This window comes from Marinobacter sp. L-46, assembly GCF_056859535.1.
In genome coordinates, this window is sequence record NZ_JBSXOP010000059.1 from 1 (window position 1) to 114209 (window position 114209).

The following is a 114209-nucleotide window of genomic DNA, read 5'->3' on the forward strand; positions in this document are numbered from 1 at the left end:
TTAACTTCCTATGGCTTCCTTCAGACCCCACCGTTGGCCAGTGACGCCCTTGCCAGTCGGATTGTCTTCCCCTCAGTCGGGGTGACGCCATCTTCTTTCAGATGGCCGGGTTTGCCGGCTTCGCCGGGCAAACAAAAAAAAAGAGCCCGAAGGCTCTTTTTTTCAACCGAATCGCCCTGAGGCACTCCGGTTTGTTGGTGGGTCGTGAAGGATTCGAACCTTCGACCAATTGGTTAAAAGCCAACTGCTCTACCAACTGAGCTAACGACCCGTAACTGTTTTGCCGGCCTTTCATCCGGCGAACACCCGCGTTGGTTTCGGGCATTCTGTGTTTGGTGGGTCGTGAAGGATTCGAACCTTCGACCAATTGGTTAAAAGCCAACTGCTCTACCAACTGAGCTAACGACCCAAACGAGGCGCACATATTACTGAATTTTTTTTGGTGATCAACCCCTTTTTTCGGGAATCTTTATATTTTTTTCCTGACTGATCACCGGACAACCGGATCGTTCAATGTGCGATCAACTTCCTGCACTGTCCAGGTATTTTTTAGCCAGGTCTGCGGCAGACGATTGCGGATAACGATCGACCACGCTCTGCATCCGGCGCACGGCTTCGTCTTTCTCGCCCAGCCGATCCAGCGCGACACCCAGCTTGTAGACCGCATCTGGCGCTTTGCGGTGATCACTGTAGCGGGTTGCCACAATCGTGAACGCCTGCTTGGCCTGCTCGGGCTGCGGCTTTGCCAGATAAACCTCACCGAGCCAGTAATAGGCATTCACGGTAAGGTCGCCTTCGGGATACTTGTCGACAAAGTCATACAGCCGGGAAATGGCGGCGTCGTAATCTTTGTCGTTACGGATCAGGCTGATGATCTCGTCGTAGGCCTGTTTCTCGTCCGCTTCCGGAGACCGGTAAACCTTCACCGGCTGTACCGGCTGCGAGCCACTGCCCCCTGAAGCGTCCGAGGCCCCGCCGGAACTTGCGGCAGCAGGCTCCGGACGCGCTTCGATCGCCTTGGAGAGATCCAGGATACGCTGGTCCAGGTCGACGTACCGATCCCGGCCCTGCTGTTGCAACCGGTTAATTTCATGCTGCTGCTCTTCAACCCGGCCCTGCAGGCGGCGAACATCGCCCTGCAACTGCTGGATCATATAGAACAGTTCGGCACTGCTCTGGGAGGAGACATTCGACGACTGTGCGTGAACGACTCCCGCCAGGCCAAGGCCCAGCGGGATCAGCACGGTCGCCATGAGCTGTTTTCTCATGGGCCCGTCCGGTTAATCAGAAGGTTTACTGGAAAATCAACTCTACGCGACGGTTCTGCGCCCGGGCGCTGTCGGAAGTGCCACGTACAGCCGGCTTCTCTTCTCCGTAGCTTACGGTTTCCATCTGGCCACGGGAAGCCCCGTTCACAATCAGGAAACGCTGGATAGCATTGGCACGGCGCTCACCAAGGGCCAGGTTGTACTCCTTGGTACCGCGGTCATCGGCGTGGCCTTCCAGGCGAACCTGCTGGCGCGGATTGTCGGCCAGGTAGCGGGCGTGGGCAACCAGCACGTCACGGGCTTCCTGCTTGATTTCGGAAGTATCGAAATCGAAGTAGAAGGTTGTGATATCACGCAGGGCCTGCTGCTCGGCCTGCTCACGGGCAGCCTGGCGCTCTTCGTCGCTCAGAACACCGGAGGAAACGCCATCGCCATCGTCGCCACCATATACCGTAGAGCCGTCATCACCGCCGACAGCCTGGACGTCAGAACCGTAGACTTCGTCTTCCATGTTTTCGCCGGTGGAGCTACAGCCTGCTACCAGTCCGGCAGAAAGTACCATAGCGAACACTTTTGTTGAGAATGACAGTTTCATACTTCCTTTCCCTCTTTTTGAGTTTGCTTAAATCAGTTTTTCTGCCCGCGCTAACAGCCTCAGCGGGTGATCGGCCCCCAGGCCGGTTCTCTTACATCGCCATCGGCCGCAGGCAGGCTGTAGGCCGCACCGCCGTCGGCAGAAACAACGGTCAACACGCTGGCTCCGTTCTGGCCGGTGGCATAGATCAGCAGTCGGCCATTGGGCGACACACTGGGTGATTCATCCGATTCGGTGCGGGTGATAATGCTTTCATCACCGGTTTTCAGGTTGGTGCGGGCAATGTGGAATGCCCGGTCCCGCTGGTGCACGTAATACACGTACTCACCCTTGTTATCCGGCCGAGGCCGTGCGTTGTAACGACTGCCGAAGGTGATCCGGCGCGGCTCGGCACCCGGGCGCTCCATGAAGTAGATCTGCGGGCCACCGGAACGGTCCGAGGTAAAGTAAATGCCCTTGTTGGCATAGTCCCAGGCCGGCTCGGTGTCGATGGCCCAGTGGTTGGTCAGCTTGGTGGTTTTCCGGCTGGCCAGGTCCATCTGGTAGATTTCCGCATTGCCGTCACGGGACAGGGTCATCAACAGGGACTTGCCGTCTTCCGACCAGGCCGGGGCCGAGTTCAGGCCGGAGAAATCCGCTACCTTGTCCCGCTGTCCGGAAGACAGCTCGTGCACGTAGATGGCTGGCTTGCCAGTTTCGAACGACACATAGGCCAGCTTCTTGCCGTCCGGCGACCAGGCCGGGGACAGAATCGGCTCACGGCTTTCCAGCCGGATTTTTGCCCGCTTGCCGTCCACGTCACTGACCTGGAGCCGGTAACGCATCTGGTCGTCCTCACCGCTCACCGTCACATAGGCGAGCTTGGTGGAGAACACGCCCGGCTCTCCGGTAATGGCTTCGTAAATGCGGTCGCTGATGTGATGCGCCAGGGTGCGGACGCTGCCAACACCGGCAGCTGCGGTCTCACCCAGGATCCGCTTCTCCTGGTTTACATCAAACAGTTCATAGCGGGCCTGAACCCTGTCGCCACTGCGGGTCAGTTCGCCTACCAGCACATAGCGCTGGCCGAGCATGCGCCAGTCCCGGAAGTACACATCCGAACCCTTCGATGGCAGGCTCAGCATTTTCGAGGGTTCAAGCGTGCGGAACTCACCGCTCATGGTGAGGTCGCCCTGTACGATACTGCTCACCTTGTCGCCCGGCGGCATGGCGCCGCTTTCGGCAAACGGCACAACCGACACCGGAATGGCCGAGTTCGCCCCTTCGGTTATCCGGATCAGCAGCTCGGCGCTGGCGTTACCTGCCGACAGCATCATCGCTGCCAGCCAGCCGGTCAGGAGCATTTTCACGGTTGTTTTATGGCAACTCGTTTTTTGTGTCATATCAGTCCCTGGCCTCACCGCAGGCGTTGCGGATTGAATTCAATCGTAAACTGGCGGAAGTACCGCTCGAAAGTATCCCTGTCGTCCGGTACCGGGTAGCGGTTAAGCGAGCGGGCCGCACCCAGCGCCGAGTTATCGAATGCTGTATTACCACTACTGCTGACCAGCCGCACATTGGCGAGTTCCCCGGTCGGCAACAGGGTGATCTGCAGCCTGGCCACCATGTTCTCTGTGGCGGAAGACGGCGGATACCAGGCCTGGCTCAGACGGTCCCGAATCAGGGCCTGGTACTTTTCGCTGTCACTGAGCATCCGGGCTTCCCGGGCTCGTGCCGCTGCTGCCTCCTGCTGGCGCCGTGCTTCTGCCTCACGTTCCTGCCGCGCCTGCTCAGCCAGTGCTTCCAGCTGCTGTTCTTTCAGGCGGCGCTCGGCTTCTTTGCGTTTGCGCTCTGCCTCTTCCCGGGCTTGCTGTTCCTGGCGCTGGCGTTCGGCCTCCTCACGGCGGCGCTGCTCTTCTTCCGCCTTACGCTTAGCCTCTTCGCGGGCACGCTGTTCCTGCTCGGCTTTCTGGCGAGCACGCTGCTTTGCCTCGGCTTCCGCTTTCTGGCGGGCGGCTTCTTTCTCGCGAGCCTGTTGCTCGGCCAGCTCCCGGGCTTTCGCCTCCTGCTGTTTGCGCTCCTGCTCTCGCTTGCGAGCCTGCTCTTCGGCCTCTTTGCGCCTGGCTTCTTCCTGTTGCCGCTTGCGCTCGGCTTCCGCTTGCTGCCGCTCTTTCTCTTCCTGCAGGCGACGCTCTTCTTCCTTGTCTCGCTGATCCTGCTCGTCGACCACCGGGCTGGGTTTGGGCTCGGGGCTTACCAGCCTTGCCGAGATACTGCGGGGCTCCGGTTCCTGTACAGGATTGGTCCACGACCAGCCTGCCAGGGCAATCACCAGAAGCAACACATGCAGCACCACCGATAACACAACCGGCGACTTCCACGGTGGCGTATCGGTACTGATCGTTTCCCGTTCGTGACCTGTCACAACTCGTTCGCCACCTTGTTACGGGTTAGTGTCGGGCATGTCTGTGATAAGTCCAACGCCACTGGCGCCGGCCGCCTGCAGTGCCGCCATCAGGCGCACCACAACACCGTAATCCACAAACTCGTCCCCGCGTACCATGATTTCACTGTTGGCCCGCTGGGAAAGAATCTTCGCCACCTGGTCGGTCACTTCGTCCAGCGACATCGGATCGCCGCCACGATCACCCACTTCCAGGTAATAGGCGCCATTGGCATCCACCGACACGGTAATGGATTCCACGTCTTTGTCCTGCTGGATCGGGTCAGACGTGGTCTCCGGCAAATCCACCATCACCCCCTGGGTGAGCATCGGCGCCGTCACCATAAAGATCACCAGCAGCACCAGCATTACGTCAATGTAGGGCACCACGTTGATTTCCGACATCGGCCTGCGCCGCTGCTGGGGCATCATTCCCATGCCTTTCATACCGCTTCTCCCCTTTGCCCGGTGTCAGCCATCAGCCTGCGGCCTGGTCGTTGTTGTGAACCCGGCGATGCAGGATGCTGGAGAATTCCTCCGCGAAGGTCTCGTAGTTCTTCAGCAAGGCATCAGACATAGCTGCGAACCGGTTGTAGGCAATAACCGCCGGAATCGCGGCAAAAAGACCCATGGCGGTGGCGATCAGAGCTTCGGAAATGCCCGGCGCAACCGTAGCCAGGGTTGCCTGCTGAACCTGCGCCAGGCCCCGGAAGGAGTTCATGATGCCCCAAACGGTACCGAACAGGCCCACGTAGGGACTGGTGGAACCCACCGTAGCCAGGAACGGCAAATGGGTTTCGAGCCGCTCCTGCTCCCGGGAGAAGGCCACCCGCATGGCGCGCTGGGCACCTTCCATGACCGCATCTGCGTCCCGGCTTTGCTGGCGCAGGCGGGAAAATTCCTTGAAACCGGACCGGAACACCGCCTCCATGCCGGAGTACGGCGTGGGGTCTGAGCTTACTTCCTTGTACAGCTGGCCCAGGTCCATGCCAGACCAGAACCTTTCTTCAAAGGCCAGCTGCGCACGCTTGGCCTTGCGAAACACCTGCAGGCGCTGAAAGATTAAAGCCCAGGACATAACCGAGGCTGCCACCAGCAGCAACATAACCAGTTGCACCAGTACCCCGGCGTTCGCAATCAGATGCCAGACTGAAAGTTCCGCTTCCACTATCTACTCCCGACCAAGTTTATATTTTTCAATTCGTTACGCGGAGTTCTTAAGAATCTCCAACATGTTTTCCGGCAAGCGGCGGGGCTTCCCGGTATCCAGTGCAATGCACGCCACCCGCACTTCTGCCTCACACAATAACTCCCGGCTCTCCGCCTTCAGTACCTGCTGGCGAAAGCTCATCCATACCCGGGACGATGCCACCGGCTCGGCAGTAACCAGCAGCTGGTCATCCAGCTTTGCCGGCGTCCGGTAATGGATGTTCATGCGCTGCACTACGTAGCTGATGTTGTCCTCAAGGCCAGCCCGAAGGCCCACACCCCGGCTGCGAACCCATTCGGTTCGTGCCCGCTCCATGTAGTGCAGGTACTTGGCGTGGAAAACAATACCACCGGCATCCGTATCTTCTATATACACCCTGATAGGTAGTTCGAAGATATTCGGGCTGTTCTCAGTCAAAACGATCTTCCTCCCTACCGGATTTCGGCGGCACCACACCGAAATGCTGGTAGGCGTTGGAGGTCACCATACGCCCCCGGGGGGTGCGCACCATGTAGCCTTGCTGGATCAGGAACGGTTCCAGCACATCCTCGATGGTGCCCCGCTCCTCGCTGATTGCTGCCGCCAGGCTCTCTACGCCCACCGGCCCACCATCAAACTTTTCGATCATCGCCAGTAACAGGCGGCGGTCCATGTGATCAAAGCCCTGGCTGTCTACTTTCAGCATATTCAGGGCCTGGTCGGCGATATCGGCGGTGATATGACCGTCTGAACGCACTTCCGCGAAGTCCCGCACCCGGCGCAGCAGCCGGTTGGCAATCCGTGGTGTGCCCCGGGAGCGGCGGGCAATCTCGAAGGCACCGGACTCATCAATTTTCACTGACGACAGGCGGGCCGAACGGATGATGATGTGGGTAAGGTCCTGGGTGTTATAGAACTCAAGCCGCTGCACAATGCCAAAGCGATCCCGCAACGGCGAAGTCAGCAGGCCGGCACGGGTGGTGGCACCCACCAGCGTGAACGGTGGCAAGTCCAGCTTGATGGAGCGGGCGGCCGGCCCTTCTCCGATCATAATATCCAGCTGGTAGTCTTCCATGGCCGGATACAGCACTTCTTCAACCGCAGCGCTCAGGCGATGAATCTCGTCGATAAACAGGACATCGCCTTCTTCCAGGTTGGTGAGCATGGCGGCCAGGTCGCCGGCTTTCTCGAGCACCGGTCCGGAGGTGGTCTTGATAGACACCCCCATCTCGTTGGCAATGATGTTGGCCAGCGTGGTTTTACCCAGCCCCGGCGGGCCGAAGATCAACACGTGGTCCAGGGCTTCCTGCCGGGCACGGGCGGCAGAAATGAAGATCTCCATCTGTTCACGGACACTGGGCTGGCCAACATACTCGGATAGCAGCGTAGGCCGGATGGCCCGGTCCTGCACTTCTTCGTAGTCTCCGGCTGTCGCCGATATCAGTCGGTCCGATTCAATCATGGCATTATCCGCTTGCTGGGAATAAACAACGTGCCCATTGGTTGCCCCTGAATTCCAGGTTGCACCAATTGTACAAAGGGCTTGGTTCGAGTCACGTTACGCTCTCTACACAATAGTGTCATGGAGCGACACAAAAAAGCCGGGACATCACCCGGCCGGTATCATGTTCTTCAGGGCAAGCCGGATCAGCATTTCGCTGGTCATCTCCGGCTCGGCTACCTTGCTGATGGCCTTTGCCGCTTCCTGGGGTTTGTAGCCCAGGGCAATCAGGGCCGCTTCTGCTTCGTCCCGCGGGTCCGGGCCTGTTGGCGAGTGGTTGCCTGGGCCACCGGATGCAGCCGGGGTGTCCGGCATCGTCGGCACAAACTGCCCTTCCAGCTGGCCGATACGGTCCGCCATCTCGATCAGCAGTCGCTCTGCAGTCTTTTTGCCGACACCGGGCAGTTTCACCAGGGCGTTGACGTCTTTCACTTCCACGCAGCGGATAAACTGCTGCGCATCCAGGCCAGAGAGTATGCCTACCGCCAGCTTGGGGCCTACACCGTTAACCTTGATCAGCAGGCGGAACAAATCACGGTCGAGCCGTGAGGCAAAGCCGAACAGGCTCTGGGCATCTTCCCGCACCGCAAAATGGGTGTGCAGGGTGACTTCCTGGCCCGCATCCGGAAGATGAAAAAACGTGGTGTAGGGAATGTCGATTTCGTAACCCAGGCCGGAGCATTCCACCAGAACGTGCCCCGGCGCCTTCTCCAGCAATTTTCCTCGAATACGACCAATCAAAGCAGGACTCCTGTAGCTGTTGCCAGCCGGTTATTGTTGTCGCACACGCCCGCTACGCACCTTGCCACCAGACCGTGCCAGCTTCATGACACTCTGGTTCATATGGGCATGGCAAAGGGCAATAGCCAGGGCATCGGCAGCATCGGCCTGGGGCTTGCGGGACAACCCCAGCAGCGCCTGTACCATATGCTGCACCTGGGACTTGTCCGCACCACCGGTACCCACCACCGCCTGCTTGACCTGCCGGGCCGAGTACTCGTGTACCGCCAGACCACTGTTGGCAGCACTGACAATGGCGGCTCCCCTGGCCTGCCCCAGTTTCAGGGCGGAATCCGGGTTGCGGGCCATAAACACCTGCTCGATGGCAAATTCTTCAGGGCGATACTCGCCAATGAGAAGCGCAAGGCTTTGGAAGATGGTTTGCAGACGCTCGGCCATGGGCTTTTCCCCCACCCGGATGCAGCCGCTGTCGATGTACTCGATGGTGCGACCTTCCACGCGGATGATGCCATAACCGGTAATTCGGGAACCGGGGTCTACCCCCAGGATGATTGCCATCCGTCTGCCCTCGGAAGTGGGAGAGTTTGGCCAGGCCGGAGGTGGCGCACCACCTCCGGCATTGTGCCCTTACTCTTTGTCTTCTGCCTTGTTGCCTTCAACGGCCTTGGCAGAGCGGCGCAGGCGGATGTGCAGTTCTTTCAGCTGCTTTTCATCAACCTCGCCCGGCGCCTGGGTCATCAGACAGGTGGCGCTCTGGGTTTTCGGGAAGGCGATGACATCGCGGATAGACGAAGAACCGGTCATCAGCATCACCAGGCGATCCAGGCCAAAGGCCAGACCACCGTGCGGCGGGCAACCGAACTTCAGGGCATCCAGCAGGAAGCCGAACTTGGCGCGGGCTTCTTCCTCGCCAATGCCGAGGATGCGGAATACGGCTTCCTGCATTTTCTCGTCGTGGATACGGATGGAACCACCACCCAGCTCGGTACCGTTCAGAACCATGTCATAGGCACGGGACAATGCATTCGCCGGGTCTGCGGCCAGGTCTTCCGGGCTGCAGGACGGTGCGGTGAACGGGTGGTGGATAGCCGTCAGGCCGCCGTCCGGCAGTTCTTCGAACATCGGAAAGTCCACAACCCACATCGGAGCCCACTCGCAGGTGAGCATGTTCAGGTCGTGGCCAACCTTGATGCGCAGGGCACCCAGGGCTTCGTTCACCACGGTAGCCTTGTCGGCACCGAAGAACACGATGTCGCCGTCTTCTGCGCCCACGCGCTCCATGATAGCCAGGGCAACGTCATCACCCAGGAACTTAACAATCGGAGACTGCAGGCCTTCTGCGCCCTTGGCCAGCTCGTTGACCTTGATGTAGGCCAGGCCTTTAGCGCCATAGATACCAACAAACTTGGTGTAGTCGTCAATCTGCTTACGGGTCAGCTCGGCACCTTTGGGCACACGCAGGGCGGCCACGCGGCCTTTCGGGTCCTTGGCGGGGCCGGCAAACACCTTGAAGTCGACACTTTCAACCAGGTCGCCCACGTCTTGCAGCTCGAGCGGGATACGCAGGTCCGGCTTGTCGCTGCCGTAGCGCTGCATGGCCTCGGAGTACGGCATGCGCGGGAATTCCGGCAGGTCGACATCCAGCACGTCTTTGAACAGTGCACGGATCATGTCTTCGTTCAGCTTCATCAGGGCCTCTTCATCAATGAAAGAGGCCTCGATGTCTACCTGGGTGAATTCCGGCTGACGATCGGCCCGCAGGTCTTCGTCACGGAAGCACTTGGCAATCTGGTAGTAACGATCAACGCCGGACACCATCAGCATCTGCTTGAACAGCTGCGGAGACTGGGGCAGCGCGAAGAAGGAGCCTTCGTGGGTACGGCTCGGCACCAGGTAGTCGCGGGCACCTTCCGGTGTGGCACGGGTCAGGATGGGGGTTTCCACATCCATGAAGCCGCGGCTGTCCAGGAAGTTACGGATGTAGCTGGTTACCCGCGAACGGAAACGCAGGCGGTTGATCATTTCAGGACGGCGCAGGTCGATAAAGCGGTAGCGCAGGCGAACGTCTTCACCAACGTCTACATGCTCATCCAGCGGGAACGGAGGCGTGGCGGCGGCGTTCAGGATGGTGACTTCCTTGCCCAGCAGCTCCACCTGGCCGGTCGGCATGTTGTTGTTTTCGGTACCTGCCGGGCGACGACGCACGCGGCCGGTTACTTTAACCACAAACTCGCTGCGAACTTTCTCTGCCAGGGCAAAGCTTTCCGGGGTGTCCGGGTCGACAACCACCTGGGACATGCCATCCCGATCCCGCAGATCCAGGAAAATTACCCCACCGTGGTCACGGCGGCGGTGTACCCATCCGCAGAGTGTAACTTCCTGATCAATGTGAGATTCGTTGATCCCACCGCAATAATGACTGCGCATATCGGTTCCCGTTACGTTTAATGTGTACGTTTGACTTTGAATTCTGGGCGATCGGCGCCCGCATCAGGTGGGGGAAAGGCCTTCCGAAAAACGCTCGAGACATCCCTGTGCGCTTCTGCTCCGCCATCCATGGCTCCGCAAATTTTCGGAAGGCCTTTCCCCCACCTGACGCTATTGTGTTCCCGACCTCAAAGATGTTGGGCCGGCACAAATGAAAGCCGCTCATTATAAACATATTGGGATTGAAAATCAGGCGTCAGGCACCGCAAATCGGGGGTAAAGGTGACTATCAAAAAACCGGGGGCTAGAATGCATGGTTTGACCGGCGGATGGAGTTGTAAGTTGGCCACCAGAGCGGAACAGAAACAGAAAACCCGGCGGGCGCTAATGGATGCGGCCCTGGCACAGCTGAGCGCGGATCGGGGCTTTGGCAGTCTCAGTTTGCGGGAGGTTGCCCGGGAGGCCGGGATTGCGCCAACGTCGTTTTACCGGCACTTTGCCGAGCTGGATGAGCTGGGGCTGGCATTGGTGGACGAAGGCGGTGTGGCGCTGCGACAGCTGATGCGGCAGGCCCGCAAGCGGATTGTGCGCGACGGCAGTGCTATTTCTACGTCGGTGGATACGTTTATGGAGTATCTGGGCAATAACGCCAATCTGTTCCGGCTGATGCTGCGGGAGCGTACCGGGGTGTCGAAGCCGTTCCGGACGGCGGTGAAGGCGGAGATTGATCACTTCGTGACGGAGCTGGCCGATGATTTGCACCGGTTTGCCGAGGAGCAGAACAAGCCGCTGGCGGATGCCCGGCTGGTGGCCGAGTCCATGGTTACCCTGGTGTTCAATCAGGGCGCGGAAGCGCTGGATGCCACACCCAAAGAGCGGGAGGAGCTGAAAGCCAAGCTGAAGACGGAGCTTCGGATGATTCTGGTAGGTTCCCAGACCCTGGCGCAGTGGCAGCAGGGCCGGGAGTAATACCAAAGAGTACTCAGGCCAGTTGCTGGAGCAGCGGCTTGAGCTTTGCCTTGATCTGTTCCAGTTCGCCGTCCTCGTAGCGAACCGGCGGCTGCTTACCCCATACCGGGCCCGGCCAGGCCGGGTCGCCTTCAAAGCGTACGATGTGGTGCAGGTGAAGCTGCGGCACCATGTTACCCAGCGCCGCCACGTTCATCTTGTTGCCACCGAAGATCTCCATCATGCCCTGGCTCAGGGTCGACGATTCTTCCAGCAAACGCTGCTGCTGCTCTTTGCCGAGCCGGTAGATCTCCCGAATATCCGGCACCGCCGGCACCAGGATAATCCAGGGCCAGGTGCGGTCGTTCATCAGCAGGATTTCGCACAGTTGGCTGCACCCCAGGTTATGGGTGTCTGCCGCCAGACGTTCGTGTAGCTGGAACATCACCTGCCCTCCCCGGCTCAGAGCGCCGAATGGAACTGGTTACGGCCGCGGCCGATGGCGTAGTAGATCAAACCATAGCGCTCGAGCATTTCCGGCTCGTACAGGTTACGACCATCAAAGACCACCGGATGCTTGAGGGTGTTGGACACCACGTCGAAATCCGGGGAACGGAATTCTTTCCACTCGGTGCAGATGGCCAGGGCATCGGCGCCTTTGAGGGCCTGCTCCTTGGTACCGCACAGGGTCAGGCCATCCTGGTCACCGTAGATACGCTGGGTTTCTTCCATGGCTTCCGGATCGAAGGCCTGCACGGTGGCCCCGGCTTTCCATAGGTCTTCCATCAGGGTGCGGGCCGAGGCTTCACGCATGTCGTCGGTGTTCGGCTTGAAAGCCAGCCCCCACAAGGCAATGACTTTACCCTTCAGGTCGCCCTGGAAGTAATGGCTGATCTTGTCGAACAGCACGTGCTTCTGGGCGTAGTTCACCGCTTCTACGGCATTCAGCAGCTTGGATTCGTAATCACAGTCTCGGGCGGTGCGGGCCAGGGCCTGGACGTCTTTCGGGAAGCAGGAGCCGCCGTAGCCGCAGCCGGGATAGATAAAGTGGTAGCCGATACGGGGGTCGGAACCGATACCGCGGCGCACTTCCTCGATATCCGCGCCCAGGCGCTCGGCCAGGTTGGCCACTTCGTTCATGAAGCTGATCTTGGTGGCCAGCATGGCGTTGGCGGCGTACTTGGTCAGCTCGGCGGAACGGATGTCCATGAAGATCATCCGGTCGTGGCTGCGGTTGAACGGGTAGTAAACTTCGCGCAGCAGGTCCGCGGCTTGTTCGCTATCGGTGCCCACCACAATCCGGTCCGGCTTCATGAAGTCGTTGATGGCCGCCCCTTCTTTCAGGAACTCCGGGTTGGAGACCACATCGAAATCCAGCTCCAGGCTGCGATGATCCAGCTGCGCACGAACCGCCGCTTTCACCTTGTCGCCGGTGCCAACCGGTACGGTGGATTTGTCCACCACCACCTTGTAATCATCCATGTACTGGCCGATGGACTTGGCCACGGCCAGCACATATTGCAGGTCGGCAGAGCCGTCTTCATCCGGCGGCGTGCCCACGGCGATGAACTGCAAGGTGCCGTGCTTGACGGCTTCTTCAGTATCGGTGGTAAAGGAAAGGCGGCCCGCTTCGACCGTGTGCTTGACGATGTTATCCAGGCCCGGCTCATAGATGGGGATCTGGCCGTTCTTCAGCTTTTCGATCTTGCCCTGGTCGACATCCATGCACAGCACGTGGTGCCCCACGTCCGCCAGGCAGGCACCCGTCACCAAGCCAACATAACCGGTTCCGAAAATCGTGATTTTCATGTAACTGTTCCTGAATTTCGTTGAAAAGTGCGTCAATCAGCGGCTTTTTTCTGCAGCCAGATCTTTTCCCAGGCCAGCGCGGTGCGCACGATGGTATTGAGGTCATCGTAATCCGGCTGCCAGCCCAGAACTTTCTTGATTCGCGTGTTGTCGGCCATCAAGGCAGCCGGGTCTCCGGCGCGGCGGCCGGTTTCGGTGACCGGGAAATCCACACCGGATTCCTGCTTTACCACATCAATCACTTCCCGCACGGTAAAGCCGCGGCCGTAGCCACAGTTCAGCACCTGCGATTCCCCGCCTCCGGCCATATAATCCAGCGCCATCACATGGGCCTTGGCCAGGTCTTCCACGTGGATGTAATCGCGGATGCAGGTGCCATCGCGGGTTTCGTAATCCGTGCCGAAGACGCTCATGCCCTCGCGCTGCCCGGTCACGCACTCGCTGGCCACCTTGATCAGGTGAGTCGCTTCCGGCGTTGCCTGGCCCAGAAGTCCTTCGGGGTTAGCACCGGCCACGTTGAAGTAGCGCAGAATCACATAGTTCAGGCTGCTGGCCGCGGCCAGGTCCATCATCATGCGCTCGCTCATCATCTTCGAAGCACCGTAGGGATTGATGGGCGCCAGCGGGAGGTCTTCGGTCAGTACCGTTTCTTCCGGCATGCCATACACAGCGGCCGTGGAGGAAAACACCATGTAGGGAACCTGGTGGCTTTCCACCGCTTTCAGCAGGTTCAGGGTGTTGCGGGTGTTGTTGCTGTAGTACTTCAGCGGATTACTGACCGATTCCGGCACCACAATGTTCGCGGCAAAATGCAGGACCGCCTCAAACTTATGCCGGGCGAAAACCGCCTCAATCGCCTGCTCGTCCGCCAGGTCGCCCACCACCAGCTCGCCGGCAGTGACCGCCCAGCGATAGCCGGTGGACAGGTTATCAAATACCACAATGTCGTGGCCTGCTGCGGCCAGCTGCCGGACCACATGGCTGCCGATATAACCGGCACCGCCGGTGACAAGTACTTTCACGTAGAATTACTCCTTCCCTGAATTCTGTTTACGCCGCCGTCGAATCTCGGCCCGCCGCCGGCTGAAAAAATCGCTGATAATCTGGCCGCACTCGCCTTCCAGAACCCCGCCTTCTGCATCCACTTGCCAGTTAAGGTGGGCTTCGTCCAGCGTGCACCGGGCAGATTCAACCGCGCCCGCTTTGGGCTCGCGGGCACCATACACAAGACGACTGATGCGGCTGTGCACAATGGCTCCCACGCACATGGTGCAAGGCTCAAGCGTGACGTATAAGGTTGCCCCGGTCAGCCGGTAATTTCCTACCCTGGCGGAGGCGTCGCGCAAGGCCCGAATCTCCGCATGGGCCGTGGGGTCACAACCGGTAATGGGTGCATTGTAACCCACGCCCAGCTCCTGGCCATGACGGACAACAATCGCACCAACGGGCACTTCGCCTATCGAGGCCGCCCGTTCCGCCAGCACCAGTGCACGAGCCATCCAGTATTCGTCATTCTTTGGTAATTCCGACATAAACGCGGCTCTGCTGATAGCGCCTTATACAACTACGATAGTGGCCAACCCCGAAAGCGCCACGAAAATACCATTATTCGCCTTCTTAACCAAGCGACGGCGCCGGGCACGCCCTCACCAGAAGAAGGATCTTCAGTCTTTAAACTGCCATACATTTTCCCCACTCACTGCCTATAATGACATGAGTCAGTTTCAATCAGCGCAGTCTATGCAAGGCTATCGTTGCCCAGGCTGGCAGTGGCAGCCTTGCACCCTTCAAGGAGAGAACGTTATGAAAGCACTGGTATTTCACGGACCAGGAAAGCGCAGCTGGGAAGACAAGCCACAGCCTGCAATCGAGAAACCCACAGATGCCGTGGTGCGCATCACCCATACCACCATTTGCGGCACCGACCTCCACATTCTGAAAGGCGATGTGCCAGCGGTCACGAAAGGCCGTACTCTCGGCCACGAAGGCGTGGGAGTGGTTGAAGAAGTTGGTGACGGTGTAACCAACATCAAAGTTGGCGATAAGGTGTTGATTTCCTGCGTCACCTCCTGCGGCCGTTGCGACTACTGCAAGCGCGGCATCTATGCCCATTGCCGGGACGGCGGCTGGATTCTGGGGCATTTGATCGATGGCACCCAGGCCGAGTATGTACGCATCCCCCATGCCGACAACAGCCTGTATCCCCTGCCTGCAGGCATGGACCCGGCTGCTGCGGTGATGCTCAGCGACATCCTGCCCACAGGACACGAGATTGGCGCTCTCAACGGCGAAGTCAAACTGGGCGACACAGTCGCCATCATCGGCGCCGGCCCCATCGGACTGGCCGCCGTAATGACCTCCCGCTTCTACTCACCTTCGCGCATCATCATGATTGATCCGGACGAGAACCGCCTGGCGATGGCCAAGATGCTGGGGGCCACAGACACCATCGCCAGAAATCCGATCGAAACCATCAAAGAACTGACCAACGGTGAGGGTGTAGACGTCGCCATGGAGGCGGTCGGTATACCCGAGACCTTCGATATCTGCCAGAGCATTATTCGCGCCGGCGGCAACATCGCGAACATCGGTGTACACGGCAAGAGCGTGGAGTTCCGGCTGCAGGACCTATGGATCAAAAACATCACGGTGCGCACCGGCCTGGTAAGCACTAACACCATTCCGGTGTTGATGAAGGTGGTCGAGAGTGGCGATGTGAAGCCTGCTGACCTGGTCACTCACCGCCTCAAACTCAATGACATCGAAAAAGCCTACGACATCTTCAGCCAGGCGGCGAAGGAGAAAGCGGTCAAGATGTTGCTGACCGCCGAATGACGACCTGAAAACGAAAAAAGGCGGCAAGCATTTCTGCTTGCCGCCTTCTGATGCTAGTCAGCCCTGCCCCCTACTCCCACTCAATGGTCGCAGGCGGCTTGGAAGAGATATCGTAGGTAACCCGCGAGACGCCGGAGATTTCGTTAATGATCCGGTTGGATACGGTTTCCAGCAGTTCGTACGGGAGCCGCGCCCAGCGTGCTGTCATAAAGTCCACGGTTTCCACGGCACGGATCGCGATCACGTATTCGTAGCGGCGGGCATCACCCACTACACCCACGGATTTCACCGGCAGGAACACGGCAAAAGCCTGGCTGGTTTTGTGGTACAGGTCCGCGCGGTGCAGCTCTTCCAGGAAAATGGCATCGGCGCGGCGCAGGATCTCGGCGTACTCTTTCTTTACTTCGCCAAGGATACGAACGCCCAGACCCGGCCCCGGGAACGGGTGGCGGTAGACCATGTCGTACGGCAGGCCAAGTTCGAGGCCGATCTTGCGGACTTCGTCCTTGAACAGCTCGCGCAGCGGCTCCACCAGTTTCATCTTCATGGTTTCCGGCAAGCCACCCACATTATGGTGGGACTTGATAACATGGGCTTTACCGGTTTTGGACGCAGCGGATTCAATCACGTCCGGATAGATGGTGCCCTGGGCCAGCCAGTTCACATCCTTGATCTTCGCGGCTTCAGCATCGAACACATCAATAAAGGTATTACCGATGATCTTGCGCTTCTGCTCCGGATCGTTCTCGCCCTTGAGCTTGGACAGGAACAGGTCTTCGGCATCGGCACGGATAACCTTTACGCCCATATTGCTGGCGAACATGTCCATCACCTGGTCGCCTTCGTGCAGGCGCAGCAGGCCATTATCCACGAACACGCAGGTCAGCTGCTCACCAATGGCCTTGTGCAGCAGCGCGGCGGTGACCGAGGAATCAACACCGCCGGACAAGCCCAGCAGCACCTTGTCGGAACCCACCTGCTCGCGAATCTGGCGAACGGCATCGTCAACGATCTTGGCCGGGGTCCACAGAGCCTCACAACCGGAGATGGTCAGGACAAAGTGCTCGAGGATGCGCTTACCCTGCAGGGTGTGAGTGACTTCCGGATGAAACTGAACGCCGTACAGGTTGCGGCTCAGGTCCTGCATGGCGGCAACCGGTGCGCTTTCGGTGGAGGCCAGCAGCTCGAAGCCTTCCGGCATGGCGACCACTTTGTCGCCGTGGCTCATCCATACGTCCAGCAGGGAATCACCAGCCGGCGTCAGATGGTCGGTAATGTCTGCCAGCAGTGGGCCCTTGGCACGAACCTTAACCTGGGCATAACCGAACTCGCGCTTCTCGGAGCTGGCCACCCGGCCGCCGAGCTGCTCGGCCATGGTCTGCATGCCGTAGCAAATGCCCAGAACCGGGATACCCTTGTCGAACAGGCCTTCCGGAGCACGGGGACCACCCAGCTGGGTTACCGACTCCGGACCACCGGCCAGGATGATGCCTTTGGGATTGAACTCGGCGAGTTCTTCGTCTGTGATATCAAAGGCCTTGATCTCGCAGTAAACCCCGATTTCCCGAACGCGACGGGCAATCAGCTGGGTGTACTGGGAACCGAAATCAAGAATCAGGATACGGTGGTCGTGAATGTTCTGAGCCATGGAGTCCTCGGGCTTTAAAAAAACAACGCGGCCCGGAAACCGAGCCGCATCAGATCAGGCTGAATTAACCGATGCGGTAGTTCGGCGCTTCCTTGGTGATGGTCACGTCATGAACGTGGCTCTCACGCATACCGGCATTGGTAATCCGCACAAATTCAGGCTTGGTACGCATGTCGTCCATGGTGGCGCTGCCGGTGTAACCCATGGAGGCACGCAGGCCGCCAACCAGCTGGTGCACGATGTTACGCATCGGGCCCTTGCAGGCAACACGACCTTCGATACCTTCCGGAACCAGCTTTTCAATACCTTTGCTGGCGTCTTGGAAGTAACGGTCGCTGGAGCCCTGCCCCATGGCACCCAGGGAACCCATACCACGGTAGGCCTTATAGCTACGACCCTGGAACAGTTCAACTTCACCCGGGGCTTCGTCAGTACCGGCCAGCAGGCTGCCAACCATCACCGCGTGGGCGCCAGCGGCAATGGCCTTGGCGATATCACCGGAGAACCGGATGCCACCGTCGGCAATCAACGGCACACCGCGCTCTTTCAGGGCAGCAGCTACATTGGAAACCGCAGAAATCTGAGGTACGCCAATACCTGCCACAATACGGGTGGTGCAGATGGAGCCGGGGCCAATACCAACCTTCACGGCATCTGCGCCTGCGTCGGCCAGGGCGATGGCTGCGGCGGAAGTCGCAATATTGCCACCAATCACCTGCACATCCGGGTAGTTCTGCTTGACCCAGCGAACCCGGTCAATCACACCCTTTGAGTGGCCGTGGGCAGTGTCTACCACGATCACATCTACACCGGCTTCGGCCAGTGCGGCAATACGGGCTTCAGTGTCGCCACCGGTACCCACCGCAGCACCAACACGCAGACGGCCCTGCTCGTCTTTACAGGCCAGCGGGTAATCCTTGGCCTTCTGGATATCTTTAACAGTAATCAGGCCGCGCAGCTGGAAGTCGTCGTTTACCACCAGCACTTTCTCGATGCGATGGCGGTGCAGCAGCTCTTTCACATCTTCAAGGCTGGCGCCTTCTTTGACAGTCACCAGCTTGTCTTTCGGCGTCATGATATCCCGCACCGGGGTATCCATGCGGCTTTCAAAGCGGATATCACGGCCGGTAACGATACCTACCAGGTCGTTGCCATCCACCACCGGCAGGCCGGAGATGCTGTTGGCCATGGTGATATCAACCAGTTCCCGCACGGTGGTGTCCGGGTTAACGGTAATCGGGTCTTTCACCACACCGCTTTCGTATTTCTTGACCTTGCGTACCGCAGCAGCTTGCTGTTCAACCGTCATGTTCTTGTGCATGATGCCAATGCCGCCTTCCTGCGCCATGGCGATCGCCAGCTCAGCTTCGGTTACCGTGTCCATGGCCGCTGATACCAGCGGAATGTTCAGGGTGATACCTTTGGTCAACTGGGTTTTCAGCTCAACCTGGTGAGGTAGAACTTCCGAGAATCCGGGAACCAGGAGAACGTCATCAAACGTGAGGGCTTCTTCGGCAATACGCAGCATTTGGGTCCGCCTTTTGAACATGCTAAGTTTGGAATTTCCCCGCTGCACCCGCGGCGGTGCAACAAAGCAAAATCCTTAATCGATCTATTATAAAGTGGTGACAGAACACAGTAAACCGCAGGGTTTTTGCGGTTTGGTTGCATCTTTCTGAATTTACGTTATTTTTGCCTGTCACCTTCGGCTATTGCGTATGAAAAAACCGGGAGCCCGCCCTTTGATACCCCCCTATCCGGACACCCGCCCAAGAGCACTGAGCGTTTCCGAACTCAATCATCAGGCCAGGCACCTGCTCGAATCCAGCTTCATGCAGGTGTGGGTGGAAGGCGAATTGTCCAGCTTTTCCCGGCCATCGTCCGGCCACTGGTACTTTTCGCTGAAAGACCAGAAATGCCAGATCCGCTGCGCCATGTTTCGCGGGGCGAACCAGCGTATTCGCACCCTGCCGAAAGAAGGCGACCAGATCCGCATTCGCGGCAAGGTGACCCTCTACGAGAACCGGGGTGACTTCCAGATCATCGTAGAACACCTGGAACCTGCCGGCCTGGGGCCGCTGCAGCAGGCATTTGAAGCCCTGAAAATGAAACTGCAGGCCGAGGGCCTGTTCGACCCGGCCCGTAAAAAGCCCCTGCCCGTTACCCCGCGCCATATTGGCGTAGTCACATCACCCACCGGCGCAGCCATTCACGACATTCTCACCGTGCTGGCACGGCGTTGCCCGGCCATTCCGGTCACGCTCTACCCCACGGCCGTTCAGGGCCAGGCTGCGACGGCCGACATTGTGAACGCCATCGATCGCGCCCAGCGCCACGGCGTGGCGGATGTGCTGATCATTGGCCGGGGCGGCGGCTCGCTGGAGGACCTCTGGTGCTTTAACGAAGAAGCCGTCGCCCGGGCGATTGCCGGATGCTCTATTCCCACCGTCAGTGCAGTGGGCCACGAAGTGGACGTTACCATCGCCGATTTCGTGGCAGACCTTCGGGCACCCACCCCCTCTGCCGCAGCGGAAAAAATCTCGCCGGATCAAAGCCAGTGGCTGCGCCGCCTGGCTGAACAGCAACTCCGGCTGGGGCAATCCGCCCGCCGCTTGCTGCTCCGGCTAGACCAGCAACTCGGCCACCTGGCCGCAAGGCTTCGGGACCCGCGCCGGGAACTCCAGGACAAAGCCCAGCGCATGGACGAGCTGGACATGCGCCTGAACAAGGCCATGAACCTGAAGCTGCAGCAACAGCAGCTTAAAACCGGACACCTGGCCCAGCGCCTGGGCACCCAATCGCCAGCAAAAACCCTGCAAACTGCCGGGGAGCAGGTGCAGCGGCTGAATGAAAGGCTGAACAAAGCCATTCGCCAGAACCTGCGGCAGCAGCAGGAAAAGCTCAAGTTGAACGCCCAGACCCTGAATGTGGTCAGCCCGCTGGCCACCCTTGGCCGCGGCTACGCCATCGTGCGGGATGACAAGAACCGCATCGTACGGAGTGCCGATCAGCTGTCAGCCGGCCAGGCCATCAGCGCCCGCTTTGGACAGGGCAACGTGTCGGCAGAGGTGACGAAAGTCAATTCCGTCACAGAATAGGCCCGGAACCGATCAAAACTACGCCTATGGTCTAGTAGCCCCCTTTTTCAAAGCCCCTACAGTTGTAGCCATCAACCCTAAAACAAAAAACGATACAACTGAGGTGGAGCACATGAGCTACAACGCCGAATTCCGTCGGTCGATTGATCAGCGGGACGACTTCTGGCGCGACCAGGCGCAAAACATCGACTGGATCGAGCCACCCAGGACCATCTGGCAGGCCAAGGATAACGGCCACGGCGAATGGTTTCCCGATGGTGTACTCAATACCAGTGACGTAGCGCTGGACGCCAACATCCGCGCCGGCCGCGGCGACCAGACCGCACTGATTTACGATTCTCCCGTTACCGATACCCGCCAGACATTCACCTACAACGAACTGCGTGACGAAGTGGCCAGCTTTGCCGGCGCCCTGCGTGATCGCGGTATCGAAAAAGGCGACCGGGTAATCATCTATATGCCGATGATCCCCCAGGCCGCCATTGCCATGCTGGCCTGCGCCCGCCTTGGTGCCATCCACTCTGTGGTGTTCGGCGGTTTTGCCGCCCACGAACTGGCAGTACGGATTGAAGACGCCAAGCCCAAGGCCTTGCTGACGGCCTCCTGCGGCATCGAAATCACCAAGGTGATCGAATACAAGCCGCTGGTGGATAAAGCCATCGAGCAATCCAGCCACAAGCCGGAATTCTGCGTGGTCTACCAACGCCCGCAGGCAAAGGCAGACATGCAGGACGGTCGGGACTTTGACTGGAACACCATTTCTGCCGCAGCCAGCCCCGCAGACCCGGTACCGGTTAAAGCCAATGATCCGCTGTACGTGCTGTACACCTCCGGCACCACCGGCAAGCCCAAGGGCGTGGTAAGGGATAACGGCGGCCACGCCGTCGCCCTGAAATACAGCATGGAACTGGTCTATGACGCCAAGCCCGGAGATGTGTTCTGGGCGGCCTCGGACGTCGGTTGGGTGGTTGGCCACAGCTATATTATCTACGCGCCGCTATTTACCGGCTGCACCACCATCCTCTATGAAGGCAAGCCGGTACGCACCCCGGATGCCGGCGCTTTCTGGCGCGTGGTTGAAGAACACAAGGTGAACATGCTGTTCACCGCTCCGACTGCCTTCCGCGCCGTGCGCAAGGAAGACCCGGAGGCGGACCAGCTGGCCAAGTACGATGTGTCTTCCCTCAAGCGTATCTTCCTGGCCGGAGAGCGACTGGACCCGCCCACCTACGAATGGCTGAAGGAACACACCGGCCTGCCGGTGCTGGACCACTGGTGGCAGACCGAAACCGGCTGGGCCATTTGCTGCAACCCGGTGGGCATTGAAATGATGGCCACCAAACCCGGCTCCGCCACGGTACCCTCCCCCGGCTTCAACGTTCAGGTGGTGGATATGGGCGGCCGCCAGGTACCCGCCGGCGAGCAAGGCCAGATTGCCGTTAAATTACCGCTGCCACCGGGCTGCCTGATGACCGTATGGGGCGACGACGAGCGCTTCCTGAACAGCTACCTGCGGCCCATCGAAGGCTTCTACAGCTCCGGCGATGGCGGTTTTATTGACGATGACGGCTACGTGTTCGTGATGGGCCGTACCGACGACGTGATCAACGTGGCGGGCCACCGCCTGTCCACCGGCGAAATGGAAGAAGTGGTTGCCTCTCACCCGGCCATCGCCGAATGCTGCGTGGTAGGTGCCCACGACGATATGAAAGGCCAGATCCCGGTCGGCCTGGTACTGATCAAGGACGGCGCCACCATCGACCAGGACGAGCTCGAAGAGGAACTGGTGGAAATGGTGCGGGAGAAGATCGGTGCTATCGCCTGCTTCCGCCGCGCTATTGTGGTGGAAAGGCTGCCGAAAACCCGGTCAGGCAAAATCCTGCGGCGGGTAATCCGGCAGATCGCCGACGGTGAACAGTACAACGTACCCAGCACCATCGACGACCCGGCAATCCTGGAAGAAATCAGCGAAAAATTCGGACGCTGATCCGGCCCCACCCTACCGTAAGAAAACCCATCAAGGCCTGCTCCCGACGGAACAGGCCTTGATGTCATTTTAATTACAACTCATTGTTTTTTATCAACAAAAACAAGAAAATCAATCTTCAGAAAATAATTGACGCCCCACAAACTCGGTCTATACTGAAAATTGCTGTGAACCTCTGCAGCGGTATTTGGCGAATGCGTTCCAACGTCCTGCCCCGGCTTTTCGTTGCCCCTTCCTCAGTACGCTCCGGATGTTTCAGCTCATAACTGCCTAAGTGCAAAAATGAAGGTCCCGTGAGGGCAAATTTCAGTAAGACAGGAAAGATCGATGTCCGATACCAAAACCGGCCACGTGAAGTGGTTCAACGAATCCAAGGGCTTTGGCTTCATCGCCCAGGAAGGCGGCAGTGACGTTTTCGTTCACTACAGTGCAATCAACTCAAACGGTTTCCGTACCCTGGCTGAAGGCCAGCAGGTACAGTTTACCGTTACCCAGGGCCCGAAAGGCCCGCAGGCGGAAAACGTAACCCCTCTGTAAGGGCGCGTGTTTCCCGCCGGATGCCCCTCACGGGCAGACGGAAAACAAAACGGCCGGCAAATTTGCCGGCCGTTTTGCGTTCTGGCTTGATCGCCGGAGTCTTCAGGCGGTTTCAGTCGGTTCCGGCGCCTTGGCTGCCGGCATTTCCGTACCTACGGCCTGGGCCACAGCAGAGAACAGGGCCTGCAGGGTCGCCGAGGTGGTGTCTTCCGCCAGGGCCGCAGCGCTGCAGTGCTGGCCATTGGCCGTCAGGCGGATACACGCCAGTGCGTTGGCGTTGGTGCCCTCACCCAGCGCAAACTCGTCATAGGCCTCTACGGCGACGGTTACACCAAAGCGCTTGGCCAGACCGTCCGACACCGCTTCTACTGCACCCAGACCACGCCCTTCAAGGGTAACCGGTGCCTTCTCGCCACCTACAACCACTTCTGCGCGCACGCCATCTTCGTCCCGGTGCAGGTCATACGAACGCAATGACCAGTCACCGTACACCTTCAGATAGCGGTCTTCGAACAACCGGTGAATGGTGTGGGAATCGATCTCGCCACCATTGGTTTCGGCCTCACGCTGCACCACCTTGCTGAACTCGATCTGCAACCAGCGCGGCAGGGTAATGTCATAGTCCCGCTCCAGCACGTAGGCAACGCCACCCTTACCGGACTGGCTGTTGATGCGCACCACTTCTTCGTACCGGCGACCCACGTCGAACGGGTCGATCGGCAGGTAGGCCACGTTCCAGACGTCGCCTTCCTTGCGCCGTGCCAGACACTTGCGAATCGCATCCTGGTGACTGCCGGAGAAGGCGGTAAATACCAGCTCACCTGCATACGGATGGCGCGGATGAGTGGAAATCTCGGTACAGGCTTCCACCACCTCGGTGATTTCCGCCATGCCGGACAAATCCAGGGTCGGGTCGATGCCCTGGGAGTACAGGTTCATGGCCATGGTCACCAGGTCCATGTTACCGGTGCGCTCACCATTGCCCATCAGGGTACCTTCCACCCGGTCAGCGCCGGCCATGACACCCAGCTCCGCGGCGGCAACCGCACAACCCCGGTCATTATGGGTGTGCAGGCTGATGCTGATGTGCTCGCGGTAGCGAATGTTCTCGCAAATCCACTCTACCTGGTCGGCAAACACGTTGGGCGTGGACATCTCCACCGTGGCCGGCAGGTTGATAATGACCGGCTGGCCCTGGTCCGGACGCCAGACGTCGGTGACGGCATTGATCACTTCCGCGGCAAAGTCCAGCTCCGTGCCGGTAAAGCTCTCGGGCGAATACTGGAAGGTCCAGTCGGTATCCGGGTGGCGAGCCGCGATTTCTTTCACCAGGGTGGCGCCATTTACGGCAATCTCGCGGATACCGTCACGATCCAGGCCGAACACCTGCTCCCGCTGCACCGTAGAGGTGGAGTTGTACACGTGCACAATCGCCTGCTTCGCACCTGCCAGCGCTTCATAGGTGCGCTCGATCAGTTCCGGGCGGGCCTGGGTCAGCACCTGGATTTTCACATCCTCAGGAATGCGGTTTTCCTCGATCAGCTTGCGGCAGAAATCGAAGTCCGGCTGGCTGGCCGCCGGGAAACCGATTTCGATTTCCTTGAAGCCAAGCTTGACCAGCAAATCGAACAAACGCTGCTTCTGGGCAACGGACATGGGCTTGATCAGGGACTGGTTACCATCCCGCAGGTCAACGGCACACCAGGTGGGGGCTTTTTCGATAACCTGGTCGGGCCAGCGGCGGTCTTTCTTGGCAACCGGCTTGAAGGCAACGTATTTACGATGATCAAAGGCCATATCTGACAATTCCTTTCACGGGTCTGTGTAATGACACCATTCTAACGCCGCTGCGGCGCTATTTGGTTGCTATTTCGGGGCGCTTTCACTAACTTTACGACATATAATTGCCATCTTTAAAGGTTATAAAGAATAAAATGCCCACAAAAGAAAAGACCCTGATACAAATCGACAAAACAGACAGGAAAATCCTCGAACAATTGCAGAAAGACGGTTCGCTGACCAATCAGCAGCTGGCCGAAAAGGTGGGGTTATCGCCGTCGCCCTGCCTGCGCCGGGTCAGGGCCCTGGAGGAAGCGGGAATCATCATCCGCACCGTGACCATCCTGGATCACAAGAAACTGGGGCTGGCGTTGACGGCGATTACCCTGATCGGCATGGACCGGCACACACCGGAGCGGTTTGCCGCCTTCGAGGAACAGGTTGCCGAATACCCGGAAGTCCAGGAGTGCTACCTGATTACCGGCCAGAGCGCCGACTACATGCTGAAGATTGTGGTGCCCGACATGGACCACTATCACCAGTTCCTGCTGAACCGGATTACCCGTATCCCGGGGGTCAGTGGCGTGCATTCCAGCTTTGTTCTGCGGCGGGTAATCGACAGCACCGCCCTGCCCCTGGGCTACCTTTCCTGACGGATCAGCTCGGCCACATAGGCCTGGGTCATCACTTTCAGTTCACCGACCAGTTGCCGGCCCTGCTGGTCCGGCAGTGTCGCTGCCAGGCGCAGAATGGACCCGGCCGCCCGCGGCAGTAACAGGCTGGCATTCCAGCGGCGGTCATCCGGCAGGTCAGGGTATTCCTGTTGCAGGCGTGCATCCAGGCCAAGTTGCGGCAGCTTCTCCCGGAGTGCACGTTCCATTTTCTCCACATGGCCTTCGGCAATGGCGTGGACGATGGCCGGCCTGTACGGGCTTTCGGCGTGGTGTTACGTCGATAGATTCGTCAGTCATTATCTGTACCTTGTGCAGCAGGCTCCGTACAATAACGCCCACTTTACGACAAAGAAAGGCAGAGTCAGGCCAACAGACCTGCCAATTAGTCTTAACCCCGGATTTCAAAAAACGGAAGACACCATGCGAGCAAGCCGCTACCTGATTGCCACCCAGAAAGAGACCCCCGCCGATGCCGAGATCATCAGCCACCAGCTGATGCTGCGCGCCGGCATGATCCGCAAACTGGCCGCCGGCCTTTACACCTGGCTGCCCATGGGGCTACGTACCCTGCGCAAGGTAGAGCGGATTGTTCGTGAAGAAATGGACAAGAGCGGTGCCCAGGAAGTGCTGATGCCCGCCGTTCAGCCCGCAGAACTGTGGCAGGAATCCGGCCGCTGGGAGCAGTACGGCGGCGAACTGCTGCGCCTGAACGACCGCCATGGCCGGGATTTCTGCTTCGGCCCGACCCATGAAGAAGTCATCACCGACCTGATCCGTAACGAGCTCAAGAGCTACAAGGAACTGCCGGCCAACTTCTACCAGATCCAGACCAAGTTCCGCGACGAGCGCCGCCCGCGTTTCGGTGTGATGCGCGCCCGGGAATTCATCATGAAAGACGCCTACTCGTTCCACGTGAACGCGGCGTCCCTGGATGATACCTATCAGCTGATGCACCAGACCTACTGCAACATCTTTGATCGGCTGGGCCTGGATTATCGCCCGGTGCAGGCGGATTCCGGTTCTATCGGCGGCAGCGCTTCCCACGAGTTCCACGTGCTGGCCTCCTCCGGTGAAGATGCCATCGTGTTCAGCACCGAAAGTGACTACGCCGCGAACATCGAGAAAGCCGAGGCCGTGGCTCCGGCGGGCGAACGCGCAGCACCGGGCGAAGCCATGCAGGAAGTACACACCCCGGGCCAGAAAACCATTGAAGCGGTGTCTACGTTCCTGGGCCTGCCGGCAGAGCGCAGCGTGAAAACCCTGCTGGTAAAAGGCGAAGCCGACGAGAACGGCGAATCCGGCCTAGTGGCGCTGATCCTGCGCGGCGACCACACCCTGAACGAGATCAAGGCTGAAAACCTGGCCGGCATTGCCGAGCCGCTGACCATGGCCACCGATGAAGAAATCGTGGAAGCCATTGGTTGTAATCCCGGCTCCATCGGCCCGGTTAACCTGCCGGTGCCGGTCATTGTCGATCGCAGTGCCGCCCACCTGGCGGACTTCGTATGTGGTGCCAACAAGGATGACTATCACCTGACCGGCGTGAACTGGGAGCGTGATGTAGCCCTGGGCCGGGTGGAAGACCTGCGCAACGTAGTGGAAGGTGACCAGAGCCCGGACGGCAAGGGCACACTGGAGATCCGCCGCGGTATCGAAGTGGGCCACATCTTCAAGCTGGGCAACAAGTACAGCCAGGCCATGAATGCCACTGTACTGGACGAGAACGGCAAGGCCGTGATCATGGAGATGGGCTGCTACGGTATTGGTGTGTCCCGCATCGTGGCGGCGTCCATTGAGCAGAACCACGATGACAAGGGCATTATCTGGCCCGACGCCATTGCTCCGTTCGAAGTGGCTATCGTTACCCTGAACGCCCACAAGAACGCCGTAGTGGCCGAAGCCGGTGACAAGCTTTACGAACAACTTCGCCAGGCTGGCTACGATGTGTTGCTGGATGACCGGAACGAGCGCCCGGGCGTGAAGTTTGCGGACATGGAACTGATGGGCATTCCGCACCGGTTTGTGGTTTCCGAGCGGGGCCTGGCGGCCGGTACCCTGGAATACAAGGGCCGTCGCGATGAAGATAAACAGGATATTGCCCTGGAAGAAGCCCTGCCCTTCCTGGTGAAGGCCTCACCCAAAGGCGGGCTCTGACCCGCCCGTCTGGTCTTTGGCGGGTGGCCGGCTTGGCCGCTCGCTGAAGACAGGTAACACTGCAACAAAGTCTCAGTTACCGACGATACCCGGTTCCTGCTCCAGCCCCACCCCGAACTTGTTCCGCACCGATTCCCGCACCTCCTGCGCCAGTGCCAGGATGTCCTGCCCGCTGCCCCCGGAATGATTGATCAGCACCAGTGCCTGGCGGTTATGCACGCCGACCGTTGCGTTCCGGTAACCCTTCCAGCCGGCCTGGTCGATCAGCCAGGCTGCCGCCAGTTTGACGCCTTCGGCGACCGGGTAGGACACCACGTCCGGGAAACGGCTAACGATATCTTCAAATTGCGCCTGGCTGACCACCGGATTCTTGAAGAAGCTTCCGGCATTGGGCAGCACAGCCGGGTCCGGCAGTTTTCGGCGGCGAACTGCCATCACCGCTTCCGCCACAGCCAGGGGCGTCAGTTGATCAGTTTCCTCGCATCCCAGGTACTCCTGCAAGTCACGGTAACCGAGTTTCATCGGCTCGGTTCGGGACAGGGCTAGGCGGATTTCAAGAATGATGTAACGACCGGGCTGATGCTTGAACAGGCTGTCCCGGTAGGCGAACTCGCAGTCGGCCGCCGGTAACTCGACCACTTCCATGGTCGTGCGATCCAGGGCCGTGACCGTTTTCAGGGTGTCGCACAGCTCCACCCCGTAGGCACCGATGTTCTGGACAGGCGCGGCTCCAGCGGTGCCGGGGATCAGTGCCAGGTTTTCGATACCCCGGTAACCAGAGCGGGCCGCATACAGCACCGCATCGTGCCAGTTTTCCCCGGCCGCCAGCACCAGTACCGCGTCGTCTTCCCGCACCTGCTCCCAGGTACGACCCCGGAGCGCCATGTGCAGCACCAGACCGTTGAAGTCCCCGGCGAAGACCAGGTTACTGCCACCACCGAGTACCAGCGTTTGCTGGCCATTCTCGCGGGCCCAGTCAAGGGCCGCTTCAAGCTCGTCGGCGGTGGTAATATCCGCAAAATAACGGGCCTTAGCCGGCACTGCCAGGGTGTTCAGGCCTTGCAGGCTGACCTGCTCACGGATCTCGGGCAGTCGGCTCAAGCCAGCCGCTCCCGGATGGATTCCAGCAGGCCTTCGCTGGCCTCATGGATCAGGTCCAGCACCTGCTCGAAGCCGTCCTCACCGCCGTAGTAGGGGTCTGGCACCTCGGCATGGCCGGATCGACCGAACTCCAGGAACAGCCGGGGCTCTGTGCCACCGTTCTGGTTCCAGATATCCCGTACATCGGCCAGGTTGGAACGGTCCATCACCAGCACATAGTCAAACCGGTCAAGATCTTCGGCCTGGATCTGCCGCGCCCGAAGCTCCGCAATATCGACGCCGCGACGCTCCGCTGCGGCGGTGGCGCGGGCATCCGGGGCCTTGCCGATGTGCCAGTTACCGGTGCCGCAGGAATCAATATGCAGGCTTTCCAGCAAGCCCTGTTCTGCGGCCAGCTGCCGGAATACGCCCTCCGCGCTCGGCGAGCGGCAAATGTTACCCAGGCAGACAAACAGAACGCTGACTTTTCCAGATGCTGCATCAGACATAGCGCCCTCCCGCTTCAAGCAATGCCCGAATCCGGGCCAGGTCTTCTTCGGTGTCCACGCCAGCCGCCGGTGGCCGCTCGGCAATGTCCACATGGATACGGGCGCCGTTGTACAGCGCCCTCAATTGTTCCAGCGCCTCTACCTGCTCGGTAGGCGCAGGCGGCCAGGTGACGAACTGCCGCAACACGCTGGCGCGGTAACCATAGATGCCGATATGGCGGAAATAACCCACACCGTCGGGCAGGTCTACATCCACCGCTGGCGCATTGGCCGGCCAGAAATCCCGGGCCCAGGGAATGGGCGCACGGCTGAAATAGTGGGCCATACCACGGGCGTCGAACACCACTTTCACCACATTCGGATTAAACACCTGGCGGGCATCGTGGAGCCGCTCGCACAACGTAGCGATCTCGGCTTCCGGGTACAGCTCCAGGTTCTCGGCCACCTGGTTGATCAGGGCCGGTGGAATCAGCGGCTCGTCGCCCTGTACATTCACCACCCGGTGGTCGGCATCGAGCTCAAGCTTGCGGGCCACTTCTTCCAGCCGGTCGGTGCCACTGGCGTGGTTCGGTGAGGTCATCACCACCTCGGCTCCGAACCCCCTGCAGGCTTCTTCAATGCGGGCATCATCGGTGGCAACCACCACGCGGCTGGCACGGCTTTCTGCCGCGCGTTCGCACACATGCTGGATCATCGGCTTGCCGGCTATCATTGCCAGGGGCTTGCCGGGCAGTCGACTGGAAGCGTAACGGGCCGGGATAACAACGGTGAAAGACATGGACTACCCCGTACAGATCAGTGCTTGTCGAGACGTTCGTCGGTGCTCAGTGTCCGTGCCTCAACCGCCAGCATCACCGGAATACCCTCACGGATCGGGAATGCCATGGCATCCTGGTAACAGATCAGTTCGGTGCGGGCTTCGTTAAGCTTGAGTTCACCCTTGCAGACCGGGCAGGCCAGCAGGCCCAGCAGTTTCTTATCCATGGTCAGATCTCTCGGTATCATGTGGTTTCAGCTGCCCGGAACACTCCCTGAGCCGCTCGATAAAACGTTGTTCAAAAGGTTCCGATACCCGGGCCTCTACCGTCAACACCCAGGCGTTGTCTGGCGCAAAGCCACGGCATTTCACCGCATCCTTGGCGGTCATCACCAGCCACTCCAGGGCGCCGGAGGCCAGGTCTTCCGGGCGGAAATGGTGATGGTCAGGAAATGGCACTTCATTAACGTGGGCACCCAGGCCACGAAGCGTGTCGAAGAATCGCCCGGGGTTGCCGATACCTGCCACCGCCCGTACCGGTTTGCCTTTCAGCTTTTCCGGGGGCACGGTCTCACCGGAATTCAGGTTCACCAGGGCGGAGGGCACCAGCTCCATGGCATGGATATCCGGATGGTCAACGCCGGCAAAGCTGTCCAGGGTCTCACCTGCTTCGGGGAATCCGGCGCCGTTAAGGATGACAAAATCGACACTGCCCAGGCGCTCGACCGGCTCCCGCAATGGGCCTACCGGAATAATCGCACCGTTGCCGATGCCCCGCCGGGCATCAAACACCGCCAGCTCGATATCTCTTGGCAGCCGGTAGTGCTGCAGTCCGTCATCGCAGATCAGCACGTCGCCCAGACCGTTCTCCAGTGCCCAGGCAGCGCCCCGGCACCGTTCCGGATCCACCACCACCGGGCAACCGGTTGCCTGGGCCAGCATCAGGGGCTCATCACCGCTCACACCCGGCGAAGTGCCTTCACTGACTAACAGGGGGTAGTGATTGCTTTTGCCGCCGTAGCCCCGGCTCAGAATGACCGGTTTCCAGCCTTCCTGCTTCATGCGCTGCACCAGCCGGGCGGTCAGGGGCGACTTGCCGGTGCCACCGGCGGTGATGTTACCCACCACCACCACGGGTACCGGGAGGGATTCGTTACGGGCCTGCCAGGCCTTCCGGCGCCGGGATTCCGACACCGCCCGGTAAAGCCAGGCCAGTGGCGTCAGCAGGGCCAGTGGCCTGCCCCGCCCGTACCAAAGCCGATCGACCAGGCTGGTACTCATGCCTGCTCGCTGAACTGAATCTGGTGCAGCTGGGCATAGGCGCCATCGGCCGCCAGCAGTTCGTCGTGGTTACCGGATTCAACAATGTGGCCCTTGTCCATCACCAGGATCCGGTCGGCTTTCTCGATAGTGGAAAGACGGTGCGCAATCACCAGCGTTGTCCGCCCTTCCATGACCGTTTCCAGCGCTTCCTGGATATGCCGCTCAGACTCGGTATCCAGCGCCGAAGTGGCCTCATCCAGAATCAGGATCGGCGCGTTCTTCAGCAGCGCCCGGGCAATGGCCAGCCGCTGTCGCTGACCACCCGACAACATCACACCGTTATCGCCGATCATGGTATCCAGCCCTTCCGGCATGCGGTCGATAAACTCCAGGGCATGGGCCTTGGCCGCTGCTTCCCGAATCTCCTCACGGCTGCAATCCCGCAACGCGCCATAGGCAATGTTGGCGGCGATGGTGTCGTTGAACAGCACCACGTTCTGGTTTACCAGGGCAATCTGCGAACGCAGCGCCTGCAGGGAGAATTCTTTCAGGGAATGGTCGTCGATGCGGATATCACCGCCAGTGAACTCGTAGAACCGGGGCAACAAACTCACCAGTGTGGACTTGCCACTGCCGGAGCGCCCGACCAGGGCAACGCTCTGGCCCGCCGGAATGCTCAGGGAAATGCCTTCCAGTACGTTATCCAGCTGGTCGCGGTAGCGGAAAGATACCTGGTCAAACTCGATACGGCCTTCCACCCGCTCCGGCGCGAATCCGCCACGGTCTTCTTCCGGCTGTTCGTCCATGGTTTCGAACACGTCGTAGGCGGCGGCCACACCCTTCTGGATCTTGGCGTGCACCGAAGTTACCTGGCGGATCGGCTTCGCCATGGTGGTTGCTGCAGTGATAAAAGCAACCAGTTGTCCGGTGGTCATTTCACCGCGAATTTCCGGGGCCAGCATGGTCCAGACCAGGGCCGCAATGGCAATTGCCACCAGCACCTGGATCACCGGCACACTGATGGCCTGGGTGGAAGCCATTTTCAGGCTCTGCTTCAGGTTGCGCTCGCTGACATCGCGGAAACGCTCCCGCTCGTAGTCTTCGCCTCCAAAGGTACGCACCACCCGGTAACCGGTGATGGACTCCGAGGCCACGTGGGTAATATCACCCATGGAGCCCTGAATGCGCTTGCTGATCCGGCGGAAGCGTTTACTGGCATAGCTGACCACGAAACCAATCACCGGCCCCACGGTGAGGAACACCAGGGTCAGTTTCCAGTTGGTGTACAGCATGAAGCCCAGCAAGCCGACAATGGTCAGGCCTTCGCGCAGGGTAATGGTGATGGCATTGGTGGCCGCTTCCGCCACCTGCTCCACGTTGAACGTCAGCTTGGACACCAGCCGGCCGGCGGCGTTGTCGTCGAAGTAACGGGATGGCAGGGTCATCAGCCGGTCAAAAACATCGTTACGCAGGGCGTTGATGACATTACGGCCCACATAGCTGATGAAATACTGACTGAAGAAGGTACCCAGGCCGCGCAGGGCAAACACACCAACGATCAGGCCGGTCAGGAGCATCCGGTTCTGGTCGGTGGGGTTTTCGATGGCGGTGATCACATACTCCATGGCTGCCGCCATACCGGTAGACGCCGCCGCGTAGATAATGTTGCCCAGCACCGCCAGCGAAAACGCCAGCCAGAAAGGTTTTACGTAGGTGAGCAGGCGCTTGTAGGTTGTCCAGCTTCCAACCGGCGGAGCTTTGAGCGGTTCCGGCCTTAAATCGATCACTGGCTGTCAGCCTCCCGCTCTGTGGTTATGCTCAGTTTCGCAAACCCCAGGCGACCGGCCACATCCATGGCGCGCACAACAAATTCGTGGGGAGTACGGGCATCTGCCGTGATGATAAACGGCAGGTTGCTATCTCCCTCAGCCAGTTCCCTGACACCCCGCTCCAGGGTCTCGCGCCGGTTGTTCACCAATGTCCTGTCATTCAGGATGTACTGGCCTTCGACATTGATCACCACGTCAATCTGGCGCACTTCAGACGGCGTTGCCGGATCACCACTGGCTTGCGGCAATTCCACTTCCAGGTGGCTTTCCCGGGTAAAGGTGGTGGATACCATAAAGAAAATCAGCAGCAGAAACACCACGTCGATCAGTGGCGTCAGGTCTACCCCGACTTCCTGGCTTCGTTGGCGCTTGAACTTCACTGTGTTCAGGCTCCTTCCACGTCGATTTCACGGTCACCATGAACCACTTCCACCAGCTTTATGGCTTCCTGTTCCATGTTAACCACCAGCTCGTCAACGCGGCGGATAAAATAGCGATGGCAGATCAGTGCCGGAATAGCAACGCTCAGGCCTGCAGCCGTGGTGATCAGGGCTTCGGAAATACCGCCTGCGAGGTTGCCTGCGTTACCGACACCGGCCAGCTGGATCTCGGCGAATACCTTGATCATACCGATAACCGTCCCCAACAGACCCAGCAGCGGGGTAATGGTAGCAATGGTTCCCAGCGGGTTCAGGAACCGTTCCAGCTCGTGGATAACCTGGCTAGCTTCGTGTTCGATGCTTTCTTTCATGACCTCACGGCCATGCTTGGCATTGATCAGACCACCGGCCAGAACCCGGCCCAGCGGAGAGGAGCCCTGCAAGGCTTTGAGCTTGCGACCGTTAAGCTCTTTTTTCTTGATCCAGCGCCAGAGCTCATTGATCGATTGCGGCGGCGCTACGCGGGAAGCACGCAAAGACCAGAATCGCTCCAGAACGATGGCAAGGGCCAGAATGGAACAGGCAACAATAGGCACCATCAGGATGCCACCGGCTTTCAACAGCTCGAACACGCTTGATCTCCCTGATTAATTACAAGCCGCGCTACTTTAGCATAGCTGCCGGTGCAGGCCACACCCGGAATGTCACGGTATATTACATTGGTCACGGGCCAGGCCCGGAGCGGCTACCCAGAAGGGTGCGGAATGGCGGATTTCTTCGATTTCCGGGCCTGTCGCCGGCAAGGTAATGGCAATCTGACCGGAACAGGCTGTATTCAACGCCCGGGCTCCAGCCTGGCGATAGCGGGCCGTCACCTCCGGATGGGGGTGTCCGAAACGATGGCGATATCCGGCGGTGTAGATGACCTGGTCGGGCCGCAGAGTTTCCACCCAGCTTTCTGACGACGAGGTTTTGCTGCCATGGTGGGGTGCCAGCACCAGGCGGTGGGCCGGCTGCCGGTGGAACCAGTCCAGCTCCGGGTCCGCCAGCATCCGGGCTTCTACCCCGTCGCTGATATCACCGGTCAGCCAGATCTCGGTATCGGACAACCCATGGCTTACCCGGAGCACGCAGGATGCATCATTACCCGCCCTTGCATCCGGCGCTTGCCAGAATGCCAGCTCCAGGTCTCCCCAGTGCTCAGCGACTGCCGGGCAGTCATGCACAAGGCGCAGGCCGTCCAAACTCCCGGATAACTCCCCGGCTTCACCGCTGGATATCCTCACCACATCGAAGGTATCGAGCAACACAGGCAAGCCGCCGGCATGGTCGTTATCGGCATGGCTCAGCACAAGGTGGTCTATCCGCCGGATACCCCGGGCGCTCAGCTCCGGTATCAACACCGAATCGGCCGCAGAAAACACGCCTTTCACCTCCGGGCCGGTGTCATAGAGCAGAACCTTGTCATCCACCCGGATCAGAACTGACAGCCCCTGCCCCACATCCAGGATGCGAATTTCCGGAACCGCCACTGACGAGTTCTCCGGCTCGCGATGGTACAGCGCCGCAAGACTCCATAAGGCGATGGCAGCGAATGCCGCGGGCCGGAACCCGGGCACCGGCAGCCGGATCATGACAACCACCACCAGTACCAGCAAGCCGGATTGCGCAACCTTGCCTCCTCCGGGCACAGGCCAGTCCAGAACCTGGACCCACTCAAGCCAGCCCCAAAGCAATGCCAGTGCCCCGTCCATCAGCACCATCGCGAAGCCCGACAACCCGCCGCCGGACAGCGCCGACAGCAACGCACCCACAAACAACACCGGCATCACCACCAGGGACACCCAGGGAATGGCCAACAGGTTGGCCAGCAATCCAGCCAACGGCTGGCCCAGGCCGAAGTGCAACAGAACCGGCCACAAACCGGCGAACACCGCAAATTGTGCGAGCACCAGGCCTTTCAGCCAGCCCGGAGCCGATACCCTGCCGGCAAACACCAGCAACAACACCGCCACCGCACCAAAGGAAAGCCAGAAGCCCTGATCCAGCGGCGCAAATGGATCCAGCAGCAACACCAGGAACAGCGCCGCCATAAAGGGTTGCCAGGCACTGGCTTCCCGGGCCATCAACAGATACCAGCCACCCACAACCACCATGATCAAGGCCCGGCGGGTAGGTACCGTAAACCCCGCCAGCAGGGCATAGGCCAGGCTGCACAGCATCACCAACGCAAACACCGCCACCCGGCCTTGATGAACGGACACCCACCCCGATGGCACCAGCAACAACAGCCGGTGCCCGAGCAACCCCACGGCTACCGCCACCAAACCCAGATGCAGGCCGGAAATAGCCACCAGGTGAATGGTGCCGGTGGCTTTCAGGGCATCCCAATGGGCGTTTTCCAAATGCCCGCGGTTACCGATCAGCAGCGATGCAATCAGGGGAAACTGTTGTGCCTCACCAAACCAGTCTTCCACCACAGCCGCCACCGACTGGTGCCAGGCCCGGTATTGGCAGTGCCAGCCACAGGCAAGCCCGGGCTCCGGGGCAACGCTCCTGACGCTGCCAGTGGCCCGGAAGCCGTTTCGAAACAGCCAGTCCTCGTAGCGAAAGCCGGCCTGGTTCAGGTTGCCGTGTGGGCGTTTGAGGACCACTTCCAGGCGCAGCCGGTGCTCAGGCAGGTCTTTACCGTCACGCCCGTACCAGGCCAGCCGCAGGGTTTCCGGCAAGCGGGTGCCTTCGGGCACCGTCGCAGGTTCGTGCCAGCGCTGGACACAGAAATTGAAACGGAGACTGCCAAAGCTGCCCGGTTGAGGAAGGCTGCACAGATGACCGGAGACTGTCACCTGCTCGCCCTCAAGCCCCTGGGGCAACCGCTCTGCCAGGCGCCCATCGGCATGCCAGGTGGCCCAGAGCAGGCCCAGCAACCCGAAACAAACCAATAAACAGAGACTGGAGAACCGGCTGCCCCGCCCCCAAAACGCGGCGGCACCAACCATGAAGGTAAGCACAAACAACCATGTATAAGGTGGTAAGACTGTCAGCCAATACAGTAAGATAACGCCGCTAGAGAAGGCGACCATGCAGGATGCGGCCAGCGCCGGTTTTATGCGCTCACAGCCATTATGAACTTGCCCGGACACTCCCTGTCCTCCTCTGGTAAAAGCTGACAATTTCCGTTTGTCAGTGGTGTTTCACTGCAACGCAACAGGCCGAACTTCCAATGCCGAAGAAGTTCATGAAACGGTATTTGCCCAGCCCCGAGAGAGTGCGCGCCATGCGTTCGCTGCACTTTCTGGGCGATATCCTCCATGAACCCAACCTGTGGCACATCAACCGGCATTGCGTAGCACGGGCGTTCCTGGTCGGCGTCTGGTTCTGTTTTATTCCTATGCCCTTTCAGATGCTGGCCGCGGCCTTCTGTGCCATCTGGATCAACGCCAACCTGCCCTTGTCGGTGGCACTGGTGTGGATCAGCAACCCGCTGACCATGCCGCCCATGTTCTATTTCAACTACAAACTCGGGGCCTGGCTGCTGGATCGCCCGGTGCTCGACTTTGAATTCGAACTTACCTGGCACTGGATCAGCCACCGCCTGGTGGACATCGGCATTCCGCTGTACCTGGGGTCACTGATCATCGCCACCCTCTGTGCCTGCCTCGCCTATCTGGGCATCCAGTATCTGTGGCGGCGAAAAATCCGCACCGACTGGCGCCACAGACGCATAGCCAGGCGCGCTGGCCGCGCCCCTGGTAATCAGACTTCCTGAACCAGCCGGCCCTGTTCCAGGCGCAACACCCGCCCCAGACTCCGGGCCATGGTCATATCGTGTGTCACCATGATGAACGCGATGCCGGACTGATCACGCAGCTCCTCGATCAAAGCCCGAATCCCCTCACCGGTGTGCTGGTCCAGGTTACCGGTAGGCTCGTCCATCAACACGCAATCCGGCTCGTTCACCAGGGCACGGGCAATGGCCACGCGCTGGCGCTCTCCGCCTGACAGTTCACCCGGCTTATGACGAAGCCGCTCCGTCAGGCCCACACGCCCCAGAAGCGCTTCAGCTTTCGGAAGGGCCTGGGCCGGCGACAAGCCACCCAACACACAGGGCAGCATCACATTCTCCAGTGCGGAGAATTCTGGTAACAGGTGATGAAACTGATACACAAACCCCAGATGGCGATTACGGAAGCGGGCCCGACCGGCTTCCGAGAGTTTGTGAATGTTCTGGCCACAAATCTCGATCTGGCCGGACGAGGGCTTGTCCAGCCCGCCCAGCAGGTTCAGCAGGGTAGTCTTGCCTGCACCGCTGCTACCGACAATGGCAACGGTTTCTCCGGGCGTCACCTCCAGCGAGATGTCAGAGAAAATCGTGAGCTTCTCCGGGCCCTCACTGTAGGTTCGGGTCACCTGCCGGCAGTCGATCACTAGAGGCTTGCCTGCCTCGTTCGCTGTGACATTACTCATAGCGCAAAGCCTCCGCCGGTTCGACCCGCGATGCACGCCAGGCCGGGTAAATCGTTGCCAGCAGGCTCATGGCAAGGCCGGCACCGCTGATAATAAACACATCCTGCCACTGCAGCTGCGATGGCAGATAGCTGATGAAGTACACATCCGCGCTCAGGAACTGGTGCCCCATGGCGCTTTCCAGCCAGGCAATAATGCCGCTGATGTTGAGTGCGCCCAGCACGCCCAGGGTGGTACCGACCAGCGTACCGAACACGCCGATTACCGCCCCCTGGATAATGAAAATGCGCATGATCCGGCCCGGAGTCGCCCCCATGGTTCGGAGAATGGCGATATCCGCAGTTTTGTCGGTGACCACCATCACCAAGGTGGACACAATATTGAAGGCAGCCACCGCCACAATGAACATCAGCAACAAGCCGATCATGGTTTTTTCCATGCGGATAGCCTGGAACAGGTTGCCGTGGGTGCGGGTCCAGTCGGATACGTAATAGCGGCCACCCAGCTCCTGGGCCACCTGGTTAACCACACGGGGCGCGGCAAACAGATCATCCACCAGCAAGCGCACACCTTCCGCCTTGCCACCGGTACGCATCAGCCGCGCGGCATCGTCCATGTGAATCAGGGCGTAGTTGCCATCAAGTTCTGCGCCGACACTGAAAATACCCTTCACGGTGAAGCGTTTGAGCCTGGGCAGCACACCGGCCGGAGTCACCGACGCTTCCGGCAACACCACCGTCAGCTTGTCGCCAATCGCCAACCGCAGGCTGTTGGCCATCAACCGGCCGATAATGATGCCGAATTCACCGGATTTGAGATCGTCCAGCCCACCTTCAATAAAGTGGTTCTCGATGATCGAAACCGAGGCTTCTTCTTCCGGCAGAACACCGCTGAGCATCACCCCGCGCACATTGCCGCCACCGGTCACCATGCCCTGCCCCTGGATAAACGGCGCAGCCGCCAGCACCCTGGGGTGTTCCTGCACCAACTGGTCAACCTGCTGCCAGTCTTCCAGCGGGCCATTGGCGCCCTGAATGGTCGCGTGGGGCACCATGCCGAGAATTCTCTGCTTGAGCTCCCGGTCGAAGCCGTTCATCACCGACAACACAATAATCAGCACCGCCACACCCAGCATAAGGCCGATCATGGAGGTCAGGGAAATAAAGGAAATAAAGTGATTGCGCCGTTTGGCGGCCGTGTATCGCAGGCCTATATAAAACGATAAGGGTCTGAACATTAGGAGGTGCCTGTCGCCACTTTCAGAGGGGTAGATGCCGGCGCGCATTATCGCCTTGGATCAAAATGCGTTGCAACCGCACCACCCGCCGCACCATGGCCGGCAGCCTGCCCGCAAATTTGCCCCCGATGTGATCCAATGACTGAAAACACGGGGGCAAACCGGATAAACTCTCGAAAATATACTGACTTTTGCTAATATTTTCGGGATATTACGTTTTATACACATTCCGTGGACACACCACAGCATTCCGGCATCAGTGGAGAGCCATCTATGAACAACAAACGGAACCTGGTCGCTGCCTTTACCATGGCCGCAGCAGTGGCGGTTGCAGCCCTGCCCCAGGCCCACGCAGAACAACTGACCGTCCCGGTTGGCAGCCAGGCCGACCGCAGCCTTGTCAAAATGCCGGCCAACGGCATGACCGGGGGTTCCGTGCAAAGCCGCTGGGGTGCCCCTATGGAGATTCGGGGCCCGGTTGGCCAGCCACCGATTACCCAGTGGCACTACCAGGACTTCGTGGTGTACCTGGAACACGACCGGGTTATCCATGCGGTCATGAAGCGCCGCAAATAACCGGCCGGGGGCAATACACCGGTTTTTCATTGCCCATGTCCTGACGTTGCCTTAGCGGTCAGATAGAATGACTGCTTTTTGCGAACCAAGGTGGCAGATAACAGTGACTTCCAGACGAGTGTTGCCTGCGGAATGGGCTCCCCAGAGCGCAGTAATGTTGACCTGGCCTCACCCCGGAACCGACTGGGCCCGGATGATGGCAGATGCAGAACAGGTCTTCCTCGACATCGCCAAAGCGGTACTGCGCTTTGAACATTTGGTAATCAGTTGCGAGTTTGTGGCCGGGCTGCAAAAGCTGGGGCAGGAACTGAACCAGTACGCTGAAGACAACCATCTCCCCGGCCGCGTTGTGGCCGTACCGGCCCCGGCCAATGACACCTGGGCACGGGACCACGGCCCCATTACCGTTACCGATGCTGACAGCGCCACGCTTCTGGATTTCAGCTTCAACGCTTGGGGCGGCAAATTCCCCTGGGAGAAAGACAACGCCCTCAACCGACACCTGGCCAATGCAGGCGTATTCGGCAAGACACCGATGCAAGCGGTGGATTTTGTCCTGGAAGGCGGCTCCATTGAGTCTGACGGCCAGGGCACCATCCTGGCCACCAGCGAATGCCTGCTGACCCCCACCCGCAACCCGGACCTTGATCGCTCAGACATCGAACATCGGCTCTCCGAGTTACTGGGCGCAGACCGCATATTGTGGCTGAACCACGGCTACCTGGCCGGCGACGACACCGACAGCCACATCGACACCCTCGCCCGCTTCTGCGCCCCGGACCACATCTGTTATGTCACCTGTCCGGATGTGGCAGACGAACACTACAGCGCCCTGGCCGCCATGGAAGAGGAACTGCAGGAGTTCCGCCAGCAGGATGGCAGCCCCTACAAACTGACCGCTCTGCCCTGGCCCGATGCCATCTATGACGAAGAGGGCGAGCGCCTGCCGGCCACCTATGCCAACTTCCTGATTATCAACGATGCAGTTCTTTTGCCGGTCTACGATGTGCCGCAAGATCCGGAAGCCATTCGCATCATGGGTGAGATCTTCCCGGAGCGGGAAATCATTCCCGTTAACTGCCGTCCACTGATCCACCAGCATGGCAGCCTGCACTGTGTCACCATGCAGATTCCTGCCGGAGTCGTTTCCCTATGAGCCAGCTGAAAATCGCTGCTATCCAGCAAAAGTGCAGTAACGACAAAGCCGCCAGCCTGGCAACCTCCGAAAAACTGGTGCGGGAAGCCGCCACCGGGGGTGCGCAACTGGTGGTACTTCAGGAACTGCACGCCACCCTGTATTTTTGCCAGACCGAAGACACCGCCGTTTTCGAACTCGCCGAACCCATTCCGGGCCCCACCAGCAACCGCCTGTCGGAGCTGGCCAGGGAGCTGGGCATTGTGCTGGTAGGCTCTATCTTCGAACGCCGGATGAACGGGGTGTATCACAACACCTCGGTAGTGTTTGATACCGACGGCAGCCTGGCCGGGATCTACCGGAAAATGCACATCCCGGACGACCCGGGCTTCTACGAAAAGTTCTATTTCACCCCGGGCGACGCCCGCTTCAACAATGGCGACAGCGGCTTTACCCCGATCAATACCTCCGTCGGAAAGCTCGGGGTATTGGTGTGCTGGGACCAGTGGTACCCGGAAGCCGCCCGCCTGATGGCGCTGGCCGGCGCGGAAATCCTGATCTATCCCACGGCCATCGGCTGGGACATTACCGACGAAGCCGACGAACAGGCCCGCCAGCTGGAAGCCTGGGTGACTGTTCAGCGGGGCCACGCGGTGGCTAACAACCTGCCGGTGATTGCCCCCAACCGTGTGGGCACTGAACCCGACCCGTCCGGCCAGGGCGACGGCATCCGCTTCTGGGGCAACAGCTTTATCTGCGGGCCCCAGGGCGAATTCCTGGCCCGGGCCGACGATGAAAGCGAATGTATTCTGACCGCCACGCTGGACCGCGACCGGACTGAATCCGTCAGGCGTATCTGGCCGTATCTTCGGGATCGGCGCATTGATGCCTACGACGACATTCTCAAACGGGTACGGGACTGAGGCCTGCATGAAACAGAAAATGGACAGCGTGGTTGCCGAGCTCAACAAGATTCTGCTGGGCAAAGACAACCAGATCCGCCTGGCCCTGTGTGGCCTGCTGGCCCGCGGCCACCTGCTGATCGAAGACATTCCGGGCATGGGCAAGACCACACTGTCCCATGCCCTGGCGAAGATCATGGGGCTGAGCTATCAGCGCATCCAGTTCACCAACGACCTGCTACCCGCGGATGTTCTGGGTTACTCCATGTACGACCGGGAGGCCGGCAGCCTGGTGTTTCACCCGGGCCCGATCTTTGCCCAGGTGGTACTGGCAGACGAAATCAACCGGGCCTCGCCCCGCACCCAGAGTGCGCTGCTGGAAGCCATGGAAGAACGCCAGGTATCCATTGAGGGCGAAACCCGGCCACTGCCCTCTCCGTTCTTTGTGATTGCCACCCAGAACCCCATTGAACAGGGCGGCACCTTTCCGCTGCCGGAATCCCAGCTCGACCGTTTTCTGATGCGCCTGCAGCTGGGCTATCCGGACCCGAAAGCCGAGCGGGAGCTACTGGAAGGCGAAGGCCGCCGGGCCATCACTGGGCGGCTGCAGGCCATACTGCCCCAACCTGAACTGGAAGCGGCTCAGGCCGCTGTTGAAAAAGTGAGCGCCAGCCCTGCCCTGCTGGACTATCTGCAGCGACTGCTTGAACAAAGCCGGCGCATGCCGGGCCTGGTCTACGGCCTGTCGCCGCGAGCCGGCCTCGGGCTGTTGAGGGCCGCCAAGGCCTGGGCCCTGATGGCAGGGCGCGACCACGTGCTGCCAGACGACGTCCAGGCGGTGTTCCCCTCCGTGGCCGAGCACCGGCTTGAGCAAGGCGAATCCGGCAAGAGCAAAGAGCGGGTGCGACAGCTGCTGACCACGGTCTCGGTACTTGAATAATCCGGCTCCGGCCTCATACATCCAGATTACATATCACATACCAGCGAGATTCCCATGAGCGAAACACAGCACTCCCGACTGATCATTCTTGGTTCCGGCCCCGCAGGTTACACCGCAGCAGTCTATGCCGCCCGCGCCAACCTGAACCCGACCCTGATTACCGGCATTGAAGTGGGTGGACAGCTCACCACCACCACAGACGTGGACAACTGGCCGGGCGACAACGACGGCGTTCAGGGCCCGGAACTGATGCAGCGCATGCAGAAGCATGCCGAGCGTTTCGAAACCAGCATCGTGTACGACACCATCAACGAAGCGGACCTGCAGAATCGCCCGTTCCGCCTCAAGGGCGACAGCGGTGAGTACACCTGCGATGCCCTGATCATCGCTACTGGCGCCTCGGCCATGTACCTGGGCCTGGAATCCGAAGAGAAGTTCAAGGGCCAGGGCGTATCAGCCTGCGCTACCTGCGACGGTTTTTTCTACCGCAAGCAGAAAGTCGCTGTGATCGGTGGTGGCAACACCGCCGTTGAAGAAGCCCTGTACCTGTCCAACATTGCCGATGAAGTGACCCTGGTGCACCGCCGTGACAAGCTGCGCTCCGAGAAAATCCTGCAGGACAAGCTGTTCGAAAAGGCCGAGAACGGCAACGTGAAGATCGTATGGAACCACACCCTGGATGAAGTACTGGGCGACGGCACCGGTGTAACCGGCATGCGCATCAAGAGCACCGAAGACGGCAGCACCCGGGACATCGACCTGGCCGGCGTATTCATCGCCATCGGCCACAAGCCGAACACCAGCCTGTTCGAAGGCCAGCTCGACATGGACAACGGCTATCTGCGTATCCAGTCCGGCCTGAACGGCATGGCCACCCAGACCAGCATTCCGGGCGTATTCGCCGCCGGCGACGTAGCCGACCACGTATACCGCCAGGCTGTTACCTCCGCCGGTTTCGGCTGCATGGCCGCCCTGGATGCCGAGAAATTCCTGGACCAGCAGGACTAAAACGGCCCACACGGAATGACCTCTCTACCCTGGCTGGAGCCGGAGGAACTCTGGTTCCCTCCGGCCGACGAAGCACTGGACGATCCGGACGGTCTTCTCGCCGTGGGTGGCGACCTGTCCCGGGGCCGGCTCCTGCTGGCTTACCGGAACGGCATCTTCCCCTGGTTCAGCGACGACCAGCCCATTCTCTGGTGGTCCCCAAATCCCCGTTGCGTCCTGTTTCCGGACGAAGTCCACGTATCCCGCAGCCTGCGCCGCACCCTGAACCAGCACCGGTTCGAGGTTACCGCAGACCGATGCTTCAGCCGCATCATCCGGTTGTGTGCCACCACCCGCGCCGAAGGCACCTGGATTACCGACGACATGATCCAGGCCTATACCGACCTGCACCGGCACGGCACCGCACACTCCATCGAAGTCTGGAACCGCAAGGGTGAGCTGGCCGGGGGCATGTACGGCCTTGCCCTGGGGCGTTGCTTCTTCGGTGAATCCATGTTTTCCCTGGAAACCAATGCTTCCAAGGTTTTGATGGTGCACCTGGCCCGTCAGCTGGCACAATGGGGTTACAGACTGATGGATTGCCAGGTCGAGAGCGACCATCTGCTCAGCATGGGTGCGCGAACTATTCCCAGGGACGAGTTTTTATCTATACTCGGGAAGTACGTGGATCAAAAACCGGAAAAGGAAGACTGGGCCTTCAACTGGCGCTGGCCCGGGCCGGAGGAATGAATGAGCAATCTCAGAACGCTGGTCTTCTTCGCAACGCCGCCCCATGACTGCAGCTACCTGCCGGATCGCGAAGCCACCACCATGTTTGTGGACCCGAGGGCCAACGTCGACAAGAAACTCTACAGCCAACTGACTGCACTGGGGTTCCGGCGCAGTGGCTCCCACTATTACCGCCCCCATTGTGAACATTGCAATGCCTGCGTGCCGGTACGCCTGAAGGTAGATCAGTTCCAGCCGGACCGTAACCAGCGCCGTGTCTTGCGCAAGAATGAAGACTTGTCGTGCCGCCTGGTGCCCGCCGCTTTCAGCGAGCGTTATTACCGGCTGTACGCCCACTACATTGAAGAGCGCCACCGGGATGGCGATATGTACCCGCCCTCCAGGGAGCAGTTCACATCGTTCCTGGTAGACGGCGCCACCGACTCCTGGTTCCTGGAAATTTCCCTGGGAGACGAACTGGCCGGCCTGGCAGCGGTCGACCTGCTGGATGACGGCTTGTCCGCCATCTACACCATTTTTGCTCCGGAACTGGAAGACCGGAGCCTGGGCACCTTTGCCGTACTCTGGCAGATTGAAGAAGCCCGGCGCCGCGGCCTGCCCCATCTGTACCTGGGTTACTGGATCCGGGAATGCCGTAAAATGAACTACAAAACCCGTTTCAAACCCATCGAAGCGCTGCGCGACGGGCACTGGCGAGAACTGCAATCAGACTGACTTTTGCCAAACGGCAAGAATTCAGGCAGAATTGCGCAATTTAAAATCACCGAAAAGCATTCCGAACGAGGTTTCTACTGAATGGCGAAATCAGATGTCATTGAAATGGAAGGCGTTATTATCGACACCCTTCCCAACACCATGTTCCGCGTTGAGCTGTCCAACGGCCACGTTGTGACTGCCCACATCTCAGGAAAAATGCGCAAGAACTACATCCGCATCCTGACCGGAGACAAGGTCAAGGTTGAGCTGACTCCCTATGACCTGAGCAAGGGCCGCATCGTATACCGCGCCCGTTAATCTGCTCGAGTGACATCTGAAAAGCCCCGCAAGTGCGGGGCTTTTTTGTTGCTTCAGAGGGCTTCTGCCGGCTCGTTCTCGTACTCGAACACCAGCTCGTCGCCTTTCAGGTGGATGAACACATCCCCACCCTTCTCTGCCAGGCTTCCGAACAGGATCTGCTCGGCCAGTGGCCGCTTGATCTTGTCCTGGATCAGACGCGCCATCGGGCGTGCGCCCATGGTCACATCGTAACCCTTCTCGGCCAGCCACACCTTGGCAGCTTCATCCACATGCAACACCACGTGTTTCTCGTCCAGTTGCGCCTGCAACTCGGTGAGGAACTTGTCCACCACATGGGTAATGGTGGCCTTCTGCAGGTCAGCAAACTGGATAATGCCATCCAGGCGGTTACGGAACTCCGGCGTGAAGGTCTTGCTGATCACTTCCATGCCGTCAGTACTATGGTCCTGCTCGCTGAAGCCGATGGAACGGCGAGCCATGCTCTCGGCGCCGGCGTTGGTGGTCATCACCAGGATCACGTGGCGGAAATCCGCCTTGCGGCCGTTGTTATCGGTCAGGGTACCGTGGTCCATCACCTGCAGCAGCAGGTTGAACACCTCGGGGTGCGCCTTCTCGATTTCATCCAGCAGCAACACACAGTGCGGATGCTTGTTGACCGCCTCGGTCAGCAGGCCGCCCTGGTCGTAACCGACATAGCCCGGAGGCGCACCGATCAACCGCGATACGGTATGGCGCTCCATGTATTCGGACATATCGAAGCGAACCAGTTCGATGCCCAGAACCTTGGCCAGCTGCTTGGTCACTTCCGTCTTACCAACACCGGTCGGCCCGGCAAACAGGAAGGCACCTTCCGGCTTTTCCGGTGCTTTCAGGCCGGCGCGGGCCAGCTTGATGGCCGTAGCCAGGGATTCGATGGCCGGATCCTGCCCGAACACCACCATTTTCAGGTCCCGCTCCAGGTTACGCAGCAGGTCTTTGTCGCTGGTGGAAACGTTCTTCGGCGGAATGCGCGCAATATTCGCCACCACGTCTTCGATATCCGAAACTTCGATGGTTTTCTTGCGCTTGTCTTCCGGTTGCAGCCGCTGCCGGGCACCGGCTTCGTCGATCACGTCAATGGCCTTGTCCGGCAGGTGGCGGTCGGTGATGTACCGGTCCGCCAGCTCTGCAGCCACGCGCAGGGCCTGGTCGGTGTAGGTCAGGTCGTGGTGTTTCTCGAAATTCGGCTTCAGGCCTTTGAGAATCTGGTAGGTATCTTCAACACTCGGCTCGTTCACATCGATTTTCTGGAAGCGACGGGCCAGGGCGCTGTCTTTCTCGAAGATTCCCCGGAATTCCTGGAACGTTGTCGAACCGATGCAGCGAAGTTCGCCGGAACTGAGCATCGGCTTGAGCAGGTTCGAGGCATCCATCACACCGCCGGATGCCGAACCGGCACCGATGATGGTGTGGATCTCGTCGATAAACAGGATGGCATGATCCTGTTTTTTCAGGTCGCTTAGCAGGCCCTTCAGGCGCTTTTCGAAATCACCGCGGTACTTGGTACCGGCCAGCAACGCGCCCATATCGAGGGAATACACCACCGCATCGGAGATGATATCCGGCACCTGGCCGTCAACAATGCGCTTGGCCAGGCCCTCGGCGATGGCGGTTTTACCGACACCGGCCTCGCCCACCAGCAAGGGGTTGTTCTTGCGGCGGCGCACCAGGATTTGCACCACCCGCTCCACTTCGTGCTCGCGGCCGATCAACGGGTCGATCCGGCCCTGCCGTGCCTGTTCATTCAGGTTGGTTGCGTAGCTGTCCAGCGGGCTGGACTGGCTGCCTTCTTCTCCGGCTTCTTCGTGGGCGGAATGATCCAAACCGTCCTGGTCTTCTGCACCCTGTACCCGGGAAATTCCGTGGGAGACAAAGTTGACCACATCGATCCGGGCAATGTTCTGCTTCTTCAGCACGTACACCGCCTGGCTTTCCTGCTCACTGAAAATCGCCACCAGTACGTTGGCGCCGGTGACTTCTTTCTTGCCGGAAGACTGCACATGGAATACCGCCCGCTGCAGCACACGCTGGAAGCCCAGTGTCGGCTGGGTTTCGCGTTCGCTGTCGGTGCTCGGTATCAGAGGTGTGGTTGAATCCACGAATTCGACCAGCTCTTCCTCGAGCCGCTGGAGGTCTGCACCACAGGCTTTGAGAACGCCCACCGCCGATTCGTTGTCGAGAAGGGCCAACAACAAATGCTCCACGGTCATAAACTCATGACGCTTGTCCCGGGCATTTTTGAAGGCCGTATTCAGCGTAATTTCAAGATCTTTGCTCAGCATGGGCCACCCCGCCGTCTATCAGTCAGCACGTTCAATCTCACAAAGGAGCGGATGCTCACATTCCGAAGAATACTGATTCACCTGTGCCGCCTTTGTTTCTGCGATGTCACGGGTATATACCCCACATACGGCTTTTCCCTGCGTATGGACGAGCAGCATCACCTGCGTCGCCTTTTCCTCATTCATTCCGAAGAACTTCATCAATACTTCCACCACGAAGTCCATGGGTGTGTAATCGTCGTTCAGGAGCACCACCCTGAATCGGGCCGGGCGCTTCAGGGCAGGCTTTTCAGGCGCAACACTGACCCCCTCATGGCGCCCTGGCTGTTCGTCCTCCCCCTGATTGAATACTAGTAGAGAATTCTTAATTGTCCGCATGGTTCTGTTTACCGGTTATTCGGTTTCCTGACTAAATGTGGTTGCCCGACTGCGGCTTTTCAAGCCGGAAGCGGAGCAAGCGTGCGTTATTTATCAATACGGACATGATACAGCTTCCAGACCTGCTTCAACCACTCATTCACCCCGTCAGAACTCTTGACTCAGACGCCGGATTGGCAGAGAGTTAACCTGCATTGTAAAACAATGTAAATAAACACAAGACTTATGTAACCAGAAGCAACACACGCACAACGCTCAATCCAATAATAAGACAGACAGGGAACAAGGGAGTTCATCATGCCAAAAGGCAAAGTCAAATGGTTCAACAACGCCAAGGGATACGGCTTTATTATCGAAGACGGCTGCAGTGACGATCTGTTCGCCCATTTTTCTTCGGTACAGATGGAGGGTTATAAAACCCTGAAGGCGGGCCAGTCGGTCACCTTCGACAAAAAGCCGGTCGAAAAAGGCGTTCACGCCATCAACATCGTACCCGATGAAGCGCCAGCAAAGCGGGAACCGGGCCAGGAGTCCAGGCAAGGCGGCGAGTCCCCGGATAGCGGGCTGTCAGGCCACTCGGGGTATCCTCCGAGAGCTGTTAACGGCTGAGACAGTCGCGGCGATTATTTCCCCGATTCCTGCCGGGTAGCCGGCAGGCCGTGTTTTTTTGTGCTTTTTCCGGAATTCCGAATCCTTTAGGCTTGCCACTCCTCCGTATTACCAACAGGAACCGTGCATGGCCGAGCTGATTCTGTTCAACAAACCTTTCCAGGTGCTGAGCCAGTTCACCGATGACCGCGCCGGACAACCCCGCGCAACCCTTGCCCAATGGATTAAAAAGCCCGGTTTCTACCCCGCCGGCCGGCTGGACTATGACTCCGAAGGCCTGTTGCTGCTGACCAACCACGGCGCGCTGCAGCACCGGATTGCCTCCCCCACCAACAAAATGCCGAAAACCTACTGGGTCCAGATTGAAGGGGAGATCTCCGACGATGCAATCGCACAACTGTGCAGCGGTGTCGAACTGAAAGACGGCCTGACCCGCCCCGCCAGCGCCAGGCGGATGGCAGAACCGGATGTCTGGGCCCGGGTACCTCCGGTGCGTTACCGTGAATCCATCCCCACCAGCTGGCTGGAACTCACCATTACCGAAGGCCGTAACCGGCAGGTGCGGCGCATGACAGCCGCCGTGGGCTACCCTACCCTGAGACTGATCCGCTACCGGATAGGGGACTGGACACTGGACGGCCTGAAACCCGGCCATTTCCGCCTTGAAACCATTCACTTGCCAGACACTCCGCCGGCCGGCAAACAAAACCCGCGCAGGGCCAGGCCCGGGCGCCGCACTACCAACAGGAGGCCAAGCCGAAAATGACCTGGAAACCCCATGCCACCGTGGCCGTTGTGGCCGAAGACGAACAGGGCCGCTTTCTGCTGGTTGAAGAGGAAAGCCACGGCAAGGTCGTTTTCAACCAGCCTGCCGGGCATATCGAGGAAGGCGAAGCCATTCTGGATGCAGTCCGGCGCGAAGCACTGGAAGAAACCGGCTGGCAGGTTGAGCCGGAGTCCTTCCTTGGCGTTTACACCTACAAGGCCCCGGCCAACGGCGTTACCTACTACCGCTTCTGTTACGCCGCCAAAGCCGTCAGGCAAATCACCACCGAGCTGGATACCGGCATTATCGCCCCGCACTGGCTTAACCTGGACGAAATCCGCAACCTGGGCACCCGGCTACGCAGCCCGCTGGTACTGCAGTGCATCGAGGATTACCGAAACGGCCGGCGATTCCCCCTTGAAGTGGTGGTCGACGGACAGACGTAACCGCCACAAGATGGTAAAATCGCCCCTTTTCAGCGGTAACCCGGAAAACCAATGACCCAGACTGCAGAACCCAAGACTCCCCAGAACACCCGCGTGATCGTCGGCATGTCCGGCGGCGTGGACTCCTCCGTAGCTGCCTGGTTGCTGAAAGACCAGGGCTACCAGGTGGAAGGCCTGTTCATGAAGAACTGGGATGAAGACGACGGCACCGAGTACTGCACTGCCATGACAGACCTGGCCGATGCCCAGGCGGTGGCCGACGCCATCGGTATCAAGCTGCACACCGCCAGCTTTGCCGCCGAATACTGGGACCGGGTGTTCGAGCACTTCCTGTCCGAATACAGCGCAGGGCGCACCCCGAACCCGGACATCCTGTGCAACAAGGAAGTAAAATTCCGCGCTTTCCTGGATTATGCCGTCACCCTGGGCGCCGACTACATTGCCACCGGCCACTACACCCGCCAGCGCCCCCTCAACGATGGCAGTGGCAAAGCGCAACTGCTGAAGGGACTGGATCCGAACAAAGACCAGAGCTACTTCCTGCACGCCGTCTCCGGCGACCGCATCGCCCGCACCCTGTTCCCGGTGGGCGAACTGGAAAAGCCGGAAGTTCGCCGCATTGCCGAAGCCCAGGGTTTTGTAACCCACGACAAGAAAGATTCCACCGGTATCTGCTTCATCGGCGAGCGCAAGTTCACCGACTTCCTGAAGCAATACCTGCCGGCCCAGCCCGGCAACATTGAAACGCCGGACGGCAAGGTGATCGGCAAGCACCAGGGACTGATGTACCACACCATTGGCCAGCGCCAGGGTCTGGGCATTGGCGGCCTGGCGGAGTTTGGCGATGAACCCTGGTACGTGGCAGAAAAAGACCTGTCCCGCAACGTGCTGATCGCCGTTCAGGGCAAGAACCACCCGCTGCTGTTTTCCCGGGGCCTGGTCTCCGGCGCCATCGACTGGGTCGCAGGCGAACCGCCGGCGCAGCAGTTCCGGTGCAAGGCCAAAACCCGTTACCGCCAGCCGGACCAGGACTGCGAAGTCACAGTTATCGACGGTGGCGTGCAGGTGGTCTTTGACGAGGCCCAGCGGGCGGTGACTCCCGGACAATCCGTGGTGTTCTATCAGGAGGAAGTCTGTCTCGGCGGCGGCGTGATTGAAGAAACCTGGCGCGATGGCGAACCCCTGCCCGCCCGCCTGGCTGCGGAAGCCGACGCATGAGCCGTTCCCTGCACGACCAGACCCTAGCCCTGGCGGGTATCTTTCAGGCAGCCGCGCTGGTGCGGGAAATTGCCCATACCGGCTACTGCAACGAAGCGGCCATGGAAACCTGCATCCGCTCGCTGTTTGCCACAGATCCTGAGACCACGCTGGATGTTTACGGTGGCGAGTTGTCCGACATACGCGATGGCCTGCAGGTGCTGTCGACCGTATTCGCCCAGCAAGCCCGTCCGCAGGATGCAGAGGTCCTGCGCTATGTGCTGAACCTGATTCACCTGGAATCCAAGCTCAAGCGCAAGGGCGATGTGATGGATGTACTCGGCAACCGCATTGAGCAGGCCCGCCACACCGCCAGCCATTTCGGTTACACCCACAGCAACCTGCTGAGCAACCTGGCATCCGTATACAGCGACACCATCAGTACCCTGGGCCCGCGCATCCAGGTCAGCGGTAACCCCAACATGCTGCAGCGGGAAGACAACCAGCACAAAGTCCGTGCCCTGCTGCTGGCCGGCATCCGTTCGGCTGTACTCTGGCGCCAGAGTGGCGGCCACCGCTGGCAACTGATCTTCAAGCGCAAGAAAGTGATCCTGCACGCCAGGGAGCTGCTGCGCTGATTCGCAGCGTCCTCTGGTGTATCATTAACGCCTTCATATTTTCCCGATCCGATTTTTCTTTGATGAACTGAGAGGTTTTCGATGGAACTCACCGCCCTGACCGCTATTTCCCCGGTCGATGGCCGCTACGGCAGTAAAGTCAGCGTATTTCGCAGCATCTTCAGTGAATACGGCCTGATCCGTAACCGGGTAACCGTCGAAATCCGCTGGCTGCAACAATTGGCCGCACACCCGGCCATTACCGAAGTGCCGGCGTTCTCTGCCGAAGCCAATGCCTTCCTGGACAAGCTGGTCAGCGAATTCAGCCTGGCCGATGCCGAGCGCATCAAGGAAATCGAACGCACCACCAACCACGATGTGAAAGCGGTCGAATACCTGATCAAAGAAAAGATCGCCGATGTGCCCGAGCTGCACGCAGTGACCGAATTCGTGCACTTCGCCTGCACCTCCGAAGACATCAACAACCTGTCCCACGCCCTGATGCTGCGCGAAGGACTGGACCATGGCCTGCTGCCAGGCATGGAAAAGGTGGTCGACAAGCTGGCTGCACTGGCCAAGGAACACGCCGAACAGCCGATGCTGTCCCGCACCCATGGCCAGACCGCCTCTCCCACGACCGTGGGCAAGGAACTGGCCAACGTGGTTTACCGCCTGCGCCGTCAGTTGCTGCAGATTCGTGAAGTGGAAATCATGGGCAAGATCAACGGTGCCGTGGGCAACTACAACGCCCACCTGTCTGCCTATCCGGATGTAGACTGGGCCGCCAACGCCGAAGAGTTCGTCGAGAGCCTCGGCCTGGACTGGAACCCGTACACCACCCAGATCGAGCCCCACGACTACATTGCCGAGCTGTATGATGCCATTGCCCGCTTCAACACCATCCTGATCGACCTCGACCGGGACATCTGGGGCTACATCTCACTGGGTTACTTCAAGCAGAAGACGGTGGCCGGCGAAATCGGCTCCTCTACCATGCCCCACAAGGTGAACCCCATCGACTTCGAAAACTCCGAAGGCAACCTGGGCATCGCCAACGCCATCTTCGGCCACCTGTCTGCCAAGCTGCCGATTTCCCGCTGGCAGCGTGACCTGACCGACTCTACCGTACTGCGCAACCTGGGCGTTGGTTTCGCACACAGCCTGATTGCCTACGAAGCCTCCCTGAAAGGCCTGGGCAAGCTGGAAATCAACCCGGCGCGCCTGAACGAAGACCTGAACAACGCCTGGGAAGTACTGGCCGAGCCGATCCAGACCGTGATGCGCCGCTACAACATCGAAAAGCCCTACGAAAAACTCAAGGACTTGACCCGCGGCAAAACCATGAGCGCGGAAGTCATCAAGAATTTCGTGGAGACCCTGGAAATTCCGGAAGAAGCCAAGGCCGAACTGCGCAACCTGACTCCGGACACTTACATCGGTAATGCCGTCGAACAGGCCGGCAACATTTAAACGGGAGCAACACCATGGACATGCTTGGCGGATTGACAGCTTCTGAATTTCTGCGGGATTACTGGCAGAAAAAGCCCCTGGTGATCCGTCAGGCATTTCCCGGTTTCCAGTGCCCGGTCAGCCCGGACGAACTGGCCGGCCTGGCTTGTGAAGAAGCGGTGGAATCCCGCATCGTCATCGAGAACGATGCCGGCAAACCCTGGCAACTGCACAACGGCCCGTTCAACCCGGATCGCTTCAGCGACCTGCCGGAACAGGACTGGACCCTGCTGGTTCAGGGCCTGGACCACTGGGTACCGGAAATTGCCGACTTGCTCGACAACTTCCGTTTCGTCCCCAACTGGCGCCTGGATGACATCATGGCCAGCTACGCCCCGAAAGGTGGCAGCGTTGGCCCTCACTACGACATGTACGACGTCTTCCTGCTGCAGGCCCAGGGCCATCGCCGCTGGACCTTTGGCGGCCACTGCGACCATGCATCGCCACGGGTAGAAGGCACGCCCCTGCGTATCCTGAGCAGCTGGGATGGCGAAGAAACCGTCACACTGGCACCGGGCGATATGTTGTACCTGCCCCCGGGTATCGGCCACCACGGTGTGGCGGAAGACGACTGCATCACCCTGTCGGTTGGTTTTCGTGCGCCCACCATCGACGACATCCTGACCAGCTTTACCGATTTCCTGAGCCAGAAAGAAAAGGCCGCCGAACACCTGGACGACCCGGACCTGCAGGTTCAGGACAACCCGGGCACCATCGGTGCGGAGGTTATCGACCGGCTGGATACGGTAATCCGCGAACAGCTGGGCGACCGCCGCAACCTGGCCCTGTGGTTCGGCCAGTTCACCACCGCTCCCAAGAGCATGGACATCGTGGTGCCGGCAGAGGAACCCGCTGAAGCAGAAGACCTGGCGGAAGCCATCCGCGCCGGCGAGCAGCTGCGCTGGAACGAAGGCTCCCGCTTTGCCTACCATGAACTGGCTGGTGAAACCGCCCTGTTTGTGGATGGTGAGCAATACCTGCTGAAAGGCGATGCCCAGCCACTGGCGCCCTTGCTGTGTGCCGGAGCCCGCATTGATATGTCGGCCCTGGCCGAATTTGCCGGTGACGAGGCCCTGCTGGGCCTGTTGACCAACCTGTATAACCAGGGTTCATTGTACTTCGAGTAAGCCATGACTCCGAGATTTCGCAAATACAGCTGGCAACTGGCCCCTGCCTCCATCCGCGACATCCGCCAGCGGGTGTTTATCGATGAGCAGAAGGTGCCGCCGGAGCTTGAGTGGGACGACACTGACGAGATTGCCGATCATTACCTGGCAGTCGATCAGGCCAATACCCCCATGGCCACGGCCCGGCTGTTTTCCACCATGGAAGAAACCGGTTTTATCGGGCGAATGGCTGTGCTTCCGGAATACCGTGGCCAAGGTGTGGGCGAGGCGCTGCTGCGGCACCTGATTGCGGAATCAGCCGGGCGCTTCCAGGAACTTCGGCTATCAGCCCAGAACCACGCCACCGGCTTCTACGGGCGCTTCGGCTTCCACATCTGCTCCGAGCCCTACGATGACGCCGGCATCCCGCACCTGGATATGCGTTGCCTGGCACCCTCGCTGGCCCACCAGGCACTTGCTGACCGCACCCAACCGCTGATTCTCGGGGCCGACACCGAGAGCTGGCTGTTCCACGACGAAGCCACCATGCTCGGCCTGATGGATTCGCTGGTGGGCCAGGCCGGCCAGCGCCTGTGGCTGTATGACAACCTGCTGGAGCACGACCTGTATGACCGTTACCGGCTGCGGGAACTGATTTCTGCGGTAGCCCGCCGACACCGCCTGAGCGAAGTCCGCCTGCTGATCCACGACGACAAACCCCTGGTGAAACGCCGGCACCAGCTGGTTGAGCTGATGCGTCGCCTGAGCAGCCGCATGGAGCTAAGGCTGGTAAACGCCGACTACCCGATGGAAGACCAGCCGTTCATGCTGGTTGACCGTGAAGGGGTTCTGTACCGCCACCACTTCAACAAACCCGACGGCTTTGCAGGCTTCGCTGCATCAGGCCGGGTCAAACTGATGGAAGAATCCTTCCAGCGCATGTGGGACGCCGCCCGCCCATCCATGGAACTGCGGGAACTACCGCTCTGAGTGTTGCCCGTAGATTGCCTGGGGCGATTCGAAACGGGCACCGAACGGCGCAAATTCCTCATCCACCTCTTCAGCCACTTCAATAATCAGCCGGCGCAACCACTGATGGTCACTGTTGTGCTGCAGCAAGGGGCTCCAGGCCATTTTCAGTTCGAACGGCGGGATTTCGAACGGCGGCACCTTCACCACCAGATTCGGATTATCTTTCTGCAGCCAGGCCGCCCGTGACGGCAGCGTTGCAATCAGGTCGTGCTGCTCGGCCAGCAACATGGCCACCTGGTAATGGCGGGTAAACACGGAAATCTGGCGTTTGCGCCCCATCCGCCCCAGGGCTTCGTCTACCCACCCCAAACGCTGGACATCTTTCGGGTTTACCCCGACACCCACACCAAAACCGGTTTTGCTGACCCAGATATGGCTGGCTTCCAGATAGGTGTCCAGGGTGAACGGCTGCTTGAGGATCGGATTGTGGGAATTCATCAGGCAGGCGAAGTATTCGGTCCAGAGGGTTTTCTGGTGAAACGACTGGGGAATCTTGTCGAAGCGGTTGATGGCCATGTCGAGCCGGCCCTGCTCCACGTCCAGGAAGCTGACATCACTGGGGGTCAGGACATCCAGGGTCACATGGGGCGCTTCCTGGCGAATCCGCCGCAATACCCGCGGCATCAGGCAGGATTCTGCGTAGTCACTGGCCATGATCCGGAACACCCGCTGGCTGTCGTGGGCCGCAAACGGCGTCTTTTCCTGCACCGCCTGTTCGATGTTCGACAAGATCCCCCGCACCAGGGGCTGCAGCTCCCGGGCCCGTTCAGTCGCGGTCATGCCTTCGCTGGTACGAACCAGCAAGGGATCGCCGAACAAGTCCCGCAAGCGGCGCAGGCCGTTACTCATGGCCGGCTGGGTAATGCCCAGATGGTTGGCGGCCTTGGTTACATTGCGCTCCCGCAGCAACACATCCAGGTATACGAGCAGGTTGAGGTCTACGCGGGAAATATCCATGGGCAACTCCATCAGGGGTTCTCGGCCCGACAACCGGCCGACTATTCACCGCTTCAATATACAGGAATCACATGATTCATTAAATGAATGGCCAATGCGGTTACGCAGGTTAACGGACTGACCCGGAGAATTCTGCTACGCTCTGGCGCAAAACACCGCGCTTATCCAGGGATCCACCACCACCGTGTTCAAAAGTTTCAGGCAACGGCTCTCCTACCGCCTTACCCGGGACACCGTTCTGGTTGCCATGGCCGTAGGCCTGGTGCTGAACCTGATCCAGATTACCCTGGATTATTTTGACGCCCGCGATTCCATGGAGCGGGAAGTCCAAGCCCTGATTGAAACCAGCCACAGCCCCGCGTCCCAGATTGCCTACAACATAGACATGCGGCTGGCCGATGAACTCCTCGACGGCCTGCTGCAGCACCCGGCCGCCATCGATGCCCGGCTGATCGATAACGAAGGCCAGACCATGTCGGCCTCCAGCGAAAGCAGCCCGGAATCCCGCTACCGCTGGGCCAGCGACCTGTTGTTCGGCGCAGACCGGGTGTTCCGGGAAAACCTTCGGGTACCCCAGCTGGCAGACCTGCCCCTGGGCCAGCTGGTGGTGACCATCGATACCTACCACTACGGCATACGGTTCCTTGAGCGTGCCACCTACACCCTGGTTATCGGGCTACTGAAAAGCCTGGCGTTATCCGGGGTGTTGCTGGCCATTTTCTACTTTGTGCTCACCCGCCCCATGCTCAACGTAATCAACGCCCTGAGCCAGGTAAACGCCAGCTCCCCGGAAAAAGTTCGCCTGCCGGTTCCGGAAAACCACCGGGAAGACGAGATCGGCACCATGGTGGGCATTATCAATGAACACCTGGAAAACATGGACAACAGCGTTTCGCAACTGCGAACGGCTGAAGCTACCATGAAGAACTATTCCAGCCAGCTGGAACAGGAAGTTGCGGACCGGACCCGGGAAATTTCCGAGAAAAACGACGCCCTTCAGCGGGGTAACCGGGCCCTGGTCAAGGCGAAGGAAGATGCGGTACGGCGTGCCCGCACCAGGGCCGACTTCCTGGCCAGCATGAGCCATGAAATCCGCACCCCCCTGAACGGCGTGCTTGGGATGCTGGGGCTGGCGCTGGAAAGTGAAAAAGACCAGGGCCAGCGCAATCGCCTGGAAATTGCCCTGAATGCCGGGGAAAACCTGCTTGGTTTGCTCAACGACATCCTGGACATTTCCAAGGTAGAGGCCGGAAAGCTAAGCCTGGAGACCATACCGTTCAGCATGCGCGAGCTGATCGACGAATGCACCACGCTGCATCGCCAACAGGCCGAAGGCAAACAGATCCAGCTGATCAGCGAAACCGATCCGGACTTACCCGCCTGCTTTCTGGGTGATCCCACCCGCACCCGGCAGATCATCAATAACCTGCTGGGCAACGCCATCAAATTCACCGACACCGGCAGTGTGAAAGTACGCACCAGCTGGACCGGTGGCAGCCTGCGTATCGAAGTGATCGACACAGGCATTGGCATGTCCGAGCAGGGGCTGAAAAGCATTTTCTCGCCCTTCTCCCAGGCCGATACCGGCACAACACGGCTTTATGGCGGCACCGGTCTGGGGCTGACCCTTTGCCGGCAGCTGGTTGAGCATATGCACGGGCGTATCCTGGTGGATTCCAGCAAAGGGGCCGGCACTCACTTCACGGTCATCTTGCCGCTGGCCGTGGCAGAAGCGGACACCAGACCTCAGGCCCCGGAAGCCATCACGGAACGGGCAAGCGACCGGCCTTTATCGATCCTTCTGGTGGAAGACAACCGGGTAAACCAGCTGGTTGCCAGTGGCCTGCTGAAGAAACTCGGGCACCGGGTAGACCTGGCAGAGAACGGTGAACGGGCACTGGCGGCACTGGAAAGCCGCCGTTACGACATCATTCTGATGGATTGCCAGATGCCGGTGATGGACGGTTTCGAGGCTACCCGTGCCATCCGGCAGAACCCGAAATGGGCGGATCTTCCGGTTATAGCGGTAACCGCCAATGCCTTACAGGGAGACCGGGAACACTGCCTGGCGTCCGGCATGAACGACTATGTGACCAAGCCTTACCAGCGGGATGAGTTGCGGGCCATTATCAGCCGCTGGGCACCGCCGGCCGGGTAGTTGCCGGCAGAGCCCGGAGTGGCGCCGGAATCAGAGCAGCTTTTCGATATCCGCCCGGATTTCTTCCGGCTTGGCGGTAGGCGCATAGCGGCGAACAACCTGGCCGTTGCTGTCCACCAGGAACTTGGTGAAGTTCCACTTAACCTTTTCCGAGCCCATCAGCCCCTTGGCCTCTTTTTTCAGGAACCGGAAAAGCGGATGGGTGCCTTCACCGTTCACCTCGATCTTGGCGAACATGGGAAAGCTGACACCGTAATTCAGGGAGCAGAACTGGCTAATGGCATCTTCATCACCCGGGTCCTGGCTCAGGAACTGGTTACAGGGGAAGCCCAGCACTTCAAAGCCCTTGTCGCCAAGCTCCCTGTGCAGGTTCTGCAGGCCCTCGAACTGCGGCGTAAAACCACACTTGGAGGCGGTATTGACGATCAATAATACCTTGCCCTGATAGTCCGCCAGCGATACTTCATTACCCTTGATATCCTTGGCGCTGAAATCGTAAATGGTTGCGTCCGGCATGGTTTGACTGCCTTGTATTGAATGGGCGGGTTCGCATTGTGCGCAATTTGGTTGTGTCCAACCATCCCTTTTTACGGCATTTCGGGACAGAGTTGGCACTTCCGGCGGGCAACCTTCCAGTGATCAATCGGTAATTCGCCACAATTGGTCACAATTGCCCCTGTTACCCCGGTACATCCCTCCGCTAGAATAGTAAGCTTCCGTTATCCGGAAACTTTTCCCGTTTTTCGTTAAGGACGCATCACGCCATGCAGAACTATTTCAAATCCGCCAAACTTGACAACGTATGTTATGAAATTCGTGGCGTGGTTCTGCGTGAGGCGCGTCGGCTCGAGGAAGAAGGCCACCGGGTACTCAAGCTCAATATCGGCAACCCGGCCGCCTTCGAACTGGATGTGCCCGAAGAGATCCAGCAAGATGTGATCTACAACATGCACCAGGCCCAGGGCTATGTGGAGTCCAAGGGCCTGTTCTCTGCCCGCAAGGCGGTCATGCATTACAGCCAGCAGCGCGGCATTCCCCGGGTAGACATCGATGACATCTACCTGGGTAACGGCGTCAGTGAACTGATCGTGATGTCCATGCAGGCCATGCTCAATACCGGCGACGAAGTGCTGATACCGGCCCCCGACTATCCGCTGTGGACCGCAGCCGTCACCCTGTCCAGCGGCAAGCCGGTGCACTACCGTTGCGACGAGCAGCAGAACTGGTTCCCGGATATCGACGACATCAAGAAGAAGATCACCCGCCGCACCAAGGCCATTGTTCTGATCAACCCGAACAACCCCACAGGCGCGGTGTATTCGGATGAGCTGCTGCACCAGGTGATCGAACTGGCCCGCAAGCACAACCTGATCATCCTGGCTGACGAAATCTACGACAAGATTCTGTACGACGGCACCGTGCACACGTCCATCGCTTCCCTGGCCGAAGACGTGCTGTTCTTTACCTACAACGGCCTGTCGAAAAACTACCGGGCTGCCGGCTACCGTTCCGGCTGGATGATCATCAGCGGCGCCAAGCACCGGGCACGGGACCTGATCGAAGGCATCGAGATGCTGTCGAACATGCGCTTGTGCGCCAACGTGCCGGCCCAGCTGGCCATCCAGACCGCCCTGGGCGGCTACCAGTCCATCAACGACCTGGTGGCACCCGGCGGACGGCTCTATGAGCAGCGCGAAACCACCTGGCGCATGCTCAACGACATTCCGGGCGTCAGCTGTGTGAAGCCTCAGGGCGCCCTGTACATGTTCCCGAAGCTGGACCCAAAGCACTTCCCCATCGCCAACGATGAAAAACTGGTGCTGGACTTGCTGCTGCAGGAAAAAATCCTGCTGGTACAGGGTTCCGCCTTCAACATCGACGACAAGCAACACCTCCGGGTGGTGTTCCTGCCCCGCCAGGACACCATGGCAGACGCCATGGGACGGCTGGCCAACTTCCTGGAACACTACCGTCAATAATCGGGATCTGTCATGGCCGACATTCATGTCGAGGAATTTTACAAGGACGTAGCCATCGCCCTGGCGCAGTTGTACGCTGCCTTCCCCAGGCGCGCCAACCTGTTTGTGGAAGACATTGCCGGCCCGGATGAGCCGGACGAATTCGGGCTGCACAGCAAACGCCACATGGCTTGCTTCGGCGCCCTGCTGTGGCTGCAGGAAGAAGGTTTGCTGCGATATGTCGACACCATCCGCCAGGAAGCCCTGGACCAGGCGGTGCTGACCCGGGAAGCCTTCGTTCGCCTCAGCGCACCAGCACCACAATCACTGGCCCGGAAGCTGAATACCCTGCCCGAGGAAGCGAACCTTCCGGCCTCAGTCCAGCAGGACCTGTCTACCTATATCCACCTGCTTCGGGCCGCCCTGAAAAACGGCAGTTCCACCCGTATCAGCCTGGCCGTCCAGGCCGCTTTCTTTACGGATTTCAGTGCCGAAGGGCTGCATTAAATCGCGGTAAGGATCTTGAAGCAGTGAACCCGGGCCACATATAACGGTCAGACAGCCAACACGATTCAGCGTACGTCACTACAGGAAAACTCTATGCGCATTCTGTTGTTTCTGGCCACTAACCTGGCCGTTATTCTGGTGGCAAGCTTTACCCTGCGCCTGCTCGGGGTCGACAGTTACCTGGCCGGGCAAGGCATTGATTACGGTTCCCTGCTGGCCTTTGCCGCCGTCTTCGGCTTTGCCGGTGCGATCATTTCCCTGCTGATCTCCAAACCCATGGCCAAGTGGAGCACCAAGGCGCAGGTGATTGAGTCGCCCCGCACCCCTGCCGAGCGCTGGCTGGTGGATACCGTCGCGGAACTGGCGAAGAATGCCGGCATCGGCATGCCGGAAGTCGCGATTTTCCCGGCGTCCCAGTCCAACGCCTTTGCCACCGGCTGGAACAAGAACGATTCGCTGGTCGCCGTCAGCGAAGGCCTTCTGCACCGTTTCAACAAGGATGAAATCCGGGCCGTGCTGGGCCATGAGATCGGCCACGTGGCCAATGGCGACATGGTGACCCTGACCCTGATTCAGGGCGTGGTGAACACCTTCGTGATTTTCGCATCCCGGGTGATCGGCTCGTTTGTCGACCGGGTGATTTTCAAGAACGAAAATGGTCACGGGCTTGGCTTCTTTGTGGTCAGCATCGTTGCGGAAATTGTCCTGGGTATCCTGGCCAGTACCATTGTGTTCTGGTTCTCCCGTCGCCGGGAATTCCGGGCTGATATTGCCGGCGCCCAGCTGGCAGGGCGCGGCGCCATGATCAATGCCCTGGCCCGCCTGAAACAGGAAAGCGAGGTGCCGGACCAGATGCCGGATACCCTGCAGGCCTTCGGTATCAACCGCGGAGCCCGCTCCGGCCTGGCGGCCATGTTCATGACCCACCCGCCGCTGGAAGACCGGATTGCCGCACTGCAAAACGCCAAGCTATAAGCGGGTCAGCCAGGCCATAACGAAGAAGGGGCGCACTATGCGCCCCTTCTGCCTTTCGTCAACCAGGCAAGCATCCTGGTCAGATTTTCAGCTTGAAACCGATGGCCTTGAAACTGTCCTGCAGGGACTTGCTACTGCCCTTGAGCTGAACCTTCAGGCTGGAACATTCCCGCCGTACCGGGTAGTCCCGGCGCAGCTGGTCAAAAGCCATGCCCCGCTCTTCCGGGGTTCCTGTCATCGCCAATCGCAAGCGGGCGTCGTCCTGGCGGGGGTCATAACAAGCCCGGAGGGCAATGCGGATTGCCGCATCCTCGGCGGCATTGCTGGTAAACGAGACCTTGCTCATGGCCGGTTCCGGCAAAAACTGGCCGGCCTTCTTGCGCACCGGCAACCCCAGAAACTGACTCAGAGCCTGGTAGATCATCTCTGTGCCCTGAACCTTGCCTTCCAGGCTATAACCGGCAACATGGGGCGTCGCCAGCCAGGTCAGCGCCACCAGTTCGGGATCGATACGGGGCTCGCCTTCCCAGACATCCAGCGCTGCCAGTGGTGCATCAGCCTGTTCGAGGCGATGTTTCAGGGCCTGGTTATCGATGACTTCGCCACGGCCAGAATTGATCAGCAGCTGGTCGGGCCGAAGTGCCGCAAGCTCCGCTGAGGAAATCATATGGTGGGTAGCATGGGCACCGGTTCGGGTCAGCGGCGTGTGCAGGGTGACGACATCGCACTCCAGCGCTTCCGCCAGGCTCACAAAGGCTTCGTCTGACTCCGGCTCGGCGTCCTGCCTCGGCGGATCACACAACCGAACCTCGAAACCGAGCCGGTCAAGAACCCGGGCGAGGGTTCCGCCAACATTGCCAACGCCGACAATCCCGACACTCAGAGAGCTCCAGTCATCACGCCCCTGGCGCTCGGCAAACAGCGAAAGCACCGACAACACGTATTCCGCCACGCTGCTGGCATTACAGCCGGGGGCAGCCGCGAAGGCAATGCCCTGCTGTTCCAGCCAGTCCAGGTCCACGTGATCGGTGCCGATGGTGGTGGTACCGACAAACTTTACCCGGGTGCCTTCCAGTAACCCGGGCCCGACCGGGGTTACCGACCGCACCAGCAGGATGTCGGCATCTTCCACCTGGTCCCGGGTCAGGGTTCTTCCGGTAACCCGGCGAATCTCCCCGATATCCCCGAAAAAGGCATCGAGTAACGGAATATTCTCATCTGCAACGATCAACATAACCTGTCTCCGGGTTCCCGATCAGTTGCGGCGCGGGCGCGGACCACCACGGCCACCGGAACCACGGTTGCCCTGAGGCCGGCGACCTCCGCGCTTGCGGGTGATCGGCGGATTTTCCATGGCAGCCATCAGGCCCTCGTCCGGCACCGCGGTCTTCAGCTTCTGGCTGATGTATTTCTCGATCTCCGGCAGCGCAAACGCATCTTCTTCGCCGGCGAAGCTCACCGAAACACCGGTACTGCCTGCCCGGCCGGTACGACCGATCCGGTGCACGTAGTCCTCGGCGTTCTCCGGGAGGTTATAGTTGAACACGTGGGTGACACCGTTCACGTGAATACCCCGGCCCGCCACATCGGTTGCCACCAGCACCTGGATCTGTCCTTTCTTGAACTGGTCCAGGGTTTTCAGGCGCTTGTTCTGGGCAATTTCTCCGGACATCAGGGAAACTTTAACGCCCTGGTTACGGAGGTCTTCTTCCAGGTCACGGCACTGATCACGGCGGTTGGCGAAGACAATAGCCTTGTCCACTTCCGGACGCTTCAGGTAATTCACCAGTACTGGCAGCTTGTCGTCGTCAGACACCAGGTAGACCGTTTGCTCAACCCGCTCGGCGGTTTTCTGTTCCGGCTCGATTTCCACAAACTCGGCGTTACGGGTCCACATGGAAGCCAGGTTCAGTACGTCCTGGTTGAAGGTGGCGCTGAACAGCAGGGTCTGGCGCTCATCCTTGGGCGTGCATTTGCGGATAATGCGTTTTACGTCCGGGATAAAGCCCATGTCGAGCATCCGGTCTGCTTCGTCCAGGATCAGGATGTCGAGCTGGTCCAGGAACACATCCTGGGAGCCCAGGAAATCGATCAGCCGGCCCGGGGTAGCCACCAGGATGTCCACGATTTCGTTCTGCAGCTGTTCCCGCTGCTTGTCGTAGTTCATGCCGCCTACCACGGTCACCACGTTATGGCCGGTGTACTGGCACAGCTGCTCGGCGTCCTTGGCAATCTGCATGGCCAGTTCACGGGTCGGCGCCAGGGCCAGGACCCTCGGTTCCGAGGCAAAGCGGTCTTTCTCGTCGATCGGGGTTTCCAGCAGGGTCTGGATGGCGGTAATCAGGAAGGCCGCGGTTTTGCCGGTGCCGGTCTGGGCCTGGCCGATCAGGTCTTCACAGGCCAGGGTCCAGGGCAGGGTTTCCGCCTGGATAGGCGTGCAGTATTCAAAGCCGATTTTGGTAATGGCATCCAGCAGGCGTTGATCCAGGTTGAGGTCACCGAAGCGTAGGTCGCCCGTATGTTTGATTTCAGATGTCATAGAGTGTCTGCTGTCCTTGATTTAAGGTATTCATTCCCCGCCGGCGCTATGCGAACCTTGTCGTAGTTCCAGTCGTGGCCGATGCGGGTTGAAGTGTTGTAGAACTGCTTGAGTGTGTCAAAAAACTGCTGGGCCCGTTCCGGCAGGCCATGCTCGAGGTAATCCGCAGCCTGTTTACAAACGTTACGCCGGAAGGCCTGTTCGTCGGCCGCGCCGTCGCCTGCCAGGTTGTCCACACTGATATGGAACCGCGAACCGGCCGCCAGCGAAAACAGCCACTCGATGGCCTGGGGCCGGATTTCAACGTTCTCGAAGGCTTGCTGCTGTTCCAGGGTACGCCCGTCCGGACAATACCAGTAACCATAGTCGTGCAGTGTGCGGCGGTGCTCACCGGCAATACACCAGTGGGCAATTTCGTGCAGGGCGCTGGCAAAATATCCGTGGGCAAAAACCACCCGGGCAAACCCCTCGGGCTCACTGGCAGGAATGTATTCCGGTTCGTCGCTGCCCCTGACCAGTAGCGTCCGGCAGCTTTCCCGGAACAGGTCATTGAACAGCATGATAAGATCGTCTGGATTGTGGTTCATCGGTTGGCTATTGTGCGACTTTACTCCGGCCAATACCAGAGGGAACTTTAGCGGGGCCCCCGTGTCCACCCCCTGGCAGAACGACTTCATGCATTTACGACACAGGATTATCACGAATTCATGACAACGCTCTCTGACCCCGGTATCCGCCGCCACGCCCTTTTGCTGCCTGCACTGCTCCTGCTCGCCATGCTGGGCCTGTTGGCGTCCTCGCCCGCGCAGGCTTTCGGCAACTCCGGAAACTCCCTGTTCGGCGGCGGAAACGGTGACTTCCTGCCCGTGGATGAAGCCCTGCCCTTCAACTTCTCCACTGATCAGGGCGCTGTTGTGCTGTCCTGGGACATCACCCCCGGACACTACCTGTACAAGTCCCGCATCAGGATTAACCCCGTCACCGAGGGTGTCACCCTCGGAGAACCCGATTTTTCCCTGCCGGGCACCCTGACCGAAGACGACTTCTTCGGTGAAATGGAAGTCTTCTTTGATCCCGTAGAAGCACGGGTGCCGGTAAACCTGCCGGATGGTGTCCGCGAAGCAGAACTCCAGGTGACCTACCAGGGCTGTGCGGAAGCCGGTCTTTGCTACCCGCCACAGACCCGGGATGTGCTGTATTATCCAGGCGGAAACGGTGGTGAATCCGCCGCTGCCGCAACCAGCAACAGCAGTGGCAGCGCTTCCGGCACCAATTCCGGCCCGGGCTCTGTTCCGGGGGCAGACACTTCCAGCGCCAGCGGCCTGGCCAGCTTCCTTTCCAGCCAGACCATCTGGATGATTGCCGGCCTGTTTTTCCTGCTGGGGCTGGGCCTGACCTTTACCCCCTGCGTGCTGCCCATGGTGCCGATCATTTCCAGCATGGTTTCGGGCCATAACACCCGCTCCACCGGCCAGGCGCTAATGCTGTCCGGCAGTTATGTGCTGGGCATGGCCATTACCTATGCCGCCGCCGGGGTGATCACCGGTTTGCTGGGAGCCAGCTTCAACCTGCAGGCGCACCTGCAATCGCCCTGGGTGCTCGGGGTCTTTGCGGCGATGTTTGTTGTCTTTGCCCTGTCGATGTTCGACATGTTTGAAATCCAGCTGCCGCGCTTTATCCGGGAGCCCCTGAACGATGCCAGCCAGAAGATGACCGGCGGCCGGGTACTGAGCCTGTTCGGTATCGGCGCGCTGTCTGCCCTGATTGTCTCACCCTGCGTGTCGGCTCCCCTTGCCGGCAGCCTGCTCTATATTTCCACCACCCAGGATCCGGTCATCGGCGGCGTTGCCCTGCTGTCCCTCGGCCTGGGTATGGGCGTGCCACTGATCCTGGTAGCCGTGGGCGGGCGCAAGCTGCTGCCTACCTCGGGCCACTGGATGACTACCGTCAAACACTTCTATGGTGTGATGCTGCTGGCCGTGGCCATCTGGCTGGTCGAGCGGCTGATTCCGGCCTGGGCCGGGCTGACGCTCTGGGGTCTGCTGATTGCCATCACCGGCGTGCAACTGGGCGCCTTTGATGCCGCCAGGGCCGGTTGGGAGCGCACCCGCAAAGGCTTCGGCCTAGTGTTTTTTGCCTACGGCCTGGCCTTGCTGGCCGGCGCGGCTGGCGGGGCCAGTGATCCCCTGCGCCCGCTGGATCCCTTTGTAGCCACCGCCGGTACCGTGTCAGCGGCTGGCGCTGCCGAAGCCCACGCGCCTTTCGAGCGGGTAGAAGACCCGGAGCAGATTCGCGCCATGCTGGCCGATGCCCGCAGCGCCGGGCAGCCCGTAATGCTCGACTTCTACGCCGACTGGTGTATTTCCTGCAAAGTGATGGAACGCAACGTGTTCAGCAAGCCGGATGTGATTCAGGCATTACGGCCCTACACCCTGTTGCAGATTGATATGACAGACAACACCCGGGCCCAGCAGGCCCTTCTGGACGAACTGGGCCTGTTCGGCCCGCCGGCCATCCTGTTTTACCGCAACAATGGCGAGGAGCTGGGCCAGGCCCGGATTCTGGGAGAAATGGACAGGGAGCAGTTCATGGATCATCTGGACAAGGTCGCCCGGGAAATCTGAGCTGACTTGCGTTGACCTGGCCGGCGTCAGCCTTCGCTGCGCCGGATCAGGTATACGTATTCCCCATCCTGCTCGTGTTCACCTATCAGCTCATGGCCAAGGAACTGGCAGAAACGCGGAATATCGCGGGTCGTCGACGGGTCTGTGGCCAGTACCCGCAGCACTTGCCCGGGCTCCACATCGTTAATGCGGTTGTGCAGCATCATCACCGGTTCCGGGCAAAACAGCCCCCGGGCATCAAGTTCCGCGTCAAAATCTGAACCTGCCAACATTGCCTCCAGAAGTTCTCGTGATTTTTCAGAATTCAGTGCTAAATTATTGTTTATAGCATCGAAAATAAAGGAGATTTTAATGATCCGGGTTCTGATTGAACGCCATATTGCCGAAACACTCGAAACTGCCTATGAAGAGCGGTCCCGACTGGTGCTGCAACAGGCGGTGGGCGCGCCGGGGTTTATTTCCGGCGAAACCCTGGTCGACAGCCACGACCCCAACCATCGCATCACCCTGGCCAACTGGCGCTCCGAAGCCGACTGGCAACGCTGGTTCCACTCGGAAACCCGCAAGAACCTGATGGCCGAACTGATACCGATGATGGACCAGGATGAGGCCATCACCGTGCTCGAGCAAAGCCCCATGCCTTGAGAGGCTAGTCGAGCCGCTCGATAAAACAGGTGATTTCTTCACGATCGTGGTAGAGGTGCCGGGCCTTCAACTGGCAATGCAGGCCCGCACCCTCCAGGCCCTGAACCAGGATTTCCCGGCACACCAGCCATTCCTCGTATCGCTTTTTCATCGGCAGCTTGAGATTGAATACCGTGTAACGGCACAGCTTCTCACCCATCCAGTCCACCGCCATCCGCGCCGTCCGGCGGGGTTTATCAACAATATCGCACACCATCCAGTCCACGGCCCGCTTCGGCCGCCAGGCGTAGCCATCAGCCTCCACATGGCCACTGGCCATCAGCTCCGGGTTCATAGGGCCATTGTCTACCGCCGTTACCATCATGCCCTGCCGCACCAACTGCCAGGTCCAGCCGCCGGGAGCGGCGCCCAGGTCAACCGCCTTTTTGCCGCCGCCAAGGTATTCCAGCCAGCGCTCCTTCGGCAGAAACACCTTCCAGGCTTCTTCCAGCTTGAGCGCCGACCTGCTGGGGGCTGACGCCGGTAAACGCAATCTGGGCACGCCACCGACAAAGGGTGACCGGTTGCCGGCCAGGCTGTAACCCACCACAGCCGTGCTGAAATCCGTCAGCAGAATTTCCAGCCTTACCGGTGCCTCGGCTTCCTGATCGTCCTTTAACAGGCCGGCACCGCGCAGACCTTTTGACAGGGGCGCCACCCATTTGCGGGCGAAGTTGCCAAGGTCCCGGTCGTCATTGATTTCCGACAGCCGTACCTCCAGGCGTGCACAGCGGTCGCCCTGCCACTCCTGATCATTCAGGAACGCCAGGATCGCCCCTACCCGATCGCTGGCCGGCAATTCGCAATCGCCCAGCAGCGCAAACCAGTCCCGGGTGAAGACCAAGCTATCCAGGGCCACGCGGCGCATCAGCTCTTCGGCCGGCTCGTTGCCACCAATGGTGAAGCGGAGTAACCCGGTGTTCTTGCCGGGCTGGAAATAACCAAAAATACCGGCCGCCGCAGCCTGGTCGGTCAGTTCCTGACCTGCCTCGGTCTCGAACCCTGGCCGGCATATCAGCATGATCTGTTGCATATAAAGTGTTTCCCGGGGGCCGTCAGGAAAATGGCACCTGGCCGGCCACGAAAGTTGAACCTGTTTAACGGTCGCTCTGGTTTATTCTGGCTACACTTCCCGCTTTGCTGTTACGGGATGTTGTCTATGCTCAACCGAGCCTGTGCCCTGTTTGTAGTGGCTTTGCTGGCCCTGTTCGGCCCGGAGCAGGCCTTTGCCGCCGAGCGCTGCACGGTGCTTGATGCTGCCAGCGCAGACGCCCGACAGCGCATCAATGATCACCTGTGCTTTTACAGCGCCCGTCCCGGCGACCCGGCCCACAGCGCCAAGTTTCCGGGCGCCTTGCCCGAGAACCTGCAATGGCAGGCGGCGCAGGGCCATGACCTGGTGTTCAGCCATACCGACGCGGTGTACTGGGTGACGCTCACGGTCCGTAACAGCAGCCCGCAACAGGCGTTCTGGTTTCTGAAGCTCAGTTATCCGCTGCTGGATGAAATCACCTTCTGGCAACACACCCCGGACAACCCCGGGCAGTACACCGAACTGGAACCACCCCTGCAAACCGGTGACCGCTTCCCGTTTGCCAGCCGGGGCATAGATTACCGTTATTACCTGCTGCCCGTCACACTGGATGCACAGGAAGAACGCGCCATTACCCTCCGGATTCACAGCAGCGGTGCGCTCAATGTGCCGCTGTCGCTGGTCACACCCGGTGAAGCCGTTGCCGAGAGCAACCACCTGACCCTGGTGCACGGGCTGTTTTACGGTGCACTGCTGGTGCTGGCGGTGTTCAACCTGGTGTTGTTCTTCAGCTCCGGTACCCGCTACTACTTCTTCAACGCGTTCTACATAGTTTCCATGGCCCTGTTCCTGTTTGCCATGGGCGGGCTGGCTAACCAGTACTTCTGGCCCGACAACACCGAGCTGGCCAATCAGTCGATCCCCCTGGGGCTGGCCCTGTGTTCCCTGGCCATGGTGTTGTTTGGCGGCTCTTTCCTGGAAATCGAATCCGGCACCCTTGCGGCAAAGGCCATGCAAATTCTGGCATGGACCTCAGTCGGCTTCCTTGGAGCCAGCTTTATTCTGCCGTACTCGAAAAGCATCCTGCTGAATACCTTCCTGACCCTGTCGGTGATTGCCAGCCTGTCGGTGATTGCCACCATTCGCTGGCGCCAGGGTTACCAGCCCGCGTTCTGGTATCTCGGCGCCTGGCTCGTGATGGTGGTTGGTGCCTTGCTGTACGCCCTGGCGGCTTTCGGCCACCTGGGCGACTATCAGGCCCGGGAAGTCATGATGCAGGCGGCCATCGGTGCCCAGGTGGTGCTGCTGAACTACGCCTTGGTGCAACGGTGGCGTCTGCTGAACCAGAAGTTGCTGGATATCGAACAGCAAGCCAGGACCGAACTGGAATTCAAGGTACACGAGCGCACCACCCAGTTACGCAACACCATGCAGGAACTGGAACAGGCAAACCGGAAACTGGCGTCTCTGAGTCTCAACGACGCCCTGACCGGGCTGCACAACCGCCGGCACATGGATAACATCATGCCGGAACTCTGTGCCGAGGCCCGGCGCACCGGCCAGCCACTGACGCTGGCCCTGGTCGACGCCGACCACTTCAAGCGGATCAATGACACCTGGGGCCATGATTTTGGCGACCAGTGCCTGAAGAAGATAGCCGACAACCTGGCCGGCCACGTTAGACGTCCGAGAGATGTCGCCATCCGGTTTGGTGGTGAAGAATTTGCCCTGCTGTTACCGGAGACAACGCCCGATGGCGCCATCACTCTGTGCCAGTCCATCCTCCAGGCCATGCGAACCACGGTAATCCGAACACCCGATGGCGCCGACCTGTGCCTGACCCTGAGCGCCGGCATTGCCGCCCTGCAACCGGGCGAAGGCCCCAGGGAGCTGTTCCGCCGGGCCGACGAAGCACTTTACACTGCCAAGGCGGCGGGACGGGACCAGGTCAGGGGCGCACCGGGCACTCACGAGGCTGTGACAAAATCCGCCAAAAACTGACGGGTATGGCCGGCCGCCTGCTGAATCAGGCTGGCCTGGGTTTCGGGATGCCGCACCGGAGGCTGGAAATCGTGGTTACCACCATCCAGCCAGACCAGCTTCGAAATCCCCGCAATCTCACCCTGGGCTGCCAGCTCATCCGGCTTGCCGAACGGATCCCGGGTACCCTGCACCACCATCAACGGACAGGCCACCTGCGACAGGTGATCAATACGCCAACGGTCTGGCTTGCCCGGGGGATGGAAAGGATAGCCGTAACACACCACACCACGGATACCCGCCACGGCTTCGCCGGCATGCACTGAAGCCATGCGACCGCCCATGGACTTGCCCCCGATCAGTAGCCTGGCTCCGGGCCCGACTTCCTGCCGGACGGCCGCCACCACTTCGGAAAAACACTCGAGCAATTTCGGCTGCCGGTCCGGCGGGCGTTTTTTGCCGTCTTCCCGGCGTTTCTGCATATAAGGAAACTCGAAACGGACACAGGCAATGCCCTGGTCATCCAGGGCTTCGGCCAGCGCCTCCATAAAGGGAGAATCCATCGGCGCACCGGCCCCATGGGCCAGAATCATTACCATTTCGGCCTGTTTGCCATAGCCTTTGGTCTTAATCAGCTTCACATCGTTCACCTGTTACCTCTGAAGGGGTATCATTTGGCCACGCGCAAGTGGGTATCTGTTGCCCTTTCAGGGCTTCTGAACCGGGAATGATTGTCATTGCAACTTACTGGTAAAACTCCGGAATCCGGCGAATTTGACGGATATCAGGAGTTGACCTGAATCATTGCAAACAACTAACGGTTTCTCCATACTTGCGCCCGCATAATTCCCCATCCTGAACCCATTGGTAAGGCTATGAGCACAGTAAATGCAAACCTGACATACAACTACAAGGTGGTGAGACAATTCGCCATCATGACAGTGGTATGGGGTATTGTAGGTATGGCTCTGGGTGTGCTGATTGCAGCACAGCTGGTTTGGCCATCCCTCAACCTCGACCTGCCCTTTACTCACTTCGGTCGCTTGCGGCCGCTGCATACCAACGCCGTAATCTTCGGCTTTGGCGGAAGTGCCCTTTTTGCAACGTCCTACTACGTCGTTCAGCGAACCTGCCAGGCTCGCCTGATGTCTGACGGGTTGGCGGCGTTCACCTTCTGGGGCTGGCAAGCGATCATCGTGGCTGCTGCCATCACCCTTCCGATGGGCCTGACAACGTCCAAGGAATACGCCGAGCTGGAATGGCCGATTGACATCGCGATTGCGGTTGTCTGGGTCAGCTACGCCCTGGTGTTCTTCGGAACCGTGATGAAGCGTAGCACTCCGCACATCTACGTTGCCAACTGGTTCTACGGCGCGTTCATCATTACCGTTGCTGTACTGCATATCGGTAACAACATGGCGCTGCCGGCCACCGCCTTCAAGTCGTACTCCGCCTATGCGGGTGTTACCGATGCGATGATGCAGTGGTGGTACGGTCACAACGCGGTGGGCTTCTTCCTGACTGCTGGCTTCCTGGGCATGATGTACTACTTCGTTCCCAAGCAGGCCAACCGTCCGGTTTACTCCTATCGCCTGTCTATCGTGCACTTCTGGGCACTGATCGCCACCTACGTATGGGCCGGTGGTCACCACCTGCATTACTCCGCTCTGCCTGACTGGGCACAGACCGCAGGCATGGTCATGTCCCTGATTCTGCTGGCGCCGTCCTGGGGCGGTATGATCAACGGCATGATGACCCTGTCCGGTGCCTGGCACAAACTGCGCACTGACCCTATCCTGCGTTTCCTGGTGGTTTCTCTGTCCTTCTACGGTATGTCTACCTTCGAAGGCCCGATGATGTCTATCAAGACCGTCAACGCTCTGTCCCACAACACTGACTGGACCATCGGCCACGTGCACTCCGGCGCCCTGGGCTGGGTTGCTATGATCAGTATCGGTGCGGTTTATCACCTGATCCCGAAACTCTGGGGCATCCAGGCAATGTACAGCACTGCGCTGATCAACGCTCACTTCTGGCTGGCTACCGTAGGCACCGTGCTTTACATCGCCGCCATGTGGGTGAATGGCATCATGCAAGGTCTGATGTGGCGCGCAGTAAACGAAGACGGCACCCTGACCTACAGCTTCGTGGAAGCGCTTGAAGCTTCCTACCCGGGCTACTTTGTACGCTTCATCGGTGGCGCGATCTTCCTGACCGGCATGCTGATCATGGCCTACAACGTGTACATGACCGTACGCCAGAAAGACGCCGTTGCAGAAGATAATGCTGCGGTTCAGGCGGCGTAAGGGAGAGAGACCAGATGAGACACGAAATAGTCGAAAAGAACCTTGGTCTGATGATCGTGCTGATCGTACTGACCATCAGTGGTGGTTTTCTGGCGGAAGTGGTGCCCCTGTTCTTCCACAAAGAGGTGAACGAGCCGGTCGAAGGCCTGGAGCCTCTGTCCGCTCTTGAACTGGAAGGCCGGGACATTTACATCCGTGAAGGCTGCCACGTGTGCCATACCCAGCAGATCCGTCCGTTCCGGGCTGAGACTGAGCGTTATGGTCACTACTCCGTTGCGGGCGAGTTCGTTTATGACCGTCCGTTCCTGTGGGGTTCCAAGCGTACCGGGCCGGACCTGGCTCGTGTAGGTGGTCGCTACTCGGATGCCTGGCAGCGCCAGCACCTGTACGATCCACGCAGCGTGGTACCCGAATCCAACATGCCTGCCTTCCCGTGGCTGTTCGAGAATCGTGTTGATCACGGTTCCATTGAGTCCCGGATGAAGACGCTGCAGACGCTTGGCGTGCCATACAGCGACGAACAGATTGCCAACGCAGCGAATGAGATCGAAGGCAAATTTGAAATCGAAGCGCTGGTCGCATACCTGCAGCAGTTGGGTACTGTGATTTCAGAGAAGCGGTGATCCCATGGATATTAATGAGTTACGCGGCATTCACACGCTGCTGGTAATGGCAGCGTTCTTCGGAATCGTCTGGTGGGCGTACAGCGCCCACCGCAAGAAGGCCAACGACGAGGCAGCACACCTCCCCTTCGATGACGACGAAGTCGAAAAGCGTACTCTCGAACAGGAAAAAACGGAGAAGAAACAATGAGTACCTTCTGGAGCATCTGGGTCAGTGTGATCGTGCTCGGTACCGTTTTCGGCTGCTGGTGGCTCCTCTGGGCCACCCGCAAGAGCCAGACAACCGATACTGAAACCGACCGGACAATGGGCCATTCCTTTGATGGCATTGAGGAATACGATAACCCTCTGCCGAAATGGTGGTTCTACCTGTTCGTAGCAACCTGCATCTTCGCCCTTGGCTACCTGGCTCTGTACCCGGGCCTGGGCAACTTCAAGGGTCTGCTGGGATGGACATCCACCAACCAGTGGGAAGCGGAAGTGGCAGCTGCCGAAGAGAAATATGGCGAAATCTATGCCCAGTTCGGCGACACTGCCATTCCTGAACTGGCGCAGAACGATGACGCCATGAAGATCGGCCAGCGCCTGTTTGCCAACAACTGTTCGGTCTGTCACGGCACCGCCGCTCGCGGCCAGGTGGGCTTCCCCAACCTGACTGACGACGACTGGCTGTGGGGCGGCGAGCCGGACCAGATCCTGCACAGCATCGCCAAGGGTCGTAACGGCAACATGACTCCGAAAGGAACCATGCCGAACATGACCAACGAGCAGGTTGACCAGGTGGTTAACTACGTTCTGAGCTTCAGCGGCCGTGAACTGGACGCCGAAGCAGCGAAGGCCGGTGAGCAGGTGTTCGCCCAGGCGTGCGTGGCCTGTCACGGTGCCGACGGTACCGGCATGGCAGCCATGGGTGCCCCGAACCTGACCGACAACGTGTGGCTGTATGGTTCCACCTACGAGTGGATCAAGGAGACCGTGGTTAACGGTCGCCAGAACCAGATGCCCGCACAGGAAGGTCGTCTGACCGGCGACCAGATTCAGATTCTGGCGGCTTACGTTTACAGCCTGTCAAACTGAGTCAGACCCGGCCAGGCTAGCCCTGGCCCGGTCTTTTCAACCCTGTATCTGCCCTCGCGGGTACAGGCTTGAGAAGATCAGCAGACCCGCCGAGGCCCGCTCCCAGCTTTACCCTATACCGGGAGGTACCCATGAGTAACGAGATTCCTGTCAAGCAGGTTGACCCATCCTCCGATCCCTCGAACAACAAAAACAAGAAAGCAGAGACCGTTGACCTCTACGCAAGTCGTGAAAAGATTTACGTGAAGGAGGTAAAAGGCTTTTTCCAGAGAATCCGGAACGTCAGCCTGACCGTGCTCATGGGCATGTATTTCCTGTTTGTATGGCTCACACTGGACGGCCAGCCCCTGATCCACTTTGACCTGCCGGCTCGCGAGTTCCACCTTTACGGCATCACCTTCTTCCCGAAAGATTTCTTCCTGCTCTCGGGCATGCTGATTATCAGCGCCTTCGGCCTGTTCTTCATCACCACCCTGTTTGGCCGTGTCTGGTGTGGTTACACCTGCCCGCAAACCGTGTGGACCTTTATCTTCATGTGGATTGAAGAAAAGGTGGAAGGCAGCCGCAACAAGCGGATGAAACTCGACAAGGCCCCTAACTCCCGGGAAAAGGTCACCAAAAGAACCATCAAACACGCACTGTGGCTGTTTGTTGCCTTTGCCACCGGCGTCACCTTTGTTGGCTACTTCTACCCGATCCGCGAACTGATCGTGGACCTGTTCACCCTGCAGGCCAACGGCTGGGCCTATTTCTGGGTTGCCTTCTTCACCGTTGCCACCTACCTGAACGCCGGCTGGATGCGTGAGCAGGTCTGCCTGTACATGTGCCCGTATGCCCGGTTCCAGTCGGTGATGTTTGACCCCAACACCCGGGTCGTCTCCTACGACCCGAACCGGGGCGAGCCTCGCGGCAAGCGCAAGAAAGGCGTCGCGCCTGAAGAGGTAGGCCTTGGCGACTGTATCGATTGCGAGCAGTGTGTGCAGGTGTGCCCTACCGGCATCGATATCCGTGACGGCCTGCAATACGAGTGCATCGGCTGTGCGCTGTGTATTGATGCCTGCGACGAAGTCATGGATAAGATGAATTACCCGAGAGGGCTGATTCGCTACACCACCGAGAACGAACTGGAAGGCAAGACCTCCAAGCTGCTGCGTCCGCGTACCTTCGGTTACGGTGCGGTACTGCTGCTGATGATCGGTGCGATGATCTTTACAGTGGCTACCCGTGTACCGGCCAAGATGGACGTACTGCGGGACCGTGGCGCACTATTCAGCTTCAACGGCGAAGGCCGGGTAGAGAACTCCTACACGGTGAAGATCCAGAACATGTCGGAAGTGCCCCAGACTTTCGAACTGAGCGTTGACGGCATGGAAGGTATCCGGATTCTGACCGAAACCACCTTTACCATCAGCAGTGGCGAGAATCGCTCCCTGCCGACGGTTGTGGACGTTCCGCCGGAGTCTATTGTTGAATCCAACAACACCATTCGCTTCTTTGCAGAATCAGAGACAGATCCGTCCCTGAACCTGGAAACTGAAAGCCGTTTTGTTGGTCCAAGGCCCCGTTAACGACCCGTGCGCGGGTCTAAAGCCATCATCCGAGATTGAAGAGTAATGACTGATAACGCACCTGTTGCACCCTGGTACCGCCAGCCCTGGTTCTGGTTTCTGACCATTTTCCCGCTGGCGTCGATCATGTGGGGGATCACCACCCTGGTAGTGTCTTCCAGCCTGGACAACTCCATGGTGTCAGACGATTACTCCAAGGAAGGCCGGGGCATCAATATGTCCATCGCCCGGGACGAGCGCGCCGCTGAACTGCAGCTGGCCGGCGAACTGAGCCTGCAGGACAAATCTGCCACCCTGATGCTGGATACCGCTGACGGTGCGGCAGACTATCCGTACCTGGTGTTCAACCTGTATCACCCGACCCTGTCCGGCCAGGACAAAACCGTTCAGTTCACCCGTGTGGCCCCCGGAGAGTACCGTGGCCAGCTGTTTGAGCAGGTCAGTGGCCGCTGGTATTACGACCTGCAGGGTCCGGACAACGACTGGCGGGTAAAAGGCGAAGTGCGCCTGCCCTCTTCCTCTCCAATCACCATTGATGCGAAAGGCAACGCCCAAGGGTGACCGCCCTGAATTGTTTCCATTGCGGAGAGCCAGCGGACGGTGATCCTCCGATCACGCTGGACCTGAACGGAACACAACAGCATTTCTGCTGCCAGGGCTGCAAAGCCGTGTGTCAGACCATCCACCAGGAAGGTCTGACCGGTTTTTATGACTTCCGTACCGAACCAGCCGTCACGCCCCGGGAACTCACCCGTGCCGAGGTTGAGCGCCTGAGGGAGCTGGACCATCCGCTGGTACAACAATCCTTTGTTTCGCCCGTCAAAGCGGGACAGGAAGCCCAGCTGCTGATTGGCGGGATTACCTGCGCAGCCTGTATCTGGCTGCTGGAAAACCACATGAAGCAGCAACCGGGTGTGCTGAGCTTCACGGTTAACCACACCACCCAGCGCGCCAGGCTGGTCTGGGCGCAGGATCAGACCCGCCTGAGCGACCTGCTCATCGCCATCCATGAGCTGGGCTACACCGCCCGCCCCTACCAGGCAGACGAAGCAGAACAGGCCCTGAAGGCTGAACACCGTTCCATGTTGATCCGGCTTGCGGTGGCAGGCATTGGCACCTTCCAGAGCATGATGCTCGCGTTTCCGCTGTACTTCGAACTGATCAACGACCTGTCCAACGATTTTGTCAGCTTCTTCCGCTGGTTCAGCCTGCTGGTGGCCACCCCCGTGGTGTTCTACAGCGCCCGGCCGTTTTTCCGTAACGCCCGGCGCGACCTGCAATCCCGACACCTGACCATGGACGTGCCGGTAGCCATTGCCATCGGCCTGGCCTATGCCGCCAGCGCCTGGATTACCGTGTTCGGCGGCCACGAGGTGTATTTCGAATCGGTCTGCATGTTTACCTTCTTCCTGCTGCTGGGCCGGTACGTGGAAGTGCAGGCGCGATACCGGGCGGGGCTCACCGGCAATGCACTAGCCGGGTTCCAGCCATCAGTCGCCGCACTGGTAAAGGAAGGCCACGCCGATATCGTGCCGATGCACCGGGTTAAGGCCGGCGACATTGTCCGGGTACGCCCCGGGGAAACACTGCCGGTGGATGGTGAAATTGTTTCCGGTGAATCGACCCTGAACGAAGCTGCTCTGACCGGCGAGTATCTACCCGAAACCCGTCGCCCGGGTGACGCAGTCCATGCCGGCAGCGTCAACGGCGAGAATCCGCTGGATGTCCGAGTAATCAAGGCCGGCGCCCAAACGCGGCTGTCCGGAATCCTGCGGGTGCTGGACCGGGTCCAGTCCGAGAAACCGCCAGTGGCCCGGATGGCCGACCGCATTGCCGGCAAATTCGTTGGCCGTGTATTGATCCTGGCGCCAGTCGTCTGGATCGGATGGTGGCTGGCCGGCGCCGATAACGCGTTCGATATCACCCTGTCGGTTCTGGTGGTCACCTGCCCGTGCGCCCTGTCACTGGCTACGCCCACGGCAATTACCTCCGCCACCGTGCGCCTGCGCAAACTCGGCTTCCTGCCTACCCGGGGCCACACGCTGGAATCCATGAACACCATCGACACGGTGGTGTTCGACAAAACCGGTACCCTGACCCGGGGCGAACTCAGCCTCAGTGGCCAGCAACAGTTCGGCGGCATGGACCAGGCAAGTGCCCTGAAACTTGCAGCCGGGCTGGAGAAGCATTCGGAACACCCGATTGCCAAGGTGTTTCACAGCCTGGCGTCTGTTCCGGTTAGCGACGTAACCAACCACCTGGGCGGCGGCTTATCCGGCATCTACAATGGCCAGCCGGTGTATATCGGCCACAAGAGTTTTGTAGCCGGCCACACCCAGGCACCCGAGCCGGAGTCGGCCCCCACCAGAGGCATGGAGATCTGGCTTGCCAGCGATACCGAGTGGCTGGCCAGCTTCCAGCTGGATGACCAGGTTCGGGACGATGCCGGCAAAGCCGTGCGCGCCCTGCAGGACGCCGGTATCCAGACCATCCTGCTCAGCGGTGACCGCTCCGGCCACGTGCAGACCGTCGCGCAAATGCTGGGGATCGACCGGGCGATCGGAGAAGCCTCGCCGGAGCAGAAACTGGAGGTGCTGGATCAGCTCCGGACCGAGGGCCACCGAGTGATGATGGTGGGCGACGGCCTGAACGACCTGCCCTCCATGGCCGGCGCCGGTATTTCGGTGGCCATGGGCACCGCCGCCGACCTGACCCAGCTCAAAGCCGATGCGGTCCTGCTGAATGGCCAGCTTTACCAGCTGGTGGAGGCTCTCAACACCAGCCGGCAGACCCGCCGGATTATCCGCCAGAATATGATCTGGGCTTTCGGGTACAATGTCTGTGCGCTACCCCTGGCTGCCGCGGGGCTGGTGGCACCCTGGCTGGCCGCGATCGGCATGTCTGCCAGCTCACTCATTGTGGTACTTAACGCCCTGCGCCTTAGCCGGAAGGCCTGAAACACCTGTCGCATTCCCCATGCAAGGAGGTTGTCGTGCATATTGTCATGTTCCTGGTCCCCCTGATGCTGCTTCTGGTGGCCCTGGGCGTGTTCCTGTTCTCCTGGGCCGTCAAGAATGGCCAGTATGACGACCTGGACGGGCCGGCCCATCGCATTCTGTATGACGACGATAAAGACATGATTCCGGATGATGCCCGCACGGACAAAAAAGCGGATGAGGAAGGGCAGGCCAGCACCGGGGATTCTGACCAAAACCCCGATAACAAGGCCTGACCGGAACCATGCAGCCGGAACTTTACCTGAGCTATTCGAGCGCCTTCGTTATCGGCTTGCTGGGCAGCACCCATTGCCTGGGCATGTGCGGAGGAATCAGCGCTTCGCTGTCGATGGCGTTGCCGGTCGGCAAGGGGTTTCGCCTGCGCCAGACACTGCTGCTGATCGCCTTCAATTTCGGCAGGATTGGCAGTTACGCCCTGATCGCCACGCTCGTGGCCCTGCTGAGCACCCAGGCCGCCAGCCAATGGCGCTGGGCCGGCTTGCTGCTGATGACCATAGCCGGCCTGCTGCTGATTTTCATGGGCCTTTCCATGGGCCAGTGGTGGCAGGGCATACGCTTTGTCGAAAGGGTGGGGACGCCGGTCTGGAAGGCGTTATCGCCGCTGACCAAACGCTTTATTCCGGTCAATAATGCCGGCCAGGCGCTGGCCCTGGGGGCCCTGTGGGGCTGGCTGCCCTGCGGACTGGTGTACAGCACGCTGGGCTGGGCGGCGCTTCAGCCAACGGTGCCGGCCGCCGCCCTGACCATGCTTTTCTTCGGCCTGGGCACCCTGCCCTCGATGCTGGCAACCGGCTATGCCGCCAACTGGATTCGCGGCATCAAGAGCCATCAGGGCTTCCGCAAGATCAGCGGTGTCCTGCTGATACTGTTCGGCTTGTGGACGCTACCGTTCCAGGCCTTGTTGATGCACTGATCCAACGGCCGACGGTTGCTGGCTGATCAGAGATTCAGCACGTCCAGCCGGCCGAAGTCCTGTTCCGGCTCCGCAGACCGCACCACCGCCTGGCGCTTGCCGCCCAGCCGCTTGCCTTCCTTGAAGTCGTACAGGTTTGGATCCGCCAGGTGCGATGGCTCGACGTTGCACAGGGCCCGGAACATGGTTTCCAGCCGCCCCGGATGCTGCTTGTCCCAGGCCTGGAACATTTCCTTGATCACCTGCCGCTGGAGGTTTTCCTGGGAACCGCACAGGTTGCAGGGAATGATGGGAAAATTCCGCAGTCCCGCATAGCGGGCAATATCCTTCTCCCGGGCATAGGCCAGCGGGCGGATGACCGTGTTACGGCCGTCGTCGCTGTGAAGAACCGGGGGCATGGATTTCAGCTTGCCGCCATAGAACATGTTCAGGAACAGGGTTTCCAGCATGTCATCGCGGTGATGGCCCAGGGCGATCTTGGTAACACCGTGCTCTTCGGCAAAGTTGTAGAGAATGCCTCGCCGCAGGCGGGAACACAGGCCACAGGTCGTCTTGCCCTCAGGCACTTTCTCTTTGACGATGCTGTAGGTGTCTTTCTCGATGATGTGGTATTCGATACCCAGCGACTTCAGGTACTCAGGCAGGATCTCTTCCGGGAAGCCCGGCTGCTTCTGATCCAGGTTGACGGCAATCAGCTCGAAACGTACCGGCGCGCTTTTCTGCAGGTTCAGCAGAATATCCAGCATGGCGTAGGAATCCTTGCCGCCAGACAGGCAACACATCACCTTGTCGCCTGCTTCGATCATCGAGAAGTCGGCAATGGCCTGCCCCACGTCCCGGCGCAGCCGTTTCTGCAGTTTGTTCAGCTCCAGTTTCTGGCGACGCTCCTGCTCGGACATCGGCGCCTGCTCGGCATTGGCGATCATGGCTTCGGACATTCTGTTGGCACACTTGCAAGGGAAATGAGGCGGCAATTATACGCGCCCCGATTGCCGAGTGACAGGGGCCCCGCGCTCGGTACTTTCCTAAGTGCGCCGCACGCCACTTCCCTCAACTCCTGTGCTTTCACGTGCTGGCAGAGTGTCATACCATGGCCGCCATGAATACACCCGCACCTTCCGCCCGACCGGATCAATCCCCGATCAGCCGCGATCAGCTCGCCTGGCTTGAGCAGCAGGCCGATCACCTGCAGGTGGCTGCCGAACATGAACTTCGGGCGGCGGGGGCTTCCGGGCTGACAGAACTGGCTTTGATCCGTGCCTTACAAAGCCCGCGCTGGCAACTCATCGAGCCCGTCACCTTCAGCGACCCGACCGCGCTCTATCCTGTGCACTTCCTGCTGTTCCATGCCCTTTACCGGCTGCAATCGGAGCTGGCCCAGGCCGGGGAAACACTGGTGATTTCCCCGCTTCGATTATGTATTTTGACCACCGGCTCCGGCAATACCCGGGCCCTGCCGGCAGAAGAAGATCCACTCAGAAGCTTTTACCTGGATCTGTCCCGGTACTTCCTGTCCGGCCACGATATCCGGGGCATGATGGAGCGTTTCCTGGCTGGCGTAACACTGGCCGGCAGCCCGGAGGACGTTCAGGAAGCCGCGCAGGTGCTCGGCTTTGATACACTGCCCAGCGACTTCGGTACCGTGAAGCAGCGATTCCGCCGGCGGGTGATGCAAGCCCATCCGGATCGCGGCGGGCGGACAGAAGATATCCAGGAGCTGAACCGGGCGTTTTCCGTCCTCAAACGTCACTTTACCCGGCAATAGACTGACATGACCCGACTCAACCGATTCGCAGCCGCGGCCGTTCTTGGCCTGATCGTTTCCGCACCCCACGCCCTTGCCGACCTTGTTGTGCTGCAATATCACCATGTGGCGGACCATACGCCTCCGGCCACCAGCACCTCCCGCTCGTTGTTTGAAGCCCAGCTGGACATGATCAGGGACTTGAACCTTGAGGTCGTGCCACTGCTGCCGGCAACTCGAAAGGCGCTGGCCGGTGAGGATGACAGCAACCGTGTTGCTATCACCTTTGACGACGCCTACGAGTCGGTCTATCAAAATGCCGCCCCGTTGCTGGAACGTCACGGCCTGCCCTACACCATCTTCGTGAACACCGACGCCATCGGCAGCCGGGGCTACATGAGCTGGGAACAGTTACAGGAGCTGTCCACCGGTGAACAGGTGACCATTGCCAACCACAGCACTGACCACGGCCACCTGGCGCGTAAACCGGGCGAACCCGAGGCCCGGTGGCACCAGCGGACAGAGCACAGCCTGGACCAGGCCCAGGGCACGCTGAAAACCAGGCTCGGGGTGGAGGAGCCGATGTTTGCCTACCCCTACGGTGAGTTCGACGAAAAACTGGAGGGCAAACTGGAAGCCAGAGGCTGGCTGGGATTCGGGCAACAGTCCGGGGCGATTGGCCGCTATTCCCACAGCACCCGACTGCCCCGTTTTCCCATGGCGAACAGCTTTGGCCAGCTTGGAAGCCTGAAAGACAAGTTGCTGAGCAAGGCCTTCCCGGTGCCCGCCAGCGAGTTACCCGACGGCGTACTGGAAGCCAACCCGCCGGAACTGGTGTTCGAACTGGGGGAAAAACTGACTGCAGACCGGCTCACCTGCTTTGCCTCCGGTCAGGGCCGTATCGAATTCCGGACAACCGGCAACCGGGTCTCGGTGAAGGCACCAAAGGCATTCGACAGCCGGCGTTTTCGCTATAACTGTACCCACCCGGCAGGTGATGGCCGCTACTACTGGCTATCCCAGCAATGGCTGAACCTGGACGCTCCGGAAGACTGACCCCTTACTCTTCGAAGGTGGTCAAGCCGAGTTCACCGTATGGCACATGGGGAATCGCCACGGGGCCGTGATCGGCGTCATACACGGTTTGCGCGCGCAGGTCTTCGCTACGGGTGAGCACCAATAACCAACGCTCACCCTGCCCCGGAAATACCGGCACCCAGGCTTCCAGGTAGCCCCGCTTACGCCAGGTTTCCGGATAATAATCCATCACCAGGTCAGTAATCAGGCGAACCGGGCGAAAATCCCGATCCAGAAACACCAGTGTAGGCACGAACACGCCCTTGTGGGCGTAGGAGCGCAGGCGCGTTACAAAGCCATGGGTAAACTCACCGGAGGGCAAGGCCACCAGCTGGAAGGCGGACTCGCCACTGCTGAAATCATAAACCGGGGAATCTTCGGTGATACGAACGCCGAACTCCCTTCCCTCCTGCCAGTGCTGGAACTCCTTGTTGGATAACGCTTCACAGCAGTTACCGGCAAAGGTGGTCAACACGTTCTCCGGTTCACGCTCGATGCCGAGGACGGCAAAGGCATCCGGATCATGGCCGGCTACGGGCTCGGCCTCTCCGGATTCCTGCCGGGGCAGGTAAACGCTGGCGGGGGTCAGGTTCAGTGGCGCCATGTCCGGGTTACGTTGCCGCTCGGTGCGGGTATCGGGCTTGTAATAGCTGACCCGGACAATGCCGTCGGCATCTCGCCAGGTGTAATAGGGCTGCCGCTGGCCCGGCCGGATAAAACCGTCCCGGGCCAGCTCTTCGCCATCCGGGTAGTTTTCGGTGGTGTAGTCGCCGGCATCCTCAAGCTTGCTGGCAGCATCGGGCTCGCCCAGTGCCCTCTTGGGAGGTAAGCCCGCAGTCTCGGCAACATCTTCGCTTTCCGGGCCTTCGGATTCGGATTCTGTTTCGGGAATGCGGGAGTAACGTACCTGGCCCTGTTCGTCTACCCAGGTGAAGTAACCGTCCCGCTGCTCGATGGGGGTTCCACCCAACTGGCAGCCCGCCGACAGGGCCACTGCCAGGACACAGCCTGCCAACCGGACGGATCGCATCAGAACCATGACAAACTACTCCCCGGACTGCATCAGAATTTGGTACGGAAACTCAGCCCCGCCATCACAACCCGCAGCGAGGTCTTGATCTCCAGATCCGCATAGGGGTTGTAAATGATATTGGTGATGTTGTCACAGTTTACGTTACAGCTGCTGTCTGCCGGAATAGTCTCGATAGACTGCAGGTAAGACAGGTTCAGGTCGATTTCCGTGTCTTTGTCCCAGCGATAGCCCAGGCCAACACTGTACAGATTAGTCCCGCCGAACGGCGCCATGATCGAGCGCTGGTCATCGGGAATCACCGAGTCCCTTATCTCGACACCGGCGCGCAGGTCAAGCCGGGAAGACACATGCAGTTCCGCACCAAAGGCCCAGTTCCACTGGCTTTTGTAGCCCAGCGGCAGGCGCAGGCTGTCTGGTGTGGCGTTGTCCGGCGACAGGATCCGGGCCGCGTTCAGGAACTCCAGCTTGCGGTCGAACTTGAATTCGAAGGCGTCCCACTGGGCAAAGTCGGTCCAGCCGATGTCGGCGTTCAAGGTGAGCAGCGGGTGTACATCCACGCTGATCCCTGTCTGGAAATGCTGCGGATACACCAGGTCCATACTGACGTTACCGGCCTCCCGGGGGGCACCGGAGGGCAGACTCAGAATAGCCGAGGTGATGGCCCCCAGCACTGAGCCGTTAACGCTTTGCCAGAACCCGGTCCAGTCATCGGTGTACTGGATCTCGAACTGGCCTTTCAGGTTCATGTCCGCTTCGGAGGTGTAGCTGGCACCCCAGCGGAACCAGTCCGTAGGCTCCCACATGACACCCAGGGCATAGGTGGGCGAGATGGTTTCCTGAAGGTTCAGGTTCATCGCGCCGATATCGTCCCAGGGGCCCACGTTACCGCCACACAGGGCCAGCCAGGGTTGCAGGGGTTCGTCACCGCTTTCACAGTTGAAGGCGTCTTGCAGAACCTCTGCCACACCGATCAGCATGTTCGGCGCCCGCATGTACTGGTCTGCCGCAAACCCGAAATGGGACAGCTGAATACCGGCACCCACCGACCATTCATCGTTTATCTCATAGCCAACCGTGGGGGAAAGATAGGTTGTCCGCTGAAGCGTTGCGGCCTGGGGCTGGTAACGGCCGGGATCGTCTTTCTCCCGGTAAAAACCGGCGGCCATCGGCATATAGAACGCGTTGGCAAAGGTCAGCTTTGAGCCGGGTGGCTTGATACTGATACCCGCAGAGGGCGCTACCGCCGGCCCCGGTGGCAACCGCAGAATGCCATACCCGGGAACGTACAGGGCGACGTTGTTGGTGTGGCTGCGAGTATTGGCCACCGGGTCCCGCTGCTTGCCGGTCAGGGGGTCTGTTTCCAGGCCTTTGATACCGAAAATCTCGTAGTCTTCATCCGCAATGAAGTCGGCATCAATATCCAGGTAGATACTCAACACGTTGACTTCAAGCTGGCGACCATCCAGCTTGGTGAGGCCTGCCGGGTTGTAATGAATGGCCATCAAACCCGGGGGATCGGCGGTGACCGCGTTCCCCAGTGCCAGTGCCTTGGGGTGCAGCGTCAGGTTCTGGGTCAGCTGCGCCTGGGCACCGCAGGACAGGCTTGCCGCGATCAGCGCTCCCAGAATGCGTCGCTTTTGACTAGGTTGTCCCATGAAAATCTTCCCTTCCCGTGAAACGTCTGCAGCTCCAATCACTCTTTGAGGCCGGAGAATTTAATGGGCAGGGATATACCCAGAGAGAAATCCGGGGCATCTTCGGTCAGGCCAATCCCCAGACTGGTGTTTACGATGGTCATATCACTGACCCGGGTACCCAGCGACATGGTCAGGAAGCCCGTCATCTGGTCCTGGGCTACGGCCTGGTCGCCGTTGGAGAAGGTCAGAACGATCTGGTCGCTGTAGCTGACCTGGGCCGAGATACTCAGTGAAATGTCATAAGACAGTGCATAGGCAAAGCCGGCGGAGCCGGAGAGACCAAAGCCGGGCTCAACCTTCTCGAGCAGGCGGGCACCACGAACCTGTTCAAGGCCGTCTTCGGTCAGGTTGTAGGTTGCACTTACCGAACCGAATACCACCACCGGGTCCAGCACCTTTGACATACTCAGGCCGCCACCAACGGAGTAATAACCGCTACCGGTGGACAGCTGTTCCTTGATGTCGATCTCGTAGGGGCTGACACCGGTCTTGCTGTTCAGGGTGCCAAAGAAGGTAGCCGATGCCTTGCCGGGTACGTAGGCAAAGGGCTGCCAGCGGGCCGTAAAGGAAATGTCGCCGAAGTCGTAGACATTCAGCTCGTCCTCGGTATCGTACTTGACCACCAGCGGTACCCGGGTACTAACCGTAAGGTTGTCCAGCAAGCCGTAGTCGTAGAAAAAGGCATTGGTGAAGTTATGGGTAGCTGACGGCACCACATCCAGATTGCGCACCGAACCATTGGTAATGGCCAGGTCCAGGCGCTGATCCCCGGTGTAGGAATAGTCGAAGGAATAGTTCAGGTAGTGAGATCCCTTCTTCTGCAACGAATAGTTCTTCTCGGCAGCCAGGAACACTTCCTCGAGCTGCTTGGTGGAATCTTTATCACCTTCCTGGCGTGACAGGGCTTCCCGCGCCTGGTCAACATTTCCGTCCTGGGCCATCGCCATGCCCGGAAGCACACCGGCCGCGGAAACAAGGATAAAACCTCGCACTAACCAACGATTCATCCTGACTCCCTACTCTTATTGGTTTTATTCCTGATCCGGGGAAAACCGCCCGAAAAATTAGTTTCGACGGTAGTAAAGCTGTTTACGGGTATTCTCAACGCTACCGTCAGGATTGTTCTTCTGGCGTTCCAGCAAGTTCTGGACGCGTCTTTCTGTGGATTCGGCGAACGCCGGCATCTGTTGGATAGCCAGCAGTGTCATGGTCTGGTCGTCTACAAAGCGCAGGTCTTCCTCTTTCAGTTCGAGGTTGTCCAGCGGCTTGTCGCTGCCCGGGAAGACAATGAACAGCACGTTGTCGTCCCACGTCTCCTGGAACTGGGCCACGGTAAAGGAAATATTGCCGACGGCGGGGTCGGCCAGGTAAACCCGGCCATCCCGGATGGTCCGGAGCACTACGAAGTGTTTGAAGCCGGCGTAGTCGATGGGCACGATAGCCGGGTGATCCAGCTCCATCAGGTCGTCAATCTCGGCCTTGAAGCCGCCAGAGGGATAACCCAAAGCCGTCACCAGGCGCTTCATATCGAGCATGGAAAAGGCCCGGCGCTGGACGATGCGATCGCTCTCGCCGTAATGCAGCAGCCCTTCCATCACCTGCCGTTCAGAGAGGGTCCGGCCAAGATAGAAATTGAGGACCGTGGTCAGTGCCGCACTGCCACAGCTGTAGTCGTAGGCCTGGCGCACAATGTTCCGGAACTTCTGCTCGACCAGGGGCTCCACCCGCACATCAGAGCGTTGCTCAACCGGGCTCGCATCCACCTTGTGCTCCACCACGATGGTGCCTGGCTCGAACGGCTCTACCTCGGTGGCTTCCTGCACCATGGCAAATGTGAGAAGGGATCCGGCCAGCACTAGCAGCATTTTGCAAAGTTCCTGTTTTTATTGGATGTGCAACTTTCTTGGATGTGCAACGTCGGCGTTACATGTTGTAACCGTAAGATACCGAAATCGAATCGGGCTTAAAGATAACTGTGCCTCAAATCTGTCGCTGCAGGCGGGGCCAGCAGCGACAGTACTGAGAACTGGTTCAAGGGAGGGAAAGGCCGGACAGCATCCGGCCCTGAATCACATTGAGAAAACGGCTCCCAGCAGCGCGTAGGTAATCAGGGTTACCACCACAATACCCATGATATTGAGCGCAAAACCGGCCCTGATCATATCGGAAATCTTCATGTGGCCACTGGAGAACACGATGGCGTTCGGCGGCGTGGCCACCGGCATCATGAAGGCACAGCTGGCGGCAATGGCAGCCTGCACCGTCAACAGCAGCGGAGAGACGTCCTGCGACATCGCCAGGGCACCCAGCAGCGGCAGGAACGCCGCCGCTGTAGCGGTGTTACTGGTCACCTCGGTGAGGAAGATAATCACCCCAGCCACCAGGATCATCATCACCAGTACCGGCAAGGTGCCAGCCACGCCCATGCTCTCGGCAATCCACTCGGCCAGTCCGGAACTGCTGATCACGCCCGCCATGGCCAGGCCGCCACCAAACAGCAGCAGCACGCCCCAGGGCAGGCGGTTAGCCGAATCCCAGTCCAGCACGAAGGTCCTGTCCCGGGTGCTTACCGGAATCAGGAACATGGCAATGGCTGCAGCAATGGCAATACCGGTGTCACTCAGCCAGGGCGCAATGCTGCCAGAGAGCAAGGGCCGGAAAATCCACAGCGACGCCGTCACCACAAACACCAGTGCAACCAGCTTTTCACCCTTGCTCATGGGGCCGAGCGCGGCCAGTTCGTCCCGGATCATCTGGCCGCTTTCCTGGGCGCCTTCAATGCCGAAGTCCTTGCGGGTCAGCCACCACCAGGTCAATGTCAGCATCACCACCGTCACAGGCACACCGAGTAGCATCCACTGGGCAAAGCCCACGGAAATGCCCTGGTTTTCGCTCAGGTAAGCCGCCAGCAAGGCATTGGGCGGCGTGCCAATCAGGGTAGCAATACCACCCACGCTGGCGGAATAGGCGATGGCCAGCAGCAAGGCCGTGGCATAACGGCGAACCCCGTCCGGATTGCTGTCATCCATCATGCCGATCACCGACAAGCCGATCGGCAGCATCATGATCGCCGTGGCGGTGTTGCTCACCCACATACTCAGGAAGGCCGTCGCCAGCATAAACCCGGCAATCTGCCGTTTCGGCTTATCCCCCATCGCCCGTAAGGTCAGCAGCGCAATCCGCCGGTGCAGGTTCCACTTCTGCATGGCCAGGCCGAGGGTGAACCCGCCCAGGAACAGGAAGATGATCGGATTAGCGTAGGGCGATGTGGCCTGGCTGATACTTCCCAACCCCAGCGCCGGTATCAGCACAATCGGCAACAGGGAGGTAGCCGGAATGGGAATGGCTTCGGTAGACCACCAGGTGGCCATCATCAGCATCATGCCCAGGGCGGCCCAGGCCTTCGGCCCCATCGTCTCCGGCGCAGGCACCAGCAGGGTAACCAGCAGGAAAGCGGCGCCAAGCAACAAACCAATTACCTGGCTTTTGGGCAATCCTTGCTTCGGTTCTGATCCAGCGGGGTTCTGTGTCATCTTTACCACTCAGTGTTTAACGGAATTCAGTTGTCGGCGCAATTTACACAAACGGTGGTGTAAGGCAACACCTGAAGCCGGCGCGGGTCGATCTGCTCGCCGCATTTTTCGCATTCGTCCCCTGCCCCGCTGTCGATCCGCTCCAGTGCATGGGCAATCTGTACCAATTCAGCGCGGGTTTCCACTTCCAGTGAATCGACCACTTCGTCGTTCTGGGTTTGCGTGGCCTGCTCTTCAAAATCCTTATCCAATGCACCCGCTTCGCTTTGCCAGCGCCGAGATCGAGCTGGGCAAAAAGCATCTGGGCCTCGCCCGTTACACGTTCAGCCGGCTGACCGGTAAACAGCCCGAGCCGGTAGCCGTTCCGGAATCCGACGACCGTCGTTTCCTGGCTGACGACTGGCGCAAGCATGTACCTTTCGATGTGCTTCAGCAGGTATACCTGATCAATTCCGGCGCGTTCCTGAACTGGGTAGAGAACATGGACGGCCGGGCCATGGCCTTCACGTTTAACCTGCTGCGCGAGAACGACCTGTTCTGGTCGTACTGGACCAACAACTACCTCAAAGGCCTGAAACCCGCCGCCTTTGACCTGCTGTACTGGAACACCGACGGCACCAACCTGCCGTACAGAATGCACAGCTACTATCTGCGGGAAATGTACCTGCATAACCGCCTGGTACAGCCCGATGCCCTGACCATGAACGGCGAAACCATCAACCTGTCGGAAATCCGGGTGCCATCGTTCTTCCTGTCTGCGCGACAGGACCACATCGCCAAGTGGAAAACCACTTACCACGGGGCACACGCTTACGGCGGCGATGTCCGCTTTGTCCTGTCCGGTGCCGGCCAGACAGCCCGGCGAAGGAAAGCTCGAGGTCATTGAAGATGCCCCTGGCAGTTACGTGAAAGTCAAAGCTGCTGAAGCCGGACAATAAACAACCCGATCAACACCTTCTGAAACTGACGTAAATCAAGCGCCCGCAAATTAGCGGGCGTTTTACACTTTAGTCCCATTGTTGCCTCAAAGCCCCGGGCAGAAACTACGCTATTACTTCAGCCTGACATAAAACAAGAATAGGCTGTGCGAACCCTAAACCGGAGGCCAATCTGCAATGACTTTCAGGACTTTCCTGCTCTCGGCATGTCTGCTTTTGCTCGGCAGCGCCACTGTTTCCGCCGAATCTCTCAACATTGGTCTTAACTACCCGGAAACGGGACGCTATAAAAACCAGGGCCTGCAACAACGCCTGGCTGCCTACCTTGCGGTTGAGGAAATCAACCAGGCCGGCGGTGTGCTAGGGCAACCACTGGAACTGGTCATCCGCAACACCCGCGGCGAGCCGGAAAAAGGCGCCCACAACACCGCCGAAATGATTGACCAGGAAGGTGTTCAGATGGTGTTTGGCGGTGTATCCAGTGCCGTTGCCATCGCCTCCGGCAAGGCCGCCCGCGACAGGAACCGCATTTACTTCGGTACTCTCACCTATTCCAACGCCACCACCGGCAGTGAAGGCCACCGGTTCATGTTCCGGGAGCCATACAATGCCTGGATGACCGCCAAGGCACTGGGCGACTACCTGAACCAGAACCACGCAAACGACGATTACTTCTACATCACCTCGGACTACACCTGGGGCTGGTCAGTGGAAGAGTCCGTTCGCCAGTTTTCCAATACCCAGGACACCGAACGCCACCCGGGCGTCAAAACCCCGTTTCCCCGGGCACTGATTACCGATTTCCGCAAGGCCCTGGAACAGGCTGCCGAATCTGACGCCAAGGTGCTGATGATGGTACTGTTTGGCGACGACATGGTGCGCGCGCTGCAGGTGGCCTATGAAATGGGTCTGACCAAGCGCATGCAGGTGGTGGTTCCCAACCTGACACTGGGGATGGTCAGACAGGTTGGCCCGACCATTATGGAAGGCGTTGTTGGTGGTGCTCCCTGGGTCTGGAATCTGCCCTATGAGAACAACTACCAGCGCGGTAAAGACTTTGTTGAGGCCTTCTCAGACCGCTATGAAATGCGCCCTTCATCGTCCGCAGCCTCAGCCTACAGTATCGTTTACCAGTACAAGGAGGCTGTTGAACGGGCCGGCAGTACCAACACAGACGCCGTTATCCGGGCCCTTGAGGGGCACCGCTACAGCTTCCTGAAAGATGAACAGTACTGGCGCGAGTTCGACCACCAGAATGTCCAGACCGTCTACGTCGTCCGGATCAAACCCCGTGAAACCGTGCTGGCAGACCAGTTCAGCTCTGATTACTTCGAGATTATCGACTTCCTGCCCGGTGATGAAGCCGCACAAACCCGCGAAGAGTGGGAGCAGCGCCGCAAAGAGGCAGGTAAGCCCACCCGCCTGTGACCGGGTCGCTTTACCAGGCCAGGCAGTTTCCTGATAATCGTTCCATCACAGGCGTTATGGGCGATTATCAGGAGCACTCAGGCAGTGGCAAATAGCGAAGGACTGGTTTCAGGCAACCCTCACACTCCCCCCACTCAATGCGATGTACTGGTGGTCGGGGGAGGCGTAAACGGCACCGGGATTGCCATGGACGCCGCAGGCCGGGGGCTTCAGGTCGTTCTGTGCGAGATGAACGACCTTGCCTCCGCCACCTCGTCCAGCAGCAGCAAACTCATCCACGGCGGCCTGCGCTACCTGGAGCATTACGAATTCCGGCTGGTCAGGGAAGCACTCGGTGAGCGGGAGGCCCTGCTACGAAACGCACCCCACATCATGTGGCCCATGCGTTTTCGCCTGCCCCATCAGCCCCATCTGCGACCGGCGTGGATGATCCGTACCGGCCTCTTCCTCTACGATCACCTGGCCAAGCGCGAACTGCTCCCCGGCTCCCGGTCTATTACCTTTGGCCCGGACTCGCCCTTGAAACCAGACATCAGCCGCGGATTCGAGTATTCGGATGGCTGGGTTGATGATGCCCGGCTGGTGGTACTGTCTGCTCGCAAGGCCGTTGAAAAAGGCGCAACCGTATTGACCCGCACCCGTTGTAGCCGCGCCGAGCGCCGTAACGGGCAATGGCACGCCACCCTGGACGATCACCACCGGGACAAGCAGTACAATATCCGCGCCAAGGTGGTCGTTAACGCCACCGGGCCCTGGGTCAGCAGCCTGTTCGGTGAAAGCCTGTCTATGCCAGCGCCCAAGCAGATTCGCATGGTCAAGGGCAGCCACATCGTCGTACCCAGGCTCAACCAGGATACCGAAGCCTATATCCTTCAGAATCAGGACGAGCGCATTGTCTTCGTGATCCCCTACGAAGATCGCTTCTCCCTGATCGGCACCACCGATGTCGATTACGTGGGCGATCCGTCGCAGGCACGGATTTCCCCAGAGGAAACCGACTATCTGCTGTCCATCGTCAACCAGTATTTCCGCCGGCAACTGTCCGCCACCGATGTGGCCTGGAGTTACTCCGGTGTCCGGCCATTGATGGACGACGAGGGCGGCACCGCCCAGTCCGCCTCTCGCGATTACTCATTCGAGGTTGATAATCAGGACGGACAGCCCCCTTTGATCTCGGTATTCGGGGGTAAAATCACCACCTACCGGAAACTGGCCGAAGCCGTCACCGATCAGGTCAGTCACTATTTCCCCGGTGCCGGCCGCTCCTGGACGCGAACGGCCGTTCTGCCGGGCGGCGACTTCGATACGCAGGAACAACTGGCCATCGATCTCGCGGCCGATTTCCCCTGGCTGGAAGATGCAGTGATCCATCGCTTTGTGCGAAACTATGGCACCAGCAGCTACCACATTCTGGAAGGCTGCCAGAACAGAGGCGACCTCGGCCACTGGTTTACCGACACTCTGTCGCGTCGGGAGGTGGATTATCTGATGACCCACGAGTGGGCCATCACACCGGAGGATCTGCTCTGGCGGCGGACCAAACAGGGCCTGTATATCAACGATGAACAACAGCAGGCCCTCAGCCAATACATGCGGCAAGGTTAATGACAACAACAAAACTGAACCCCGAACTGACCTTCGTTGACGCCAAAACCACAGCGCCCATTGCCCCGGTGGGGCTGATGGCCAGAGAAAAGTTCAACGATTTGCTACACATCCCCGAGCCGGTGAGCCTGTTACTGGTTACTGCACCGGCGGGCTACGGCAAAACCACCAGTATTGCCGAACGGCTTGACGCCCTTGAGGCAAGAACGGCCTGGTACCGGCTGGAAGAAAGCGACAACGACCCGGGCCGCTTTGCCGCCTACCTGGCGCGAACGCTGAACCAATCCGTTGCCCCCGAGCTATCTGTTCCCGGCCGGTTGCGAAATGCCGGCTACGATTCCCTTGAAAGCGTCCTGAGCGACCTGCTGGGCGAACTGCCCCAGGAAGAGGAGCCACTATACCTGGTACTGGACGACTACCACCTGATCAGTAATCCGGATATCCATCAGGCCCTGCGGTTCCTGCTTCGGCATTTACCCTCGCATCTGACTCTGGTGATCATTTCCCGGACGCTGCCGCCACTTGGCATCGCACAATTGCGAATGAAGGGCCAGATGACGGAGATCACCAGCAAACACCTGGCTCTGGATGCCGATGAAGCTCAGCGTTATCTGGAACAGCGTTTACCCTTTGAGGTGTCCCGTGAGCACATCGAACGGGCCGTACGACGGGTTGAAGGCTGGATCTCGGCACTGCAACTGCTTTCCGCGTCGTCCCATACCAGTGTTGAGTTCAGTGAGTTCGTTGATCAACTGGAACTGGGAAACCATCACATCTTCGAGTACTTCGATGAACTGGTTGGCCAGAGCCTGACCGAGCAGCAGCGCCGCTTTCTGCTCAGAACCTGTATTCTCGACCGGTTCAATGCCGCCATGGTGATGCGGGTGATGGACGATAACGATGGCCAGTCCCTGCTCAACAGCCTGCTGGCCATGGGCCTTTTCATCATGCCAGCGGATAACGGCGGGCTGTGGTTCCGCTACCACCAGCTGTTTGCAGTGTATCTGCGCCACCTGCTCTCCTGCACAACCCAGGAGAACCAACGCTCACTGCACCAACGCGCAACCGATGCCTGGCTTGAGCTGAATCACGCCGAGGAAGCCGCCAGGCACGCCGTAGCGGCCGCAGACCCGGAGCGTATACGGCAAGTGCTGGACGAACATGGCCGGAAGTTCTTTACCGAAGGCCAGTTCAGCCTGCTACAGAAGTGCCTGGATGCTCTGCCCCAGTCGTTTATCTCTGAAAACCCGACCTTCACCCTGCTCCGCGCCTGGGTGGCCCAGGGTCAGTACAAATTTGATGAGGTAGAGGATTGGCTGTCCGCCGCTGAAAACCATCTGAAAGCCACCATGAGCGAAGAACAGCAGAAGGCCATCCATGGCGAATTCAGTGCCATCCGGGCCCAGGTTGCCATGAATTACGGCAATGGCAACCGGGCCCTGGCACTGGCATCGGAGGCAGTGGAACAGGATGCACGCTATCTGCCCACCTCCCGGGTGGCCGCAGCCTCGGTGATGGGCGAAGCCCTGTTCGTTCAGGGCGAATTACAGGACGCACTGGAGCGCATGGAAGACACCGAACACATGGCCCGCAGCCAGTACGCCCACCAGAACGTGATCTGGGCGTTGTGCCAGCAAAGTGAGATCAGTGTCGCGATGGGCCTGCTGCAGAAGGCCTACAACATTCAGGAAAAGGCCTTCCAGTACGCGGAAGAAAACCGGCTGAACCACCTGCCCATCCTGGAATTCCTGTTTCGCATTCGCAGTCAGATCATGTGGGAATGGCACCACCTGGAAAGCGCCGAACGCTGCGCCCTGCAGGGTATCGAGATTCTGGAAGCCCAGGGCGAGCGTTGGTTTGTCCAGAGTTACACCACCCTGGCCAAGATTGCCCAGGCCCGGGGCCGCCAGAGCCTGTGCGCCGACTACATTACCAAGATCCAGAAAATGCTGGCTGCCGGCGATTATCACCTGGACTGGGTCGCCAATGCCCACGCCACCATGCTCAGCTATTGGGACGCCGTGCGTGACCAGGATGCCATCCAACGCTGGCTGACCATTGCCCCGGCCTTTGAGGCAGCCACCGCCACCAACCATTTCCATCAGTGTAATGGCCGCAATCGCGCCCGGGCGCTGATGAGCCTGGGCCAGCTGGCGCAGGCTGAACCCATCCTTCAGTCGCTGCGGGAAGTCGCCGAAAGAACCGGGCTCAAAACCGACCTGAACCGCAACCACATCTCGATGGCGCTGCTGTACTGGCAACTGGAAGACCGTACACAGGCGTTGGAACACATGAAGCTGGCCCTTGAGTTGGCCAGCACCACCGGGGCTGTAGGCAGCTTCCTGCGCCTTGGCAAGGTTCTGATTGTCATGCTCAAGGCGCTGATCAACGATGGCCTGATTGATGGCATGGAAATGCAGCGGGCTGAACGACTGATCCAACTGGCACAACAACAGCGGGATTTCAGCCGGGCGATCCGGATTTCCCTTGATGAGGCCATTATCCAGGACATTATCGACCGGCCGGATGTCCCGGAGCTCATCCGTACCTCACCTTTGACCCGGCGCGAGTGGCAGATTCTCAGCCTGATTCACGCCGGCCTCTCCAACGACCAGATTGCCGAGCACCTGAAAGTGGCCTCCACCACCGTCAAAACCCACATTCGCAGCCTCTATCAGAAGCAGAACATCAGCCACCGTTCAGAAGCCATTGAACTGGCCCGGGATCTGCTGAGCAAAATCCAGGGGGAGTAGCCCTCCGCCTCGCTCCCCCTCCCTACGCCCCTCTCCTCCCCCCACCTACGCCAACAAATATTCAGGCAGGAGGATGAAGGGGCGACGCCTCCGTCGCACCATTGATCGGGTGTTATCTGGTGGGAACCCATCTCCACCCCGATAAAAACAATCCATCACCACCAGGGTGTAAGCGAGGCAAGATGATCAGAAATCCAGACTGGTGGCGTGGCGCCGTAATCTATCAGGTTTACCCACGCAGTTTTTACGATTCCAATGGCGACGGTATTGGCGATCTGCCGGGCGTAACCGCCAAACTCGACTACATCGCCAGCCTGAATGTAGACGCCATCTGGCTGTCTCCGTTCTTTACCTCTCCCATGAAGGATTTTGGCTACGATGTATCCGACTATCGAAATGTCGACCCCATCTTCGGCACCCTGTCCGATCTGGACAAGCTGATTGCGGAGGCCCACAAACGCGGCCTGAAAATCATGATCGACCAGGTCCTCAGCCACTCCTCAGACCAGCACCCCTGGTTTGCGGAAAGCCGTCAGTCCCGCACCAACGCCCGGGCCGACTGGTATGTCTGGGCAGACCCCAAACCGGATGGCTCCCCGCCCAATAACTGGCTGTCGGTATTCGGCGGCTCGGCCTGGGCCTGGGACAGCCGTCGCAAGCAGTATTACCTGCACAATTTCCTGACCAGCCAGCCAGACCTGAATTTCCATAACCCGGAAGTCCAGGAACAGGTGCTGTCAGACGTAAAGTTCTGGCTCGACCGTGGTGTGGATGGCTTCCGCCTGGATGCCATCAACTTCTGTTTCCATGACCAGCAACTGCGGGACAACCCGCCCAGCAAGGCTATCAAGGAAGGCTCCATTGGCGTGCGCAAAGAAAATCCCTACGCCTACCAGCACCACAAGTTCGACAAGACCCGACCGGAAAACCTGCAGTTCCTGAAAAAACTTCGGGCGCTGCTGAACCAGTACCCGGAAACCACAACCGTAGGAGAGATCGGCGACGACGATTCCCTGCAGACCATGGCCGACTACACCAGCGGCGGTGACAAACTGCACATGGCCTATTCGTTCGATCTGCTGACTGAACAGCATGGCGCCGACTTCTTCCGCAAGACCGTTGATGGTATCGAAAAGAAACTCACCGACGGCTGGCCCTGCTGGGCAATCGGCAACCATGACGTTGCCCGGGTTGCAACCCGCTGGAAGGCAGAATCCGAGGAGCAGCTGAAAGCCTACATGGTCATGTTGCTGACCCTGCGTGGCAGCGTCTGCATCTATCAGGGCGAAGAACTGGGCCTGACCGAAGCGGAACTGCAATACGAGGATCTGGTCGATCCATACGGCATCACCTTCTGGCCGGAGTTCAAAGGCCGGGACGGATGTCGTACGCCAATGGTTTGGCATCATAAGGAAAGCCATGGTGGTTTTTCTGATGCCCGCCCCTGGCTGCCGGTTTATGATGAACACTACAGTGCTGCCGTTGCGCTGCAGCATGCCGACGAGAATTCGGTGCTCACAGCCTACCGGGCCTTCCTCGGCTGGCGGCGCACGCAACCGGTGCTTCTGAAAGGTGATATCGAATTTCTCGACAGCCCGAGGGACACTCTGGTGTTCACTCGAAGCCACGGTGAACAGACCCTGCTGGTTGCCCTCAACCTGAGCAACCGGCCGGCCACCATATCCTTGTCGTCCGCGGCCGCACCGGTAGAAAGCACACCGGAGTTCATCGGCGGCCAATGGCAAGGTAACGAACTTAAGCTGGAGCCCTGGGGCAGCGACATTGCCCGGCTCTGACTGATGTCTCTACCAACAAAAAGATTGACGTTATGGCAAGTGTAACTCTGAGAAACATCTGTAAAAGCTACGACGAAACCCAGGTTACCCGCAATGTAAACCTGGATATCCAGGACGGTGAATTTGTGGTTTTCGTCGGCCCCTCCGGCTGCGGCAAATCGACGTTGCTACGCATGATTGCGGGCCTGGAAGACATCACCTCGGGTGATATGTATATCGGCAACGACCGGGTCAACGACCTGCCACCCAAAGCCCGCGAAGTGGGCATGGTATTCCAGTCCTACGCCCTGTACCCGCACATGAACGTGGCGGAGAACATGGCCTTCGGCCTGAAGCTCGCGAAAACCCACAAGGACGAAATCAACCGGAGGGTTCAGGACGCCGCCACCCTGCTGCAACTCGACAAGCTCCTGGAACGCAAGCCCAAAGACCTCTCCGGCGGCCAGCGCCAGCGGGTCGCCATCGGCCGTACCATCGTTCGGGAGCCGGCGGTGTTCCTGTTTGACGAGCCGCTGTCCAACCTGGATGCCTCGCTGCGCGTTCAGATGCGGATCGAAATATCCCGCCTGCACAAACGCCTGGGCGCCACCATGATTTATGTCACCCACGATCAGGTGGAAGCCATGACCATGGCCGACAAAATCGTGGCGCTGGATCACGGCTGCATTGCCCAGGTGGGCAAGCCCATGGAACTCTACCACTATCCGGCCACCCGCTTTGTGGCAGGCTTTATTGGCTCACCAAAGATGAACTTCATCGACTGCCAGGTGGCTTCTGCCAGCAGCCAGTCAGTGACTGTCACCCTGCCCGGTAATCATCAGTTTGAATTGCCTGTGAACGGTCACGGTCTGCTGGAGGGCGAGAACGTGACACTGGGTATTCGCCCCGAGCACCTGACTGAAAGCCAGGAAGCCGACATGTACCTGCAAGGCGAAGTGCACGTTGTTGAACGTCTGGGTTACCAGACCCTGGTCCATCTGGTCGCGAACAACGTGGAGGGTGTACTGACCATGCGCACCGATGGCGGCAATCCCGTTCAGGAAGGTGCCCCGATGACACTGGGACTGAATGCCAACAAGTGCCATCTGTTCCGGGAAGACGGCGCTGCCTGCCCCCGCCTCTACCGGGAGCCCTGTATCGATTTCTGAGGCTCCGCTTCTGATCTGATCTGCAATACACTCTCATTGGCCGGTATTCGTACCGGCCTTTTTTTGTCCGTATGTCAGTACCCGGTAGTGCAAACAAAAAAAGCCCGGTCAGCAGGGGGGATAAGCCTGACCGGGTCGCGAAATGGCATGCAGGAAGACGCAGTTGTCGCGGAAGGGCCGTTCGGGATCCAACCTTCTGGCCCTAGGGAGCGGGCGGCGCCGGGATTGGGCACCGCCCCGGGTTTGGCGTCAGCCTTTGACACCGCCAGCGGTAAGACCGCCAACAATCCACTTCTGGCAGTAAAGGAAAATCATGGTTATGGGCAGGCCGGACAACACTGCCGCAGCCGCAAAATCACCCCACAGGTAGTTCTGCTCATAGAGATACTGCTGAGCCCCCACGGCGAGAGTTAGCTTGTCGGTATCCACCAGCAGCACCGAAGCCATCGGGTATTCCATGATAGTCATGATGAACGCCAGGATGAACACCACCACCAGAATCGGCACCGAAAGCGGCAGCAGAATGTATCGGAACGCCTGCCAGGTGGTGGCACCGTCAACAATCGCCGCTTCTTCCAGAGACCGGTCGATGGAGTCGAAATAGCCCTTGATGGTCCAGATATGCAGGGCCATGCCACCCAGTGAGGCCACAATCACGGCCCCGTGGGTATTCAGCCCCAACCAGCTCACATGATTACCGATCTGATCGAACAGTGCGTACAGTGCCACCAGAGACAGCACCGGCGGAAACATCTGGAAGATCAGCATCGACTTCAGCACAAAACCTTTACCGGCGAAGCGCATCCGGGCAAAAGCGTAGGCACTCGTGGTGGACAGCGCCAGAATGAGCACCGACGAAACCACCGCCACCTTGATGGAATTCCAGAGCCACAGCAGGACCGGGAACGGCGGCTGAGTGGTGACGCCGGCTTCATCGGTATAGGGAATCCCGAGCGCCAGATACCAGTGCTCCAGGGATGGATTCTCCGGCAGTAAGCTGCCGGAGGCAAAATTACCACTACGGAAGGAAATGGAGATCACCATCAGCAGTGGGAACAGGATAATCGCAATGAACGCCAACATTCCCAGATGGGAGGCCAGCACACGATACCTGGTGGAGCGAGGTTGAACCATTGCCATGGAAAGCTCCTTACACCTTAATTTTGGACAGTTTCAGGTTGATCAGAGACAGCGCACCCACCACGATGAAGATCACCGTGGCAATGGCCGCTGCCAGGCCAAAGTTCTGCCCGGAATCCTGGAATGCGATGCGGTAGGTATAGCTCACCAACAAATCGGTGGTACCTGCCGGTGTGCTGGCCCCAAGGATGTCAGGGGCACCGCCGGTGAGCAGCGCAATCAGGACAAAATTGTTGAAGTTGAAGGCAAAGCTGGCAATCAACAGCGGCATCAATGGCTTGATGATAAGCGGCAGCGTGATGTTGAACAGATTGTGGATTGGCCCGGCACCATCCATTGCGGATGCTTCATACAGATCCCTGGGGATTGCCTGCAGCAGGCCCATGCACAACAGCATCATATAAGGGTAACCGAGCCAGGTATTCACAATCAGAATCATCGTTCTGGCCAGAGCCGGATCACTGAACCAGTCCGGGCGGACACCAAAAAGTCCTTCCAGTACCAGATTGATCTCACCGAAGTTCTGGTTGAACAGCCCCTTGAATACCAGGATCGAGATAAACGCCGGCACGGCATAAGGCAAAATCAGCATGGTGCGATAGAACCCTTTACCCCGTATCTGATCCCATTGCAGCAGATTGGCCAATACCAGTCCCAAAGCCAGAGTAAACAGCACCGTGGCCAGGGCAAAAGACAGGGTCCAGACAAAGATCTGCAGGAAGGGGCCACTGATGCTCGGGTCAGTGACCACTTTAACGTAGTTGTCCCAACCGATATTTACGGTCCAGCCCGGCACCAGCTTCTGACCATCCGCATTCACATAGAAACCCGTGTCGTGATTGGGGAAGTAGGTTTCACCGGTCTGATTGTTGGTAAGCGTGCCATTGTCATGGCGGGTAAACTGGGGGTGAATGGCCGCAAAGGAACGCAGGCTCGCCTGGCTCAATTCACGGTTATCGTCGGTCACGAGTTTGAGTTCCGAGAGCGACTGCCGCAACTGGATGATGTCGCGGATCGCCAGCGGCTCTCCCTCAGGCATAGCGTCTGCGGGAAACACCGGGGCCCGGGTTTCTCCGTCAGCGAGGTCCACCGGCGGTGTCACCAGCGCCTGGTGCTCACCCTCCAGATAAAATACGTAGCCGCCCTCACTCTCGAAGGCTTTGAAATCGTAACGAACGTCTTCCGACTGGTAGGTTCGGCTCAACAGGTTCTCGTTCACCTGTTCAAAGCTCAACAGGTTACTGGCACTGTAGTTAGTGAATCCGATACCGACGGTGTACATCAGCGGGAAAATCACAAATAACCCCATGCCAGCAATGGCAGGGAAAATGTACCGGTGCGCATACAGCCGTTTGCTGACAAATACAGCCACAGCCGAGGCCGTCAGCACCAGGAACAGCATGGCAAACACGAATTCGCGCTGCACATACAGGGCCAGAATCAGGTAGAGCGCAGCGGCAACCAGAGCGGCCAGGGCGCCCCACTTCAGGAATACTCGAATCATGGAAGATCTGCTTTCGAATGCGGGAGAGGACAGGGTTTCCGTTATCATTGTAGTCAGCCCGATTGGCACCGTCGCCCGGCCGGCGACGGCAGGTTCTCAGTCACATCAGGTGTCGGGCGGGGCCTTCCCTGGCCCGTAACCCGAGCGCCGGTCTCAGCGGGTAATGCGCTGGGCGGCTGCGTTCAGGGCATCTTCAACCGGCTGGCGGCCAGAGGTCATGTTCTGGAGCGCGGGCCCCATGGATGACCAGAATGCCCCCATGGCCGGCACATTGGGCATGGGCTCGCCCAGCTGGGCATTCTCGAAGGTGGCTTTGATGTTGGGATCCGAAGAAAGCTCATCCATGAACGCCTTGTTGGCAACTGCGCCCAGAGGAACATCGTCGTTCACCATCTTCAGGCCCTTGACCGAGAGCGCGTAATTCTCCAGAAATTCCACCGCCAGGTCCTTGTTCGGGCTCGCAGAGTTAAGCGTTGCTGCCATCACACCGACCATGGGCTTGCTCGGTTCGCCATTCACCGTTGGCAGTGTGGTCACACCGAAGTTGATACCACTCTTGCGAGCATTGGCCCAGGCCCAGGGGCCATTGATCATCATGGCGGTTTCGCCCTTGTTGAAGCTGGATTCCATAGCACTGTAATCCGCTCCACGGGGCATCACACCCTCTTCGATGAGCCGCACCAGCGCGTTGGCACCGGCCATGGCACCCTGGTTATTTACGCCGGTGTCACTGACGTTAACCGAACCATCGGCATTCTCGGCGAAAATATAGCCGCCATCGGCCGCCAGCATGGGCCAGGTGAAGTAGGTATTGTTGTAATCCCACAGAATCGCCCGTTTGCCGTCCTCCGCCAGGGTCTTGTGTACGGCGGGAATGTCTTCAAAGGCCGTTGGTGGCTCCGGCAACAGATCCTTATTGTAGATCAGGCCTATCGATTCAACGGCCATCGGGTAGCCATACTTCTTGCCATCCACGGTGACGGCATCCCAGGTGAATTCGTAGTTGGCGTCGATCACCTTCTGGGACGGCTTGATCTCGGAAATGATGCCACTCTGGGCCCACTCGCCAACACGATCGTGGGCCCAGATAAAGATATCCGGTCCATTGCCGGTAGCGGCAGACTGCTGGAATTTATCGGTGGCACTGTCCGGGTGAGCAACCTCAACCGGAATGCCGGTTTCCTCGGTAAACCAGTCACCGACTTGCTGCAGGCCGTCATAGCCCTTGTCGCCATTGATCCAGACAACCAGTTTGCCCTCCTCAATCTCGGCAAGAGCTGGCGCAGCCATGCCCAGGCTGGCGGCAACCACAGAAATGGCAAGGGTGCTGCGAATAAAGGTTCGACGATTCATCAGGTTATTCCTCTGTGTCTGATTGCTTTTTTGTTCTTGTCCGGCCTACCACGAGGTTGCCTGGCCGGGCCTGACGCAAATCTTTCTTTTGCGAATCTCTGCACTGTGTTGCAAAACGGCGCTGTAGGCATCACCCCTTATATCATTCCCCGAGGCGTAGTATGGGGGAGTAGACCGGCGTAGAAAACTCCTTCTCCCGGTGCGGGCCGAAGTCTGGTTACATGGCAGCAACAACAACCAGGACCCGTCCGGAGTGTCGCGCCATGCAGCCATCCTTTACAACTACAGCCCTATCCACCGTTATTGCCGCCCTTGTGCTGAGCGGTTGCACCAGTACCAGTACCAGTACCAGTACCAGTAGCAATAGCAGCACGATGCCTGCAGGGCCACAGACTCGCCTGCAGGGGGATACCTTCTGCGAAGCGGCGACCACAGAACTGGTCATCCCCGTCGCCGGCACCTTTGCCGATGGCCAACGGGTTCGCGATTACTACACCGGCCGTACCGCCGTTGTCCGTGACGGCCAGGTCACCATGGCCCCCGGAGAACAGGCCGAAGGACTAGTACTGCTAGAGGCGGCCAACTCAGAAGCCGGACAGTTTACCTGGGGTGGCGCGACGGTGTACTTCGCCGTCACTGACCGTTTTGCCAATGGCAACCCGGACAACGACAATAACTATGGCCGAAAACCGGACGGGAAGAACGAAATTGGCACCTTCCATGGCGGCGACTTTACAGGCCTGGCACAACGGCTCGATTACCTGCAGGCACTGGGCGTAAATGCTCTCTGGATTACACCACCGTTTGAACAGATCCATGGCTGGGTGGGCGGCGGTGACCGGGGTGATTTCCGGCATTACGGCTACCACGGCTATTACGCCCTGGATTTCACCGTACCCGACGCCAACTTCGGTACCCGGGAAGAATTCCGGACTCTGGTGGAGCAAGCCCACCAACGGGGCATTCGGGTGGTACTGGATGTGGTTATGAACCACCCCGGTTACACCACACTTCAGGATATGCAAACCTTTGGCTTCGGCTCTCTATACGACGGATTCGAAAAGCACCTGCCCGAGCGTTGGGGAGACTGGAGGCCGGAATCCTGGGAGAACTTCCACGCCTACCACGCGTTCATTGACTATGATCACCCGGACTGGTCCGGCTGGTGGGGCAAGAACTGGGTGCGGGCCGGCATTGCCGACTACGAAACGCCGCCGAATGCGTCCATTGATGAAGTGCGTGGTTCTCTGGCTTTCCTGCCGGACTTCAAGACCGAATCTGACCAGGCCGTTGGTCTTCCCGAGTTTCTGAAAAACAAACCGACCACCCGGGCCACAGAACTGGAAGACGCCACTGTGCGTGACTATCTGATCACCTGGTTAACGGATTGGGTCCGGGAATTTGGTATCGATGGTTTCCGCGTTGATACCGCAAAACATGTGGAACCAGAAGCCTGGACCGAACTCAAGGCGGCCGCCCAACAGGCCCTGGAGGATTATCGTCGAGCTAATCCGGGCGAGGCTCTGCCCGCGGAGGAGTTCTGGATGGTCGCAGAGGTGTTTCCACATTCCGTTCAGAAAAGCAGCTACTTTGACGCTGGCTTCGACGCTGTGATCAACTTCGACTTACAGGAAGAGGCTGCCGCCGGGGCGCGCTGCCTGCCGGCCATGGAATCGGTTTATGCCGATTACGCCAACCGTTTGAATGGCGACGATCCCTTCAATGTCCTGAGCTACATTTCCTCTCACGACACGACCCTGTTCAGCCGTATTGCCGATAGGGATCCACAGTTGCAGAAACGCGCCGCTGCGGCCCTGTTGCTGACGCCCGGCGCTGTTCAGCTGTTTTATGGCGATGAATCCGGGCGCGAGTTCGGACCCACCGGCTCGGACGCCCACCAGGGCACCCGCTCGCCCATGAACTGGCAGTCCATCGACTCAGGCCAGGTTAACAGCATCCTGGAACACTGGCGCGCCCTGGGACAATTCCGGGAGCGCCATCCGGCCATCGGAGCTGGCAGCCATCGCATGATCAGCGCGAACCCCTATGTGTTTTCCCGACAATATGGCGATGACCGCGTTGTCACTGCCTTTGGAGCCCACCAGCCATGAGCACAGAATACGGCACCTGGTTACGCGATACCCCGCTGATACTCGGCATGATGCGCCTGCTCGACCACCCGCAACTGCTTCGCGCCCAGACTCTTGCGGGCTGGATCAGCCATCAGGTCGACCAGGGTCTTGACGTGTTTGACCACGCCGATATTTACGGCGATGGCGCTTGCGAGCGCCACTTCGGGAAAGCGCTGGCCACAGCGCCGGGCCTGAAACAGAAGATACGTGTCATCACCAAGGCCGGCATCGTACCGGGCCATCTCGACACCAGCCGCTGGCAGACCAAGCATTACCGGGCCGAGGCCGACTACTTGCGGCAGGCTATTGATGGAGCCCTGCAACGATTGCAGCTGGAACAGATTGATACCTTTCTGATTCATCGACCGGACCCACTCATGGATGCCGGGGCGGTTGTGCGGGTACTGGAGCAGGCCGTCGCGAACGGAAAGGTCAGCCATATTGGCGTGTCTAATTTTATGCCGGATCAATGGCGATGGCTGCAACAGCACACCCCGCTGCCACTGGTCTGCAACCAGTCCGAGCTGTCGCTGGCCCGTGCCGATGCGCTCTTCAACGGCCAGCACGACGCCATGCTCTGCGACCGGTTGAGGTGGCTTGCCTGGTCACCGCTGGCCGGCGGACAAATGGCGAATGCCGTGCCTGAGGATCTGGTGAGCGAGGCGAGAGAGCAAACCGGCCTTTGCCTTAACGGCCTGGCCGTCGCCTGGATCCGTCAGTTACCGGGTAGCCCGATACCGGTGCTGGGCTCCCTGAAACAGGAACGAATTGCGGCGGCTTCCGCCGGAGCAGATACATCGCTGCCCCGCCCCTTATGGTATCGGCTACTGGAAGCGGTACGGAGCGCGCCGGTGCCCTGATCGAACATGCATTACCCGGCGACCACCTCGGCCACTCGCTCCTGCAGGGCTGGTACCACCTCCAGTTCAAACCAGGGATTCTTTCGCAGCCAGAGGTTATTCCGCGGGCTGGGATGGGGCATGGGAATGACAGCAGGCCAGAACTGCTGCCAGCGCCGCACATTTTCGGTAACCGCACGCCTTGCGCCGGGAATATGCCAGGCATGAGCGTATTGACCGATCAACAAGGTCAGGCGAATCTCCGGCAAACGGTCGAGCAATGCCTGGCGCCAGGCCGGCGCACATTCCGGGCGCGGCGGAAGATCTCCGGATTTGCCGGTGCCCGGATAACAGAACCCCATGGGCAGGATGGCGAGTTTCTGTTCATCGTAGAAGGTGTCGCGAGTAATACCCATCCATTGGCGCAGCCGGTCGCCACTGGGATCGTTGAACGGCAGACCGGTTTCATGCACCCGTCGGCCCGGCGCCTGCCCGACGACCAGAATGCGGGAGGATTCGCTGAGCTGGACCACCGGCCTGGGCTCGTGCGGCAAGGCACCGGCGCAAATCCGGCAGGCCCGGACCTGCCGGACCAGCTCATCAAACGACAGCTCCGCCAGAGTTCTGGTCATACCTCGGGATTGCCCAGTGCTTCGGCAGCCCCCAGCAGACCGGTATAGGCCTCGGTTACCACATAGACTGGTGTGAATTCCAGTAACGGGCGCATGCGCCCCTTGTCTTCAAAGCCGTTACGGAACGGGCTCTCCAGAAAAAACTCGAGGAATCTGGGCAGAATGCCGCCACACAGGTACACGCCACCCAGACTTCCCAGCGTCAGCACCGCGTTGCCTGCGGTACGCCCAAGAATCTCGCAGAAGTGCCGAAGGGTTTCCCTGGCCAAGGCATCGGAGGCGTCCACAGCCGCTGCTGTGATCTTCTCCGGAGCATCCAGCGGCGCCGCCACACCACGGATTTCGGCGTGGGCCTGATAAAGGTTCAGCAGACCCTGGCCGCACAGAATGCGTTCCACCGATACCCGGCCAAAGCGGGCGCGCAGTATCTGCAATACCTGCATTTCGAGATCATCCGTTGGCGCATAGTCGACGTGACCGCCCTCAGTCATCAGCGGAACCCAGCCGTTATGGATGGGCACCAGACCCGACACACCAAGGCCGGTACCCGGCCCCATCACCAACCGCGGGCGGCGGGGGTCGCCCGGGCCACCGCAGACATGCACCAGATGGGATTCCGGCGCATGGGGCACGCCCAGGGCCATGGCGGTGAAGTCGTTGATCACCTTGAAAGCCGACCAGCCAAACTGCTGACGGACGTCTTCGATGTCAAAACGCCAATGGTTGTTGGTCATCCGTACCTGGGTACCCTGTACCGGCGATGCCACCGCCAGGCAAGCCTGCCCGACCGCCTCAACACCCGCGCGGCGCAAATAGTCAACAATTGCCGCATCCAGATTCTCGTAGTCACTGCAGGGCAGCACTTCGATGGCCTGCGGCTGCACCTCGCCCTCGCGGACCAGCGCAAAGCGGGCGTTGGTGCCGCCAATGTCGCCAACCAGGGAATAGGATGTTGCGGTCATGCGTCGTGATTCCAGAAAAAACTCGCCCCTTCTTCGGGGTTGCTGGACGACCGGCGCAGCCAGCCAAACAGCTCCCGACCAAAGCCATGATGATACGCGCTCAGGTCCGCCTTTTCAGGTGCCCGTGCGGCAAATTCCTGATCGCTGACGGCGATGCTCAGGTTGCCAGCGACGGCGTCCAGGCGGATCACGTCACCGTCCTGTACCCGGGCCAGTGGCCCGCCGTCCAGCGCTTCCGGATACACGTGAATGGCCGCCGGCACCTTGCCAGAGGCCCCCGACATACGACCATCCGTCACCAGGCCGACTTTGAATCCGCGGTCCTGCAGCACCCCCAAATAAGGTGTCAGTTTATGCAGCTCGGGCATACCGTTGGCTTTCGGCCCCTGGAAACGAACCACTACGATGCAGTCCCGGTCCAGATCGCCCGCCTCAAACGCCGCCTTGAGATCATTCTGGTCATTGAATACCACGGCGGGCGCTTCGATCACGTGGTGTTCCGGCGCAACCGCCGACACCTTGATGACGCCCCGGCCCAGGTTACCGTCCAGAACTTTCAGGCCTCCGTTCGGGGCGAAAGGCTCGGCGGCGCTGCTCAACACATCCGGCGCAAGGCTCTTTTCAACGGCCGGTTTCCAGACCAGGCGTTCGCCGTCCATCTCCGGCATCTGGGTATAACGCTCCAGGCCATGGCCCACCACCGTGTTGACATCGTCATGCAGGAACCCGGCGTTCAGAAGTTCACGAATCAGGAACGGCGTGCCGCCGGCTTCGTGGAAGGCGTTGATATCTTCCTGGCCGTTCGGGTAGATGCGGGTCATGGACGGCACGGCTGACGACAGTTCGGAGTAATCGTCCCAGTTGATGATAATGCCCGCAGCCCGGGCAATGGCGATCCAGTGGATGGTGTGGTTGGTGGAGCCACCGGTCACCAGAAGCGCTACCAGCGCGTTGACGATGGATTTCTCATCCACCATGTCCGCCAGCCCCAGTTCGCCGCCGTGGGGTTTGGACAGCTTGATCACCTGTTCAGTGGCCGCGCGGGTCAGCGCCTCGCGCAGCGGAGTGCCCGGATTGACAAAACCAGAGCCCGGAAGGTGCAGCCCCATGACTTCCACAAGCAGCTGGTTGCTGTTGGCGGTGCCGTAAAAGGTGCAGGTACCCGGGCTGTGGTAGGACTTGCTCTCCGCCTCCAGCAGCTCATCACGACCAACTTTGCCTTCGGCATAGAGCTGGCGGATGCGCTGCTTTTCTTTATTGGGCAGGCCAGAAGGCATGGGGCCGGCGGGCACCAGAATGGTCGGCAGGTAGCCGAAGCTCAGGGAGCCAATCAACAGGCCCGGTACGATCTTGTCACAGACACCCAGAAGCAGTGTGGCATCGAACATGTTGTGGCTGAGCGCCACAGCGGTGCTCATGGCGATGGTGTCCCGGGAGAACAGGCTCAGCTCCATGCCCGGCTGACCCTGGGTCACACCATCACACATGGCTGGGGTGCCGCCGGCAAACTGCGCCACCGAACCCATGCCGTGGGCAGCTTCGCGGATGATATCCGGGAACTTTTCATAAGGCTGGTGGGCCGAAAGCATATCGTTGTAGGCTGATACGATGGCCACATTGGCCTTGTTCATGAATTTCAGGGTGTCTTTGTCCGCCTGACTGCAGGCGGCAAACCCGTGGGCCAGATTACCGCAGGACAACGTGCTGCGATGGGGCGATTGCGCCTTGAGCGCTGCCATCCGGGCCAGATAGTCCTGGCGGGTGGCACGGCTGCGCTCGATGATGCGCTGGGTGACCTTGTCTACGATGGGGTGCATGGCGAACTCCATATGGGTTGTTGCAGTGATCAGGCACTGCAATCCGTTTGTTATGACTGTCGTCTTTGTGAATGTAATTTTACCTATTTATTTTGAACTTTGAACCCGAATAACGTTCATTTTTCGTTTTTTTGTTGTTATATTTACTACATCGCAAGCCGTAATCGAACAAAAAACAGCCAATACAGGAGTCGACTCATGACCATCCGCATTGCCATTAACGGTTTTGGCCGCATCGGCCGCAACGTACTCCGCGCCCTTTACGAAAATGACTACCGCAAACAGATGCAGGTGGTTGCCATCAACGACCTGGGTGACGCCGAAACCAACGCTCATCTATTAAAGTACGACAGCGTTCATGGCCGCTTTGACGGCGTTGTCAGCCATGACGCCGAGTCTCTGACGGTGAATGGCGATCGCATTGCCATCACCGCCATTCGCAACCCCGAAGACCTGCCCTGGAAAGACTACCATGTGGATGTGGTGTTCGAATGCACCGGACTGTTCACCAAGCGGGACAAAGCCGCCGCCCATCTTAAAGCGGGCGCACGCAAAGTCATCATTTCTGCACCCTCACCCGATGCAGACGCCATGGTAGTTTACGGCGTTAACCACGATATTCTGAATGCCGGGCACGACGTGATCTCCAACGCTTCCTGCACCACCAACTGCCTGGCGCCGGTGGTTGAGGCCCTGCACAAAACCGTGGGCATCGAGAGTGGCCTGATGACCACCATTCACTCCTACACCAACGACCAAAAGCTGAGTGACGTCTACCACACCGACCTGTACCGTGCGCGCTCTGCCACCCAGTCGATGATCCCGACCAAGACCGGCGCTGCTGCAGCCATTGGCAAAGTGATACCGGACCTGAACGGCAAGCTCGACGGCCTGGCCGTGCGGGTGCCCACCATCAACGTGTCTCTGGTGGACTTCGGCTTTATCGCCGGCCGCGACACCACCGTTGAGGAAATCAACGAGGCCGTCAAAGCCGCGGCAGAGAACAACCCGGTACTGGGCTACAATGTTGAGAAACTGGTCAGCGTTGATTTCAACCACAATGCCCTGTCCAGCGTCTTTGACGCCAACCATACCCGGGTCATTGGCCGTCACGTGAAAGTCATGGCCTGGTACGACAATGAATGGGGCTTCTCGAACCGGATGCTGGACAACGCGATCGCGCTCATGAATGCCAGCAAGTAACCGGGCAAGACCGGCCGCATTTCACCGGAACAAAAGGAACATACACATGCTCAGGCGCACCAAAATTGTCGCCACCCTCGGCCCCGCTACGGATTCCCCGGAGTCCCTGGCCTCCATCATCAAGGCCGGGGTTGACGTTACCCGACTGAATTTCTCCCACGGCAGTGCTGACGAGCACATCGCCCGGGCCCGCCGGGTTCGGGAAGCGGCCGCCGCCCAGGGCCGTTTTGTCGCTCTGCTGGCAGACCTGCAGGGTCCGAAACTGCGGATTGCCCGCTTCACCGACAACAAGGTGTTTCTCGAAGCCGGCCAGACCTTCGTACTGGACGCGGCCATGGACAAGGAAGCCGGCAATGCCGAGCGGGTTGGCATTGATTACGAGCAACTGATCAATGACGTCAAAGCCGGCGATATCCTGGTGCTGGACGACGGCCGCATTGAAATGGAAGTGCAAGCGGTCGATAGCCAAAGCATTACTTCGAAGGTGCTGATCGGCGGCCCCCTGTCCAACAACAAGGGCCTGAACAAGCGCGGCGGCGGCCTCTCTGCCGAAGCGCTGACCGAGAAAGACAAGCAGGACATCGTAACCGCCGCCCGCCTGGGTGCGGACTACGTGGCGGTGTCGTTCGTGCGCACTGCCGAAGACATGCACACCGCCCGCCGGTTGCTGAAAGAGGCAGGCTCGGAAGCCGGCCTGGTGGCCAAGATCGAGCGGGCCGAGCTGGCCCACGACGATGCCGCGCTGGACGCGGTGATTGAAGCGTCCGACGCCGTTATGGTGGCCCGGGGCGACCTGGCGGTGGAAATCGGCGATGCGGAACTGGTGGGCGTGCAGAAGCACATCATCAGCCGCGCGCGGGTGCTGAACCGTGCCGTGATCACCGCCACCCAGATGATGGAATCGATGATCACCAACCCGATGCCGACCCGAGCTGAAGTATCAGACGTGGCCAATGCGGTGATGGACTACACCGATGCGGTGATGCTGTCCGCCGAGACGGCCGTGGGCGACTACCCCACCGAAGCGGTGGAAGCCATGGTGCGCATCTGCCTGGGGGCTGAACGCCACCCCACCATGCACCAGTCCAAGCACCGGATTCACGAAAGCATGGAACAGGTGGATGAAGCCATCGCACTGTCTGCCATGTATGCGGCCAACCACCTGAACGGCGTCACGGCGATTATCTGCATGACGGAAACCGGTGCAACGCCCCGGCTGATGTCCCGCATCAAATCCAGCCTGCCAATCTTCGCGTTCTCCCGGCATCACACCACCCAGCACCGGGTGGTGATGTATCGCGGCGTTCAGACGGTTCCGTTTGATTCCGCCAAACTGCCAAACGAGCAGACCAATGCCGAAGCCATTGCTGAGCTGCAACGGCGTGGTGTGGTGAAGGATGGTGATCTGGTGGTCATCACCAAGGGCGATTACGTCAACGCCCAGGGCGGCACCAACACCATGAAAATCGTTCGCGTGGGCACTGACATCCGCTAACGAAAAAGCGGGCCCTGCAGCCCGCTTTTTCCCTCTGGCTCTCACCAGAATTCATGTTGACGACACATGACCGTTTGCCAGTTACCTCCCGGTAACTGGCTTTTTTGTGCCTATCGCTCAGACCGGATTCAAAGATCCGCCAGGCTGGCGCGGGCAATATCGGTGATCTCACCCCAACGACCTGCGGCAATAGCGTCAGCGGGTGTCAGCCAGGAACCGCCTACCGCTTTTACGTTCTTCAGCGCCAGGTAATCCGCGGCTGTCTTGCGGTTAATTCCGCCGGTCGGGCAAAAGGTCACATCCGGGAACGGGCCGCTGAACGCCTTGATGGCCGGTATACCACCAGACACCTCCGCCGGGAAAAACTTGAATTCCCGGTAGCCAAAGGCGTAGCCCATCATCAGTTCCGATACGGTGGAAATGCCGGGCAACAGTGGGGCCTCAGAGGTCACACCAAACTCCAGAATGGCCTCAGTCACGCCCGGCGTGATGACAAACTGGGCACCGGCGGATTCCACCTGGCGATACTGCGCGATACTGGTCACGGTACCCGCGCCTACCCAGGCCTCGGGAATGGCTTTGCGAATCTGCTCGATGGCGCGCACGCCATGCTCGGTGCGCAGGGTGATCTCCAGAACGCGAATGCCGCCGTCTACCAGAGCGCGGCACAGGGGCAGCGCGTCCTCGGCATTCTGGATGGCAATGACCGGCACCAGCGGCGATGCGGCCAGCACCGCCTGCACCCGGTCGCGGTGGTAATCAGACAATTGATTCATTGAAGTCTCCAAACTGTATCTCTGTTGGTGGGCTGGACAATCGTCAGTGTGTGGGCTCAGGCGCTCCAGAACACCTTCAGGCCGGGCTTGAGAAAGCCACGAATCGGCATCGCATTCACCTGATCAACCGCCGATGCCGCTTTCGCCAGGGTATCCAGCTTGTCGTCGCCTTTCAGATGCAGGGCGGTCATTCTGGCCTGGCTCAGCAACGGGAACGACAGCGTGATACGGCTCTGGGGCTGGGAAGGCGGGTGTACGGCAACGGCCGGCTCACCTTCAGCGGCGGTCATGGCCCGGTGCAGTTCCGGCGCATCCGGAAACAGCGAGGCGGTGTGGCCATCGTTGCCCATGCCCAGAATCAGCACATCAATGGGCTGGGCCAGATCGCCCAGGGCCGCCACAACCGCGGCCATGCCCTCTTCCGGCGTGTCACCATCCTGCTTCAAAGACACGAACCGGGCAGCCGCCGCCGGCCCCGCCAGCAAATGCTGCTTCACCAGCGCGGTGTTGCTGGCCGGGTCGGACTCCGGTACCCAGCGCTCGTCCGCCAGCGCCACGTCTACCCGCGCCCATTCCAGAGGCTCCTGGCTCAGCACCTTGAAAAACGGCAGCGGCGTGGACCCACCGGATACCACCAGGCTGGCCCGGAGCGCTTCGGCAAGCCGCCGGCCCAAAGCGGCCGCCACGGCTTTCGCCAACTGTCGAGCCACCGCATCGGCGTTACTGCCGGCGATCAGCTCAATGCCTTCCGGCAGGTTCAGCTCAGGCGTCTTCATACCAGCTCCTCCCGTCCCGGGTAATCATGGCGATGGAGGCCACCGGCCCCCAGGTGCCTGAGGCGTAACGCTTCGGCGGCTCGTCGCTGTCGTGCCAGTTCTGGATCACCTGATCGACCCAGCGCCACGCGTACTCCACCTCGTCCCGGCGCACGAAGAGGTACTGGTTGCCCTTCATCACTTCCCAGAGAAGACGCTCATAGGCGTCCGGAATGCGATCGCTCTCGAAGGTTTCCGAGAAGGTCAGCTCCAGCGGCCCCTGGCGCAGGCGCATGCCTTTATCCAGACCCTGGTCCTTGGTGAGAATTTTCAGCGCCATGCCTTCATCCGGCTGCAGGCGGATGATCAACTTATTATTGGCCAGATGCTTCTGGTCGGAATCAAAGATGTAGTGTGGCGCCGGTTTGAAGTGAATGATGATCTGGGACATCTTCTCCGGCAGGCGTTTACCGGTGCGCAGATAAAAAGGCACGCCCGACCAGCGCCA

Annotated in this window: 108 protein-coding genes and 2 tRNA genes (1 of these 110 running past the window's edge); 52 read left to right on the plus strand and 58 right to left on the minus strand. The window is 59.5% G+C overall.

The features are described from left to right. Positions 1-195: 195 nt before the first annotated feature. The 13 genes from AC13DJ_RS08855 to aspS all read right to left on the minus strand — a co-directional run bounded on the left by AC13DJ_RS08855 (position 196) and on the right by aspS (position 10143). Positions 196-271, minus strand: a tRNA-Lys gene (locus AC13DJ_RS08855). 62 nt (positions 272-333) lie between these two features. Then, positions 334-409: transfer RNA gene (locus AC13DJ_RS08860), tRNA-Lys, on the minus strand. Between the two features lie 112 nt (positions 410-521). Continuing rightward, entirely contained in the window at positions 522-1268 is a 747-nt protein-coding gene (ybgF, locus tag AC13DJ_RS08865; RefSeq protein WP_199457924.1) for a tol-pal system protein YbgF, read from the minus strand. A gap of 25 nt (positions 1269-1293) precedes the next feature. Then, a complete protein-coding gene (pal, locus tag AC13DJ_RS08870) occupies positions 1294-1863 on the minus strand; it encodes a peptidoglycan-associated lipoprotein Pal (RefSeq protein ID WP_288372260.1) in 570 nt (189 codons plus the stop codon). A 59-nt stretch (positions 1864-1922) separates the two neighbouring features. Beyond that, positions 1923-3206, minus strand: a complete 1284-nt coding sequence (tolB, locus tag AC13DJ_RS08875) for a Tol-Pal system beta propeller repeat protein TolB (RefSeq protein WP_228285882.1) — start codon at positions 3204-3206, stop codon at positions 1923-1925. A gap of 53 nt (positions 3207-3259) precedes the next feature. Then, positions 3260-4267 carry a cell envelope integrity protein TolA gene (gene tolA, locus AC13DJ_RS08880; protein WP_199457921.1) on the minus strand — a complete coding sequence of 336 codons (1008 nt, stop codon included), beginning with the start codon at positions 4265-4267 and terminating at the stop codon, positions 3260-3262. Positions 4268-4285: 18 nt separating this feature from the next. Beyond that, positions 4286-4732, minus strand: coding sequence for a protein TolR (gene tolR, locus AC13DJ_RS08885; protein WP_482933402.1), 447 nt, complete (start codon positions 4730-4732; stop codon positions 4286-4288). Positions 4733-4763: 31 nt separating this feature from the next. After that, a complete protein-coding gene (tolQ, locus tag AC13DJ_RS08890; protein ID WP_022989106.1) occupies positions 4764-5453 on the minus strand; it encodes a protein TolQ in 690 nt (229 codons plus the stop codon). A 36-nt stretch (positions 5454-5489) separates the two neighbouring features. Beyond that, positions 5490-5912 carry a tol-pal system-associated acyl-CoA thioesterase gene (ybgC, locus tag AC13DJ_RS08895; protein ID WP_094624160.1) on the minus strand — a complete coding sequence of 141 codons (423 nt, stop codon included), beginning with the start codon at positions 5910-5912 and terminating at the stop codon, positions 5490-5492. Next, positions 5905-6936 (minus strand): Holliday junction branch migration DNA helicase RuvB, encoded by a 1032-nt coding sequence (ruvB, locus tag AC13DJ_RS08900; RefSeq protein WP_058340722.1) that lies wholly within the window; start codon positions 6934-6936, stop codon positions 5905-5907. The genes ybgC and ruvB overlap by 8 nt, the downstream gene beginning before the upstream one ends. 147 nt (positions 6937-7083) lie before the next feature. Beyond that, positions 7084-7716: a Holliday junction branch migration protein RuvA gene (ruvA, locus tag AC13DJ_RS08905; RefSeq protein ID WP_482933403.1), complete on the minus strand. Its 633-nt coding sequence runs from the start codon at positions 7714-7716 to the stop codon at positions 7084-7086. Between the two features lie 30 nt (positions 7717-7746). Then, on the minus strand, positions 7747-8274 hold the full coding sequence (gene ruvC / locus AC13DJ_RS08910; protein WP_022989110.1) for a crossover junction endodeoxyribonuclease RuvC: 528 nt from the start codon (positions 8272-8274) through the stop codon (positions 7747-7749). Between the two features lie 69 nt (positions 8275-8343). Next, a complete protein-coding gene (aspS, locus tag AC13DJ_RS08915) occupies positions 8344-10143 on the minus strand; it encodes an aspartate--tRNA ligase (RefSeq protein ID WP_094624163.1) in 1800 nt (599 codons plus the stop codon). Positions 10144-10485: 342 nt separating this feature from the next. Between aspS and fabR the strand changes: the two genes are divergently transcribed. Then, entirely contained in the window at positions 10486-11112 is a 627-nt protein-coding gene (gene fabR / locus AC13DJ_RS08920; RefSeq protein ID WP_482933404.1) for an HTH-type transcriptional repressor FabR, read from the plus strand. Positions 11113-11125: 13 nt separating this feature from the next. Here fabR and AC13DJ_RS08925 read toward each other — a convergent pair whose 3' ends face one another. The 4 genes from AC13DJ_RS08925 to tadA are packed head-to-tail and all read right to left on the minus strand — an operon-like array spanning position 11126 to position 14432. After that, positions 11126-11536, minus strand: a complete 411-nt coding sequence (locus AC13DJ_RS08925) for an HIT domain-containing protein (RefSeq protein WP_482933405.1) — start codon at positions 11534-11536, stop codon at positions 11126-11128. 17 nt (positions 11537-11553) lie between these two features. After that, positions 11554-12900 (minus strand): UDP-glucose dehydrogenase family protein, encoded by a 1347-nt coding sequence (locus tag AC13DJ_RS08930; protein WP_482933406.1) that lies wholly within the window; start codon positions 12898-12900, stop codon positions 11554-11556. A 32-nt stretch (positions 12901-12932) separates the two neighbouring features. Then, complete coding sequence (galE, locus tag AC13DJ_RS08935; protein ID WP_058340718.1) at positions 12933-13922, minus strand: UDP-glucose 4-epimerase GalE; 990 nt, start codon at positions 13920-13922, stop codon at positions 12933-12935. A 6-nt stretch (positions 13923-13928) separates the two neighbouring features. Beyond that, positions 13929-14432 (minus strand): tRNA adenosine(34) deaminase TadA, encoded by a 504-nt coding sequence (tadA, locus tag AC13DJ_RS08940; RefSeq protein WP_482933407.1) that lies wholly within the window; start codon positions 14430-14432, stop codon positions 13929-13931. A gap of 271 nt (positions 14433-14703) precedes the next feature. On the opposite strand from tadA, the gene AC13DJ_RS08945 reads away from it, so the two are divergent. After that, positions 14704-15735 carry a zinc-dependent alcohol dehydrogenase family protein gene (locus AC13DJ_RS08945; protein ID WP_058340716.1) on the plus strand — a complete coding sequence of 344 codons (1032 nt, stop codon included), beginning with the start codon at positions 14704-14706 and terminating at the stop codon, positions 15733-15735. A gap of 70 nt (positions 15736-15805) precedes the next feature. Here AC13DJ_RS08945 and guaA read toward each other — a convergent pair whose 3' ends face one another. Continuing rightward, complete coding sequence (gene guaA / locus AC13DJ_RS08950; protein ID WP_474543573.1) at positions 15806-17383, minus strand: glutamine-hydrolyzing GMP synthase; 1578 nt, start codon at positions 17381-17383, stop codon at positions 15806-15808. Between the two features lie 64 nt (positions 17384-17447). Beyond that, positions 17448-18911 (minus strand): IMP dehydrogenase, encoded by a 1464-nt coding sequence (guaB, locus tag AC13DJ_RS08955; protein ID WP_022989118.1) that lies wholly within the window; start codon positions 18909-18911, stop codon positions 17448-17450. 190 nt (positions 18912-19101) lie between these two features. On the opposite strand from guaB, the gene xseA reads away from it, so the two are divergent. The 3 genes from xseA to AC13DJ_RS08970 all read left to right on the plus strand — a co-directional run bounded on the left by xseA (position 19102) and on the right by AC13DJ_RS08970 (position 23005). After that, positions 19102-20481 carry an exodeoxyribonuclease VII large subunit gene (gene xseA / locus AC13DJ_RS08960; protein ID WP_474539404.1) on the plus strand — a complete coding sequence of 460 codons (1380 nt, stop codon included), beginning with the start codon at positions 19102-19104 and terminating at the stop codon, positions 20479-20481. A gap of 112 nt (positions 20482-20593) precedes the next feature. After that, positions 20594-22468 carry a propionyl-CoA synthetase gene (locus tag AC13DJ_RS08965; RefSeq protein WP_474539402.1) on the plus strand — a complete coding sequence of 625 codons (1875 nt, stop codon included), beginning with the start codon at positions 20594-20596 and terminating at the stop codon, positions 22466-22468. A 327-nt stretch (positions 22469-22795) separates the two neighbouring features. Continuing rightward, positions 22796-23005 (plus strand): cold-shock protein, encoded by a 210-nt coding sequence (locus AC13DJ_RS08970; protein WP_022989121.1) that lies wholly within the window; start codon positions 22796-22798, stop codon positions 23003-23005. Between the two features lie 102 nt (positions 23006-23107). Here AC13DJ_RS08970 and leuA read toward each other — a convergent pair whose 3' ends face one another. Beyond that, entirely contained in the window at positions 23108-24802 is a 1695-nt protein-coding gene (leuA, locus tag AC13DJ_RS08975; RefSeq protein ID WP_022989122.1) for a 2-isopropylmalate synthase, read from the minus strand. 137 nt (positions 24803-24939) lie between these two features. Here leuA and AC13DJ_RS08980 point away from each other — a divergent pair, with 137 nt between their 5' ends. Then, positions 24940-25437, plus strand: coding sequence for an Lrp/AsnC family transcriptional regulator (locus AC13DJ_RS08980; protein ID WP_094624172.1), 498 nt, complete (start codon positions 24940-24942; stop codon positions 25435-25437). Here AC13DJ_RS08980 and AC13DJ_RS08985 read toward each other — a convergent pair. After that, positions 25425-25664 (minus strand): hypothetical protein, encoded by a 240-nt coding sequence (locus tag AC13DJ_RS08985; protein WP_289100863.1) that lies wholly within the window; start codon positions 25662-25664, stop codon positions 25425-25427. The genes AC13DJ_RS08980 and AC13DJ_RS08985 overlap by 13 nt on opposite strands. Positions 25665-25878: 214 nt before the next feature. Between AC13DJ_RS08985 and AC13DJ_RS08990 the strand changes: the two genes are divergently transcribed. Continuing rightward, positions 25879-27612, plus strand: coding sequence for a proline--tRNA ligase (locus tag AC13DJ_RS08990; RefSeq protein WP_094624174.1), 1734 nt, complete (start codon positions 25879-25881; stop codon positions 27610-27612). A 72-nt stretch (positions 27613-27684) separates the two neighbouring features. On the opposite strand, the gene murB is transcribed toward AC13DJ_RS08990, so the two are convergent. The 9 genes from murB to AC13DJ_RS09035 form a co-directional block, all read right to left on the minus strand. After that, positions 27685-28713, minus strand: coding sequence for a UDP-N-acetylmuramate dehydrogenase (murB, locus tag AC13DJ_RS08995; protein ID WP_094624175.1), 1029 nt, complete (start codon positions 28711-28713; stop codon positions 27685-27687). Then, positions 28710-29201: a low molecular weight protein-tyrosine-phosphatase gene (locus AC13DJ_RS09000; protein WP_022989127.1), complete on the minus strand. Its 492-nt coding sequence runs from the start codon at positions 29199-29201 to the stop codon at positions 28710-28712. Before AC13DJ_RS09000 ends, murB begins: the two co-directional genes overlap by 4 nt. Next, positions 29194-29979 (minus strand): 3-deoxy-manno-octulosonate cytidylyltransferase, encoded by a 786-nt coding sequence (gene kdsB, locus AC13DJ_RS09005; RefSeq protein WP_094624176.1) that lies wholly within the window; start codon positions 29977-29979, stop codon positions 29194-29196. Before kdsB ends, AC13DJ_RS09000 begins: the two co-directional genes overlap by 8 nt. Before the next feature lie 17 nt (positions 29980-29996). Further along, entirely contained in the window at positions 29997-30185 is a 189-nt protein-coding gene (locus tag AC13DJ_RS09010) for a Trm112 family protein (RefSeq protein WP_022989129.1), read from the minus strand. Continuing rightward, entirely contained in the window at positions 30178-31239 is a 1062-nt protein-coding gene (lpxK, locus tag AC13DJ_RS09015) for a tetraacyldisaccharide 4'-kinase (protein WP_058340705.1), read from the minus strand. The genes AC13DJ_RS09010 and lpxK overlap by 8 nt, the downstream gene beginning before the upstream one ends. Then, positions 31236-33008 (minus strand): lipid A export permease/ATP-binding protein MsbA, encoded by a 1773-nt coding sequence (gene msbA / locus AC13DJ_RS09020; protein WP_094624177.1) that lies wholly within the window; start codon positions 33006-33008, stop codon positions 31236-31238. Before msbA ends, lpxK begins: the two co-directional genes overlap by 4 nt. Beyond that, the gene (locus AC13DJ_RS09025) at positions 33005-33430 is read right to left on the minus strand and encodes an ExbD/TolR family protein (protein WP_094624178.1); all 426 of its coding nucleotides are present in this window, start codon (positions 33428-33430) and stop codon (positions 33005-33007) included. Before AC13DJ_RS09025 ends, msbA begins: the two co-directional genes overlap by 4 nt. Before the next feature lie 5 nt (positions 33431-33435). Beyond that, positions 33436-34062 carry a MotA/TolQ/ExbB proton channel family protein gene (locus AC13DJ_RS09030; protein ID WP_022989133.1) on the minus strand — a complete coding sequence of 209 codons (627 nt, stop codon included), beginning with the start codon at positions 34060-34062 and terminating at the stop codon, positions 33436-33438. Between the two features lie 72 nt (positions 34063-34134). Then, positions 34135-36513, minus strand: a complete 2379-nt coding sequence (locus AC13DJ_RS09035; protein WP_094624179.1) for a DNA internalization-related competence protein ComEC/Rec2 — start codon at positions 36511-36513, stop codon at positions 34135-34137. Between the two features lie 140 nt (positions 36514-36653). On the opposite strand from AC13DJ_RS09035, the gene AC13DJ_RS09040 reads away from it, so the two are divergent. Beyond that, on the plus strand, positions 36654-37199 hold the full coding sequence (locus AC13DJ_RS09040; RefSeq protein ID WP_094624180.1) for a DUF2062 domain-containing protein: 546 nt from the start codon (positions 36654-36656) through the stop codon (positions 37197-37199). Here AC13DJ_RS09040 and AC13DJ_RS09045 read toward each other — a convergent pair. Further along, entirely contained in the window at positions 37187-37897 is a 711-nt protein-coding gene (locus AC13DJ_RS09045) for an ABC transporter ATP-binding protein (RefSeq protein WP_094624181.1), read from the minus strand. The genes AC13DJ_RS09040 and AC13DJ_RS09045 overlap by 13 nt on opposite strands. After that, complete coding sequence (locus AC13DJ_RS09050; RefSeq protein WP_094624182.1) at positions 37890-39134, minus strand: lipoprotein-releasing ABC transporter permease subunit; 1245 nt, start codon at positions 39132-39134, stop codon at positions 37890-37892. Before AC13DJ_RS09050 ends, AC13DJ_RS09045 begins: the two co-directional genes overlap by 8 nt. Positions 39135-39407: 273 nt before the next feature. On the opposite strand from AC13DJ_RS09050, the gene AC13DJ_RS09055 reads away from it, so the two are divergent. From AC13DJ_RS09055 to infA, 8 genes are all read left to right on the plus strand, one after another. After that, positions 39408-39710, plus strand: coding sequence for a hypothetical protein (locus AC13DJ_RS09055; protein WP_022989139.1), 303 nt, complete (start codon positions 39408-39410; stop codon positions 39708-39710). A gap of 103 nt (positions 39711-39813) precedes the next feature. Further along, a complete protein-coding gene (locus AC13DJ_RS09060) occupies positions 39814-40866 on the plus strand; it encodes an agmatine deiminase family protein (RefSeq protein WP_279627992.1) in 1053 nt (350 codons plus the stop codon). After that, positions 40863-41768, plus strand: a complete 906-nt coding sequence (locus tag AC13DJ_RS09065; RefSeq protein WP_094624184.1) for a carbon-nitrogen hydrolase — start codon at positions 40863-40865, stop codon at positions 41766-41768. The genes AC13DJ_RS09060 and AC13DJ_RS09065 overlap by 4 nt, the downstream gene beginning before the upstream one ends. A 7-nt stretch (positions 41769-41775) precedes the next feature. Continuing rightward, positions 41776-42687 (plus strand): AAA family ATPase, encoded by a 912-nt coding sequence (locus AC13DJ_RS09070; protein WP_482933408.1) that lies wholly within the window; start codon positions 41776-41778, stop codon positions 42685-42687. A gap of 54 nt (positions 42688-42741) precedes the next feature. Further along, entirely contained in the window at positions 42742-43695 is a 954-nt protein-coding gene (gene trxB / locus AC13DJ_RS09075) for a thioredoxin-disulfide reductase (RefSeq protein WP_058340030.1), read from the plus strand. Positions 43696-43710: 15 nt separating this feature from the next. Next, positions 43711-44424 carry a leucyl/phenylalanyl-tRNA--protein transferase gene (gene aat, locus AC13DJ_RS09080; protein ID WP_474539390.1) on the plus strand — a complete coding sequence of 238 codons (714 nt, stop codon included), beginning with the start codon at positions 43711-43713 and terminating at the stop codon, positions 44422-44424. Further along, positions 44425-45138, plus strand: a complete 714-nt coding sequence (locus tag AC13DJ_RS09085; protein ID WP_022989145.1) for an arginyltransferase — start codon at positions 44425-44427, stop codon at positions 45136-45138. It abuts the gene before it with no gap. Between the two features lie 81 nt (positions 45139-45219). Beyond that, positions 45220-45438, plus strand: a complete 219-nt coding sequence (gene infA, locus AC13DJ_RS09090; RefSeq protein WP_014421226.1) for a translation initiation factor IF-1 — start codon at positions 45220-45222, stop codon at positions 45436-45438. Between the two features lie 53 nt (positions 45439-45491). On the opposite strand, the gene clpA is transcribed toward infA, so the two are convergent. Next, positions 45492-47762, minus strand: coding sequence for an ATP-dependent Clp protease ATP-binding subunit ClpA (clpA, locus tag AC13DJ_RS09095; RefSeq protein ID WP_199455984.1), 2271 nt, complete (start codon positions 47760-47762; stop codon positions 45492-45494). An 18-nt stretch (positions 47763-47780) separates the two neighbouring features. Beyond that, entirely contained in the window at positions 47781-48140 is a 360-nt protein-coding gene (gene clpS / locus AC13DJ_RS09100; RefSeq protein ID WP_022987989.1) for an ATP-dependent Clp protease adapter ClpS, read from the minus strand. Positions 48141-48437: 297 nt separating this feature from the next. Between clpS and AC13DJ_RS09105 the strand changes: the two genes are divergently transcribed. The 8 genes from AC13DJ_RS09105 to AC13DJ_RS09140 all read left to right on the plus strand — a co-directional run bounded on the left by AC13DJ_RS09105 (position 48438) and on the right by AC13DJ_RS09140 (position 55380). Further along, complete coding sequence (locus AC13DJ_RS09105; RefSeq protein WP_058340033.1) at positions 48438-48749, plus strand: cold shock domain-containing protein; 312 nt, start codon at positions 48438-48440, stop codon at positions 48747-48749. A 127-nt stretch (positions 48750-48876) separates the two neighbouring features. After that, positions 48877-49515 carry a pseudouridine synthase gene (locus AC13DJ_RS09110; protein WP_022987991.1) on the plus strand — a complete coding sequence of 213 codons (639 nt, stop codon included), beginning with the start codon at positions 48877-48879 and terminating at the stop codon, positions 49513-49515. After that, the gene (locus AC13DJ_RS09115) at positions 49512-49961 is read left to right on the plus strand and encodes an NUDIX hydrolase (RefSeq protein WP_474543571.1); all 450 of its coding nucleotides are present in this window, start codon (positions 49512-49514) and stop codon (positions 49959-49961) included. The genes AC13DJ_RS09110 and AC13DJ_RS09115 overlap by 4 nt, the downstream gene beginning before the upstream one ends. Positions 49962-50012: 51 nt before the next feature. Next, positions 50013-51179, plus strand: coding sequence for a tRNA 2-thiouridine(34) synthase MnmA (gene mnmA / locus AC13DJ_RS09120; RefSeq protein ID WP_474539385.1), 1167 nt, complete (start codon positions 50013-50015; stop codon positions 51177-51179). After that, on the plus strand, positions 51176-51796 hold the full coding sequence (gene hflD, locus AC13DJ_RS09125; RefSeq protein ID WP_022987994.1) for a high frequency lysogenization protein HflD: 621 nt from the start codon (positions 51176-51178) through the stop codon (positions 51794-51796). The genes mnmA and hflD overlap by 4 nt, the downstream gene beginning before the upstream one ends. An 81-nt stretch (positions 51797-51877) precedes the next feature. Then, complete coding sequence (gene purB, locus AC13DJ_RS09130) at positions 51878-53245, plus strand: adenylosuccinate lyase (protein ID WP_474539383.1); 1368 nt, start codon at positions 51878-51880, stop codon at positions 53243-53245. A 14-nt stretch (positions 53246-53259) separates the two neighbouring features. Beyond that, positions 53260-54411: a ribosomal protein uL16 3-hydroxylase gene (locus AC13DJ_RS09135; protein WP_058340038.1), complete on the plus strand. Its 1152-nt coding sequence runs from the start codon at positions 53260-53262 to the stop codon at positions 54409-54411. 3 nt (positions 54412-54414) lie between these two features. Next, the gene (locus tag AC13DJ_RS09140) at positions 54415-55380 is read left to right on the plus strand and encodes a GNAT family N-acetyltransferase (RefSeq protein WP_482933409.1); all 966 of its coding nucleotides are present in this window, start codon (positions 54415-54417) and stop codon (positions 55378-55380) included. Here the strand turns inward: AC13DJ_RS09140 and AC13DJ_RS09145 are convergent. Then, positions 55369-56379, minus strand: a complete 1011-nt coding sequence (locus tag AC13DJ_RS09145; protein ID WP_058340040.1) for a LysR family transcriptional regulator — start codon at positions 56377-56379, stop codon at positions 55369-55371. The two genes, AC13DJ_RS09140 and AC13DJ_RS09145, sit on opposite strands and share 12 nt — an antisense overlap. 184 nt (positions 56380-56563) lie before the next feature. Here AC13DJ_RS09145 and AC13DJ_RS09150 point away from each other — a divergent pair, with 184 nt between their 5' ends. Further along, positions 56564-58537, plus strand: a complete 1974-nt coding sequence (locus AC13DJ_RS09150) for an ATP-binding protein (protein ID WP_482933410.1) — start codon at positions 56564-56566, stop codon at positions 58535-58537. Positions 58538-58567: 30 nt separating this feature from the next. Here the strand turns inward: AC13DJ_RS09150 and AC13DJ_RS09155 are convergent, their stop codons facing one another. Then, positions 58568-59053, minus strand: a complete 486-nt coding sequence (locus tag AC13DJ_RS09155; RefSeq protein ID WP_482933411.1) for a glutathione peroxidase — start codon at positions 59051-59053, stop codon at positions 58568-58570. A 248-nt stretch (positions 59054-59301) separates the two neighbouring features. On the opposite strand from AC13DJ_RS09155, the gene AC13DJ_RS09160 reads away from it, so the two are divergent. From AC13DJ_RS09160 to htpX, 3 genes are all read left to right on the plus strand, one after another. Next, the gene (locus tag AC13DJ_RS09160) at positions 59302-60516 is read left to right on the plus strand and encodes a pyridoxal phosphate-dependent aminotransferase (RefSeq protein WP_022988002.1); all 1215 of its coding nucleotides are present in this window, start codon (positions 59302-59304) and stop codon (positions 60514-60516) included. Positions 60517-60528: 12 nt separating this feature from the next. After that, entirely contained in the window at positions 60529-61002 is a 474-nt protein-coding gene (locus tag AC13DJ_RS09165; RefSeq protein WP_482933412.1) for a hypothetical protein, read from the plus strand. Positions 61003-61095: 93 nt separating this feature from the next. After that, positions 61096-61977, plus strand: a complete 882-nt coding sequence (gene htpX / locus AC13DJ_RS09170; protein WP_058340045.1) for a protease HtpX — start codon at positions 61096-61098, stop codon at positions 61975-61977. 79 nt (positions 61978-62056) lie between these two features. Here htpX and pdxB read toward each other — a convergent pair whose 3' ends face one another. Genes pdxB through AC13DJ_RS09185 form a run of 3 tightly spaced genes read right to left on the minus strand, consistent with a single transcriptional unit; the run spans position 62057 to position 65076 of the window. Then, on the minus strand, positions 62057-63211 hold the full coding sequence (pdxB, locus tag AC13DJ_RS09175) for a 4-phosphoerythronate dehydrogenase PdxB (protein ID WP_482933413.1): 1155 nt from the start codon (positions 63209-63211) through the stop codon (positions 62057-62059). A 21-nt stretch (positions 63212-63232) separates the two neighbouring features. Next, positions 63233-64516, minus strand: a complete 1284-nt coding sequence (locus tag AC13DJ_RS09180; RefSeq protein WP_022988006.1) for a DEAD/DEAH box helicase — start codon at positions 64514-64516, stop codon at positions 63233-63235. Further along, positions 64513-65076 carry an elongation factor P hydroxylase gene (locus tag AC13DJ_RS09185; RefSeq protein WP_414673917.1) on the minus strand — a complete coding sequence of 188 codons (564 nt, stop codon included), beginning with the start codon at positions 65074-65076 and terminating at the stop codon, positions 64513-64515. The genes AC13DJ_RS09180 and AC13DJ_RS09185 overlap by 4 nt, the downstream gene beginning before the upstream one ends. A 147-nt stretch (positions 65077-65223) precedes the next feature. On the opposite strand from AC13DJ_RS09185, the gene dsbD reads away from it, so the two are divergent. After that, on the plus strand, positions 65224-67140 hold the full coding sequence (gene dsbD, locus AC13DJ_RS09190) for a protein-disulfide reductase DsbD (protein ID WP_482933414.1): 1917 nt from the start codon (positions 65224-65226) through the stop codon (positions 67138-67140). Between the two features lie 26 nt (positions 67141-67166). Here the strand turns inward: dsbD and tusA are convergent, their stop codons facing one another. After that, on the minus strand, positions 67167-67412 hold the full coding sequence (gene tusA / locus AC13DJ_RS09195; protein ID WP_022988009.1) for a sulfurtransferase TusA: 246 nt from the start codon (positions 67410-67412) through the stop codon (positions 67167-67169). A 79-nt stretch (positions 67413-67491) separates the two neighbouring features. On the opposite strand from tusA, the gene AC13DJ_RS09200 reads away from it, so the two are divergent. Then, positions 67492-67785, plus strand: coding sequence for an antibiotic biosynthesis monooxygenase family protein (locus tag AC13DJ_RS09200; RefSeq protein WP_058340050.1), 294 nt, complete (start codon positions 67492-67494; stop codon positions 67783-67785). Between the two features lie 4 nt (positions 67786-67789). On the opposite strand, the gene rlmM is transcribed toward AC13DJ_RS09200, so the two are convergent. Beyond that, positions 67790-68857, minus strand: a complete 1068-nt coding sequence (gene rlmM / locus AC13DJ_RS09205; RefSeq protein WP_482933415.1) for a 23S rRNA (cytidine(2498)-2'-O)-methyltransferase RlmM — start codon at positions 68855-68857, stop codon at positions 67790-67792. Positions 68858-68983: 126 nt separating this feature from the next. On the opposite strand from rlmM, the gene AC13DJ_RS09210 reads away from it, so the two are divergent. Beyond that, entirely contained in the window at positions 68984-70858 is a 1875-nt protein-coding gene (locus AC13DJ_RS09210) for a sensor domain-containing diguanylate cyclase (protein WP_482933416.1), read from the plus strand. On the opposite strand, the gene AC13DJ_RS09215 is transcribed toward AC13DJ_RS09210, so the two are convergent. Then, on the minus strand, positions 70825-71478 hold the full coding sequence (locus tag AC13DJ_RS09215; RefSeq protein WP_482933417.1) for an alpha/beta family hydrolase: 654 nt from the start codon (positions 71476-71478) through the stop codon (positions 70825-70827). The two genes, AC13DJ_RS09210 and AC13DJ_RS09215, sit on opposite strands and share 34 nt — an antisense overlap. Positions 71479-71712: 234 nt before the next feature. Between AC13DJ_RS09215 and ccoN the strand changes: the two genes are divergently transcribed. The 9 genes from ccoN (at position 71713) to AC13DJ_RS09260 (ending at position 80341) form a co-directional block, all read left to right on the plus strand. Continuing rightward, on the plus strand, positions 71713-73143 hold the full coding sequence (ccoN, locus tag AC13DJ_RS09220) for a cytochrome-c oxidase, cbb3-type subunit I (protein ID WP_011785264.1): 1431 nt from the start codon (positions 71713-71715) through the stop codon (positions 73141-73143). A 14-nt stretch (positions 73144-73157) separates the two neighbouring features. Then, a complete protein-coding gene (gene ccoO / locus AC13DJ_RS09225; RefSeq protein ID WP_011785265.1) occupies positions 73158-73766 on the plus strand; it encodes a cytochrome-c oxidase, cbb3-type subunit II in 609 nt (202 codons plus the stop codon). A gap of 4 nt (positions 73767-73770) precedes the next feature. Beyond that, positions 73771-73956 carry a CcoQ/FixQ family Cbb3-type cytochrome c oxidase assembly chaperone gene (locus AC13DJ_RS09230; RefSeq protein ID WP_011785266.1) on the plus strand — a complete coding sequence of 62 codons (186 nt, stop codon included), beginning with the start codon at positions 73771-73773 and terminating at the stop codon, positions 73954-73956. Next, entirely contained in the window at positions 73953-74843 is an 891-nt protein-coding gene (gene ccoP, locus AC13DJ_RS09235) for a cytochrome-c oxidase, cbb3-type subunit III (protein ID WP_473802558.1), read from the plus strand. The genes AC13DJ_RS09230 and ccoP overlap by 4 nt, the downstream gene beginning before the upstream one ends. Before the next feature lie 131 nt (positions 74844-74974). Continuing rightward, positions 74975-76411, plus strand: coding sequence for a cytochrome c oxidase accessory protein CcoG (gene ccoG / locus AC13DJ_RS09240; RefSeq protein ID WP_199455965.1), 1437 nt, complete (start codon positions 74975-74977; stop codon positions 76409-76411). A gap of 45 nt (positions 76412-76456) precedes the next feature. Beyond that, positions 76457-76972, plus strand: coding sequence for a FixH family protein (locus AC13DJ_RS09245; RefSeq protein ID WP_022988019.1), 516 nt, complete (start codon positions 76457-76459; stop codon positions 76970-76972). Further along, entirely contained in the window at positions 76969-79368 is a 2400-nt protein-coding gene (locus tag AC13DJ_RS09250) for a heavy metal translocating P-type ATPase (protein ID WP_473802556.1), read from the plus strand. Before AC13DJ_RS09245 ends, AC13DJ_RS09250 begins: the two co-directional genes overlap by 4 nt. Positions 79369-79403: 35 nt before the next feature. After that, the gene (gene ccoS, locus AC13DJ_RS09255; RefSeq protein ID WP_414673916.1) at positions 79404-79643 is read left to right on the plus strand and encodes a cbb3-type cytochrome oxidase assembly protein CcoS; all 240 of its coding nucleotides are present in this window, start codon (positions 79404-79406) and stop codon (positions 79641-79643) included. Positions 79644-79651: 8 nt separating this feature from the next. Beyond that, positions 79652-80341, plus strand: a complete 690-nt coding sequence (locus tag AC13DJ_RS09260) for a sulfite exporter TauE/SafE family protein (RefSeq protein WP_473802555.1) — start codon at positions 79652-79654, stop codon at positions 80339-80341. A 26-nt stretch (positions 80342-80367) separates the two neighbouring features. On the opposite strand, the gene ttcA is transcribed toward AC13DJ_RS09260, so the two are convergent. Continuing rightward, a complete protein-coding gene (gene ttcA / locus AC13DJ_RS09265) occupies positions 80368-81240 on the minus strand; it encodes a tRNA 2-thiocytidine(32) synthetase TtcA (RefSeq protein WP_228285840.1) in 873 nt (290 codons plus the stop codon). Between the two features lie 191 nt (positions 81241-81431). Between ttcA and AC13DJ_RS09270 the strand changes: the two genes are divergently transcribed. Together AC13DJ_RS09270 and AC13DJ_RS09275 are read left to right on the plus strand one after the other, a co-directional pair. After that, positions 81432-82106: a DNA-J related domain-containing protein gene (locus AC13DJ_RS09270; protein ID WP_482933418.1), complete on the plus strand. Its 675-nt coding sequence runs from the start codon at positions 81432-81434 to the stop codon at positions 82104-82106. Between the two features lie 6 nt (positions 82107-82112). After that, positions 82113-83141 (plus strand): polysaccharide deacetylase family protein, encoded by a 1029-nt coding sequence (locus AC13DJ_RS09275; RefSeq protein ID WP_482933419.1) that lies wholly within the window; start codon positions 82113-82115, stop codon positions 83139-83141. Positions 83142-83145: 4 nt separating this feature from the next. On the opposite strand, the gene AC13DJ_RS09280 is transcribed toward AC13DJ_RS09275, so the two are convergent. The 6 genes from AC13DJ_RS09280 to AC13DJ_RS09305 all read right to left on the minus strand — a co-directional run bounded on the left by AC13DJ_RS09280 (position 83146) and on the right by AC13DJ_RS09305 (position 89676). Continuing rightward, entirely contained in the window at positions 83146-84201 is a 1056-nt protein-coding gene (locus AC13DJ_RS09280) for a MalM family protein (RefSeq protein WP_474539354.1), read from the minus strand. 23 nt (positions 84202-84224) lie between these two features. Next, on the minus strand, positions 84225-85850 hold the full coding sequence (locus AC13DJ_RS09285; protein ID WP_482933420.1) for an OmpP1/FadL family transporter: 1626 nt from the start codon (positions 85848-85850) through the stop codon (positions 84225-84227). 38 nt (positions 85851-85888) lie between these two features. After that, entirely contained in the window at positions 85889-86899 is a 1011-nt protein-coding gene (locus AC13DJ_RS09290) for a transporter (RefSeq protein ID WP_482933421.1), read from the minus strand. A 57-nt stretch (positions 86900-86956) separates the two neighbouring features. Beyond that, a complete protein-coding gene (locus tag AC13DJ_RS09295; protein WP_288373610.1) occupies positions 86957-87757 on the minus strand; it encodes a C39 family peptidase in 801 nt (266 codons plus the stop codon). A 204-nt stretch (positions 87758-87961) separates the two neighbouring features. Beyond that, positions 87962-89425 carry an SLC13 family permease gene (locus tag AC13DJ_RS09300; protein ID WP_482933422.1) on the minus strand — a complete coding sequence of 488 codons (1464 nt, stop codon included), beginning with the start codon at positions 89423-89425 and terminating at the stop codon, positions 87962-87964. Between the two features lie 26 nt (positions 89426-89451). Beyond that, complete coding sequence (locus AC13DJ_RS09305; protein WP_482933423.1) at positions 89452-89676, minus strand: TraR/DksA family transcriptional regulator; 225 nt, start codon at positions 89674-89676, stop codon at positions 89452-89454. Here AC13DJ_RS09305 and AC13DJ_RS09310 point away from each other — a divergent pair. From AC13DJ_RS09310 to malK, 6 genes are all read left to right on the plus strand, one after another. Further along, entirely contained in the window at positions 89676-90311 is a 636-nt protein-coding gene (locus tag AC13DJ_RS09310) for an alpha/beta fold hydrolase (RefSeq protein WP_482933424.1), read from the plus strand. The genes AC13DJ_RS09305 and AC13DJ_RS09310 overlap by 1 nt on opposite strands. A gap of 229 nt (positions 90312-90540) precedes the next feature. Next, entirely contained in the window at positions 90541-91791 is a 1251-nt protein-coding gene (locus AC13DJ_RS09315; protein ID WP_482933425.1) for an ABC transporter substrate-binding protein, read from the plus strand. Positions 91792-91875: 84 nt separating this feature from the next. After that, positions 91876-93396, plus strand: a complete 1521-nt coding sequence (gene glpD / locus AC13DJ_RS09320) for a glycerol-3-phosphate dehydrogenase (RefSeq protein WP_482933426.1) — start codon at positions 91876-91878, stop codon at positions 93394-93396. Continuing rightward, on the plus strand, positions 93396-96149 hold the full coding sequence (gene malT / locus AC13DJ_RS09325) for an HTH-type transcriptional regulator MalT (RefSeq protein ID WP_482933427.1): 2754 nt from the start codon (positions 93396-93398) through the stop codon (positions 96147-96149). Before glpD ends, malT begins: the two co-directional genes overlap by 1 nt. A 182-nt stretch (positions 96150-96331) precedes the next feature. Further along, positions 96332-97945 carry an alpha-glucosidase family protein gene (locus tag AC13DJ_RS09330; RefSeq protein WP_482933428.1) on the plus strand — a complete coding sequence of 538 codons (1614 nt, stop codon included), beginning with the start codon at positions 96332-96334 and terminating at the stop codon, positions 97943-97945. Positions 97946-97977: 32 nt separating this feature from the next. Beyond that, a complete protein-coding gene (malK, locus tag AC13DJ_RS09335) occupies positions 97978-99093 on the plus strand; it encodes a maltose/maltodextrin ABC transporter ATP-binding protein MalK (RefSeq protein WP_482933429.1) in 1116 nt (371 codons plus the stop codon). A 249-nt stretch (positions 99094-99342) separates the two neighbouring features. Here the strand turns inward: malK and malG are convergent, their stop codons facing one another. The 3 genes from malG to malE all read right to left on the minus strand — a co-directional run bounded on the left by malG (position 99343) and on the right by malE (position 103090). Then, complete coding sequence (malG, locus tag AC13DJ_RS09340; protein ID WP_288373606.1) at positions 99343-100233, minus strand: maltose ABC transporter permease MalG; 891 nt, start codon at positions 100231-100233, stop codon at positions 99343-99345. 10 nt (positions 100234-100243) lie between these two features. Further along, on the minus strand, positions 100244-101737 hold the full coding sequence (gene malF, locus AC13DJ_RS09345) for a maltose ABC transporter permease MalF (RefSeq protein ID WP_482933430.1): 1494 nt from the start codon (positions 101735-101737) through the stop codon (positions 100244-100246). Between the two features lie 153 nt (positions 101738-101890). Next, positions 101891-103090 (minus strand): maltose/maltodextrin ABC transporter substrate-binding protein MalE, encoded by a 1200-nt coding sequence (gene malE / locus AC13DJ_RS09350; RefSeq protein WP_482933431.1) that lies wholly within the window; start codon positions 103088-103090, stop codon positions 101891-101893. A 263-nt stretch (positions 103091-103353) separates the two neighbouring features. Between malE and AC13DJ_RS09355 the strand changes: the two genes are divergently transcribed. Beyond that, complete coding sequence (locus AC13DJ_RS09355; RefSeq protein ID WP_482933432.1) at positions 103354-105201, plus strand: alpha-amylase; 1848 nt, start codon at positions 103354-103356, stop codon at positions 105199-105201. After that, positions 105198-106082 (plus strand): aldo/keto reductase, encoded by an 885-nt coding sequence (locus tag AC13DJ_RS09360; protein ID WP_482933433.1) that lies wholly within the window; start codon positions 105198-105200, stop codon positions 106080-106082. Before AC13DJ_RS09355 ends, AC13DJ_RS09360 begins: the two co-directional genes overlap by 4 nt. Positions 106083-106093: 11 nt before the next feature. Here the strand turns inward: AC13DJ_RS09360 and AC13DJ_RS09365 are convergent, their stop codons facing one another. The 3 genes from AC13DJ_RS09365 to edd are packed head-to-tail and all read right to left on the minus strand — an operon-like array spanning position 106094 to position 109472. Beyond that, a complete protein-coding gene (locus tag AC13DJ_RS09365; RefSeq protein ID WP_482933434.1) occupies positions 106094-106693 on the minus strand; it encodes a uracil-DNA glycosylase family protein in 600 nt (199 codons plus the stop codon). Beyond that, the gene (locus AC13DJ_RS09370; RefSeq protein WP_482933435.1) at positions 106690-107655 is read right to left on the minus strand and encodes a glucokinase; all 966 of its coding nucleotides are present in this window, start codon (positions 107653-107655) and stop codon (positions 106690-106692) included. Before AC13DJ_RS09370 ends, AC13DJ_RS09365 begins: the two co-directional genes overlap by 4 nt. Further along, positions 107652-109472, minus strand: a complete 1821-nt coding sequence (gene edd, locus AC13DJ_RS09375; protein WP_482933436.1) for a phosphogluconate dehydratase — start codon at positions 109470-109472, stop codon at positions 107652-107654. The genes AC13DJ_RS09370 and edd overlap by 4 nt, the downstream gene beginning before the upstream one ends. Positions 109473-109670: 198 nt before the next feature. Here edd and gap point away from each other — a divergent pair, with 198 nt between their 5' ends. Together gap and pyk are read left to right on the plus strand one after the other, a co-directional pair. Beyond that, entirely contained in the window at positions 109671-110675 is a 1005-nt protein-coding gene (gap, locus tag AC13DJ_RS09380; RefSeq protein ID WP_286873950.1) for a type I glyceraldehyde-3-phosphate dehydrogenase, read from the plus strand. A 46-nt stretch (positions 110676-110721) separates the two neighbouring features. Then, a complete protein-coding gene (gene pyk, locus AC13DJ_RS09385) occupies positions 110722-112170 on the plus strand; it encodes a pyruvate kinase (RefSeq protein ID WP_286873952.1) in 1449 nt (482 codons plus the stop codon). A 128-nt stretch (positions 112171-112298) separates the two neighbouring features. On the opposite strand, the gene AC13DJ_RS09390 is transcribed toward pyk, so the two are convergent. The 3 genes in view from AC13DJ_RS09390 to zwf are tightly spaced (at most 56 nt apart) and all read right to left on the minus strand, a layout consistent with a single transcriptional unit that may run on beyond the window. After that, positions 112299-112946, minus strand: a complete 648-nt coding sequence (locus tag AC13DJ_RS09390) for a bifunctional 4-hydroxy-2-oxoglutarate aldolase/2-dehydro-3-deoxy-phosphogluconate aldolase (protein ID WP_106760832.1) — start codon at positions 112944-112946, stop codon at positions 112299-112301. 56 nt (positions 112947-113002) lie between these two features. After that, positions 113003-113722, minus strand: a complete 720-nt coding sequence (pgl, locus tag AC13DJ_RS09395; protein ID WP_482933437.1) for a 6-phosphogluconolactonase — start codon at positions 113720-113722, stop codon at positions 113003-113005. Next, on the minus strand, positions 113709-114209 hold the 3' end of the coding sequence (gene zwf / locus AC13DJ_RS09400; protein ID WP_286873960.1) for a glucose-6-phosphate dehydrogenase. 975 nt of this gene lie beyond the right edge of the window; only the last 501 of its 1476 coding nucleotides appear in the window; the start codon falls outside the window, past its right edge; it ends in the stop codon at positions 113709-113711. The genes pgl and zwf overlap by 14 nt, the downstream gene beginning before the upstream one ends.

Bases quoted from the DNA above. Each gene is read 5' to 3' on its own strand.
- infA (WP_014421226.1), top strand. From the start codon at position 45,220: ATGGCGAAATCAGATGTCATTGAAATGGAAGGCGTTATTATCGACACC.
- guaA (WP_474543573.1), bottom strand. From the start codon at position 17,383: ATGGCTCAGAACATTCACGACCACCGTATCCTGATTCTTGATTTCGGT.
- mnmA (WP_474539385.1), top strand. From the start codon at position 50,013: ATGACCCAGACTGCAGAACCCAAGACTCCCCAGAACACCCGCGTGATC.
- pdxB (WP_482933413.1), bottom strand. From the start codon at position 63,211: ATGTTGATCGTTGCAGATGAGAATATTCCGTTACTCGATGCCTTTTTC.
- xseA (WP_474539404.1), top strand. From the start codon at position 19,102: ATGAAAAAACCGGGAGCCCGCCCTTTGATACCCCCCTATCCGGACACC.
- pal (WP_288372260.1), bottom strand. From the start codon at position 1,863: ATGAAACTGTCATTCTCAACAAAAGTGTTCGCTATGGTACTTTCTGCC.
- tadA (WP_482933407.1), bottom strand. From the start codon at position 14,432: ATGTCGGAATTACCAAAGAATGACGAATACTGGATGGCTCGTGCACTG.
- htpX (WP_058340045.1), top strand. From the start codon at position 61,096: ATGCGCATTCTGTTGTTTCTGGCCACTAACCTGGCCGTTATTCTGGTG.
- ccoG (WP_199455965.1), top strand. From the start codon at position 74,975: ATGAGTAACGAGATTCCTGTCAAGCAGGTTGACCCATCCTCCGATCCC.
- AC13DJ_RS09180 (WP_022988006.1), bottom strand. From the start codon at position 64,516: ATGACATCTGAAATCAAACATACGGGCGACCTACGCTTCGGTGACCTC.
- gap (WP_286873950.1), top strand. From the start codon at position 109,671: ATGACCATCCGCATTGCCATTAACGGTTTTGGCCGCATCGGCCGCAAC.
- lpxK (WP_058340705.1), bottom strand. From the start codon at position 31,239: ATGAGTACCAGCCTGGTCGATCGGCTTTGGTACGGGCGGGGCAGGCCA.
- AC13DJ_RS08970 (WP_022989121.1), top strand. From the start codon at position 22,796: ATGTCCGATACCAAAACCGGCCACGTGAAGTGGTTCAACGAATCCAAG.
- AC13DJ_RS08985 (WP_289100863.1), bottom strand. From the start codon at position 25,664: ATGGAACGTGCACTCCGGGAGAAGCTGCCGCAACTTGGCCTGGATGCA.
- hflD (WP_022987994.1), top strand. From the start codon at position 51,176: ATGAGCCGTTCCCTGCACGACCAGACCCTAGCCCTGGCGGGTATCTTT.
- AC13DJ_RS09390 (WP_106760832.1), bottom strand. From the start codon at position 112,946: ATGAATCAATTGTCTGATTACCACCGCGACCGGGTGCAGGCGGTGCTG.
- AC13DJ_RS09365 (WP_482933434.1), bottom strand. From the start codon at position 106,693: ATGACCAGAACTCTGGCGGAGCTGTCGTTTGATGAGCTGGTCCGGCAG.
- AC13DJ_RS08990 (WP_094624174.1), top strand. From the start codon at position 25,879: ATGCGAGCAAGCCGCTACCTGATTGCCACCCAGAAAGAGACCCCCGCC.
- AC13DJ_RS09135 (WP_058340038.1), top strand. From the start codon at position 53,260: ATGGACATGCTTGGCGGATTGACAGCTTCTGAATTTCTGCGGGATTAC.
- AC13DJ_RS09285 (WP_482933420.1), bottom strand. From the start codon at position 85,850: ATGGGACAACCTAGTCAAAAGCGACGCATTCTGGGAGCGCTGATCGCG.
- AC13DJ_RS09165 (WP_482933412.1), top strand. From the start codon at position 60,529: ATGGCCGACATTCATGTCGAGGAATTTTACAAGGACGTAGCCATCGCC.
- AC13DJ_RS09105 (WP_058340033.1), top strand. From the start codon at position 48,438: ATGCCAAAAGGCAAAGTCAAATGGTTCAACAACGCCAAGGGATACGGC.
- ccoO (WP_011785265.1), top strand. From the start codon at position 73,158: ATGAGACACGAAATAGTCGAAAAGAACCTTGGTCTGATGATCGTGCTG.
- AC13DJ_RS09040 (WP_094624180.1), top strand. From the start codon at position 36,654: ATGCCGAAGAAGTTCATGAAACGGTATTTGCCCAGCCCCGAGAGAGTG.
- AC13DJ_RS08930 (WP_482933406.1), bottom strand. From the start codon at position 12,900: ATGAAAATCACGATTTTCGGAACCGGTTATGTTGGCTTGGTGACGGGT.
- AC13DJ_RS09085 (WP_022989145.1), top strand. From the start codon at position 44,425: ATGAGCAATCTCAGAACGCTGGTCTTCTTCGCAACGCCGCCCCATGAC.
- AC13DJ_RS09055 (WP_022989139.1), top strand. From the start codon at position 39,408: ATGAACAACAAACGGAACCTGGTCGCTGCCTTTACCATGGCCGCAGCA.
- AC13DJ_RS08965 (WP_474539402.1), top strand. From the start codon at position 20,594: ATGAGCTACAACGCCGAATTCCGTCGGTCGATTGATCAGCGGGACGAC.
- malF (WP_482933430.1), bottom strand. From the start codon at position 101,737: ATGATTCGAGTATTCCTGAAGTGGGGCGCCCTGGCCGCTCTGGTTGCC.
- AC13DJ_RS09160 (WP_022988002.1), top strand. From the start codon at position 59,302: ATGCAGAACTATTTCAAATCCGCCAAACTTGACAACGTATGTTATGAA.
- guaB (WP_022989118.1), bottom strand. From the start codon at position 18,911: ATGCTGCGTATTGCCGAAGAAGCCCTCACGTTTGATGACGTTCTCCTG.
- AC13DJ_RS09115 (WP_474543571.1), top strand. From the start codon at position 49,512: ATGACCTGGAAACCCCATGCCACCGTGGCCGTTGTGGCCGAAGACGAA.
- AC13DJ_RS08980 (WP_094624172.1), top strand. From the start codon at position 24,940: ATGCCCACAAAAGAAAAGACCCTGATACAAATCGACAAAACAGACAGG.
- malT (WP_482933427.1), top strand. From the start codon at position 93,396: ATGACAACAACAAAACTGAACCCCGAACTGACCTTCGTTGACGCCAAA.
- AC13DJ_RS09110 (WP_022987991.1), top strand. From the start codon at position 48,877: ATGGCCGAGCTGATTCTGTTCAACAAACCTTTCCAGGTGCTGAGCCAG.
- trxB (WP_058340030.1), top strand. From the start codon at position 42,742: ATGAGCGAAACACAGCACTCCCGACTGATCATTCTTGGTTCCGGCCCC.
- AC13DJ_RS09065 (WP_094624184.1), top strand. From the start codon at position 40,863: ATGAGCCAGCTGAAAATCGCTGCTATCCAGCAAAAGTGCAGTAACGAC.
- AC13DJ_RS08945 (WP_058340716.1), top strand. From the start codon at position 14,704: ATGAAAGCACTGGTATTTCACGGACCAGGAAAGCGCAGCTGGGAAGAC.
- ttcA (WP_228285840.1), bottom strand. From the start codon at position 81,240: ATGTCCGAGCAGGAGCGTCGCCAGAAACTGGAGCTGAACAAACTGCAG.
- ccoN (WP_011785264.1), top strand. From the start codon at position 71,713: ATGAGCACAGTAAATGCAAACCTGACATACAACTACAAGGTGGTGAGA.
- aspS (WP_094624163.1), bottom strand. From the start codon at position 10,143: ATGCGCAGTCATTATTGCGGTGGGATCAACGAATCTCACATTGATCAG.
- AC13DJ_RS09035 (WP_094624179.1), bottom strand. From the start codon at position 36,513: ATGGTCGCCTTCTCTAGCGGCGTTATCTTACTGTATTGGCTGACAGTC.
- clpA (WP_199455984.1), bottom strand. From the start codon at position 47,762: ATGCTGAGCAAAGATCTTGAAATTACGCTGAATACGGCCTTCAAAAAT.
- AC13DJ_RS09260 (WP_473802555.1), top strand. From the start codon at position 79,652: ATGCAGCCGGAACTTTACCTGAGCTATTCGAGCGCCTTCGTTATCGGC.
- AC13DJ_RS09270 (WP_482933418.1), top strand. From the start codon at position 81,432: ATGGCCGCCATGAATACACCCGCACCTTCCGCCCGACCGGATCAATCC.
- ybgF (WP_199457924.1), bottom strand. From the start codon at position 1,268: ATGAGAAAACAGCTCATGGCGACCGTGCTGATCCCGCTGGGCCTTGGC.
- AC13DJ_RS09245 (WP_022988019.1), top strand. From the start codon at position 76,457: ATGACTGATAACGCACCTGTTGCACCCTGGTACCGCCAGCCCTGGTTC.
- AC13DJ_RS09000 (WP_022989127.1), bottom strand. From the start codon at position 29,201: ATGTCTGATGCAGCATCTGGAAAAGTCAGCGTTCTGTTTGTCTGCCTG.
- AC13DJ_RS09045 (WP_094624181.1), bottom strand. From the start codon at position 37,897: ATGAGTAATGTCACAGCGAACGAGGCAGGCAAGCCTCTAGTGATCGAC.
- dsbD (WP_482933414.1), top strand. From the start codon at position 65,224: ATGACAACGCTCTCTGACCCCGGTATCCGCCGCCACGCCCTTTTGCTG.
- ruvB (WP_058340722.1), bottom strand. From the start codon at position 6,936: ATGATTGAATCGGACCGACTGATATCGGCGACAGCCGGAGACTACGAA.
- purB (WP_474539383.1), top strand. From the start codon at position 51,878: ATGGAACTCACCGCCCTGACCGCTATTTCCCCGGTCGATGGCCGCTAC.
- aat (WP_474539390.1), top strand. From the start codon at position 43,711: ATGACCTCTCTACCCTGGCTGGAGCCGGAGGAACTCTGGTTCCCTCCG.
- tusA (WP_022988009.1), bottom strand. From the start codon at position 67,412: ATGTTGGCAGGTTCAGATTTTGACGCGGAACTTGATGCCCGGGGGCTG.
- AC13DJ_RS09050 (WP_094624182.1), bottom strand. From the start codon at position 39,134: ATGTTCAGACCCTTATCGTTTTATATAGGCCTGCGATACACGGCCGCC.
- pyk (WP_286873952.1), top strand. From the start codon at position 110,722: ATGCTCAGGCGCACCAAAATTGTCGCCACCCTCGGCCCCGCTACGGAT.
- AC13DJ_RS08925 (WP_482933405.1), bottom strand. From the start codon at position 11,536: ATGTTCCAGCTACACGAACGTCTGGCGGCAGACACCCATAACCTGGGG.
- AC13DJ_RS09360 (WP_482933433.1), top strand. From the start codon at position 105,198: ATGAGCACAGAATACGGCACCTGGTTACGCGATACCCCGCTGATACTC.
- AC13DJ_RS09330 (WP_482933428.1), top strand. From the start codon at position 96,332: ATGATCAGAAATCCAGACTGGTGGCGTGGCGCCGTAATCTATCAGGTT.
- AC13DJ_RS09300 (WP_482933422.1), bottom strand. From the start codon at position 89,425: ATGACACAGAACCCCGCTGGATCAGAACCGAAGCAAGGATTGCCCAAA.
- AC13DJ_RS09070 (WP_482933408.1), top strand. From the start codon at position 41,776: ATGAAACAGAAAATGGACAGCGTGGTTGCCGAGCTCAACAAGATTCTG.
- AC13DJ_RS09355 (WP_482933432.1), top strand. From the start codon at position 103,354: ATGCAGCCATCCTTTACAACTACAGCCCTATCCACCGTTATTGCCGCC.
- AC13DJ_RS09310 (WP_482933424.1), top strand. From the start codon at position 89,676: ATGCACCCGCTTCGCTTTGCCAGCGCCGAGATCGAGCTGGGCAAAAAG.
- kdsB (WP_094624176.1), bottom strand. From the start codon at position 29,979: ATGTCTTTCACCGTTGTTATCCCGGCCCGTTACGCTTCCAGTCGACTG.
- AC13DJ_RS09145 (WP_058340040.1), bottom strand. From the start codon at position 56,379: ATGGATATTTCCCGCGTAGACCTCAACCTGCTCGTATACCTGGATGTG.
- clpS (WP_022987989.1), bottom strand. From the start codon at position 48,140: ATGCGGACAATTAAGAATTCTCTACTAGTATTCAATCAGGGGGAGGAC.
- pgl (WP_482933437.1), bottom strand. From the start codon at position 113,722: ATGAAGACGCCTGAGCTGAACCTGCCGGAAGGCATTGAGCTGATCGCC.
- AC13DJ_RS09295 (WP_288373610.1), bottom strand. From the start codon at position 87,757: ATGCTGCTAGTGCTGGCCGGATCCCTTCTCACATTTGCCATGGTGCAG.
- malK (WP_482933429.1), top strand. From the start codon at position 97,978: ATGGCAAGTGTAACTCTGAGAAACATCTGTAAAAGCTACGACGAAACC.
- AC13DJ_RS09230 (WP_011785266.1), top strand. From the start codon at position 73,771: ATGGATATTAATGAGTTACGCGGCATTCACACGCTGCTGGTAATGGCA.
- AC13DJ_RS09290 (WP_482933421.1), bottom strand. From the start codon at position 86,899: ATGAATCGTTGGTTAGTGCGAGGTTTTATCCTTGTTTCCGCGGCCGGT.
- AC13DJ_RS09370 (WP_482933435.1), bottom strand. From the start codon at position 107,655: ATGACCGCAACATCCTATTCCCTGGTTGGCGACATTGGCGGCACCAAC.
- rlmM (WP_482933415.1), bottom strand. From the start codon at position 68,857: ATGCAACAGATCATGCTGATATGCCGGCCAGGGTTCGAGACCGAGGCA.
- AC13DJ_RS09210 (WP_482933416.1), top strand. From the start codon at position 68,984: ATGCTCAACCGAGCCTGTGCCCTGTTTGTAGTGGCTTTGCTGGCCCTG.
- AC13DJ_RS09280 (WP_474539354.1), bottom strand. From the start codon at position 84,201: ATGGTTCTGATGCGATCCGTCCGGTTGGCAGGCTGTGTCCTGGCAGTG.
- AC13DJ_RS09010 (WP_022989129.1), bottom strand. From the start codon at position 30,185: ATGGATAAGAAACTGCTGGGCCTGCTGGCCTGCCCGGTCTGCAAGGGT.
- AC13DJ_RS09140 (WP_482933409.1), top strand. From the start codon at position 54,415: ATGACTCCGAGATTTCGCAAATACAGCTGGCAACTGGCCCCTGCCTCC.
- tolR (WP_482933402.1), bottom strand. From the start codon at position 4,732: ATGAAAGGCATGGGAATGATGCCCCAGCAGCGGCGCAGGCCGATGTCG.
- leuA (WP_022989122.1), bottom strand. From the start codon at position 24,802: ATGGCCTTTGATCATCGTAAATACGTTGCCTTCAAGCCGGTTGCCAAG.
- malG (WP_288373606.1), bottom strand. From the start codon at position 100,233: ATGGCAATGGTTCAACCTCGCTCCACCAGGTATCGTGTGCTGGCCTCC.
- edd (WP_482933436.1), bottom strand. From the start codon at position 109,472: ATGCACCCCATCGTAGACAAGGTCACCCAGCGCATCATCGAGCGCAGC.
- AC13DJ_RS09275 (WP_482933419.1), top strand. From the start codon at position 82,113: ATGACCCGACTCAACCGATTCGCAGCCGCGGCCGTTCTTGGCCTGATC.
- AC13DJ_RS09315 (WP_482933425.1), top strand. From the start codon at position 90,541: ATGACTTTCAGGACTTTCCTGCTCTCGGCATGTCTGCTTTTGCTCGGC.
- AC13DJ_RS09200 (WP_058340050.1), top strand. From the start codon at position 67,492: ATGATCCGGGTTCTGATTGAACGCCATATTGCCGAAACACTCGAAACT.
- AC13DJ_RS09155 (WP_482933411.1), bottom strand. From the start codon at position 59,053: ATGCCGGACGCAACCATTTACGATTTCAGCGCCAAGGATATCAAGGGT.
- ccoP (WP_473802558.1), top strand. From the start codon at position 73,953: ATGAGTACCTTCTGGAGCATCTGGGTCAGTGTGATCGTGCTCGGTACC.
- malE (WP_482933431.1), bottom strand. From the start codon at position 103,090: ATGAATCGTCGAACCTTTATTCGCAGCACCCTTGCCATTTCTGTGGTT.
- tolB (WP_228285882.1), bottom strand. From the start codon at position 3,206: ATGCTCCTGACCGGCTGGCTGGCAGCGATGATGCTGTCGGCAGGTAAC.
- AC13DJ_RS09185 (WP_414673917.1), bottom strand. From the start codon at position 65,076: ATGCTGTTCAATGACCTGTTCCGGGAAAGCTGCCGGACGCTACTGGTC.
- ruvC (WP_022989110.1), bottom strand. From the start codon at position 8,274: ATGGCAATCATCCTGGGGGTAGACCCCGGTTCCCGAATTACCGGTTAT.